Annotated in this window: 96 protein-coding genes, 1 tRNA gene and 1 other RNA gene (1 of these 98 only partly in view); 46 read left to right on the top strand and 52 right to left on the bottom strand. The window is 47.5% G+C overall.

All coding sequences use genetic code 11. From position 1 onward, the window contains the following. A protein-coding gene (locus tag ACJB0T_RS02285; protein ID WP_042473407.1) for a rod shape-determining protein crosses the window boundary here: on the bottom strand, nt 1–610 show its 5' portion. 434 nt of this gene lie to the left of the window's left edge; 610 of the gene's 1,044 nt are visible here — the first part of the coding sequence; the start codon lies at nt 608–610; the stop codon falls past the left edge of the window. Between the two features lie 378 nt (nt 611–988). Here ACJB0T_RS02285 and ACJB0T_RS02280 point away from each other — a divergent pair, with 378 nt between their 5' ends. Beyond that, on the top strand, nt 989–3,400 hold the full coding sequence (locus ACJB0T_RS02280; protein ID WP_479291449.1) for a metallophosphoesterase: 2,412 nt from the start codon (nt 989–991) through the stop codon (nt 3,398–3,400). 26 nt (nt 3,401–3,426) lie between these two features. Here ACJB0T_RS02280 and ACJB0T_RS02275 read toward each other — a convergent pair whose 3' ends face one another. From ACJB0T_RS02275 to ACJB0T_RS02250, 6 genes are read right to left on the bottom strand one after another with little or no spacing between them, the layout of a single operon-like run. Continuing rightward, nucleotides 3,427–7,005 (bottom strand): cellulose synthase subunit BcsC-related outer membrane protein, encoded by a 3,579-nt coding sequence (locus ACJB0T_RS02275; protein WP_479291451.1) that lies wholly within the window; start codon nt 7,003–7,005, stop codon nt 3,427–3,429. Between the two features lie 2 nt (nt 7,006–7,007). Continuing rightward, nucleotides 7,008–8,123, bottom strand: coding sequence for a cellulose synthase complex periplasmic endoglucanase BcsZ (gene bcsZ, locus ACJB0T_RS02270; protein WP_479291452.1), 1,116 nt, complete (start codon nt 8,121–8,123; stop codon nt 7,008–7,010). Continuing rightward, nucleotides 8,123–10,357, bottom strand: coding sequence for a cellulose biosynthesis cyclic di-GMP-binding regulatory protein BcsB (gene bcsB / locus ACJB0T_RS02265; RefSeq protein WP_479291453.1), 2,235 nt, complete (start codon nt 10,355–10,357; stop codon nt 8,123–8,125). Before bcsB ends, bcsZ begins: the two co-directional genes overlap by 1 nt. A gap of 9 nt (nt 10,358–10,366) precedes the next feature. Next, entirely contained in the window at nt 10,367–12,910 is a 2,544-nt protein-coding gene (bcsA, locus tag ACJB0T_RS02260) for a UDP-forming cellulose synthase catalytic subunit (RefSeq protein ID WP_479291454.1), read from the bottom strand. Nucleotides 12,911–12,912: 2 nt separating this feature from the next. Continuing rightward, nucleotides 12,913–13,635 carry a cellulose synthase operon protein YhjQ/BcsQ gene (locus tag ACJB0T_RS02255; protein WP_479291456.1) on the bottom strand — a complete coding sequence of 241 codons (723 nt, stop codon included), beginning with the start codon at nt 13,633–13,635 and terminating at the stop codon, nt 12,913–12,915. A 7-nt stretch (nt 13,636–13,642) separates the two neighbouring features. After that, on the bottom strand, nt 13,643–13,864 hold the full coding sequence (locus ACJB0T_RS02250; RefSeq protein WP_479291457.1) for a hypothetical protein: 222 nt from the start codon (nt 13,862–13,864) through the stop codon (nt 13,643–13,645). A gap of 328 nt (nt 13,865–14,192) precedes the next feature. Here ACJB0T_RS02250 and ACJB0T_RS02245 point away from each other — a divergent pair, with 328 nt between their 5' ends. The 3 genes from ACJB0T_RS02245 to bcsG are packed head-to-tail and all read left to right on the top strand — an operon-like array spanning nt 14,193 to nt 17,163. After that, the gene (locus ACJB0T_RS02245; protein ID WP_479291459.1) at nt 14,193–15,380 is read left to right on the top strand and encodes a BcsE family c-di-GMP-binding protein; all 1,188 of its coding nucleotides are present in this window, start codon (nt 14,193–14,195) and stop codon (nt 15,378–15,380) included. After that, nucleotides 15,377–15,529, top strand: coding sequence for a hypothetical protein (locus tag ACJB0T_RS02240; RefSeq protein ID WP_162631224.1), 153 nt, complete (start codon nt 15,377–15,379; stop codon nt 15,527–15,529). The genes ACJB0T_RS02245 and ACJB0T_RS02240 overlap by 4 nt, the downstream gene beginning before the upstream one ends. Before the next feature lie 2 nt (nt 15,530–15,531). Further along, complete coding sequence (gene bcsG / locus ACJB0T_RS02235) at nt 15,532–17,163, top strand: cellulose biosynthesis protein BcsG (protein ID WP_479291462.1); 1,632 nt, start codon at nt 15,532–15,534, stop codon at nt 17,161–17,163. 61 nt (nt 17,164–17,224) lie between these two features. Here the strand turns inward: bcsG and csrD are convergent, their stop codons facing one another. After that, nucleotides 17,225–19,216, bottom strand: coding sequence for an RNase E specificity factor CsrD (gene csrD / locus ACJB0T_RS02230; protein ID WP_479291464.1), 1,992 nt, complete (start codon nt 19,214–19,216; stop codon nt 17,225–17,227). A 221-nt stretch (nt 19,217–19,437) separates the two neighbouring features. After that, nucleotides 19,438–19,974, bottom strand: a complete 537-nt coding sequence (locus ACJB0T_RS02225) for a single-stranded DNA-binding protein (RefSeq protein ID WP_479291465.1) — start codon at nt 19,972–19,974, stop codon at nt 19,438–19,440. Nucleotides 19,975–20,260: 286 nt separating this feature from the next. On the opposite strand from ACJB0T_RS02225, the gene ACJB0T_RS02220 reads away from it, so the two are divergent. From ACJB0T_RS02220 to ACJB0T_RS02205, 4 genes are all read left to right on the top strand, one after another. Continuing rightward, a complete protein-coding gene (locus ACJB0T_RS02220) occupies nt 20,261–20,911 on the top strand; it encodes a LuxR C-terminal-related transcriptional regulator (RefSeq protein ID WP_479292321.1) in 651 nt (216 codons plus the stop codon). 219 nt (nt 20,912–21,130) lie between these two features. Beyond that, entirely contained in the window at nt 21,131–22,000 is an 870-nt protein-coding gene (gene galU, locus ACJB0T_RS02215; RefSeq protein ID WP_479291467.1) for a UTP--glucose-1-phosphate uridylyltransferase GalU, read from the top strand. A gap of 155 nt (nt 22,001–22,155) precedes the next feature. Further along, the gene (gene uvrA, locus ACJB0T_RS02210) at nt 22,156–24,984 is read left to right on the top strand and encodes an excinuclease ABC subunit UvrA (protein WP_479291469.1); all 2,829 of its coding nucleotides are present in this window, start codon (nt 22,156–22,158) and stop codon (nt 24,982–24,984) included. 68 nt (nt 24,985–25,052) lie between these two features. After that, nucleotides 25,053–26,831: a PglL family O-oligosaccharyltransferase gene (locus tag ACJB0T_RS02205; protein ID WP_479291471.1), complete on the top strand. Its 1,779-nt coding sequence runs from the start codon at nt 25,053–25,055 to the stop codon at nt 26,829–26,831. A gap of 54 nt (nt 26,832–26,885) precedes the next feature. Here the strand turns inward: ACJB0T_RS02205 and ACJB0T_RS02200 are convergent, their stop codons facing one another. Both ACJB0T_RS02200 and ACJB0T_RS02195 read right to left on the bottom strand, forming a co-directional pair. Next, nucleotides 26,886–27,524, bottom strand: a complete 639-nt coding sequence (locus ACJB0T_RS02200) for a general secretion pathway protein GspB (RefSeq protein WP_479291473.1) — start codon at nt 27,522–27,524, stop codon at nt 26,886–26,888. Further along, a complete protein-coding gene (locus ACJB0T_RS02195; RefSeq protein WP_479291474.1) occupies nt 27,521–29,233 on the bottom strand; it encodes an ExeA family protein in 1,713 nt (570 codons plus the stop codon). Before ACJB0T_RS02195 ends, ACJB0T_RS02200 begins: the two co-directional genes overlap by 4 nt. Nucleotides 29,234–29,318: 85 nt before the next feature. On the opposite strand from ACJB0T_RS02195, the gene ACJB0T_RS02190 reads away from it, so the two are divergent. Then, entirely contained in the window at nt 29,319–30,545 is a 1,227-nt protein-coding gene (locus ACJB0T_RS02190; RefSeq protein ID WP_479291476.1) for a multifunctional CCA addition/repair protein, read from the top strand. A gap of 58 nt (nt 30,546–30,603) precedes the next feature. On the opposite strand, the gene ACJB0T_RS02185 is transcribed toward ACJB0T_RS02190, so the two are convergent. From ACJB0T_RS02185 to folB, 3 genes are read right to left on the bottom strand one after another with little or no spacing between them, the layout of a single operon-like run. Then, entirely contained in the window at nt 30,604–31,407 is an 804-nt protein-coding gene (locus tag ACJB0T_RS02185; protein ID WP_479291477.1) for an undecaprenyl-diphosphate phosphatase, read from the bottom strand. Nucleotides 31,408–31,423: 16 nt separating this feature from the next. Continuing rightward, a complete protein-coding gene (gene folK / locus ACJB0T_RS02180) occupies nt 31,424–31,906 on the bottom strand; it encodes a 2-amino-4-hydroxy-6-hydroxymethyldihydropteridine diphosphokinase (RefSeq protein WP_479291479.1) in 483 nt (160 codons plus the stop codon). Further along, nucleotides 31,903–32,262: a dihydroneopterin aldolase gene (folB, locus tag ACJB0T_RS02175; protein ID WP_112478527.1), complete on the bottom strand. Its 360-nt coding sequence runs from the start codon at nt 32,260–32,262 to the stop codon at nt 31,903–31,905. Before folB ends, folK begins: the two co-directional genes overlap by 4 nt. Before the next feature lie 106 nt (nt 32,263–32,368). Between folB and plsY the strand changes: the two genes are divergently transcribed. Next, the gene (plsY, locus tag ACJB0T_RS02170) at nt 32,369–32,965 is read left to right on the top strand and encodes a glycerol-3-phosphate 1-O-acyltransferase PlsY (protein ID WP_479291481.1); all 597 of its coding nucleotides are present in this window, start codon (nt 32,369–32,371) and stop codon (nt 32,963–32,965) included. 60 nt (nt 32,966–33,025) lie between these two features. Here plsY and ACJB0T_RS02165 read toward each other — a convergent pair whose 3' ends face one another. Then, on the bottom strand, nt 33,026–33,838 hold the full coding sequence (locus ACJB0T_RS02165; protein WP_479291483.1) for an alpha/beta fold hydrolase: 813 nt from the start codon (nt 33,836–33,838) through the stop codon (nt 33,026–33,028). A 132-nt stretch (nt 33,839–33,970) separates the two neighbouring features. Beyond that, nucleotides 33,971–34,990: a tRNA (adenosine(37)-N6)-threonylcarbamoyltransferase complex transferase subunit TsaD gene (tsaD, locus tag ACJB0T_RS02160; protein ID WP_479291485.1), complete on the bottom strand. Its 1,020-nt coding sequence runs from the start codon at nt 34,988–34,990 to the stop codon at nt 33,971–33,973. A 241-nt stretch (nt 34,991–35,231) separates the two neighbouring features. Here tsaD and rpsU point away from each other — a divergent pair, with 241 nt between their 5' ends. The 16 genes from rpsU to ACJB0T_RS02080 all read left to right on the top strand — a co-directional run bounded on the left by rpsU (nt 35,232) and on the right by ACJB0T_RS02080 (nt 55,950). Beyond that, nucleotides 35,232–35,447 (top strand): 30S ribosomal protein S21, encoded by a 216-nt coding sequence (gene rpsU, locus ACJB0T_RS02155; RefSeq protein WP_001145625.1) that lies wholly within the window; start codon nt 35,232–35,234, stop codon nt 35,445–35,447. A 27-nt stretch (nt 35,448–35,474) separates the two neighbouring features. Continuing rightward, nucleotides 35,475–35,918 carry a GatB/YqeY domain-containing protein gene (locus ACJB0T_RS02150; RefSeq protein WP_479291486.1) on the top strand — a complete coding sequence of 148 codons (444 nt, stop codon included), beginning with the start codon at nt 35,475–35,477 and terminating at the stop codon, nt 35,916–35,918. An 81-nt stretch (nt 35,919–35,999) separates the two neighbouring features. Beyond that, nucleotides 36,000–37,766, top strand: a complete 1,767-nt coding sequence (gene dnaG / locus ACJB0T_RS02145; protein ID WP_479291488.1) for a DNA primase — start codon at nt 36,000–36,002, stop codon at nt 37,764–37,766. A 100-nt stretch (nt 37,767–37,866) separates the two neighbouring features. Next, nucleotides 37,867–39,720: an RNA polymerase sigma factor RpoD gene (gene rpoD / locus ACJB0T_RS02140; protein ID WP_479291490.1), complete on the top strand. Its 1,854-nt coding sequence runs from the start codon at nt 37,867–37,869 to the stop codon at nt 39,718–39,720. Between the two features lie 142 nt (nt 39,721–39,862). Beyond that, a tRNA-Ile gene (locus tag ACJB0T_RS02135) sits at nt 39,863–39,938 on the top strand. 202 nt (nt 39,939–40,140) lie between these two features. Continuing rightward, nucleotides 40,141–40,836, top strand: coding sequence for a VC0807 family protein (locus ACJB0T_RS02130; RefSeq protein WP_479291491.1), 696 nt, complete (start codon nt 40,141–40,143; stop codon nt 40,834–40,836). Between the two features lie 665 nt (nt 40,837–41,501). Then, nucleotides 41,502–43,184 carry an ABC transporter substrate-binding protein gene (locus ACJB0T_RS02125; RefSeq protein WP_112459509.1) on the top strand — a complete coding sequence of 561 codons (1,683 nt, stop codon included), beginning with the start codon at nt 41,502–41,504 and terminating at the stop codon, nt 43,182–43,184. A 156-nt stretch (nt 43,185–43,340) separates the two neighbouring features. Beyond that, nucleotides 43,341–44,327 (top strand): ABC transporter permease, encoded by a 987-nt coding sequence (locus ACJB0T_RS02120; protein ID WP_479291494.1) that lies wholly within the window; start codon nt 43,341–43,343, stop codon nt 44,325–44,327. A gap of 2 nt (nt 44,328–44,329) precedes the next feature. Continuing rightward, nucleotides 44,330–45,355 carry an ABC transporter permease gene (locus ACJB0T_RS02115; RefSeq protein WP_479291495.1) on the top strand — a complete coding sequence of 342 codons (1,026 nt, stop codon included), beginning with the start codon at nt 44,330–44,332 and terminating at the stop codon, nt 45,353–45,355. Between the two features lie 2 nt (nt 45,356–45,357). Next, nucleotides 45,358–46,347 carry an ABC transporter ATP-binding protein gene (locus ACJB0T_RS02110; RefSeq protein WP_353497116.1) on the top strand — a complete coding sequence of 330 codons (990 nt, stop codon included), beginning with the start codon at nt 45,358–45,360 and terminating at the stop codon, nt 46,345–46,347. A 51-nt stretch (nt 46,348–46,398) separates the two neighbouring features. Further along, the gene (locus ACJB0T_RS02105; RefSeq protein ID WP_446647451.1) at nt 46,399–47,391 is read left to right on the top strand and encodes an ABC transporter ATP-binding protein; all 993 of its coding nucleotides are present in this window, start codon (nt 46,399–46,401) and stop codon (nt 47,389–47,391) included. Nucleotides 47,392–47,451: 60 nt separating this feature from the next. After that, a complete protein-coding gene (locus ACJB0T_RS02100) occupies nt 47,452–49,158 on the top strand; it encodes a glycoside hydrolase family 9 protein (RefSeq protein ID WP_479292323.1) in 1,707 nt (568 codons plus the stop codon). Between the two features lie 11 nt (nt 49,159–49,169). Then, nucleotides 49,170–50,045 carry a glucosamine kinase nucleotide-binding domain-containing protein gene (locus tag ACJB0T_RS02095; RefSeq protein ID WP_479291496.1) on the top strand — a complete coding sequence of 292 codons (876 nt, stop codon included), beginning with the start codon at nt 49,170–49,172 and terminating at the stop codon, nt 50,043–50,045. A gap of 12 nt (nt 50,046–50,057) precedes the next feature. Beyond that, on the top strand, nt 50,058–52,010 hold the full coding sequence (locus ACJB0T_RS02090) for a beta-N-acetylhexosaminidase (RefSeq protein WP_479291498.1): 1,953 nt from the start codon (nt 50,058–50,060) through the stop codon (nt 52,008–52,010). 40 nt (nt 52,011–52,050) lie between these two features. Next, the gene (locus tag ACJB0T_RS02085) at nt 52,051–54,456 is read left to right on the top strand and encodes a glycoside hydrolase family 94 protein (RefSeq protein WP_479292324.1); all 2,406 of its coding nucleotides are present in this window, start codon (nt 52,051–52,053) and stop codon (nt 54,454–54,456) included. Nucleotides 54,457–54,537: 81 nt separating this feature from the next. After that, entirely contained in the window at nt 54,538–55,950 is a 1,413-nt protein-coding gene (locus ACJB0T_RS02080; protein WP_479291500.1) for a phosphoglucomutase/phosphomannomutase family protein, read from the top strand. 128 nt (nt 55,951–56,078) lie between these two features. On the opposite strand, the gene ACJB0T_RS02075 is transcribed toward ACJB0T_RS02080, so the two are convergent. From ACJB0T_RS02075 to ACJB0T_RS02050, 6 genes are all read right to left on the bottom strand, one after another. Continuing rightward, entirely contained in the window at nt 56,079–57,110 is a 1,032-nt protein-coding gene (locus ACJB0T_RS02075; RefSeq protein WP_479291502.1) for an ABC transporter ATP-binding protein, read from the bottom strand. Beyond that, nucleotides 57,110–58,735, bottom strand: coding sequence for an ABC transporter permease (locus ACJB0T_RS02070; RefSeq protein WP_479291504.1), 1,626 nt, complete (start codon nt 58,733–58,735; stop codon nt 57,110–57,112). Before ACJB0T_RS02070 ends, ACJB0T_RS02075 begins: the two co-directional genes overlap by 1 nt. Nucleotides 58,736–58,818: 83 nt before the next feature. Then, the gene (locus tag ACJB0T_RS02065) at nt 58,819–59,829 is read right to left on the bottom strand and encodes a Fe(3+) ABC transporter substrate-binding protein (protein ID WP_479291506.1); all 1,011 of its coding nucleotides are present in this window, start codon (nt 59,827–59,829) and stop codon (nt 58,819–58,821) included. A gap of 135 nt (nt 59,830–59,964) precedes the next feature. Beyond that, entirely contained in the window at nt 59,965–61,194 is a 1,230-nt protein-coding gene (locus ACJB0T_RS02060; RefSeq protein ID WP_353497126.1) for an ammonium transporter, read from the bottom strand. Nucleotides 61,195–61,212: 18 nt separating this feature from the next. Beyond that, the gene (locus ACJB0T_RS02055; RefSeq protein WP_038229080.1) at nt 61,213–61,551 is read right to left on the bottom strand and encodes a P-II family nitrogen regulator; all 339 of its coding nucleotides are present in this window, start codon (nt 61,549–61,551) and stop codon (nt 61,213–61,215) included. Nucleotides 61,552–61,754: 203 nt separating this feature from the next. Continuing rightward, the gene (locus ACJB0T_RS02050) at nt 61,755–62,129 is read right to left on the bottom strand and encodes a YacL family protein (RefSeq protein ID WP_353497127.1); all 375 of its coding nucleotides are present in this window, start codon (nt 62,127–62,129) and stop codon (nt 61,755–61,757) included. A 94-nt stretch (nt 62,130–62,223) separates the two neighbouring features. On the opposite strand from ACJB0T_RS02050, the gene ACJB0T_RS02045 reads away from it, so the two are divergent. The 3 genes from ACJB0T_RS02045 (at nt 62,224) to ACJB0T_RS02035 (ending at nt 65,941) form a co-directional block, all read left to right on the top strand. Next, on the top strand, nt 62,224–63,366 hold the full coding sequence (locus ACJB0T_RS02045) for a sugar diacid recognition domain-containing protein (RefSeq protein ID WP_479291509.1): 1,143 nt from the start codon (nt 62,224–62,226) through the stop codon (nt 63,364–63,366). Between the two features lie 160 nt (nt 63,367–63,526). Next, a complete protein-coding gene (locus ACJB0T_RS02040; RefSeq protein ID WP_479291511.1) occupies nt 63,527–64,792 on the top strand; it encodes a GntP family permease in 1,266 nt (421 codons plus the stop codon). A 9-nt stretch (nt 64,793–64,801) separates the two neighbouring features. Next, nucleotides 64,802–65,941 carry a glycerate kinase gene (locus ACJB0T_RS02035; protein ID WP_479291513.1) on the top strand — a complete coding sequence of 380 codons (1,140 nt, stop codon included), beginning with the start codon at nt 64,802–64,804 and terminating at the stop codon, nt 65,939–65,941. Nucleotides 65,942–66,022: 81 nt separating this feature from the next. Here the strand turns inward: ACJB0T_RS02035 and ACJB0T_RS02030 are convergent, their stop codons facing one another. Next, entirely contained in the window at nt 66,023–67,162 is a 1,140-nt protein-coding gene (locus ACJB0T_RS02030) for an arginase family protein (RefSeq protein ID WP_042473326.1), read from the bottom strand. 127 nt (nt 67,163–67,289) lie between these two features. Here ACJB0T_RS02030 and ACJB0T_RS02025 point away from each other — a divergent pair, with 127 nt between their 5' ends. Then, nucleotides 67,290–68,315: a helix-turn-helix transcriptional regulator gene (locus ACJB0T_RS02025; RefSeq protein WP_479291515.1), complete on the top strand. Its 1,026-nt coding sequence runs from the start codon at nt 67,290–67,292 to the stop codon at nt 68,313–68,315. Between the two features lie 96 nt (nt 68,316–68,411). On the opposite strand, the gene ACJB0T_RS02020 is transcribed toward ACJB0T_RS02025, so the two are convergent. From ACJB0T_RS02020 to rlmD, 6 genes are all read right to left on the bottom strand, one after another. Further along, entirely contained in the window at nt 68,412–69,587 is a 1,176-nt protein-coding gene (locus ACJB0T_RS02020) for an Ldh family oxidoreductase (RefSeq protein WP_353497133.1), read from the bottom strand. 198 nt (nt 69,588–69,785) lie between these two features. After that, on the bottom strand, nt 69,786–71,087 hold the full coding sequence (gene eno / locus ACJB0T_RS02015) for a phosphopyruvate hydratase (protein WP_353497134.1): 1,302 nt from the start codon (nt 71,085–71,087) through the stop codon (nt 69,786–69,788). A 75-nt stretch (nt 71,088–71,162) separates the two neighbouring features. Beyond that, complete coding sequence (pyrG, locus tag ACJB0T_RS02010) at nt 71,163–72,803, bottom strand: CTP synthase (protein ID WP_353497135.1); 1,641 nt, start codon at nt 72,801–72,803, stop codon at nt 71,163–71,165. 162 nt (nt 72,804–72,965) lie between these two features. Then, on the bottom strand, nt 72,966–73,772 hold the full coding sequence (gene mazG / locus ACJB0T_RS02005; protein ID WP_479291518.1) for a nucleoside triphosphate pyrophosphohydrolase: 807 nt from the start codon (nt 73,770–73,772) through the stop codon (nt 72,966–72,968). 76 nt (nt 73,773–73,848) lie between these two features. After that, nucleotides 73,849–76,071, bottom strand: coding sequence for a GTP diphosphokinase (gene relA / locus ACJB0T_RS02000; RefSeq protein ID WP_479291520.1), 2,223 nt, complete (start codon nt 76,069–76,071; stop codon nt 73,849–73,851). A gap of 68 nt (nt 76,072–76,139) precedes the next feature. Then, entirely contained in the window at nt 76,140–77,453 is a 1,314-nt protein-coding gene (gene rlmD, locus ACJB0T_RS01995) for a 23S rRNA (uracil(1939)-C(5))-methyltransferase RlmD (RefSeq protein ID WP_479291522.1), read from the bottom strand. Between the two features lie 196 nt (nt 77,454–77,649). On the opposite strand from rlmD, the gene barA reads away from it, so the two are divergent. Next, entirely contained in the window at nt 77,650–80,463 is a 2,814-nt protein-coding gene (gene barA / locus ACJB0T_RS01990) for a two-component sensor histidine kinase BarA (protein WP_479291524.1), read from the top strand. Nucleotides 80,464–80,505: 42 nt separating this feature from the next. Here the strand turns inward: barA and acpS are convergent, their stop codons facing one another. The 11 genes from acpS to rpoE all read right to left on the bottom strand — a co-directional run bounded on the left by acpS (nt 80,506) and on the right by rpoE (nt 89,685). Further along, entirely contained in the window at nt 80,506–80,886 is a 381-nt protein-coding gene (acpS, locus tag ACJB0T_RS01985; protein WP_479291526.1) for a holo-ACP synthase, read from the bottom strand. A 37-nt stretch (nt 80,887–80,923) separates the two neighbouring features. Further along, entirely contained in the window at nt 80,924–81,658 is a 735-nt protein-coding gene (gene pdxJ / locus ACJB0T_RS01980) for a pyridoxine 5'-phosphate synthase (protein WP_479291528.1), read from the bottom strand. Nucleotides 81,659–81,675: 17 nt separating this feature from the next. Next, entirely contained in the window at nt 81,676–82,374 is a 699-nt protein-coding gene (gene recO, locus ACJB0T_RS01975; RefSeq protein WP_042496265.1) for a DNA repair protein RecO, read from the bottom strand. 57 nt (nt 82,375–82,431) lie between these two features. Next, entirely contained in the window at nt 82,432–83,436 is a 1,005-nt protein-coding gene (era, locus tag ACJB0T_RS01970; protein ID WP_479291530.1) for a GTPase Era, read from the bottom strand. Next, a complete protein-coding gene (gene rnc, locus ACJB0T_RS01965; RefSeq protein WP_479291532.1) occupies nt 83,429–84,106 on the bottom strand; it encodes a ribonuclease III in 678 nt (225 codons plus the stop codon). Before rnc ends, era begins: the two co-directional genes overlap by 8 nt. Nucleotides 84,107–84,116: 10 nt before the next feature. Further along, nucleotides 84,117–85,013: a signal peptidase I gene (gene lepB, locus ACJB0T_RS01960; RefSeq protein ID WP_479291533.1), complete on the bottom strand. Its 897-nt coding sequence runs from the start codon at nt 85,011–85,013 to the stop codon at nt 84,117–84,119. Between the two features lie 102 nt (nt 85,014–85,115). Then, nucleotides 85,116–86,909, bottom strand: coding sequence for a translation elongation factor 4 (gene lepA, locus ACJB0T_RS01955; protein WP_479291534.1), 1,794 nt, complete (start codon nt 86,907–86,909; stop codon nt 85,116–85,118). A 112-nt stretch (nt 86,910–87,021) separates the two neighbouring features. Then, nucleotides 87,022–87,492, bottom strand: coding sequence for a SoxR reducing system RseC family protein (locus ACJB0T_RS01950; protein ID WP_479291535.1), 471 nt, complete (start codon nt 87,490–87,492; stop codon nt 87,022–87,024). Further along, a complete protein-coding gene (rseB, locus tag ACJB0T_RS01945) occupies nt 87,489–88,469 on the bottom strand; it encodes a sigma-E factor regulatory protein RseB (RefSeq protein WP_479291537.1) in 981 nt (326 codons plus the stop codon). The genes ACJB0T_RS01950 and rseB overlap by 4 nt, the downstream gene beginning before the upstream one ends. Continuing rightward, the gene (locus tag ACJB0T_RS01940; RefSeq protein WP_479291539.1) at nt 88,466–89,092 is read right to left on the bottom strand and encodes an RseA family anti-sigma factor; all 627 of its coding nucleotides are present in this window, start codon (nt 89,090–89,092) and stop codon (nt 88,466–88,468) included. The genes rseB and ACJB0T_RS01940 overlap by 4 nt, the downstream gene beginning before the upstream one ends. A gap of 14 nt (nt 89,093–89,106) precedes the next feature. Continuing rightward, the gene (gene rpoE / locus ACJB0T_RS01935) at nt 89,107–89,685 is read right to left on the bottom strand and encodes an RNA polymerase sigma factor RpoE (RefSeq protein ID WP_479291540.1); all 579 of its coding nucleotides are present in this window, start codon (nt 89,683–89,685) and stop codon (nt 89,107–89,109) included. A gap of 371 nt (nt 89,686–90,056) precedes the next feature. Here rpoE and nadB point away from each other — a divergent pair, with 371 nt between their 5' ends. Continuing rightward, a complete protein-coding gene (gene nadB, locus ACJB0T_RS01930; protein WP_479291541.1) occupies nt 90,057–91,673 on the top strand; it encodes an L-aspartate oxidase in 1,617 nt (538 codons plus the stop codon). Between the two features lie 66 nt (nt 91,674–91,739). Here nadB and ACJB0T_RS01925 read toward each other — a convergent pair whose 3' ends face one another. Both ACJB0T_RS01925 and ACJB0T_RS01920 read right to left on the bottom strand, forming a co-directional pair. After that, nucleotides 91,740–91,967, bottom strand: coding sequence for a hypothetical protein (locus ACJB0T_RS01925; RefSeq protein WP_479291543.1), 228 nt, complete (start codon nt 91,965–91,967; stop codon nt 91,740–91,742). Nucleotides 91,968–92,128: 161 nt separating this feature from the next. Beyond that, complete coding sequence (locus ACJB0T_RS01920; protein ID WP_479291544.1) at nt 92,129–92,389, bottom strand: FAD assembly factor SdhE; 261 nt, start codon at nt 92,387–92,389, stop codon at nt 92,129–92,131. A gap of 228 nt (nt 92,390–92,617) precedes the next feature. Between ACJB0T_RS01920 and ygfZ the strand changes: the two genes are divergently transcribed. The 3 genes from ygfZ (at nt 92,618) to ACJB0T_RS01905 (ending at nt 95,021) form a co-directional block, all read left to right on the top strand. Further along, nucleotides 92,618–93,586, top strand: coding sequence for a tRNA-modifying protein YgfZ (gene ygfZ / locus ACJB0T_RS01915; RefSeq protein WP_479291545.1), 969 nt, complete (start codon nt 92,618–92,620; stop codon nt 93,584–93,586). A 17-nt stretch (nt 93,587–93,603) separates the two neighbouring features. Further along, a complete protein-coding gene (locus tag ACJB0T_RS01910; protein ID WP_479292326.1) occupies nt 93,604–94,083 on the top strand; it encodes an aminoacyl-tRNA deacylase in 480 nt (159 codons plus the stop codon). Nucleotides 94,084–94,814: 731 nt separating this feature from the next. Next, complete coding sequence (locus ACJB0T_RS01905; RefSeq protein ID WP_042496239.1) at nt 94,815–95,021, top strand: DUF1107 domain-containing protein; 207 nt, start codon at nt 94,815–94,817, stop codon at nt 95,019–95,021. Nucleotides 95,022–95,153: 132 nt separating this feature from the next. Here ACJB0T_RS01905 and ACJB0T_RS01900 read toward each other — a convergent pair whose 3' ends face one another. The 3 genes from ACJB0T_RS01900 to ACJB0T_RS01890 are packed head-to-tail and all read right to left on the bottom strand — an operon-like array spanning nt 95,154 to nt 98,196. Further along, the gene (locus tag ACJB0T_RS01900; RefSeq protein ID WP_479291548.1) at nt 95,154–96,374 is read right to left on the bottom strand and encodes an FAD-dependent 2-octaprenylphenol hydroxylase; all 1,221 of its coding nucleotides are present in this window, start codon (nt 96,372–96,374) and stop codon (nt 95,154–95,156) included. Between the two features lie 7 nt (nt 96,375–96,381). After that, nucleotides 96,382–97,575: a 2-octaprenyl-6-methoxyphenyl hydroxylase gene (ubiH, locus tag ACJB0T_RS01895; RefSeq protein ID WP_479291549.1), complete on the bottom strand. Its 1,194-nt coding sequence runs from the start codon at nt 97,573–97,575 to the stop codon at nt 96,382–96,384. Between the two features lie 39 nt (nt 97,576–97,614). After that, nucleotides 97,615–98,196, bottom strand: coding sequence for a YecA/YgfB family protein (locus ACJB0T_RS01890; protein ID WP_479291551.1), 582 nt, complete (start codon nt 98,194–98,196; stop codon nt 97,615–97,617). Between the two features lie 276 nt (nt 98,197–98,472). Here ACJB0T_RS01890 and zapA point away from each other — a divergent pair, with 276 nt between their 5' ends. The 5 genes from zapA to serA all read left to right on the top strand — a co-directional run bounded on the left by zapA (nt 98,473) and on the right by serA (nt 101,879). Next, on the top strand, nt 98,473–98,784 hold the full coding sequence (gene zapA / locus ACJB0T_RS01885; RefSeq protein WP_479291552.1) for a cell division protein ZapA: 312 nt from the start codon (nt 98,473–98,475) through the stop codon (nt 98,782–98,784). A 1-nt stretch (nt 98,785) separates the two neighbouring features. After that, nucleotides 98,786–98,969: non-coding RNA, 6S RNA (gene ssrS / locus ACJB0T_RS01880), on the top strand. Nucleotides 98,970–98,972: 3 nt separating this feature from the next. Further along, complete coding sequence (locus ACJB0T_RS01875) at nt 98,973–99,560, top strand: 5-formyltetrahydrofolate cyclo-ligase (protein ID WP_479291554.1); 588 nt, start codon at nt 98,973–98,975, stop codon at nt 99,558–99,560. A gap of 139 nt (nt 99,561–99,699) precedes the next feature. After that, nucleotides 99,700–100,356, top strand: coding sequence for a ribose-5-phosphate isomerase RpiA (gene rpiA / locus ACJB0T_RS01870; protein WP_353497160.1), 657 nt, complete (start codon nt 99,700–99,702; stop codon nt 100,354–100,356). Nucleotides 100,357–100,649: 293 nt separating this feature from the next. Continuing rightward, nucleotides 100,650–101,879: a phosphoglycerate dehydrogenase gene (serA, locus tag ACJB0T_RS01865; RefSeq protein ID WP_479291556.1), complete on the top strand. Its 1,230-nt coding sequence runs from the start codon at nt 100,650–100,652 to the stop codon at nt 101,877–101,879. Between the two features lie 49 nt (nt 101,880–101,928). On the opposite strand, the gene ACJB0T_RS01860 is transcribed toward serA, so the two are convergent. Both ACJB0T_RS01860 and ACJB0T_RS01855 read right to left on the bottom strand, forming a co-directional pair. Continuing rightward, nucleotides 101,929–102,624: an oxidative stress defense protein gene (locus tag ACJB0T_RS01860; RefSeq protein ID WP_479291558.1), complete on the bottom strand. Its 696-nt coding sequence runs from the start codon at nt 102,622–102,624 to the stop codon at nt 101,929–101,931. A gap of 108 nt (nt 102,625–102,732) precedes the next feature. Further along, nucleotides 102,733–103,629, bottom strand: a complete 897-nt coding sequence (locus tag ACJB0T_RS01855) for a LysR family transcriptional regulator ArgP (RefSeq protein ID WP_479291560.1) — start codon at nt 103,627–103,629, stop codon at nt 102,733–102,735. A gap of 121 nt (nt 103,630–103,750) precedes the next feature. Between ACJB0T_RS01855 and ACJB0T_RS01850 the strand changes: the two genes are divergently transcribed. Together ACJB0T_RS01850 and ACJB0T_RS01845 are read left to right on the top strand one after the other, a co-directional pair. After that, nucleotides 103,751–104,371 carry a LysE/ArgO family amino acid transporter gene (locus tag ACJB0T_RS01850; RefSeq protein ID WP_353497164.1) on the top strand — a complete coding sequence of 207 codons (621 nt, stop codon included), beginning with the start codon at nt 103,751–103,753 and terminating at the stop codon, nt 104,369–104,371. Between the two features lie 6 nt (nt 104,372–104,377). Then, the gene (locus ACJB0T_RS01845) at nt 104,378–104,878 is read left to right on the top strand and encodes a YbaK/EbsC family protein (protein WP_479291562.1); all 501 of its coding nucleotides are present in this window, start codon (nt 104,378–104,380) and stop codon (nt 104,876–104,878) included. Nucleotides 104,879–104,916: 38 nt separating this feature from the next. Here ACJB0T_RS01845 and mscS read toward each other — a convergent pair whose 3' ends face one another. From mscS to epd, 4 genes are all read right to left on the bottom strand, one after another. After that, nucleotides 104,917–105,780: a small-conductance mechanosensitive channel MscS gene (mscS, locus tag ACJB0T_RS01840; RefSeq protein ID WP_479291564.1), complete on the bottom strand. Its 864-nt coding sequence runs from the start codon at nt 105,778–105,780 to the stop codon at nt 104,917–104,919. 261 nt (nt 105,781–106,041) lie between these two features. After that, the gene (gene fbaA, locus ACJB0T_RS01835) at nt 106,042–107,118 is read right to left on the bottom strand and encodes a class II fructose-bisphosphate aldolase (RefSeq protein ID WP_479291566.1); all 1,077 of its coding nucleotides are present in this window, start codon (nt 107,116–107,118) and stop codon (nt 106,042–106,044) included. A gap of 138 nt (nt 107,119–107,256) precedes the next feature. Further along, nucleotides 107,257–108,420 (bottom strand): phosphoglycerate kinase, encoded by a 1,164-nt coding sequence (locus ACJB0T_RS01830; protein WP_479291567.1) that lies wholly within the window; start codon nt 108,418–108,420, stop codon nt 107,257–107,259. 151 nt (nt 108,421–108,571) lie between these two features. Next, entirely contained in the window at nt 108,572–109,597 is a 1,026-nt protein-coding gene (gene epd, locus ACJB0T_RS01825; RefSeq protein ID WP_479291569.1) for an erythrose-4-phosphate dehydrogenase, read from the bottom strand. Between the two features lie 227 nt (nt 109,598–109,824). Between epd and ACJB0T_RS01820 the strand changes: the two genes are divergently transcribed. After that, nucleotides 109,825–110,052 (top strand): hypothetical protein, encoded by a 228-nt coding sequence (locus ACJB0T_RS01820; protein ID WP_479291571.1) that lies wholly within the window; start codon nt 109,825–109,827, stop codon nt 110,050–110,052. A gap of 54 nt (nt 110,053–110,106) precedes the next feature. On the opposite strand, the gene tkt is transcribed toward ACJB0T_RS01820, so the two are convergent. Continuing rightward, on the bottom strand, nt 110,107–112,119 hold the full coding sequence (gene tkt / locus ACJB0T_RS01815; RefSeq protein WP_479291573.1) for a transketolase: 2,013 nt from the start codon (nt 112,117–112,119) through the stop codon (nt 110,107–110,109). Between the two features lie 309 nt (nt 112,120–112,428). Between tkt and metK the strand changes: the two genes are divergently transcribed. The 3 genes from metK to ACJB0T_RS01800 all read left to right on the top strand — a co-directional run bounded on the left by metK (nt 112,429) and on the right by ACJB0T_RS01800 (nt 115,337). After that, entirely contained in the window at nt 112,429–113,580 is a 1,152-nt protein-coding gene (gene metK, locus ACJB0T_RS01810; RefSeq protein ID WP_479291574.1) for a methionine adenosyltransferase, read from the top strand. Nucleotides 113,581–113,958: 378 nt separating this feature from the next. Further along, nucleotides 113,959–114,753: a DUF2189 domain-containing protein gene (locus tag ACJB0T_RS01805; protein ID WP_479291576.1), complete on the top strand. Its 795-nt coding sequence runs from the start codon at nt 113,959–113,961 to the stop codon at nt 114,751–114,753. A 74-nt stretch (nt 114,754–114,827) separates the two neighbouring features. Beyond that, nucleotides 114,828–115,337, top strand: a complete 510-nt coding sequence (locus tag ACJB0T_RS01800; RefSeq protein WP_479291577.1) for a SprT family zinc-dependent metalloprotease — start codon at nt 114,828–114,830, stop codon at nt 115,335–115,337. Nucleotides 115,338–115,343 lie beyond the last annotated feature (6 nt).

Below are 115,343 nucleotides of genomic sequence, written 5' to 3'. Positions count from 1 at the left end.
GACGCACGTAGTTGATGATCGCTTCATCAAAACGGTCACCACCGATACGAACTGACGACGAGTAAACCACACCATTTAGTGAGATAACCGCTACTTCCGTTGTACCGCCGCCGATATCGACCACCATCGAACCCGTAGGTTCTGAAACGCGCAGGCCAGCACCAATTGCAGCCGCCATCGGCTCATCAATGAGGTAGACTTCGCGAGCACCCGCACCCAGCGCAGACTCGCGAATTGCACGACGCTCAACTTGGGTAGAACCACAAGGCACACATACGAGTACGCGTGGGCTTGGCTTCAATACGCTGTTGTCGTGAACTTGCTTAATGAAGTGCTGAAGCATTTTTTCAGTCACGTAGAAATCAGCAATTACGCCGTCTTTCATTGGACGAATGGCAGAAATGTTGCCAGGTGTACGACCTAGCATCTGTTTCGCTGCATGACCGACGGCCGCAACGCTTTTGGCTGAACCCGCACGGTCTTGGCGGATAGCTACAACAGAAGGCTCGTCTAGGACGATACCCTGTCCTTTTACATAAATCAGTGTGTTGGCAGTACCTAAATCAATCGATAGGTCGTTAGAAAACATGCCACGCAGTTTTTTAAACATATTCTTCGCTCGTCCTGCAAGAATTAGAAGACAAAAATTGCACTAAATGTACCAATGCCGCGCCATCACAGCAAGGCATTGAAGCAGAAACATTGGAGGAAACCCCCATTTTCTTACAGTTTCCTTACTTAACGCAAAAAATTCACAGGATTTATTGGCGCTCAGCCATTATACCGCCCCAACCAATAGCGCCTAAGGCAGCTCCAATACATCTCGATATGCGTTTACTACCCGCAAATCCTCTCCCCCAAACACTGTTGAATGCGAACCACCACATAAAACCCAACAATAACTCCATTGCTAGTGATAATTCACCAACCAGAATCTGGTATCCTATGCAAGCTTTTGCTCTCCACTTTGATTAGCTATGGTTTTTCGATGATACGTACCCGCTTTACATTGCTCGCATTGGGCAGCGCCCTATCCGCAACATTGCTCTCTGGTTGTAACGATGAAACCAGCGTCTCGCTTGGCGATCCCATTCCAGTTGCACCAACTAAGTCTCATGGGCCAGCCTGTGACACCAGTGCCGGCACGCAGACCATTCGCTTTATCCACGTCGCTGACCTACACGGCCACTTTGGTTATCGTGAGCAGTTCTATAGCAAAATCAAACAAGTTCATGTCGACGCGCTTGCCGAAGAGCCCTACACCCTGTTTACCAACGGTGGTGATGACTATGAGAAAGGGACGGTTGCCGAGCAATTATCAGAGGGCTACGCCACGCTTGAGGCCACGCAAGCTTTGGAGTTTGATTATCGCGTGATTGGTAATCACGACTTTGCCTGGGGACCTGAGCAATTACTGGAGTACGCAAAAGATGATATATCAACAGTCCTTGCCTCCAACACCGAATACTATGGTAATGACCCTGCGGGATTTACAGGGGTCGACTTTGCTATTGCACAAGTCGGCTGTATTAAGGTAGGTGTATTTGGCATGACGTCAGGGCCTTGGAATGAGCTAGATGAAGAGATTAAGCCGCAAGTAGACTTTATTGACGATTTCAGAATGCGTTGGGACTGGAACGAGCGTGCACGCGAGATCATTGCCGATTATGGCGATCAAGTGGACTATATGGTGATGCTCAGCCACCTTGGCCATGGCACCGATGTCGCATTGGCTACTTTTGTTGACGGTATCGATCTTGTGCTCGGCGGACACACTCACGACTCACCAAAGACCACTAGAGTAAACGGCACGACAGTACTGCTGCCTGATTTTAATGCCAAAGGTTACACTGACGTCACCATAACGTTTGACCTCGCCACTAAAACCGCAATAGCGCCCGAAACCATTGCCGAACTCGACATTACCGAATCGTTACCGATTAACGAGACAACCAAACGTCGTATTGATGGCATCATGGGAACTTACGCTCCCGATGCGAACACCGAGATTGCGGTATCGCTCAAACAACCAAGCCGCGATGGTATCTTGGATATTCTGCATGACAGTTTGACCGACTTTACTGCACCCAAATCAGGGATCAATTATCAAATAGATGCCAGCTTCCTCAATCGCGGAGAAATTGAAGATAGCGAGATCTGGGCTCCAGGCTCATTGACCCAAGAAGACTTTCATCACGCCTACCCGATTGAGCGCCAGCCTGCTAATACGCCTGGTTTCTCATCACTGTATCAAGTGAGCGTATCAGGCGAAGCGCTTAGCGCTATGCTCAATTATGAAAGTGGTCTTGATTACCATGGTCCAGCACTAGGCGATATCGATTCAGCCAAGACCTATCAAGTAGGCCTCTTTAAATCCGCGGCTTGGAACCCTGAACGGTTCTTTAACGGCAGTTACTATCTTAAAGAAGATGCCGAGTTTGTTGGCGAAGCTTGGGAGATTTTTGATGCCTATGCCCGTAAACGTACCGCAAACTGCCAATACATCGACACTGACGAGCTACTGTTCAGTTGTGATGAAAACGCCCCGAATATAACCTCGGTTTGGAATTTTGATGATACGAGCGATATCTTTGCACCAAAGCAAAACATCGCTTCGAGTCTTACGCTTACGAATACGTCGGATGAGCAACAGCTTTGCAATAGTGAACTGTTGCGCTGTGGTACCACCGAGTCTTTTGCTTTACCGCAGCTTCCCGACGGTAGCAATGCTTCAGTGATTGAACTTGGCGAGCTGAACACATTAAAAACCGGTAGTTTTAAGCTGGCTACCGACGTTGCCGCTAACGGTGATTTTGCTAATCTCAATAGACTATCAAACTACACTTTAGTATTCGATGTCTTGTGGCCAGAGCAAGACGCCGAAGATGAAAAATACCGTGCAATTATTGACGCTGAACCAGGTAGCGTTGCACCTGATATTTTCCTCTCACCAGACGGTGAAATCGGGCTTAATCCAAATTACGCAGGCGCTATTGTCGCTAACACTTGGTACCGTATTGGTCTTGTGTTCTACACCTCTGAAACTGGCGATGTGGTTTACAAGCTCTATATCGATGGTGAGCATATTGACACCATGCGCTACCCTGGACTTGGCGAGCGCTGGGCAATGAATAGAGAAGGAATGGCATTATTTACCGACACCGCTACCGAAAGCTCTGAATCAGGAACGGTTTACCTCAATTCACTGATGTTCGTCGCCCGCTCATTGACGGACAACGACATCGCTAAGCTGGGCAAGGCTCAACAGGCGCTCAACTATGTTCCATCAGTGCGCGTTTTAAATCAAACCGTTGAACGCGCTTACCAAAATGCGCCAGTCGACTGGGCAAACAAATGGGTCAAACAGCGCGCTAAATTCTTCAAGCAGCGTCCGCAGTAAACTCGATGAGATACGAAATGCGCGGACTAGAAATAGTCCGCGTACAGTCTTAGCGGATCGGGCTGTAGTCGAGCTTTACGCCAATTCGCATCAAAGTGATACTTGAGATATACGTTAAACACACTCGGTTGGTAATCACTCGAAAATTGCTGCGACACATAGCCAACAAAACTCCAGTGATCGCTCACCCGGTACTCTGTATATAACTGAAGACCAGCACTAACCCCTGTTGATGAGGAAGCGGCACCACCGGGAATGTTGTACGGGGCATCAAACGAGGCATTGGAAAACGAGACTGTTCCCCTCACCCCGTAGGTCCAATCGAAACTGTGCCGGCGATAGTATGAGATAGGTAAAGCAAATGACGTGTAGCTTTGCGGACTGTAGTATTTGCCATGACTAATGATCACCTCATTGACGTTTTTATCATACCCCATGTAAAACACGGTTCCACCTAACGAAAACACCTCATCATCGCTACTAACAAAGTTATAGTAACTCCCTAACATGCCAGAGGTTCTATCGTTATCGGCCACATTGTTACCGGTTAACTGATGATACTCAAGATAGCCCCAAACGCCGTATGGACGCCCATCATTCCAGGAGGCGCTCACCGTGGCGCCAGTGCGAATCACACCACCGAACTCAGTAGTCACTCCAGAGGTTTCTGTCACCGATAGTCCGGAATAAGAGATAAAGCTCGCCGTAACAGGACGCTTAGAGACGTTGCCACGTAAGGTCACATCTCCCCACTCAGTGCTCCCTTCAATGCCCCCTACCCAGTCGGTATAACGAAAGCCAACAGGCGTGGTACCAATATCCGCTTGCCAATTCTCGGCTTCCCAGCCAACAGAGAAGGCTTGTCCCACTCGGTCGCGCTCGAACTCAACATTAGTGTCATAGTACGTCAGCGAGCCGCTATTGAGATAAACACTATCCGTACGAAGCTTGAGTCGTCCATCCCACTCAGGGATAGCAATGCCAAGCTCAAAAGGCACAGTGAGGTATTTAGAGCCACCCGGCACATTATTAAACTCTGCACCCACAATGAAATAAGATTGGTGACGTTCATCAATCCTATCGAGCGTGGCAATGATGTCGTTAGTCATCCAGTTATCGTCGGCATCACGATATGCGCTACCAATATCTCGAACTCGGGTTAAACCCAAGCGCTCTTTGTCATCCAAAAGCAAAGCCTGACGCGAATACTGCTGAGTCAACGCGTCTTTGGATTGAGATAGAGACGCTTCTTGCAGTTGCCAATAGTTGAAGGCGTTAAGCTGCTTTAAGGGCAAGTGGTTGTTGAAAAAGTTAATATAAGGCTGATTGTCCGTCTCCAGCGCCAAAGTCAAACTACTAACCATTTGCTCATTGCTAAGCTCGAACACGCGCTTCGCTTGAATATCCAAGACAGGAGCAATGTATTGAGGTGCAGCACTAAGCCAAGCACTGAGCCTTTCTTGAGATAGCACAACGCCGTCATTAAGGCGTGCCAGATAAATCTCTGAAGCGGCTTCAACCTGGTTTTCAGCCAGCAATCTATCGGCATCAAACAAACTTTGGCGCTGTTCAATAATGTCTGACAGTGCTTGACGTTGCTGAGCTTCTTGATAAATAGCTTGGTGAAAACTGGCGTTATCGATATCAAATGCCGCTTGTGACATAAGCTCTAACTCAGGCGTACTGAGCGAGGCAATATTCACTGCATCCATTTCGGCTTGGGCACGATCGTCAAAGGGCGTTTCTGACCAAAGCACAATCGCAGTTGGGCGATCATGGCGAGCGACATGTTCAATAAACGCAATCAGCTCATCACCTCTAAGCTGTTGTTTGGCAATTTGCTGGCGATAGTACTCAAGCTTCACGCGAGAGTAGGTTGAGAGTTCCGCAGAGGTGAGCTGTTGAGCAGGCGACTGATTAACAACCTCAAACGCCTCATCCCAGCGCCCCTGCCCTGTCAAATATAGGGTGAAGGCGTGCGTATGCTCATTGTCTTGATGCTGCTGATAAGCCGCTCTCATCAAAGTATCGGCCAAGCGACGCTGCTCCAACCGAAGCAACTGCTCCGCAATATCTTTTTTCACCCAAGGAAGATAAGCATCACTGTCGAGCACGCGCCTAAACTGCGCGCGAAATATCGGGTCATTTTCTGGTAGGACTTGGCTTTTTAACAATCTGCCGTAGACAACAAGATGTTCGACCTCTGCTGCGTAGGTCGCTATTTGCTCGATCTGTGCCGGTTTGAGGGTTTGCAGAGCGGCGTACTCGCCCTCATGACCTTCATTTGGCGCGTAAGTTTGTACAAAGAGCTGCAGCGCAGAACTGTTTTCTGGCGCTAAGGTCAGTGCTTTTTTGGCCACTAAATGCGCTTGGCTATACTCTTGCTGTACCAGATAGATCTGCCCTTTGATGATATGAGCAAAAGGTTCAGTATCATCCAGTGACAGCGCTAAGTCCGCTTGCTGCATCGCTTTGCTGTACTGCTCGGCACTCAGAGCTCGCCTAGAAGCATCAAGCGCTTGCCAAAAGCGAATCGAGTCTAGCTCGGATTGGTAGAAATCAATCAAGTCTGGTGAGTCATCAAGCTTTTGAGCTTGCTTGAACGCATCCACGGAAGCTTGATAATTATTGTTGTGGTAATAGTAACGGCCGAGCGCGACTAAAATTTCGGGATCATTCGGATACTTGCGGTTGGCCGCTTGCAGTGCCTTAAATGTGGTCGCGTCATACTGACGATTTTCGATTCGCTCAAATGCCACCAATTTCCCACGATATATCGGGTCTTTACGTAGCGTTTTTTCGCGTTCCCAACGCTGCTTAGCCGTTTCGTATTGCTGCTGGATACTCAAGTTATCTGGATGGTAACTGGCAATCCGCTCATGTGCATCCATCCACTCTTGAGACATAGGCTCGGTTTGTAACTCTGTCATCCAGAGCGTACTGGCGAACACACCAAGGCGAGAATCATTCGATAAATCGCGATAAATCGCTAACGCTTCAGGCTCTCGTCCATAGCGAGAGAGATGCCGAGCTAAACCAAGACGAATTTCACCAACATTGGGAAAAGCGTGATCCAACTGCTGATACGCCTCAAGCACCTGTTCCTGATACTCAGGAAAAGTTGACTTGAGCCCAAGGTAATCGAGTTCACTAATAATATCAGGGCGCTCGGAGCCATAAAGCTCCTCAAAGAGCTTCAGCGCCGCTTCATTTTGCCCACCACGCTGCAAGAGTATGGCTTGGTTGTACTGATCTCGCTCGGTAGTATGCAATTCGAGATAATTGCCAAAGGCAGCAATCAAAGCAGGATCTGCTTGTTCATTCAACTGCCTAAAAAGCGCGCCTGCTTCATCGGCTTGGTTGTTTCTAACCAACCAGCGCGCCTTTGCAAACAAGGCTTCAGGGCTATCTGGCGCAATCGCTAACCAGCGTTCGACGGCGGATTCAACAAGCGTCTCATCTTGTTTGAGCTCACCAATCACAATCTGGTTTTCAAGCCAATCCGGAGCTGAACGGTAAAACACCGAAGGAACGTCACTGGCCCACGCCGAGGAGCAAAGCACACTCAAAAGCGCTGCAGAAAGTTGGCTCGATGCTCTGCTCACCTTCACTGCTGACTATTCTCCGCCCACGGCACTAACAACTCTCCTTGGCTATTGAATCGATATTGGTTGTCGTACCACCCTAATCCAAACAGGGCTAACACATTGTTGTAATACTCATTATTGCGATCTGTCACAAGATTTTCGCGCACTCGTGCAGCCCAGTTTGACGTGACTTCTTCGTCGGCGTTTAAACCAATTAAAGGCAATAACGCAGCATCAAACCCAACAGGGCCACGTTGCTCCATTTTTCCACTCTGCGCATAAGTATTGAGCGGTGCGTATTGCTGTTTGATAGCTTGCGAAACAAACGGCTTAAATGACTCAACCATTGGCTGCGCCCCCTCCATGTCGCTTGGCATCATCCCCGCCCAGAGATAACTACGTATGGCATTGTAGTTACCGATGTCCGTTGTTTCTGAGTCGTACGTAACTGTCCTACCATCATAAAGAAGCCAATCCGGGCTCACCCCTTTGTGCTGGCTATCGAGCAATAATGTAAGAGAGCTCGAGTAGAGTTCACGCCAGTGGCCTTGCGTATCATTCTTTGCAAAAACAGCCAAGACGGTTAAAGGGACGTAACTTGGGTTGAGCTTTACCTTGTCACCTTGTACAAAACCTTGCTTACCGGGTAGCAGTTGTCTGCTACCCTGACCGAAAGTAACGGTTTCTTCTTTGAGAATACGTTTTGCGAGCAAGTATCCAACGTTCTGATAGTAATCATTACCCCATAAACGCCCCGCTTCTACTAAGGTATACGCTATCCACAAATCTGAGTCTGACGCTGAGTTACTGTCAATAACACCATAACCTTGCGCCGTGTTACCCCAAAGCCAAGCGGGAAGTCTAGCAGTAAGATCGCCCGCCGCTAGATGTTGTTGAGTCCAGTTATAAAGGGTATCAAATGCCGCTTTGTCATTTGCGACAAGAGCAAAGAACATCGCATATGACTGCCCTTCTGATGTGGTAATGAGTCTGGTATCAGAGCCATCAACAATGCGTCCCTCTGGTGTCATGTAGGCGGCTTTGAAATCCTGCCACTGCTGCCAAGTGTCGGCGCGACTTATCGGAGCTAGTACACTTAGCATCATGGCAAAAGTAAACAACCATGTTCTCATCATTAAGCTCCTTTTTGCGTGCTAACCTGACTCGCTAAACGGCGTTTTGCATAGCGTGACAGCATACGCCACATCACCAAGGTAAAGGCCACTACCAATAGCAAGGCTATCGCTACCATCAACATAGGTCTATCGGAGAAGTGGTACCAAACCAGATCGTAAAGCGGTAGTGAACCGACATAATAGTAGTCACCCACCTGATGACTCACGATGTCACTCGGAGTGATTGCCACTGCAGAGCCACTTACGCTATTTGCACGAGCGTTCATTGCAACGTACAGAAGCGGCACTGAGCCATCATTTCGGGCAGACAATACCGTGACGGTACGCTGCTTGGAAAACGGCGATTCAAAGCTGGCGATAGACGCAAATTCACCACGGGCGCGCACATTAGCACTCACCGTTGCTTGGCGACCAGAAAGTTTGGCCAACCCTTGAGCTTGCGGTTTTTCAGACACTGCGGTCGCCTCAATAAACCGCCCACTCTCACTGGAGCTCACGTGAGTCAGCGCCGTCGATGTGAGGTCAAATTTGGTCGCTGCTTGCACACCCAACACCAAAATATCTTTATCACTCAGAGCAGACTCATCCCATTGCTCTGTCAAATTAAACTGATAGGCAGGTAGGCCAGTTTTCTTAGCAATAAACCCAACCGTGTTTAACAACAGCTCAACCTCTTTTACGCTTGGTGTCGGAGCAATGACGACCACCGTTTCAGACAGATCAGCCATTTTCGAATAAGGGAAGCCCGAGCTTACAAATGACTGTGCATCCGGCATACGAATGTAGTGAGGGAAGCCAGAAAAATCGAGGGTGGACGCTCCATCTATCGCCGCATAATTGATAGTCGGTCCAATACCCTCACAAACGCCCGTTGATACATTGGCAATTTGAAAGTTAAACGCTAGCGTGTTGTTTTGTGAGATCTTAAACCCCGGTACTTGGGTCGATGACTTACCGGTAAACGACTCTGTGCCTAAGATAGGCACTCGCCATGTATCTTGCTCACCTTCGCTTCTATTTTCATCGAGTGGAAATGCTCGAACAAAGCTGTCGTTGACTGAGATATTCAAACGAGAGGTTTTAGTACCTTTCAAAGGAGGAGAGTAACGATAGCTCAGTTTCATTGGAACGCTATTGGCATTCCAAGTAAACAGATCAGGCGGTAGAGTAAAGTCGACACGGATCGGATTTAACTCAACACCTTGCGACTCCAGCTGATAGCTCCCCTCAATTAGCTCTGAGAACTTAACAGCCCTGTCGGTCGGTAACCAATTCGGCGCATCGTATGGCTTGCGAGGTGCAACATTGGTAACGCTGTTGATGTAGGCTACTTCGCCGGACATCAACTGGCTCCCTGCCACCAGACCGCGCGCCGCTAACTCCAACTGCTCATCATCTTTACCCAACACCAACAGTAATTTCTTACCCGGAATCGTAGGGTGCGTCACCATTTGAATGGTTGGTTGAGTGATCTCGGGTAAATCTTTAACGATGCTGGGGCGGTGATCATTGGTCGCAAACACGATAGCGTGCTGATCTGGCGCCTCACGCTGGTATACAGGGAAACTTACCTCGCGCCATTTTGCTTGGCTGGCGAAATAAGACGCCACGACTGAAGCAGAATGCAGATTTTGGGTACCAAAATCGCTCGGCAATACGACGGGGATGGTGACATTTTTTAAGTCACGTGCATCAAAAAACGGCGCGGGAAGTAAGCTAAGTTCGTTAGCCACATCAATATTACGTACATCAAGGGTAATACGACTCGCCGAACCTAATTCCCACCACAATGCAGGATCGCTGGCATCGCTACACTCTTGGTCAATGCGACCAATGAGTTCGAACTTTATCTGATTGTAGTTTTTGAAGAAACGACCATCGAGACGGATGTTTTTTTCCAGCTTGTGGGCACCATCTTGCTGGAAGTCCACGACATCCATCAGCTCTTCATTAAGATAGACACGAAGATGTGACACGCGCGCGCGCAGTGCTGGAGAAGGCGAAAAATACAAATCCAGCTCTCCACCCGTTATGATCTGATCAAGACGAGAGCCAAACCCCAGAAAAGCGGTGCCACCACTACCACGAATGGTGATTGAAGAAGGACCCGCAATCTCGCTGAAGGTATAGCTTACTTGCTTTGGAGACGTATCAGCAAAATCGGCTAGAGCAGAGGCAGACAACAAACAGCTCGCCCCGAGCATCACTCGCATTAACGCGTGAATCAGTTTCATTCTAATATCCTATACAATCCAGCGAGGACGATAGGAGGCAAGGTTCCTCATCATATCGACCCACTTAAAAACCACCACTCTGATCGCCGAGGGGCTAAACTCAATCATTTTTCTTATTCCAACCGCGCTGGCATAAAGCATGCTTTTCAAGCTCTCTAGCGGTTTGTCGTGTTCATAGGCTTGTTGCCATTTAGACCAAGTGTCTGAACGAGCAAACGTACACTGAACAAAGCGTTTTTCTTTTTCCATCGTCATTGGCAAAAGCTGGGCACCTACCACACCATCGCGACTAAAGCGCACGACACAACGGAACGATTCTTTGATGCCATAACGCTCGAGCGCAACCAAAATTTCATCACCAAGTTGAATGTTAGTAGCAGGATCTATCTGCATGCCAAGCCCACTAAACGAAAAGTCTTTCAGTGTCGCAGGATAATGATGCCCCGATGTGGTCATGAACGACACTGGGTAGTTCACATCAATTCGATGCGCCATACGCACTTGTTTTTCTTCCGCAGCAACGGCTAACGCAACACCGAGTACAATTAAGTTGTAGATGACCCAAAACAAATTCACCAACACAGTAGTAGTGTCAGTAAACTGATAATCAAACAAACGATAAGTGCCTACCGCAAATCCCAGCAGGTTGAGCAGCAACAAGCCAATGATAGGTTTACTGATATCCCAGTCAAAGAAGCGCTTGTCTATCAATCCGCCCTTCGCTGTAACATTAAATCGACCACGTCCCGGAGCGAACAATGCCACTGTGGTAGGGATGGCGATATACCAAGCCAAGACAGTTTCATACACCTCGCCCCAAAATGAATGACGGTATTGGCCTTGTATCCGTGAGTTGGCCACGTTGGCATGAAACATGTGTGGTAAAACAAACAGTACAATGGCAATCGCAGGCGCATAAATGATGTACGCATCTAAAATCAAAAACGCCAATGGCGCGATCATAAAGATAAGGCGTGGAATCCCACTTAAAAAGTGCATCATGCCATTGAGGTAGCACAAGCGCTGCTGCCAAGATAACCCCTTGCCCAATAGGGGATTATCCGTTCGGAATATTTGTGCCATTCCACGAGCCCAACGAATACGCTGACCTACGTGTGCCGACAAACTATCGGTTGCAAGACCCGCTGAAATCGGTTCTTTGAGGTAAGCGCTACGATAACCCAATCGGTGCATCTTTAATGCGGTGTGAGCATCTTCTGTTACGGTCTCTACGGCCACACCACCCACTTCCTCGAGCGGCCCTCGGCGCAATATCGCACAGGACCCACAGAAAAACGTCGCATCCCACATATCATTACCATCTTGGATCAAACCGTAGAACAAGTTGCCCTCATTCGGAAGTTGACGAAAACGAGATAAGTTACGTTCAAACGGATCCGGGGAGAAAAAATGGTGCGGGGTTTGTACCAAGGCAAGATTAGGATCTTTAACAAACGCGCCCATCGTCACCTGAAAGAAAGCTCGTGTGGGGATATGATCGCAATCGAAGATAGCAACATAATCACCCTGCGTTTGCTTTAGAGCATAGTTAAGGTTACCTGCCTTGGCGTGCTCATTGGTAGGTCGGCGAATATAACCGACGCCAGCCTGCTCAGCAAACGCCTGAAATGAATCACGTTTACCATCGTCCAAGATGTAAATATTAAGCTTATTCTTCGGCCAGTCGATTGCGGTGGCTGCAAGCACTGTGGCTCTAACGACATCCAATTCTTCGTTGTAAGTGGGAATAAACAAGTCAATACTTGGCCAAGTTTTGGGATCATCCGGCAAGGTTTCAGGAGTACGATTTAACGGCCAAATGGTCTGGAAATAACTTAAAATCAACACCATCCACGAATAGGTTTCTGCCATCAGCAGCACCAAACCGAGCATCATATCCAGATCTTTGTCCCAGTTGATAGTCGACGAGTATCGCCACCATAAATAACGACAAGAGGCGATAAGAGAGAGGATGATGAGCAGCATGTTCGGCAAGCGGCCTTTGACTCCGCGAACAGAAGCCGCAACTATCGCCAATACCGCCACAAACACAATCTGTGCGGTAATAGAAAACGGTACAGTCAAGCACAATACCGTCAATACTAAGAGTACGATGTAGAGCAAACTATCTGGAACGAAATGGTTCGCCGAGCGTTTTACCCCCTGCCCTTCAAGCTTATCATCAATGGCCGTCACAGCTCTCGCTGAGAAGCGTCGACAAGCACTAAAAAAGTGCGCTATGAGCCTTCGAATTGCATTAATATGACGTGTTAGGCGCCACTGCTGCCATGTAAAGTTCTGCTTGATTAACGCCAACCAGCACAACTGAATAAGAAGACGAAAGTTGTCACCAAAACTGAATGAATTGAAATTGATATGCGGGAAGGCGCGCTCCCAATCTAAGCGTGTCGGTGTCAATCGCGTACCTGCCAGCAAAATCAGAAAGCACAGCAGCAGCAGCGTGTGTCGATTCTTCAACGCCAACTCGGGTAACTGAATCGAATCGCTAAACTGATGCAGCAGGTCTGGTGAAACAAATCGGGCAACAAACATGATTATGAGCGAAGCTGGTTCTTTTCTACCTGAGACAACACGACGGTTGCCAATTGTCTAAATTCAACCGCCGCATTGGAGCGCGTCGCAGCAGTCATAACATTACCAAGCATGGCAAAAGCTTCTTGAATCGCAATGTCATAGTAGAGGTGGGCAGAAATAAGTCGAGTACTCAGAGCATCTTCCAGTACTAGAGTCATATCTCTTAGCAAAGCAATATCATGTCGACACTGATTCAAAACGAACATAGTTTTGCTATCAGGTGGGGTTTGTGCGATTTGTCGGCTCAATAACGTGACGCACATTGGTGTCGGATTGATGACGTGTAATGTCAACGTTGCGCTACGAGTTATTAACGATATGTCAGAGTTATAAGGCGCAGAAACAATAGTGATTTCAAATTTATCTTGCGCAGCCGTGAGCATCTCATCTAAGTAGCGGTCGTAGTCACTCAAAGTGAGTTCAGTGCTACCATGAGGCAAAAAGTAACTGCCAATCGGGTCTTTTAATAGTGTCTGCTTCCAACTCTGCCCATCTCGGACAGCGTCGGTCCATCCAGATACTTTGTCAGTTGGATGGCCAAACCAAGGTCCCATCAAATTCTTTGGATCTAAGTCTATTAGCAGAACTTTATGTCCAAGCACGGTATAAGCAGCCGCAAGATTAGCGGCGACAGTGTTTGCCCCCACTCCCGCATGAACGCCTTTTACCAGCAATATAGACATGAAAAACTCATTCCTCTTTTAACGAAACCTGAGAAGACTGCATCTGGTTATTAAGCGCAGCAAATTCCAGCTCAGGTGATTCGCTTTGCTCTGTTTTTTCTGATTGCAAAAAATTCCATTTGTTTTGCGATAATTTTATTTCATCGCTACGTTCTAAATTCTGATAACCAGAAGTTGGAATACCGTACGATTTATAAATTTGCTCGACATCGGTGGTATGGTTTTGCATTACCTTCTACTACTCAGCTTAAGATAAGTTTGTTCTAAATTTGTACGCATAGTACACTAAGCCCCAACTAATATCACTACTACTTATGGTAATTAGGCTAATGATTCAGCAAATCATGCACATTAACTCTTGGCAGGCATTGGAAAACCTGCTAATCCACCACGAAAAAGCCCCACTTTTCGAGACTAAAGCTGACCTATTTACCTCCCCATCTGGTAAGGATTTTCTTACACAAACTGACAAGCTCAGTGTTAAATCTACCGAACTTATCAACCATAGTTTCTCGCAGATATTCCTCTCAAACCCTGCACTATCAATGGCTGAGTTCTTGGATGATTTATCAAGATTGCCTATTAATAATAATGTTCATATCTGTATATTGCTCGACTTGGAGCAGAGTTCAAAACTAGATGTTAATTTTGCGATCGAACAAACAACAATTGATTTTATAAATATTACAATTTTGTTACTAGATGTTAATAATTCAATTAATCCTCAGGAATATAAACAATCTTTACGGGGAAAAAGGATATTTCTTGGTGAGTTAAAACAGCATAATCAACAAACTTTTATCAAGGCTATCCATTATCAAGATGGTGAAACTCAATTAGCCAATAAGCTGTTTTTATTGTCAGATGATGCAGGCAATCAAGTTAACAGGCAGATTTTGCCCGTATTAGTTTCTTCTCAAGCGGCAAGCCGTGACTTTGTCCATAAGCATGGGTTTCAGTTATTTGAGCAATTTAACTTCCCTAGTGCGGTGCTCGAAACCAGCGTCGCAACTGTCGTTGTACTCCCTTGTGGCGGTTTTGATGACATCAAGCGTGTCGCTAAAACCATTCTCCATAACAAGAAGCGTTATGGGGATGGTGTGCACTTTGTCATTAAAGAGCTAAGCCCTTGTATTCGCTACAATGATTTCCACATGCTCATCACAGCAGGGGCTCAAAGCATTGTCGATCACACGAAAAGCGATGCCGTGCTTTACGACCAAATACGCTTGGCGTCGATGACGAAAATGGAAGCAAATTACCTATCCGAAACGTCGCTATTTAAACAGTTTGAAAGCCCTGTCGATGAAAGTGGCTTTATCAGCTACAACTCATTTAAATCGCTAACGCTAAATGCCATCGAGGTTTGTCGTAATACACAAATTGAGTATGCGTTGGTCGAGTTAACCCCTTTCTCTTCAGTACCACTTAGTGAGGCAATGTCCTATAGTCAAATGAAGCGCCGAGGGGATATCGCTTGTCAAATTGATGGCCGCATTTTGATCTTTTTTAGCTCATTAAGACGTTATGAGATTCATCAGGCGTTATTGAACGTGTTTGCGGTGGCACAGAATGAACTGTTTATTGAACAATCACAATACACGGATGCTGATGAAATCATAACGCGACTTTCCAACATACAAGGTATTGATTACCCAGAAAAGCCAAGCATCACCGAAGCAGAGCTTGACAATGCGACCCCAGCTAGCCGCTTTGCTTCTCGTGTAGATTGGGATCAACTATGAATATTGAAGACTTTTTAACGGTCGCAGGCGTATTTACCGCTGTTGGCCTGGCTCTCGGTATCGTCGCACCAAGTATCGTGCGTCTATTATCAAGGCTAATTACAAAACTCAAAAAACGTCCTAAGCATTTACGAGAAACCAAGTTTTAACCATGGATAGAACCAAACCCTCAGCTCACATTTCACTCGGTTGGTGGACACTCTACTTTGCCCTGAAATTGGCACTATACGCCAGCGATACTCTGAGCTTTTCACCGCTCTACAATTTCAGTTTGCTCTGCTTTGTCGTGATCCCACTACGCAATCGCTGGCTCAACATTACCCGACATATCATTGCGATAGGCTTGGCACTGTTACTGCTACACCATGATTCTTATTTGCCACCACTGGCGCGGCTATTTAGCCAGTGGGATTTAGTCAGCCAATTCGACACCGTCTATCTGCTGGCACTGGCTAAGGATTTTATTTCCCTAGACTTTCTATTACTTGGCTTTGTACTCATCGTTGGCTATCTCTATTTGAGTCAGATCCTACGTTTATCCGCGTTTATCGTCATAGGTATGGTGATCGCGTCTATTCCTAGCTCATTTTGGCAGATGTCATTAACCACCAGCCAAGCAGTGGAAACGACAGCCAATAACGCAGGCAATAATACGCCAACCACAACGGCGCCGACTCAAGTTGCCGTGGATACGTCATCAGAAGGTCTCACCACCTATGTAGGACAATTCTTTCGCGAGCAGGCCTCTAAAACATCAAGTTTGTCGAACATAGACGCGCTAGCAACGCAACCTAACTTTGACATCCTGTTTCTGAGTGTCTGCTCATTGGCTTGGGATGACTTAGAGTATTCCGGCAACATCGATCACCCGATCTTTAAAGAATTCGATATTCTGTTTAAGCACTTTAACTCAGCAACGTCTTATAGCGGACCTGCGGTACTGCGTATTTTACGAGCCAACTGTGGTCAGCAGTCTCACGCCGACTTATTTAATGATAATTTGACTGCGCAATGTTCTTTGTTCGACCAGCTCGCACGTCTTGGCTACGAGAAAGAAGTGTTTATGAACCATGATGGTAAGTTCGATGGCTTCAATAAACATATCGCCAATAACATTGGTAACTTCTCCCCAGCGGTGGATATTGAAACCATGACGCCATCACAATACGCCTTTGATGGAACTCGAATTTATAGTGATGGGCAGATCCTCTCGCAGTGGGAACAAATCAATCATACTAAACCTACGGTCAGCCTATATAACACCATTAGTATTCATGATGGTAACCGAGTGGTAGGCCAGTCAGGCTCACGTTTGGTGACCTATAAACGCCAACAAAAAATCTTGCTCGATGAGCTGTATGCCTTCTTCCAAACCTTAAAAGCGAGTAAGCGTAACGTCGTTGTGGTGCTGCTGCCTGAGCATGGTGCTGCAGTGCGAGGCGATCGAATGCAAATCTCTGGGATGCGTGAAATCCCAACAAAAGCGATCACCAATGTGCCTGTTGGGGTTAAGTTCTTTGGTGATGTTGCGATTGAAAACCGCAGCCAAATCGATGTTGAGCAGCCAGTAAGCTTCTTAGCGCTAAGCGATCTACTTGCCAATATCTTAAGCAGCAATATGTATGAGGGTAAAGCAACGTCTTTGACGTCACTGACCCAAGGCTTACCAACAACGCCAGTTATTTCACAAAACTCAGGAACGACGATGCTCGAAGTGAATGACACTCAGTTCTATAGCTTCGATGACCAATCTTGGACCGAGTATCGACCGCGTATCAATTAGTGTTTAGAAAGCTGCTCTATAAAAAATAAGCGCCTTTAGGCGCTTATTTTTCGACTCATCTTTAGCTTCGCTTCCAGCGGTTACGACGTCCCGGCTTAATCGATGTTGTTTTGGTCTGCGCTTCTGGCAGCAACTGAGTCTCAGCAGCAAAGTAGCGACCTTGACCACCTTTGACACCAAGGTCTATTAAAGTATGCCACTCTTTCTTAGTTTCAACGCCGACGGCTATCACCTGCGTCGGTGCATCGCCACAGGCTCCAACCATACTGCGTACAAACAGCTGGTTTTCGTCACGCTGATCGATACGTTTAACCAAACTGCGGTGCAGTTTTAAATAGTCTACTTTTAAGTCTTTAATGTAGTGAGTACTAACAATCGAACGGCCAGCCTGACCAACAATCACTGTACACCCCAAGCCAGACAGCATTTTCACAACCGGTCGGATATAATCCAAGTGCTGTACCAAGCGCGCCTCTGAAAACTCAAAACTAAGTTGACGTCGGACACTGACCGGCAACTGCAGCAACTCATCCCTAAACCACTTGAAATAGTTTCTGTTGGCGAAAGGCACCACGTATACGTTGATCGACAAAGGTAATGTGATTTTTCCTTGTTTGATACTTCTAAACACCTTACCTAATACTGCGCGATCGAAATTAGATTCGTAGCCTACTTGTAATAGCGCTGAGTGGAAGCGAGAGGCTTTCACAGTGCCACGTTCAGGATCATCAATGCGGGCAAACAGTTCTTTGTGCAGCGGCGCAAGCTCTTTGCCTTTTTCATATAGGTAACAAGGCTGAGCATAAATGAGTAGATTCTCTGGCAGTAGCGCGCGGTCAAATAGTGTGCGCCAACGGACACTACCGCGCTCATCAAACTTCTGAACTTGTTTTTGGAAGCGGCTCCAGTTGTTCACTTTTTGCAGTTGCGCACTCTTAAGCGCGGTTTCCGCCTCTTCCATAATGCGGCCACTACGCTCACCTTCTGAATACATGCTCACACCAATGTGACACCAGTTATCTTCATCTAAAGGTGCAGGTGGTGGCGATTTCTCCATTTGACGGATGCATTGGCTAGCAAGAGCGGCAACATCTTTCGAGCTTTGATGAGGAATGAATATGGCAAAGTCGGCATCGTAATAGCGAGAAAAAATCGCATCGGGATATTTGTGTACCGCTTGAGATAGAACTTCTCCGACTTCAATAAGGAAATCGTCTGCATCAGATTTACCCAGCTTATCTTGTGCTTGTTCCCAATCTTCGATGCGGAACAAGATAACACCACCTTGCGCCCCGCTCTCTTGCAAGGCAGATTCTAATTTGCTGTCAAACAAGATTCGGTTAGCACTGCCAGTAAGAGGATCTAAGAACGTCTGGGTACGGATAAAGGTGTCGAAACGGCTGCGCTCTTGACGAGCATCTTGCAGCTCCTCGATAAGAATATCCAGCGCCTCACTCGCGGTATACGGCCATTCGCGCTCATCGCCTTTAGCGAACTGTTCAACACGACCGCCAAGGATCATTCTTCCTCGCTCTTCTAAAAGCTCTGAGCCAACTAATTGCTGGCGAAGCCATTTCACCCCTTGCATCAAGCAAAATACAATGAGGCCAAACGCAAGGGTCACTGACCACATGGCTTCAAGGGAATAGCGCACATCAAGATAAGGTGGCAACGCAACAAACTCCACACGATAACCTTCGTTACGCTCTAGATCGAAGCTTTGCTTATACACTATGGTTCTATCGAGTGTCGGTGAGGTGTTTTTATAACGATAAACGACACCAGCAGAGGACATCAGTTGCATTTCGATAATATTACTGGCTTGCAGCATTTTGGGCATCCAGCGCTGCATCATGTAAGCCGCATCAGGATCCTCAAGCTCTTTGTCAATAACCTTTACGATCCCAACAAGGTGATGGTTAAGATACTCTTGCCCCATACGCTTGATGGACAAAGTGCCACCCACGAATAAGATAAAAACGGCACTCATCACAATGACGGTCACAAAAGCGACCAAGCGCGTGCTCAGTTTAAGAGTGGGGGTTTGCCTCATAATTTGCCAAAGTCCTTTTTGAACGAATTGTCGCTATCGCCTATCAATGATCGAGAGTAAAGCAGCTAGGCAGTTGATTGTTTGTTATATCAAATTTAGCCAAAACCGTTAAGTCACAAGCTATGGCAGGGTTCTAAGAAACAAAAAAAACCGCGACGAGTGTCGCGGCCTTTCAGCATCTGTACTGTGAATCAGCTTCACTGCGCACAAAGGTATTCGATTTAGAACGGAATGTCGTCATCGAAATCCATTGGTGGCTCATTGTATTGTGGCTGCTGTTGAGCAGGCTTTTGCTGAGCTGGCTGTTGAACTGGTTGTTGTGGCTGACCCCAACCTTGCTGTTGTGGTGCTTGCTGTTGCATGCCACCTTGGTTCATGCCGCCCTGCATAGGAGCACCACCACCTTGACGACCGCCTAGCAATTGCATTTGCCCAGTAGGCCACTGAACAACCACTTCTGTAGTATAGCGATCCTGACCATTCTGGTCTTGCCACTTACGAGTCTGAAGTTGGCCTTCAAGGTAAACTTGAGATCCCTTACGCAGATATTCACCAGCAATCTCAGCCGTTTTGCCAAATACCACTACACGGTGCCATTCAGTTTTTTCACGCTGTTCGCCAGTGGCTTTGTCACGCCAAGTTTCAGACGTCGCAACAGTAAGATTAGCGATTGCGTTACCATTCGCACTATATTTAACCTCTGGGTCTTGCCCTAGGTTACCCATAATGATGACTTTGTTTACTCCACGGCTTGCCATGTTTTGCTCCGTAACCACAGTGTGTTTTAAAATAGCCCAGTAGGATACCATGAACCTGCAAGACAGCAACAGCGCTTATGTGAACTATCCTACAATCCCGACCCCGCATTTGAATACAAGTCTAGCGCCTAAACTTCAGCTCATCTAGGCACACTGCCTACCTAATACACATATCAATTACTTAAATTAGTTTAAGTCTCTCCCATTTTGTGCCGGAAACACTAGCCGCTCGCTTCCATATACACCACCATGCACATTAATTCAGCGGCAAAAATTATTAATGACGATGAGAAAAAACAGTTACAAACGCACCATACAACACGTCAGCCTCGGTCAAGATCATGACGTCACCGAACGCATTAAGACGCTCTCCAGTCTTTGTATTAATCCAATCGATACCATTGCCCCCAACGATCTATTGAACGCCACAACAGGGCCACGAAATCGAATCTTACTGTTTGACTACGAAGAGTCGCTCGATCTGTTTAAGCAGGTACTGAACCTCCCCCTTGCCAGCAAAAACTTTGAGACCATTTTGATCAACGTACCGCACCGCTTAACCACTGAAGAGATCCTAAAGTATGGTCATCTAAAAGGGCTGTTTTACAGCCATGAAGATGGCAATAAGATTACTTTTGGCTTCGGTGAAATCATTAATGGTAAAAACTGGCTGCCAAGAGATGTTGCCAGTCAATTACTGCACCACTATCGATACGTGGTTTCTGCTAACACGTGCACGACAGTGGTCGACTTAACTTCTCGTGAAATTGAGATTCTACGTTGCTTACAGTCAGGTGCCAGTAACCTGGAGATATCTGAAGATCTCTACATCACTGAGTCAACGGTCAAATCACATTTGTATCAGATATTTCGCAAACTATCGGTAAAAAATAGACTGCAGGCCATCGCTTGGGCCAATCAGCACCTATTGTCTTAAATAGCTTTTATCTTTATAGACTACTGCCTTATAAGCTTGTCATCGTCTAGGCTCTCGATTCACAAATAACTCGCTTTTTTTGCACTCGTTCTCTTTGTCTGGATGTGAACCGAACTTCACAACATTTCTACTGTCATAACCGCTCGTTAGTCTGTAGACTTAATCCCATTCGCCCCAGTTGGCAATGAATTGAAACCTATAAAGATAAAGGGTCTTATCATGATTAAGAAGTGCCTATTCCCGGCTGCGGGTTATGGAACTCGTTTTCTTCCAGCAACCAAATCGATGCCAAAAGAGATGATGCCTGTGGTGAACAAACCACTGATTGAGTATGGTGTAGAAGAAGCTATTCAAGCAGGTATGGACGGCATGTGCATCGTAACGGGTCGTGGCAAACATTCCATCATGGATCACTTTGATAAAAACTACGAACTTGAGCATCAAATCAGTGGCACTAACAAAGAAGAGCTGTTGGTTGATATTCGTGACATCATTGACTCTGCACAGTTCACCTATATTCGACAGCGCGAAATGAAAGGTCTAGGTCACGCTATCCTAACGGGTCGTGAGTTAGTCGGCGATGAGCCGTTTGCTGTTGTGCTTGCAGACGATCTTTGTGTCAATGAAGAGCAAGGCGTGCTAGCACAAATGGTGGCACTGTATAAACAGTTCCGCTGCTCAATCGTTGCGGTACAGGAAGTACCAAAAGATGAAACGCACAAATACGGCGTTATCTCTGGTGAGATGATCAAAGACGACCTGTTCCGTGTTGATGATATGGTTGAAAAGCCAGAGCAAGGCACAGCACCAAGCAACCTTGCTATTATCGGTCGTTACATCCTAACTCCAGATATCTTCGAGCTGATCGAGCAAACTGAACCGGGTAAAGGTGGCGAGATCCAAATTACCGATGCACTTCTTAAGCAGGCAAAATCAGGTTGCGTATTGGCGTACAAATTCAAAGGCCAGCGCTTTGACTGTGGTAGCGTTGAAGGCTACATCGAAGCGACAAACTACTGCTTTGAAAATCTCTATCTAAAAGATGAGAAAGCGGCGGAGCTTGGTAAGCACGCGACAAAAAAGGCGTAAGCTAACCTCAAATCTACATCTTTAATAAAGTGCTACGTGGCCCCACAACGTAGCACTTTTTTGCCCTCTCGACCTGTTTTTTTATCCAGTACTTCTTTGCACAAACTTCACACTATGTAATACTTGTCACACTACGTTTTACATGAGTGGCAATAATGGACAATATCGAAGTTAGGGGTGCTCGTACCCATAACCTGAAAAACGTCAACCTGACAATTCCTCGCGACAAACTCACAGTAATTACTGGCCTATCAGGCTCAGGCAAGTCATCACTCGCCTTCGACACTCTTTATGCCGAAGGGCAACGTCGCTATGTCGAGTCTCTTTCCGCTTATGCAAGACAATTTTTATCATTGATGGAAAAGCCCGATGTTGACCATATTGAAGGTCTGTCTCCAGCGATTTCTATTGAGCAAAAGTCGACGTCTCACAACCCTCGCTCCACGGTCGGCACGATTACTGAAGTCTATGACTATTTGAGGCTGCTTTACGCTCGTGTTGGCGAGCCACGCTGTCCTACCCACAAAGTGCCACTTGCAGCCCAGACAGTCAGCCAAATGGTCGACAAGGTACTCGAACTGCCGGAAGGCTCAAAGATGATGCTGCTTGCGCCAATCGTCAAAGAGCGTAAAGGGGAGCACGTCAAAACATTAGAAAACCTTGCCGCGCAAGGCTTTATTCGTGCTCGTATCGACGGTGAAACTTGCGATCTGTCCGATCCGCCGACTCTAGAACTTCATAAAAAGCACACCATTGAAGTGGTCGTTGACCGCTTCAAGGTTCGCGATAACTTACAGCAACGTCTTGCGGAATCGTTTGAGACGGCACTGGAGCTCTCTGGTGGTATTGTCGGTGTGGGTTGGATGGATGAACCTGAGAAGGAAGATATCATCTTCTCAGCAAACTTTGCCTGCCCATATTGTGGCTACAGCCTACAAGAGTTGGAGCCAAGACTATTTTCATTCAACAACCCAGCGGGCGCTTGTCATACTTGTGACGGCCTAGGCGTACAACAGTATTTCGACCCAGAGCGCGTGATTGTTGATGACAGCTTGAGCATTGCAGATGGTGCTATTCGTGGTTGGGACCAAAAAAACTACTACTACTTCCAAATGCTCACTTCGCTCGTCAAACATTATGACTTTGATCTGTTTGCACCATTTAACTCATTACCTAAAAAGATCAAAGACGTGGTTTTGACGGGCTCTGGCCGCACCGAAATTGAATTCAACTACGTCAATGATCGTGGTGATATTCGCGTGAAACGCCACCCATTCGAAGGGATCCTTAATACTTTAGAGCGTCGTTATCGTGACACCGAATCCAACTCAGTAAGAGAAGATCTCGCTAAATACATCTCAACCAAGTCTTGCGGCACTTGTGGCGGTACTCGTTTACGTGAAGAAGCGCGCAATGTGTTTGTCGACGATACCACGCTGCCAGAAATCGTTGAGATGAGCATCAGCGAAGCGATGGACTTTTTCAAATCTTTGAAACTAGAAGGACAGCGCGCGCAAATTGCCGAGAAGGTCATGAAGGAAATCAACGACCGACTGCACTTTCTGGTGAACGTTGGACTGAATTACCTCAACCTATCACGCAGTGCCGAAACGCTATCAGGCGGTGAAGCTCAGCGCATCCGGTTAGCAAGCCAAATTGGCGCAGGCCTTGTTGGGGTGATGTATGTCTTGGATGAGCCATCCATTGGTCTCCACCAGCGAGATAACGAACGCTTACTCAACACCCTAACTCACCTACGTGATTTAGGTAACACAGTCTTGGTGGTCGAACACGATGAAGATGCGATCCGCACCGCTGACCACGTGATTGATATCGGCCCGGGTGCCGGTGTACATGGTGGCTCAGTAGTTGCCGAAGGCACTATTGACGATATTATCGCTTCCGATCAATCACTAACAGGTCAATACCTGAGTGGTAAGCGTGAAATTGCGATTCCAGAGCAGCGCACGCCAATGGATCCGAAAAAAGTGGTCACCCTACAAGGCGCGACAGGCAACAATCTGAAGAATGTTGACCTTACTATTCCTGTTGGTCTATTTAGCTGTATTACTGGTGTTTCTGGCTCAGGTAAATCGACTCTGATTAATGATACCTTCTTTAAGATTGCTCATACCCAACTCAACGGAGCAACGACTGCCGAGCCTTCACCATACAAGAAGATTGAAGGCTTAGAGCATTTTGACAAGGTAATTGATATCGACCAGAGTCCTATTGGTCGAACGCCTCGCTCCAACCCTGCGACGTATACCGGCATCTTTACTCCAATCCGTGAGCTGTTTGCTGGCACCCAAGAAGCCCGTTCTCGAGGCTACAAACCGGGACGCTTTAGCTTTAACGTTCGCGGCGGTCGCTGTGAAGCTTGTCAGGGTGACGGTGTTATCAAGGTAGAAATGCACTTCCTTCCAGACGTGTATGTTCCATGTGACGTGTGTAAAGGTAAACGCTACAACCGCGAAACCTTGGAAGTACGCTACAAAGGTAAAACCATTGATGAAGTGCTGCAGATGACTGTAGAGGACGCGCGAGAGTTCTTCGACCCTGTCCCAGTAATTGCAAGAAAACTGCAAACTCTAATGGATGTTGGTCTGTCATACATTCGACTCGGTCAAGCCGCTACAACCCTATCAGGGGGTGAAGCACAACGTGTCAAACTTGCTCGCGAGCTATCTAAGCGTGATACAGGTAAAACACTCTATATTCTGGATGAGCCAACCACAGGCCTGCATTTCCATGATATCGAGTTGTTGCTATCGGTACTGCATCGTCTGCGCGATCATGGCAACACAGTAGTTGTCATTGAACACAACCTTGATGTCGTTAAAACGTCCGATTGGGTGATTGATTTAGGTCCAGAGGGTGGCCAAGGCGGTGGTCAAATCATTGCCGAAGGTACACCAGAAACTGTGTCCCAAGTCGAAGGTTCGCACACCGCACGCTTCCTAAAGCCTATGCTAACAGGGTAAATTAGAGCATTATCACGGGAGGCCAATGTTGGCCCCCGTTATTTTCTTGGATTTAACTCGTCACAACTATGGCTATCATTCATACCAATGGCACCGAACTAGAGCCAGTTAGAGTTCGCCCGCCACTCAATCGCAAATTTATGACCGCTATGGCGGTACTGTTTCTCGTTGCGATGCATTTCTTTTGGCCTAACCCCGGAGGAACGGGGCTGGCACTGTCATTTAATAATACGGCTTGGATAGCCTTCTCTTTCGGATTGGGTATTGGTCTGTATCAACTTGGAACGAACCAAGCTCTACGATACAGCAAATTGACTGTTGGTTTAGGGCTTGCCTGCCTACTCATGAGTGCACCACTGCTGTACAGTCAACCTGACCTTGAAGCGGTACTGCCAAGGTTTATCGGCTTATGGAGTGGCTTTTTGCTGTTTGTGTTGCTGCAACAGTTTCAATTTACCAATAAGCAAAAGCAGCGCTTGCTGTGGTTGGTGGTGCTTGCTGCCTGTATCCAAGCGCTGTTCGGTTACGTTCAGTACTTCTTGCTTAGCGCGGACAATCCATTGGGATACAACGTACTCAGCAATCGACCGTATGGCATTTTCCAACAACCGAATGTGATGGCGAGCTTTCTAGCGACCGGATTTGTGTTGTCCGGCTATTTACTCGCAAGACAAAAACACAAATACAACTGGCACATCAGCGATGTCTCCATCTTGTATTTAATGCCAATCATCGTGTTACCTCTCATTGTCGTTCTCGGCTCGCGTACTGGATGGATAGGAGCAATCATTGGCTTTATCTTGTTGGTACCGTATCTCTATCGCCACTCCACACGCAAGCGTTTTAGAGGCTGGACGTTGGCAGCTCTAGCCGGACTGGCCTTAGGCCTACTGATGGGTTTTGCCAATTCGGGCAGTCAGAACCTGATCACCAACAAAGCTCAACTAGAAGATATTCGCTCAACTATCTACAGTCAGTCGCTGGATATGCTGATTGAGAAACCCTTTACGGGTTATGGACTAGGAAAGTTTGAGTCTGGATACTTGATCTATACCGCAAGGCAGCACCAACTCAATGACAGCTTTGCCCCGGGGATCCCTGCGCTTGATCACCCCCATAACGAACTTCTATTGTGGGGGATCGAAGGTGGGCTGCTGCCGATTCTGGGGATCTTACTGGCCTCACTGTTCGTGTTAAGTCGTATCTATACCGCTAAACCCGGTACTCGACTGGCTATCTTTGCTCTGTTTGTGCCGATTTTTCTGCACAGCCAATTGGAGTACCCATTTTACCACTCGCTGATCCACTGGATCACTTTTGTGATACTGATTTATTGGGTAGACCAGCGCACGCCGAGGCTAAAGAGCGTCTCATTCAGCAGTATAACCAAAACCACTTGCCGAGTATTTTCATTGCTGATTCCAATTCTAGTCAGTATCTATATGGTTGCAGCCTTGCACACTAACTATGTACTCACTCAATTTGAAAAATCACAGCCAGTGAATGCAAGTCTGTTAGAAAAGGTCACCAACCCCGTGGTATGGAAAGATCGCTACCACTGGGATCTCTACAGCACCTACCTCAAACTTGGCTTATCCACCAATAATCCTGAGTACATCCAGCCTTACATCGATTGGTCTGTAGAAGTGATTAAGAGCAAGCCAAGGCCGGCCTTTTATCGCAATTTGATTTTGGCCTACCAAGGCAGCGGCGAGATAAATAAAGCGCAACAAGTGCTTGCTGAAGCTGAATATCTCTTCCCGCAGCAAAGCTTTGGATTGGTTGCGGTAAAACCGGTTAGCCATGCCGAGGAGACGCAATCTCAAGCGGAGTCTCAGAAGAAATAGCCGGAAAGATAAAGACATCCAAACGCTCGCTAGATAAAACCAGCGAGCGTTTTTTTATCCTTCCCACTCATAAAGTGCCGGAATATCAATGATGTCGTTGTCAAAACGAATAGTCACCGACTGAGGCTCAATCGCCAAAAGCTGAATCGAGTTCAAACGGTCACCCTCTTTGAGCTCTTGCCCGTTCACCTTTATCCAGCGGCGATTCACATCGGAAGAATACATATGAGTTTGGAAGTTAAGCGCAGGGAGCCGCCCACGATAACGCGATTCACTGCTTTCAAGGGCAATGTGGTCGGCGTTACGTAATCGCGGATCGCTCGGCTCATTATTCATCGCAGCAGCGACCTTACGAGCGATCTCTGGATCCAAACCCGATAAGTCCAGATCATCGAGCCCAAACGGCTCGTCGCTACTATTCTGCGTTGTGGCTTGGCGGCTTTGTGTAGAGGTCGTCGCCATTTCCAGTTGTCCTGATGGCTTATTTACGCCTGAGTCTGATGCCACAGTGGCTGCGGATGGCACTGGCAAACTCACCACCGTCGATGATTGACTGCGTTTTGGCAATGGTTTTAATTTACTGAGCTCAGGGTATGGCAATACGCGATAGGTATTCTCAACCTCTGACTGAGCCATCAAAGAGTGTGAAACTAGTGTGGCAACGAGCAGGCTTAGGGGCTGGATACGACTCATTGTAATACCTCCTGCGGCTCATCCATGTTTAGCATTGGTTCCTTTGACATGGGTGCGTTTAACGTTGGCGCATCAGTTTGTGTCATCAATTCTAGTTTTTTCAGTGTATTGCGGCCTGCAATGCCGTCTACATCCATCTTTTGCCAACGTTGGAATAACTCCACTTTTCGCTCTAGGGCTTTGTCAAACACATCGCTTCCGGATGCAGGCTCACCCAAGACTTGAGATAGCTTGCTGTCCAATATAGCGACCTGTTCTCCCTGTTGGTTCAAACGTAGTGTGGTGTAGATATCACGCTGCCAAATGGAGTAGTACTCACCTGTCCAGAGAGCTTCTAGCCAGCTCTTTGGCATCACAATGCGCTCGCGACCATTGAGGACTTCCACCTCATCACCATTGGCACTATAAAGCACCACATAGCTCTCATCACCTAAGTGATACAGTGGCATTACCACGGGCAAATTCTGCTCTATGATTTGTCCTAAAGTGCCAAGATATTTCTGACATTGGAATAAGCTGTTTGCGCCTGACTCACACATGCCATCTAACACACCGGCTTGGTAGCCCCATAGCGCGTAAAGCTCTTGGATAGCCGCAATTTTGTCATCACGCCTAAATAGCGATTGCAGCAACTCTACTGGATAGTCAGTTTGACTACGTACGCTCTGAGCTATGGGCTCTAGAGCAGGCTCAGCGATTACGACAGGCTGAGTAACTGTAGTCTCACTGGCAATTTGCGACGTTTTGGTTGGTAAAATGGTTTGCTGAGCCCATGACAGTGCATCGGTACCCTTCCAATAGAGTCCCGCCGCAACGCTAACACCAAGCAGTGCGGGAAGTGCATAGTGGCTGATGGCTTGTCGCAGCGCAGACTCTTGCGTGCTGTTGCCTACCCCTGGCGCCTGAAATGAAAGAATATCCTCACACGCTTTATGAGCCGTCGACTTTGAGACGCGCTTTTCACCTGAGTGGTAAGCGTATTGCAGCGCCTTATCACCAATGAGATTAATCAATCTAGGGATGCCTTGGCTTGCTTTATTGATCACCGCCACTGCAGACTTACTGAACAGCGACGCGTCGCCACCAGCGGTAGATAGACGAAATTCAATATACTGGCGCGTTTCACCCTCAGAAAGTGGCAATAGGTGGTAGCGTCCAGTAATACGCTGCGCAAGTTGACGAAGCTGTGTCGTTCGCAGTTTCTGTTGCAGCTCTGGCTGGCCGATAAGCAGTACTTTTAGCAGCTTCCGGTCATCCGTTTCTAAATTCGTGAGTAGGCGAAGCTGCTCGAGCACTTCCGCCGATAAATGCTGCGCTTCATCAATGACCACCAATGTGTTGATGCCCTGCAGCTCATTGTGCTGCAAGTACTGGTAGATGGCTTGGCTCAGCTGCTTGAGAGAAGCTTGCGGTGGATAGTCGATGGAAAACTCATCGCAAATGGCTTCAAGAAGATCTTGACTGGAAAAGGTTGGATTAAGGATCAATCCCGATGCCGTTTTATCATCTAACGACGCCAGCATGGCTTTCGCCACTGTGGTTTTTCCAGTACCAACCTCACCAGTGAGCATAGCAAAACCGCCGCCTTGACCAAGGCCGGCTTGCAAATGTTGCATCGCTTCACGGTGGCGCTGACTCAAAAACAGGTAGCGCGAACTAGGTACAATCGAGAACGGCACCTCTCGAAAGCCAAAATAATCCTTATACATGGGTTAACCTTACAATATCAGTCAAAGCAAAGTACCATTGGCGCACAGGAATGCCAACGGCTAAGTAGTAAAAAGGGGAGCCAATTTGCAAGTCTATCTTGTTGGGGGCGCAGTACGCGACCAGTTGCTTAACATTAAAGTCTATGACAAAGATTGGGTCGTGGTCGGTGCCACACCTGAGCACATGTTAGCGCAAGGCTACCAAGCGGTTGGCAAAGAGTTTCCGGTTTTTCTTCATCCAAAAACCAAACAAGAGCACGCTCTGGCACGCACTGAGCGTAAGTCTGGCAATGGTTACACTGGCTTCGAATGCTTCTCATCGCCCGGCGTAACGCTAGAGCAAGATCTGATGCGCCGTGATCTTACCATCAACGCCATCGCTCAAGATAAGCAAGGTAATCTCATCGACCCTTATCATGGCCAAGCCGATTTAGAACGCCGCGTGCTAAGGCACGTCTCTCCTGCATTTAGTGAAGATCCGCTGCGTGTATTACGAGTGGCACGATTCGCTGCCAAACTGGCGCATCTAGGTTTTCACGTCGCCCCTGAGACTATGGCGCTCATGCAAGGTATGGTTAAGCAAGGTGAGCTAGAGTTCCTAACTGCCGAGCGCGTGTGGCAAGAATGGCATAAGTCTCTCACGACTTCCTCTCCAGAGGTATTTCTCGACATATTACGCCAATGTGGCGCGCTCAAGGTGGTGCTCCCAGAGCTAGATGCGCTGTTTGGCGTACCACAACCAGAGCAGTGGCACCCAGAAATTGATACCGGTATTCACACCCTAATGGTGGCTAAACAAGCGGCCAAATTAAGTGAACAGACAACGGTTCGATTCGCCGCGCAAGTACATGACTTAGGTAAAGCACTAACCCCAAAAGAGGAATGGCCAAGCCACAAACTGCATACCCATACTGGCCAGAAAGTGATTAAGGCGCTTTGCGAGCGAGTACGAGTCCCGAATGACTACCGAGATTTGGCGGTAGCGGTCTGCGCCCAACACTCCAATGTCCATCGTGCCTTTGAGCTCAAACCAAGTACATTCGTCAAGATCTTTGCCAAACTGGACGTGTGGCGAAAGCCAGAAAAACTCGAACAAGTACTCCTTTGCTGCCAAGCGGATCATCAGGGAAGAAAAGGGCTAGAGAATCAAGCCTACCCACAAGCAGAGCGCTTTAGACTTGCCTACCAAGCCGCTATCAATGTGGATGTGCAATCCATTATTGGCGATGGGTTTAAAGGCAAGGCGATAAAAGAAGAGCTCGACAGACGCCGAGCTCAGGCGATCGAAAAGGAGCTAGGTTCTAGGGCCTAGGTCCTTGGTCCTTGGTCCTTGGTCCTTGTTCCTTGTTCCTTGTTCCTTGATCAGTTTTCTAGCTCATTAGTAGGAAAGCAAATAAGCCGAATCCTAGAATCAATCGATAGATCACAAACGGTGTCATGCCCATACGTGAAATCAACTTCAAGAAGAAGTGAATACAGATGTAGGCACTGACAAATGACACCACAATACCGGTAAGCAAGAAGCCAACGTGGATAGGTTCAGTACCCGTCACTAGCTTAAGGCCAAGGTACGCACCCGCCAGCGTAATGATTGGGATTGACATCAAGAATGAGAAACGCGCTGCGGCTTCACGGGTAAAGCCAAGGTAAAGCGCTGCGGTGATGGTTGCACCGGAACGTGACGTACCCGGAATGATCGCCATCGCTTGTGCCAAACCAATAAACAGGGCTTTTTTCCAGCCCGCTTGGTACTCATCGTCCGCAAGCTTGGCGTTTTTATCTACCCACCACAGCAATAGGCCGAATACGATAGTCGTAGTCGCAATCACGTAGGCACTACGCAGATATAGCTCGATGATGTCTTTCATCAGCAAACCAAAAATACAGGCAGGGATCGTCGCTAGCACTATCATCCATGCTAACTTGGCCTCTTTGCTGCGCTCACCTTTGAAAATGGAGCCAAACAGGGCGCTAAATAGAGTCACCACTTCCTTACGGAAATAGATCACCACTGCGGCCAACGTCCCTACGTGTACAGCGACATCAAAGGCTAACCCTTGGTCTTCCCAACCCAAGATAGCGGAAGGCAAAATCAAGTGAGCCGAACTAGAGATAGGCAAGAACTCAGTGAACCCTTGCACCAGTGCCAAAATAAAGGCTTCAAAATAACTCATTGTTAACTACTACCAACTAAAATTGAAAATCGATTCTTTTTAGTGAGGCCACATCAGACATGGTCTCTAAGATCTGTTTTATGGTTCGTCCATCTTGAGGAATCACCAATTGCGGGTCGAGATCATACAGGGGCTGTGTGACAAAGGAATATTTAAATATGTCTTCGCGAGGTAACAGCGGTTTTTTTTGTGAGATTTCTTTTCCATACAACAAGATATCCAAATCAAGCGTTCGATCTTGAAACTTTGCTGCATCGATCGCACGTCCCCACTTCACCTCAATATTTTTCAATGCCGTCACCAGCTCATCAAGAGCGAGTTCGGTATCGAGCCTCACTACCATGTTGAAGAACTCATTACCTTCAAAGCCAAACGACTCACATGCGTACACGGGCGACAAAGCAATGTTGACACCAATGGTATTTAACTCTTGATAAGCGGCCTTGATGTGTTTCTCGCGCTCCACATTGGTGCCGATGCCAATGTAGGTGGTGATCATGCTTGACCTCGTTCAATCACTACGCCAACGCTTTTCGCTTGTGGCACTGCACCAGGTTTCGCTAAGCGGATTTTGACCCAAGGAACATTAAATTGCTGCTGAATGATCGCAGCGACTTCTTCCGCGACACGTTCAACCAGTAAGAAGCGGCCGTTTTCAATGTGATTGAGCACTGCTTCACTCACTTTGGAATAATCTAAAGCATCGGCAACATCGTCACTTTTTCCTGCTGGCGCATTGTCATGTGCCATTTCGATATCAAGAATAAGCTTTTGTTTAATCTCTTGTTCCCAGTCATACACCCCAATGGTAGTGATCACTTCGAGCTGCTCAATGAATACTTTATCCAATGCCATGATTTGTCCTTTGATTAGAGGTCGGATACCCATTTGTCGGGAAAAAACGTACTATTTTCGATATGATATCAGTCCCTATGGATAATTTCTTGCGAAAAGGACACCAATGACACTAATAGCACTTGCTATGATCATCGCAGCATACCTACTCGGCTCCGTGTCGAGTGCCGTGCTGATCTGTCGTCTACTGCGGCTGCCCGATCCAAGAACGGTCGGCTCTAATAATCCCGGCGCGACCAATGTCCTGCGTACTGGTGGCAAAGGCGCAGCGATCGCAGTTTTGCTGTGCGACATGCTCAAAGGCACCATTCCTGTTTGGACGGGTTACTACTTGGGAATTGATGCTGTGGTACTCGGCGTCATTGCCATTGCTGCTTGTCTGGGGCATATGTACCCACTGTTTTTCCACTTTAAAGGTGGCAAAGGGGTCGCGACAGCCCTTGGCGCTATTGCTCCGATTGGTTGGGATCTCACTGGTCTCATTACCGGAACCTGGCTGTTAGTTGCGGTATTATTTCGCTACTCTTCCCTTGCGGCTATTGTGACGGTAATGATGGCGCCAGTTTACACTTGGATGGCGCGCCCGCTGTTCACTTTGCCTGTAGCGATGCTAAGTTGTCTTATTCTTCTTAGACACCATCAGAATATTCGCAGATTGGTTGAAGGCACAGAGCCAAAGCTAGGTAAGAAGAAAACCTCGTAGCATTCCACAGACAAAAACGAGCAGCCTATGGCTGCTCTTTGAGTATTCGCAATTCGTTAGTTAGGCATGCTGCGATAAAAACTCAGTCAACATAGTCGTCACGTAGTCAGGTTGCTCTAGATTACTGATGTGCCCTGCTGATGGGATCACATTGATCGAACTGCCCGTGATCAGATCATTCATCAAGTATGACTCAAGCACTGGGCGTGGTTTATCCTCAGCGCCGACTGCGATCAATGTCGGTAATGCAAACTTTTCAATATCATCACATAGATCGCGACGACCAAATACCATGCGACCGATTCGTGCCACTTGCTCTGCTTGCTCACCAGATAGAGCGGCCAGTTTAGCTTCAAAGCTCGCGACGAGTTGCGGATTATCCTGCTTAGCATTATTGGCGAAGAACAGAGGAACCACCGCCTCTACAATGGGAGCAGGTACCATTTTAAGCTCAGCAATCGTCGCCAGCATCGAGAAGTATTTGGCGTGCGCCACTTCTGGCTCTAGGCCGACAAACGTATCCATCAATACCAGACTTTTGACTCGTGCCGGTGCTAATGCTGTGAGCTCTGAGCCCCACATACCACCAACCGACAGGCCAACAATTGAAAAGGTTTCAATACCAAGATCATCCATTAAAGCGAGCAGGTGCTTAGCATAATCCGCAAGGTTACCCATTGACGCAGGTGCCGCTTGCGACTCTCCGTGAGCCCATAAATCAGGAACAATGCAGCGATAGTGCTGGCTTAGCGCTTCAATTTGCGGCTGCCACATTTGGCTGTCCCACAAATAACTGTGACCAAACAGAATAACCGGACCTTCACCGACATCCTGGTACGCCATAACTTGTCCATCAATGGTAAATTGTTTCATGTCGATCTATTTCCTAATCAATTATAACCAGTACGTTGTTAACCCTGACTCTAGCACGGTCTGTCAGTCACGGACTTTAGGCATTTTGTGAAAAATTGTCATTAAAAAAGGCCACTTGCGTGACCTTCATTGTTAGCCTTTGATCGGGCTTAGCTGATCAATCGGCCAGCGCGGTGTCGCTTCTACTGAAAGCTCAGCGGCTTCACCATTTTTCAAACGCTGCATGCCCGCGTAGGCAATCATTGCGCCATTGTCGGTACAAAACTCGGTACGAGGATAGTAGACTTCACCGCCCATTTTGTCGGCTAATGCTTCCAGCTCTTTACGCAAAAAACGGTTAGCACTCACGCCACCAGCAATCACGATGCGCTTCATACCGGTTTGCTGAAGTGCACGCTTACATTTAATTGCTAACGTCTCACATACCGCTTCTTGGAACGCATAAGCGATATCAGCACGAGTTTGCTCGCTATCATCGTTAGCAGCAATGGTATTTGCAGCAAACGTTTTAAGACCAGAAAAACTCATATCTAGGCCAGGGCGGTCCGTCATCGGGCGTGGGAACTTAAAGCGGCCAGGCGTGCCTTTATCAGCAAGTTTAGACAACAGCGGACCACCAGGGTAATCAAGCCCCATCAGTTTTGCCGTTTTATCAAACGCTTCACCAGCTGCATCATCGATAGACTCACCTAGGATCTGATATTCACCAATGCCTTTCACTTCAACGATCATACTGTGACCACCAGACACCAACAACGCCACAAATGGGAACGGCGGTGGATTGTCCTCAAGCATAGGGGCTAGAAGGTGGCCTTCCATATGGTGAACCGGCACTGCAGGTACACCCCACGCGTAGGCGATGCTACGGCCGATCGTTGTACCCACTAATAGTGCTCCAACCAGGCCAGGACCAGCGGTATACGCCACGCCGTCGATATCTTTTGGAGTAAGATCCGCGTCCGCGAGTGCTTTTTTGATCAATGGGATCGTTTTTTTCACGTGATCGCGTGATGCCAATTCAGGAACCACACCGCCGTAATCCGCGTGCAGTTTTACCTGGCTGTACAGTTGATGAGACAGCAGTCCTTTCTCATCGTCATAGATTGCGATGCCAGTTTCATCACAAGAGGTTTCAATACCTAGAATGCGCATATTGTTCTCGACTTATTTCGAAATTGGCGCAATATTACCGCGTCATGCGCTCGCAAACAAATTTTGTACAAGAGATAGGCGACAAAGTACTTTACAAAGCCCTAGGGATCGGATTAAAATTCCGCACCATTTTTGATCTAGCTGGTTTTACGCTTAGAACAAAGGGCTCAAGCATGAACTCTTAGTACTAACCAAAAAGCGCCAGCATTAATGAACAGTTAACCCCTGAGGTGAAAGGCATATGCCAGTAGTTAAAGTACGTGAAAACGAACCGTTCGACGTTGCACTACGTCGTTTCAAGCGCTCTTGCGAAAAAGCAGGTATCCTTTCTGAAGTGCGTCGTCGTGAGCACTATGAAAAACCAACTACAGTTCGCAAACGCGCTAAAGCAGCAGCTCAAAAGCGTCACGCTAAGAAGCTAGCTCGCGAAAACGCTCGTCGCGTTCGCCTGTACTAATAACTAGGTCCAGATAGGATTTTAGTTATGGCTCTGATTGATAAACTCAAAGAAGAGCAAAAATTAGCGATGAAAGCCAAGGACAAATTGCGCCTTGGTACTATTCGTTTAGCTTTAGCAGCCATTAAGCAACGTGAAGTCGACGAACAGATTACTCTGGACGAAGACGACATTCTTGCCGTGCTGACTAAAATGGTTAAACAGCGTCGCGATTCTGTCACGCAATTTGAAGCAGCGGGTCGTCAAGATCTTGCTGAAGCTGAGCAAGCTGAAATTGCCGTACTTGAGGATTTTATGCCTCAACCACTGACCGATGATGAAGTTGCAGCACTAATCGATAGTGCCATTACCGAATCTGGTGCAGCGGGCATGCAAGACATGGGTAAGGTAATGGGTGTGCTTAAGCCACAAATTCAAGGCCGTGCAGATATGGGTAAAGTAAGTGGTCTAGTTCGCGCTAAACTCGCTTAATCACCCAATCAAATTGCAGCAAGCCGTGCTATCCTTTGGAACGCACGGCTTGTTTGTATCTCTTTCTTGTAAAAAGGTTTTATGGCAGGAATAATCCCTCGCAGTTTCATCGATGACCTTCTCGCTCGGCTTGATATTGTCGACGTCATTGACACGCGCGTAAAACTTAAAAAGCAAGGCAAGAACTACGGTGCTTGCTGCCCTTTCCACAACGAAAAAACCCCTTCTTTCAGCGTCAGCCAAGAGAAACAGTTCTACCATTGCTTTGGCTGTGGTGTGCATGGCAATGCCATCGACTTTCTCATGGAATACGAACGCCTCGAGTTCGTTGAAGCGATTGAAGAGTTAGCATCCTCGTTAGGTTTGGATGTTCCTAGAGAACAACGCAGTGGACAACCGGGTAATTTCTCCAAAGGGCCTACCGCCAATAGCGAACAAAAACGATCTTTGTATGATCTTATGGGAACGATCGGCCAGTACTATCGCGATCAACTTAAAGTTTCCACCAACAAAGTCGCTATAGAGTATCTGAAAGGCCGCGGGCTCTCTGGAGAGATTGTCCAAAAGTTTGGTATCGGCTACGTCGCTGACGAATGGGACAGTGTACGTAAGAACTTTGGTCAGCAAAAAGCCACGCAAGACATGTTGGTGTCTGGCGGTATGCTGATTGAAAACGACAAAGGTAACCGTTATGACCGTTTTCGCGGTCGTATCATGTTTCCAATCCGTGACCGACGCGGACGAGTGATTGGTTTTGGTGGGCGAGTTTTAGGCGATGGCACACCAAAGTACCTCAACTCACCAGAAACACCGATCTTTCATAAAGGCAAAGAGCTTTATGGACTGTATGAAGTACTGCAAGCATATCGCGAACCACCTCAGGTTTTAGTTGTCGAAGGCTATATGGATGTGGTCGCTCTAGCGCAGTATGGGGTGGATTATTCTGTCGCCTCACTCGGTACATCGACCACGGGCGATCACCTTCAGGTTCTGTTTCGCCAAACCAGTACCGTCGTGTGTTGTTACGATGGTGACCGAGCAGGTCGTGATGCTGCTTGGCGCGCAATGGAGAATGCATTGCCCTACCTCAATGATGGTAGGCAATTAAAGTTCATGTTCCTGCCGGATGGCGAGGATCCTGACTCATTCATTCGACAAAATGGCAAAGACACGTTTGAAACAGAAGTGCAAAACGCGATGCCTCTGTCAGAGTTTATGTTCTCCTCGCTGATGCAGCAGGTCGATACACGAACCAAAGAAGGTATGGCAAAGCTCAGCACGCTAGCGGTGCCACTTATCGACAAAGTGCCTGGTGGCACATTGCGACTATACTTGAGGGAACTGCTTGGACGTAAGTTGGGCTTGGTCGATGAGAGGCAGCTTCAGCAGTTGATTGACAAGCAAGGTCAGCAAGAAACGCGAGCTCAGCCTCATAAAGAAATCAAACGCACACCAATGCGTGAAGTCATCGCTCTACTTTTGCAAAATCCGAGCTATGCTGAAATGGTACCAGATCTGTCCACAGTGAGAGACTTGTCACTGCCTGGGCTCAATTTATTTGTGGAAGTGGTTGATAAATGTCAAGCACATCCCCATATGACTACAGGCCAGCTGTTAGAACAATGGCGTGGAAGTAGTAATGAGGCACTTCTGTCTCGTCTCGCAAGTTGGGTAATTCCACTTGACGATGACAACCAAGAAGACGTATTTATCGATTCATTGGACAAGATATTGTCTCAATGCATTGAAAAGCAAATTGAAAACCTGCAGGCCAAAGAAAGAAGTGTCGGCTTATCAGTCGAAGAAAAACGGGAGCTACTAGCCTTGATGCTAGACTTAAAAGCGTAACCCAATTCAGTTAGTCAGCAACGAATAAATTTGTTAATATTAGTGGTTTGCATTTCGCATACTAAAATTCCTTCACCAGATCTTAAGTTGGATATCGTCTATGGACCAAAATCCGCAGTCACAGCTAAAGCTACTTGTCATTAAGGGCAAGGAACAAGGCTATCTGACCTACGCAGAAGTAAATGACCACCTACCTGAGGAAATCGTTGATTCCGAACAGGTAGAAGATATTATTCAGATGATTAATGACATGGGTATTAAGGTAGTAGAAACTGCTCCTGATGCTGATGACCTTGCGCTGAATGATGACAACAACATCACTGATGAAGATGCAGCCGAAGCCGCTGCAGCTGCACTTTCGAGCGTTGAAAGTGAAATCGGTCGTACTACTGACCCAGTTCGCATGTACATGCGTGAAATGGGTACCGTTGAGCTATTGACTCGCGAAGGCGAGATTGACATCGCAAAACGCATTGAAGATGGTATCAACCAAGTTCAAAGCTCAGTGGCCGAGTACCCAGGTACTATCCCTTATATTCTTGAACAGTTTGACAAAGTACAAGCGGAAGAACTTCGCCTAACGGACGTTATCAACGGCTTTGTTGATCCAAACGAAGACGAAACAGCGGCACCTATTGCTACGCACATCGGTTCTGAACTGTCTGAATCTGATCTTGAAGATGAAGACGAAGAAGATGCAGACAGTGACGAAGATTCAGAGGACGAGGAAGAGGAAGATACAGGCATCGATCCTGAGCTTGCTCTAGAAAAGTTCACTGCACTTCGCAATACTTATCAAGATCTACAGCTAGCTGTTAACGAGTTTGGTTACGACAGCCCACAAGTGGCTAAGTCGCACGAACTTGTTCAAGAAGTATTCCGTGAATTCCGCCTAACGCCAAAACAGTTCGATCACCTAGTGAACGAGTTGCGCACGTCTATGGACCGTGTGCGTACTCAAGAGCGTTTGATCATGCGTCAAGCGGTTGAGTACGGCAAAATGCCGAAGAAATCATTCATTGCCCTATTTACTGGCAACGAATCAAGCGAAGCATGGCTTGACGAAGTGTTGGCATCAGACAAGCCATACGCAGACAAGATCAAGCGCTACGAAGATGACATTCGCCGCTCTATCCAGAAGCTGAACATCATCGAAGAAGAAACCTCGCTTTCGGTACAAAACATCAAAGACATCAGCCGTCGCATGTCTATCGGTGAAGCGAAAGCTCGCCGTGCGAAGAAAGAGATGGTTGAAGCGAACTTACGTCTAGTAATCTCTATCGCGAAGAAATACACCAACCGTGGTCTACAATTCTTGGATTTGATTCAAGAAGGTAACATCGGTCTGATGAAAGCGGTAGATAAGTTTGAATACCGTCGTGGTTACAAGTTCTCAACTTACGCAACATGGTGGATCCGTCAGGCTATCACGCGTTCAATTGCTGACCAAGCTCGTACCATCCGTATCCCAGTGCACATGATTGAGACTATCAACAAGCTAAACCGTATCTCTCGTCAAATGCTTCAAGAAATGGGCCGTGAGCCACTTCCTGAAGAGTTGGCAGAGCGCATGCAAATGCCTGAAGATAAGATCCGTAAAGTACTGAAAATCGCGAAAGAGCCAATCTCTATGGAGACACCAATTGGTGACGACGAAGATTCGCATCTAGGTGACTTTATCGAGGATACGACTCTAGAACTGCCTGTAGACTCTGCAACAATGACAAGTCTGCGTGTGGCAACAAAAGACGTCCTAGCAGGTCTAACACCTCGTGAAGCGAAAGTACTGCGCATGCGCTTTGGTATCGACATGAACACTGACCACACTCTAGAAGAGGTAGGTAAGCAGTTCGACGTTACCCGTGAGCGTATCCGTCAGATCGAAGCGAAAGCACTGCGTAAGCTGCGTCACCCAAGCCGCTCAGAAACCCTGCGCAGCTTCCTAGACGAGTAATCGCATCAAGCTTTAGCAAAAAGGTGAGCACTAGCTCACCTTTTTTGTATCTACTGGGTTTAAGTGACTAAAAAGCAAGCGCAATTAGCCTACACTGCATCTAGACACCCGCGCAGCCTTCCCCTATAATCATCCACCTATTGGCCCCTTAGCTCAGTGGTTAGAGCAGTCGACTCATAATCGATTGGTCCGCAGTTCAAGTCTGCGAGGGGCCACCAAATTTCAGAAAGGCGCATGGAGAAATCTATGCGCCTTTTTTACGTCTCCAACGTAATAACACGTGTTATTAAGGCATTAACCATGTCTCATTTTATACGTCGTTACACATCTTAAGCGTTTAATGCTTTACTTCTGTTATCAAGCAATGAACACTGCCCTGTATAGATCAAAACAGTAACAACTTAGAGTCAGCACACTATTATGAGTACCACAACGGCGAAGAAGTCGAATCCCTTATTTGAAATCCTATTCAACGTATTTATCCCCTCTTTTATTCTGATGAAGTTTAGTGGTGATGAGCATCTAGGTACTGCAATGGCGCTGGTTGTCGCTCTACTATTTCCTGTGCTCTACGGCGGAATGGATCTGATCCGTAATAAGAAGTTTAACTTTATTGCGGCTCTAGGCTTTATCAGCGTACTTTTAACCGGTGGTATTGCTCTTTTGGAGTTAGATACTCGCTGGTTAGCACTAAAAGAAGCACTAATTCCAGGCCTGATCGGTCTAGCTGTACTGGCTTCTACATTCACTCGCTATCCAATGATGCAGAAAGTGCTCCTCAACGATGCTGTACTCAATCTCTCATTGATTAATGAGCGTCTAGAGCAAAACGGTAAGACGCAGGCGTTTGAGCGCTGTCTAATGTCATCTAACTACCTATTCGCCAGTACCTTCGCATTTTCATCGGCGATGAACTACTTTCTGGCCACCTGGATAGTGACAAGTCCAGCGGGTACTGCTGCGTTTAATGAAGAATTAGGCAAGTTAACCTTATACAGCTACCCGGCTATCGCGATTCCGAGCATGCTAATGATGTTTGGTATTTTCTATTACGTATGGCGTCAAATTCGCGCCTTCACCTCACTTGAGACTGAACAGATTTTTCATACTAAGTAGTTGTTCTACGAATCACCCAAAAGCCTGAGTACATTATGTAGCTCAGGCTTTTTTTGCTCCCCACTGTGCCTAGGCAACAAAACCAAGCCGAGCACATTCATTCGCCCGGTATAACACTGCAATACCGGATAAAATTAGCGGCGAAAAATAAGCATTCAACCGGCCAATAATGACACCTGCTACATCATCAATTTTTGCTAATCTCCTCCTGTTAGAGGCGGAACTTCACCAGTTTGCGATAATCATCACAACAAATCGACTACCCTAATTTCCGGAGTAAATTAACGAGCCAATTTCACCAGTGATCCTTATCACCATTTGCACACCACCACTCACAAACCTTACCTCAAAGACCCCAATAGGATAGTAACCACTAACAAGCCGTACTAAATAGAGACAAGTAAGTGATGCAAATCACCATCCTAACCTGCTCAAAAAGCCGTCAAAAAAGCCCAATTTTAACGTTTTTGACAATGACAATAGTTACTTTGACGTTTTTAACGGAGAGCGTAATTGATAAATTGTGCTTTAAGGTGTTTTCTTAGTAACGCCTAAGGCCTACAGGCCACTCTTTAGGAACAATCAAAGAGGTAGGCTTTAGCAAACATGTGAGAGGGAAGCACTTGGTCTCTCTGTGAAACAAAAGCAAATAGTAAGGAATAGCTATGCTTGCGCATATTAAAAAAACAGCACTAGCGACAGCAATTATTGCCACCGCAGTTACAGGTTTTAGCTCTGTAGCGACAGCCGCAGAACGCAGCGAACTCACTATCCACCCTAAAGAGTTCAATACCTTTGTACGCAACTTCAACCCATTCTTGGGTACAACCTACTTGCACACAACAACCGACTTCCTATACGAGCCGCTTGTTGTCTTTAACGAAATGCACGGCAATGAGCCTGTATTCCGCTTGGCAGAAAACTTCACTATCGCTGATGACTTAATGTCAGTAACCTTTGATATCCGTAAAGGTGTTAAGTGGTCTGATGGCGAAACGTTTGATGCAGACGACGTCATTTTCTCATTCAACTTAGTTCAAGAGAACTCAGCACTTGACCAAAGTGGTATCAACTCTTGGGTATCTAAAGTTGAGAAGCTTAACGATTACCAGGTGAAGTTCTACGCAACAGAAGCAAACTCTAACGTTCCATATGAAATCGTTAAGGTGCCAATCGTGCCTGAGCACGTTTGGAAGGACGTAAAAGAACCAACAACATTCCTAAACGAAAACCCTGTTGGCTCTGGCCCATTCACAGTGATCGACACGTTCACTCCTCAGCTATACGTTCAATGTCGTAACCCGAACTACTGGGATAACGATAATCTAGAAGTCGACTGTCTGCGCGTTCCACAAATCGCGAACAACGACCAGTTCCTAGGTAAAGTGGTTAACTCTGAAATGGACTGGACATCGTCATTCATTCCAGACATTGACCGTACTTACGCTGCTGCATCACCTAACCACCAGTACTGGTACCCACCATCAGGCACTCAAGCGTTCCTAGTGAACTTCAAGCACAAAGATCCAGTGAAAGCGGAAGCACTAAGCAACGTTGATTTCCGTCGCGCATTCTCAATGGCACTTGACCGTCAAACTATCATCGACATCGCATTCTACGGCGGCGGCACTGTGAATGACTTCGCATCAGGTCTAGGTTATGCATTTGCGACTTGGTCTGACGAAGCAACGCACAACAAGTACAAAGGCTTTAACACGTACGACGTTGAAGGCGCTAAGAAACTGCTTGCTAAAGCGGGCTTTAAAGACGTAGACGGCGACGGCTTTGTTGATACTCCATCTGGTAAGTCATTCGAGCTTCTAGTTCAATCGCCAAACGGCTGGACTGACTTTAACAACACAGTTCAACTTGCAGTAGAGCAACTCGCTGAAGCAGGCATCAAAGCGAAAGCACGTACACCAGACTTCTCTGTGTACAACCAAGCAATGCTAGAAGCCAACTACGACGTAGCGTACACCAACTACTTCCACGGTTCGGATCCACACAAATACTGGAACACAGGTTACAACTCTGCGCTTCAGTCAGGTGACGGTATGCCGCGCTTCGCAATGCACTTCTACCAAAATGCAGAGCTAGACAAGCTTCTAAACAGCTTCTACAAAACAGCGGATAAAGGTGAGCAGCTAGAAATCGCTCATGGCATCCAGAAGATTATCGCTCAAGATCAAGTAACCATCCCTGTGATGTCTGGTGCTTACATGTACCAATACAACACAACTCGCTTTGCGGGCTGGTGGAACGAGCAAAATCCTAAGGGTCGTCCAAACATCTGGGCTGGTATCCCAGAGCGTCTACTTCACGTACTGGACCTAAAACCAGTTAAGTAAGTAAACACAAACTAAAAGCGGTACGTCCGTACCGCTTTCCTCCCCCAAACGTGATTTATAGATACGTGGCGCTCGTCGTCAGGGGGTTACTCGTTTCAAATTTTGAGATGAGGCTACCAGCAAAAAGGAAAAAGCTGGGTAATTAAGGTGTGAGTTATGGGTTATTTTTTAAGACGTTTGTCCTTTTATTTGGTGGCACTTCTCGTTGCAGCCACCATCAACTTTATTATTCCTCGTGCAATGCCGGGCGACCCGGTCACGATGATGTTCGCTAACGCAACAGTACAGGTTACCCCAGAGCGTATTGCAGCAATGAAAGAGCTGCTTGGCTTTGTCGATGGTAACTACTTCATTCAGTACCTTCACTACATGAAGAACATTCTGAGCTGGGAACTCGGTACTTCTATTAAGTACTTCCCGCTATCCGTAAACAGCCTGCTAGGCAGCGCATTTGGCTGGTCACTATTCTTGGCGGGTACCGCGGTAATTCTCTCTTTCTCTATTGGTTCGGTACTTGGCATCTTCGCCGCTTGGAAACGTGGCTCTAAGTTCGATACGTTCATCACTCCAGGCATGTTGATTATTCAAGCAATGCCGCAAGTGGTTATCGCTATGATGGCCATGTTCATCTTCGCGATTGGCCTTAAGTGGTTCCCTACAGGCTACGCCTACACCGCCGGCCAGATCCCTGACTGGACAAGTTGGGAATTCATCAAAGATGTGCTGTATCACGCTGTACTACCGCTTATCTGTGCAACTGTGATTCAAATCGGCGGTTTCCTAGTAAACATGCGTAACAACATGATTAACCTGCTCAATGAAGACTACATCACCATGGCGAAGGGCAAAGGTCTGAGCGAAAACCGCGTGGTCTTTAACTACGCCGCTCGTAACGCACTACTGCCAAGTGTAACGGCGCTTTCTATGTCTCTTGGTGTGGCGATTGGTGGTCAGTTAATTATCGAAATCATCTTTAACTACCCAGGTCTTGGTTCTGTACTACTCAACGCGATTCACGCACGTGATTACCAAGTACTTCAAGGGCAGCTACTTATTATGACTCTGTTTATGCTCTTCTTTAACTTAGCGGCAGACATGCTTTATGTCGTGCTTGATCCTCGTCTACGTAAGGGAGGCAAATAACCATGAAAGGTTTCTTACAGCTTGTATGGCGCAATGGAACGGCCAGACTTGGACTCTCAATCATTGGTTTGTTCGTCTTTGTAGCCGTTGCAGCACCACTGATTACCAAACACGCTCCAGATAAACGCACCGGTAACTCTCATGAGTACCCTAGTGTCATCGTAAAAATGGCTCAGTCGAGTCCAGACGGCTGGGTGGCGACCAATCTCGCCGATGATCGCCGTACTCTGCTGATGTCCAAAAAAGCCGATCACACACTAGGCACAACCCGTATGGGTCGTGATGTTTGGTCACAGGTTGCTTACGGTGCACGCGTTTCACTTATGGTGGGCTTTGGTGCAGGTCTTACAGTGTGTTTTCTAGCAACCGTAATCGGCATCTCCGCTGGCTACTTTGGCGGCCGTGTGGATGAAGTGCTTACCGCAGCGATGAACATCATGCTGGTTATCCCACCATTCCCACTCCTCTTCGTTGTTGCAGCCTTCATTGGTGAAGCAGGGCCACTGACCATTGCTCTGGTGATTGGCTGTATGTCATGGGCCTGGGGCGCGAGGGTTATTCGTGCACAAACCCTCTCACTACGTGAAAAAGAGTTTGTAAAAGCAGCTGAAGTACTGGGTGAGTCACGTCTTCGCATCATCTTTGTTGAGCTACTACCAAACCTTATCTCTATCGTTGGTGCAAGCTTCATCGGTTCGGTGATGTATGCCATCTTGATGGAAGCGACTATCTCATTCCTAGGTATGGGCGATCCAAATACCATCAGCTGGGGCATCATGCTCTACAACGTGCAAACCTCATCAGCAATGCTTATTGGCGCTTGGTGGGAAGTTATCGCACCGTGTTTGGCACTGACCTTCTTGGTAACCGGTCTAGCATTGCTTAACTTTGCTGTCGACGAAATTGCTAACCCTCAGCTTCGTTCACACAAAGGCATGAAGCGCTGGAAGAAAATCCAAGCACAAGACAAAAAAGAACGCGAGGTTGAAGTCGCGCCACAAAATGCACTATGGAGCGGAGATCGTTAATCATGTCAGACCCACTAATTTCAATCCGTAACCTTTGTGTTGACTACATTACTGATGCCGGCGATGTCCGCGCTTGTAACAACGTCAGCTTTGATATCGGCAAGGGCGAAGTATTTGGCCTAGCTGGTGAGTCGGGCTGTGGTAAATCCACCGTTGCTTTCTCATTGATGCGCCTGCATAAGCCGCCTGCATACATCAGCGGTGGTCAAGTACTGTTTAACGGTGAAGACATTCTTCAATACAGTGACGAACGCATGCAGTCGTTCCGTTGGAGTGAGATGTCGATGGTGTTCCAAAGTGCGATGAACGCACTAAACCCAGTACTCACTATGGAAGAGCAATTCTGCGATGTGATTATGCGTCACACTAACTTAACGCGTCAGCAAGCGGTAAAACGCGCGCAAGGATTGTTAGAGATCGTCGATATTCACCCAAGCCGTTTAAACGACTACCCACACCAATTCTCTGGCGGTATGCGTCAGAGATTGGTTATCGCGATTGCTCTAGCGCTGAATCCAAAAATGATCATCATGGATGAGCCAACTACGGCACTCGATGTGGTCGTACAGCGAGAGATCTTACAGAAGATCTACGCCCTGAAAGAAGAATTTGGTTTCTCAATCCTGTTCATCACTCACGATATCTCTTTGATGGTCGAGTTCTCCGATCGCATCGGCATCATGTATTCCGGTGAGCTGATTGAAGTTGCACCTTCAAAACAGATCCTAGAATCACCATACCACCCTTATACCAAAGGTCTGGGCAGCTCATTCCCGCCTCTAACGGGGCCAAAAACCAAGCTAACAGGTATTCCTGGTAACCCATTAAACCTTTTGGAAATACCACAAGGGTGTCGATTCCAAGCGCGCTGCGAACGTGTTCACGAAGCATGTACGCGAGTACCTACTAAGCTGCGTCAAATCGAGCACAACCGTTTTTCTAACTGCCACTTGTACGGTGAACCCATTGCCGTCGCGCAAGAGTTGTCATAACGACCACCAGCGAAATAAGTAAGTACTAACAAGGATTTCTGGAGAACCATTATGAGCAACTTTGGTGAACTACTGATAGAAGGCAACAATGTTGTTAAGGACTTCCCTATCAACAGTAATGCCCTATCTCAACCTATGATGCGAGCCATTAACGATGTCTCGTTCAAAATGTACAAGAGCCGCGGCCTCGCCGTGGTTGGCGAGTCGGGTTCAGGTAAATCGACGACCGCTAAGATGATCGCTAAGATGTATGCCCCAAGCGGTGGCGAAATCAAGTACCGCGGCCGTGACATTCAAGAGATCAAGTCAAACCGCGATCTAATGCAATACCGCGAAGGCGTGCAAATGGTTTGGCAAGACCCGTTTGGCTCGTTAAACCCAACCCATACGATCTTCCACCATATCGCGCGTCCACTGCTGATCCACAACAAAGTCAGCAAAGGCAATAAAAAGGAGCTCGAAGAGCGTGTATACAGCCTTCTAGAACAAGTGGGCTTGATCCCGCCAAAAGAGACAGCAGCGAAATACCCACACCAACTTTCTGGTGGACAGAGACAGCGCGTTAATCTAGCCCGCAACATCGCTGTAGGTGCAGAGGTCGTGCTTGCGGATGAGCCAACATCGATGCTCGATGTATCGATTCGTGCCGGTGTTCTCAACCTGATGGAAGAGATGAAGTTTGAGAAGCAAATGTCGCTGCTCTACATCACCCACGACATTGCAACCGCACGCTACATTGCTGAAGACATTTCAGTAATGTACGTCGGCCATATGGTGGAATGGGGCGATACCGATGAGGTCATCGCTAACCCACAACACCCGTATACCCAGCTTTTGGTTTCTGCCGTGCCAGATCCAGCGAAGTCTATTCATGAAAAACTGGCTGGCAACAAAGGGGAAATACCGCTTTGGACACCAGAATCAGTCGGTTGCCCATTCGCAGGTCGCTGCACTCATGCAACAAGCAAATGCCGCGAAGCATTACCCGGCGTCACTAAGCTGTCTGACAACCACTTTGTCCGTTGTTATTTATACGAAAACTAAACTTTTTGGCTCTCGCTTTGGGAGCCCATCCATACCGAGAGAGAAGTAATGGAAGAAAACATGCAGTTGCTGACCAACCACATTGGCTACCACGCGAATAGCGAGAAGCGTGCCATTTTGATGGCATCACTCGCTCAACATGAAGTTGCAAGCGCATTTTTAGTCGATGCGCAAAGTGACGAGATTGTGCTTGAGCTTAATCCTATCGGTGGTTCCAAAGTGGATAACTGGCACATGGGTGTTTTCTTCACTATCGACTTTAGTCAGTGGACGGAACAAGGCCGTTACTATTTGCGTTACCAAAACATCAAATCACAAACGTTTGAAGTAGGTGACACCTCGCTTCACAACCGCAGTTTCTCCGACATTATTCACTACTTCAAATCGCAGCGCTGTGGCGGTGAATTTGATATCGCAGACAAGAGCGCTCCCATTGTGGGGAGCTCACAACTCGTTGATGTGCACGGCGGCTGGTATGACGCTTCTGGTGATGTGAGTAAGTACTTAAGTCACCTGTCCTATGCCAACTACCTAAACCCCCAGCAAATTCCTATGGTAGTTTGGAACATGCTCAAAGCCCACGACTTGGTAGGTAAAGAAGCAGAACCTAATTTCGTCACCTCACGATTGCTTGAAGAAGCATTGTATGGCGCAGAGTTTCTTAAACGCATGCAGCACCCTAGTGGCTTCTTCTACATGACGGTATTTGATAAGTGGAGTAAAGATACCGCGCAGCGAGAAATCTGTGCCTACGAAACCCAGCTTGGTCATAAGAAAAATGACTACGAAGCCGGTTTTCGTCAAGGCGGTGGTATGAGCATCGCAGCGCTCGCAAAAACCAGTCAGGTTGCGAGCCTATCTCGCGAGCAATCTCAAGACTACTTGGAAGCAGCGAAAAAAGGCTACTGGCACCTAAAAGAGCACAACAGCCGTTATTTGAACGACCAAACAGCTAACATTATCGACGAATACTGCGCACTCATGGCCAGTATTGCCCTATTCCAAGCCAGCGGCGAGCAGCAATACTTGAGTGACGTTCGCGACTGGGTAAAGGCACTCAGTCAACGCGCTCAAAGTGACCAGCAGCAAAGCTTCTACTGGTCAGCGAACTCGGATGGCAGTCGTCCTTATTTCCACGCGGCAGAGGCGGGACTACCGGTTATCGCACTGACCGAATATCTCGCTATCGAGCCAGATCGCCAGCGCGCATTGCAAGTTCAATCACTGTTGACCCAAGCCTGTCAATTTGAAGTGTCGATCACTCATGAGACCTACAACCCATTTGGTTATCCAAGGCAATATGTAAAAGCCGTCGATGGCGAGAAACACAATGCATTTTTTGTCCCGCACAACAACGAATCTGGTTACTGGTGGCAAGGGGAAAATGCACGCATCGCTTCTCTTGCATCCATGGCGCTATTAGCTCAGCCCCATCTTGTTAATGATGAGCTCAAAGCTCAGCTCGAACACTACGCCAATGGCTGTATTAACTGGATCCTCGGCGCTAACCCATACGACATGTGCATGCTCGATGGGCATGGTCACAACAATCCAGACTACCTACCTGAAATCGGTTTTTTTAACGCCTTAGGCGGTGTGTGTAATGGCATCACATCTGGGTTTGAAGATGAATCCGATATCGCCTTCAAACCAGAAAAACAGAAAGACGACATGCTACAGAACTGGCGCTGGGGAGAGCAATGGATCCCTCATGCAGGCTGGCTTCTGCTAGCTCTAGCGCTGTGGCAACAACACTATAAAAAATAAAGGGAATCATCATGGCTAGGTATAAAGTAGGTATCGACGGTGGGGGAACCTCCTGCCGCGCTCGAATTATTGATGATAATAACAATATCATTGGCGAAGCCAAAAGCGGCAGTGCCAACATCATGCTAGGCGCAGAATTGGCCATGCAATCTATCATCGACTCCATCGAGCAAGCAGCAACGCAAGGCGGCTTAGACAGCTCATCGTTCTCACAAATGGACGTTGGCCTTGCGCTTGCCGGTACCGAACACAAAACCAGTTATCACGCCTTTATGAATACCGCACATCCGTTTGCCAGTGTGACGCTCAACACTGATGGCTATGGCGCTTGTTTAGGTGCCCATCAAGGTGAAGATGGCGCAATTATGATCGCTGGCACTGGCTCTGTTGGTCTTTGCATTCAGGGTGATAAGCAGCATGTCGTTGGCGGCCGAGAATTCCCAGTCTCCGACCAAGGCGGCGGCGCAGTGATGGGGCTAAGACTGATTCAGCAAGTGTTGTTAATTCAAGACGGCATTAAGCCTGCATCCCCTCTCGCTGAGATTGTTATGACTCATTTCAACCACGATATTGATGCGATTGTTAAGTGGTCTAAAAGCGCTTTACCGCGCGATTACGGGCAGTTTTCACCGGCAATTTTTGAATACGCCTACCTCAACGACAGCTTAGCCAAATCGCTGCTACAACAGACCGCAGACGACATTGAAATGTTCCTTTGCGCGCTAAACCAGCGCGGTGCTGACAAGATCTGCCTGATGGGCAGCATCGCTGAACGCATCTTCGATTGGTTATCGCCTGCTGCACAGCGCTGGATCGTGGCTCCACAAGGAGATGCGATGGACGGTGCTTTGATGATGGCAGGCATTGAGAAACACAACCTGTACTAGTAAGGGCCGGATATGGATTTTCGTGTCGATTTAGCCATTGTAGAGCGCTTGCCAAAAGGCTGCCGCTTTGGCTTAACCTTGCATAACTTATCTGAGAAAAGCCATGCCAATTGGCAGCTGCATTTTATTTTCGAGCGTTTTATTACGCCTAGTAGCTTATCTCAAGGAAACCTCACGCAAGTCGGCACTTTTTGTACCCTCAACATTGAAGGGACACCGCTATACGCCAACAACCATATATATGTAGAGTTTTGCATTGCTACGGCCCCTTTAAAATCACTCAATGATGGCATTAGAGGGGCCTACCTCAATTCAGACAGCTTAATCCAGTGTCCAGTGACCACGTCCCCGATCGTGCTTAGAGCAGGGGAAGATAATTCCAACCCAGTTGCGGATGTCTTTGAAGGCCGCCACGGCCTTCTCCCTATGCCACAATCCATTGAATTTGGCGACAGCGTCTATGAACTGACCCGTTACAGTCAGATCTGCGTTGAAGATCAAGCGATGCAAACGGTCGCTAATTGGCTAAAAGATGAAATCAATCGCTTGTTCGCAATCGCAACTAAATCCATCGGTCAGCAAGATATTCGTTTTCGACATTCACCGGTGCTGGATAATGAAGCCTATAAACTGCGTGTTGATCACAATGGAATTGAAATTGAATCCAATGGCAACGCCGGTTTTGTGTATGGCTGCGCAACACTAATGCAATTGATGGACTTTGATAAAGACCGTCAAACCTTGTATGTCCCCTACGTTCAGATCCAAGATGCCCCACGTTTTCGCTATCGCGGCGTCATGCTTGACAGTGCACGCAGCTTTCAACCCGTCAGTGAAATCAAACGTGTTTTGAATCTTCTTGCTCACTACAAGATCAACACCTTCCATTGGCACCTTACCGACGATGAAGCTTGGCGCCTTGAGATTCATGCCTTTCCTGAATTGACAGAAGTGGGGGCGTGGCGCGGCGCTAAGCGTGTCTTAGAGCCTCAATTACACAGTATACAGCTCGACTATGGCGGTTATTACACACAACAAGAAGTAGCTGAGGTTGTTGAGTACGCTGCGGCTCGCAACATTCAAGTAATACCAGAAATAGACGTGCCGGGTCACAGCCGTGCAGCGATTAAATCGCTACCACATTTGCTCGTTGACAAAGAGGATAGCTCCAGCTACCGAAGTGCACAAAACTACTGCGACAATGTGCTGTCTCCTAGCTTACTCGGTACTTATCAGTTTCTTGATGCCGTGCTTGAAGAAGTGGCTGCTTTGTTCCCTTCTCCATATATCCATATCGGCGCAGACCAAGTCCCGGTTGGAGTTTGGAATGACAGTCCAAGTTGCCAAGCACTGATGGCAAAGCACGGATATCGCAATCCAAAAGATCTACAAGGTCACTTACTGCGTCATGTCGAAGATAAGCTTAAGTCACTTGGTAAGCGCATGTTGGGCTGGGAAGAAGGCAACCTAGTCAACAAGGTCAGTAAAGACACCATAGTGTACTCCTGGCTGAGCGAAGAAGCGGCGATTAACTCTGCCAAGCTCGGCTACGACATCATTCTACAACCAGGCCAAAGTACCTACCTCGATATGGCACAAGAAGATAGCGCAAACGAACCCGGTGTGCACAGCGCGAATACCATCACGTTAGAAAAAGCCTATTACTACGAGCCGCTGGCTCAACTGCACCCAGATGACCCCGTAAAAAAGCGGATTTTGGGTATCCAAGCGGCAATTTGGACGGAGAGAATCACTTCACCAGACACCCTTGATTACATGATGTTCCCACGCCTCACAGCACTAGCGGAAACAGCATGGAGTACTAACAGCAAAGATTATCGCGCCTACCTGTCGCGGCTTAAGCGCCACCTCAGTTTACTTGACAGGCAACGCGTGAAATACAAACACCCTTGGCCAAAAGGGCAAGGAATACAAGGTGCGCGTGAAGAAACGCGACACCAATAACAAAACAACCAGTTTTAATTTCCCCAATAAGGATATCATCATGCAATACGGCTACTTCGATAACGAGAACCGAGAATATGTTATCACTCGTCCCGATGCCCCTGCTCCTTGGACTAACTACCTAGGGACAGAAAAATTCTGTACCGTCATCTCGCATAATGCGGGCGGTTACTCGTTCTACAATTCCCCAGAATACAATCGCGTGACGAAATTCCGTCCTAACGCGACGTTTGACCGTCCTGGGCACTATGTGTACCTGCGCGATGACGAGACGGGTGACTACTGGTCAATCTCTTGGCAGCCTGTAGCAAAAAGCCTAGATGAAGCCAATTACGAAGTACGCCACGGCCTGTCTTATTCTAAATTCAAATGCCAATACTCTGACATCGAAGCCACCAAAACGCTTTTCGTGCCAAAAGGTGAAGATGCGGAAGTATGGGATGTGGTTATCCGCAACACGGGCGACAAACCGCGTACCATCAGCGCGTTCTCATTTGTTGAGTTCTCATTTAGCCACATTGCCTCAGACAACCAAAACCATCAGATGTCACTCTATTCTGCGGGCACCAGCTATCAAGATGGCGTAATTGAATACGACCTGTTCTACAACACCAATGACTTTGAAGGCTACTACTACCTAGCGTCTACGTTCACTCCAGACAGCTACGATGGTCAGCGTGATAGCTTCCTTGGCCTGTACCGCGATGAATCAAACCCGATTGCCGTTGAAAAAGGTCAATGCTCGAATCATACCCAAACCTGTTACAACCACTGTGGTTCTTTGCACAAGCAATTTACTATCGCACCAGGTGAAGAAGTACGTTTTGCATACGTACTGGGTATTGGTAAAGGCAACGGCGAGCGTCTGCGCGCCAAGTACCAAGACTTGTCTGAAGTCGATGCCGCCTTCGATGCGATTAAAGCACACTGGGATGAGCGCTGTGCTAAATTCCAAGTGACGTCGCCTAACGAAGGTCTGGACACCATGCTAAACACATGGACGCTGTACCAAGCAGAAACCTGTGTGGTTTGGTCGCGCTTTGCGTCTTTCATTGAGGTTGGCGGCCGTACTGGTTTGGGTTATCGCGATACTGCGCAAGATGCCATGGCGGTACCTCACTCAGCACCAGAAATGACGCGCAAACGCATTGTCGATCTTCTACGTGGTCAGGTGAAAGCGGGCTACGGTTTGCACCTATTCGATCCAGACTGGTTCGATCCAGACAAAGCCGATGTAGAACCATCAAAATCGCCAACCGTTGTTCCAACACCAAGTGATGAAGACAAGATCCACGGCATTGCCGATACCTGTTCAGACGATCATTTATGGTTAGTACCAACGATTTGTCGCTACGTGATGGAAACAGGCGAAACAGATTTCTTTGACGAGGTGATCCCTTACGCTGACGGCGGCAATGCGACCGTTTACGAGCACATGAAAGCGGCTCTTAACTTTACCGATGAGCACGTAGGTGCAACAGGCATCGCCAAAGGTCTGCGCGCAGACTGGAATGACTGTCTGAATCTAGGTGGTGGTGAATCCTCAATGGTAGCGTTCCTGCATTACTGGGCACTGCAAGATTTTGTTGACCTCGCACGTAACCGTGGTGAGCTTGATGATGTCGCCTACTACCAACAAATGGCGCAAAAAGTTCAAGACGCCTGTGAAACGCACCTTTGGGATGAAGACGGCGGCTGGTATATCCGCGGTATCACCAAAAACGGCGACAAAGTCGGCACCAGTACCCAGACCGAAGGTAAGGTTCACCTTGAATCCAACACCTGGGCAGTGGTATCTGGCGCGGTGAGCGAAGAGCGCGGTAAGAAAGCCATGGACGCGGTCGATGAGTACCTTTACTCAGACTTCGGTCTACACCTTAATGCGCCATCTTTCGCAACACCAAACGATGATATCGGCTTCGTTACTCGCGTTTACCAAGGCGTAAAAGAAAACGGTGCGATCTTCTCGCATCCAAACCCATGGGCGTGGGTCGCTGAAGCAAAATTGGGACGCGGCGATCAAGCGATGAAGTACTATGACGCGCTCAACCCGTATAACCAAAACGACATGATCGAAACGCGGATCACAGAGCCGTACTCTTACGTGCAGTTCATCATGGGTCGTGACCACCAAGACCATGGCCGTGCTAACCACCCTTGGCTAACGGGCACCTCTGGCTGGGCTTACTTCGCCGCGACCAACTACATCCTCGGTGTCAGACTGAGCTTTGATGGCTTAGTGGTTGATCCATGTATTCCAACGGAGTGGCCTGGATTTGAAGTGACTCGCCAATGGCGCGGTGCGACGTATCAAATCAAAGTCGACAACCCAAGCAACGTCAGCAAAGGCGTGAAATCTATCACCCTAAACGGCGAAGCGATTGAGGGAGTTATTCCACCGCAAGCGGAAGGCAGCGTGAACCAAGTTCATGTAGTGCTGGGCTAATTCGCCCCTGCAATGATGAGCTCCCGTGTGAGCTCATCATTGGTCACACTGCATGAGCAGATAACCTCTTAGGAGAGAGAGATGATCAAATTTGGAACAGGCGGCTGGCGCGCCTTTATTGGCGAAGAGTTCACTAAGGACAACGTGAAGCTCGTTGCTCAAGCGCTAGCTAACATCATTAAAGCCGAAAACGTTGCCGAGCGCGGGTTCGTGATTGGCTATGACCGCCGTTTTTTATCCGACAAAGCGGGACGTTGGTTTGCAGAAGTATTGGCAGCTAACGGTATCCCAGTGAGCTTTATCGATAAGTTCGTACCGACCCCGATTGTTATGTACAAGGCGAAAAGCATGGGCTGCGCATATTCTGCGTGCATCACCGCGTCTCATAACCCGGCGGATTACAACGGCATCAAGGTGTTTATTGAAGGTGGTCGTGACGCTGATGAAGTCATCACCGAGAAAATCGAAGCGCAAATCACTACCCTGACTCACCAAGAAGTCATTTCTGGCGATTTCGAGCTGTGTGTGGAGCGCGGCGCTATCACCGTGATCAACCCAATGAACGAGTTTGTTGATTCGATCATCGACCTCATCGACATCGACGCTATCAAACGAGCCAACCTTAAAGTGCTCATCGATCCGATGTTTGGGGTAGCGAAAAACGCACTGCAAACGGTACTTATTAATGGCCGCTGTGATGTTGACGTCATCAACGATGGAAAAAACCCTGACTTTGGCGGCTTAATGCCTTCGCCAAGTGCGGCAACCCTATATCGTCTTAAGCATCTAGTGGCGGCAGAGGGCTACGATATCGGTATTGGTACCGATGGCGATGCTGACCGCCTAGGCATCATTGATGAGCAAGGCAATTTCATTCACCCGAATGAAGTTCTGCTACTGCTCTACTACTACCTTCTTGAGTACAAAGGCTGGAAAGGCTCAGTGGTTCGTAATATCGCCACCACTCACCTATTGGATAAAGTTGCTGCCGACTACGGTGAAAAGAGCTTTGAGGTTCCCGTAGGCTTTAAGCACATTAGTAGCCAAATGGAAGCCGACGATTCACTGATTGGCGGTGAGAGCTCAGGTGGCTTAACCATTCGCGGTCACATCAAAGGTAAGGATGGCGTATTCGCCTCTAGCCTGCTGGTCGAAATGCTCAGTGTCACTCAGAAGACGCTTTCCGAGTTGCTATCAGAGATCTACGGCAAGTATGGCTACGCCTATACCGCCGAAGGCGATTGCACCTTTAAGCCATCACAAAAAGACAGCTTGTACCACAAACTCTACGTCGAAAAACTGCTCCCTGAGTTTGAGTATGAGGTAGAAAAAATCAGCTACGCTGATGGCGCGAAAGTGTACTTTAAAAATGGCGGCTGGATAATTGCTCGTTTCTCCGGAACCGAGCCACTACTGCGCATCTTCTGTGAAATGGAAGACAAGGAACAAGCGGAATATGTTCTTCAACAGATGAAAGACTTTTTGTCTTTGTAGTCACTGTTTCCTTTTCTTTTTGCCCTAAGCGGTCTCGACTCACCTTCTTGACCGCCCATTAGCAAAAAGCTCCCTATAGGTGGAGAACATCTTTGCCCGGAACGACTGTCTCCGGGCTTTTTTAGTGCTTAAGCAAAAGCAACGATGCCTTGGGCATCAACACTCACCGCGACACTTTGGCCAACATCAAGTGCTTGTAATGAGGTCGCCAGTACGCGGGTGCCTTCAATATCCACCACATAGCGGCAATGATCACCCATAAACTGCTGCTCAATAACCGTAATAGTGCTTTTATCTGATTGGGTCAATTGAATGTGCTGTGGACGCACCAAGAGTTGGCAATCAGCACCGTGTTCAATCAAGGCACAGGACTGGGCTTCAACTTGGCCGATAGCCGTCTCGAATGTTGAGTCGTTAATATGTTTGGCTTGCAGATAGCTACCACCACCTAAGAAGTCCGCAACGAACTTACTCGATGGGCAGAAATAGAGCTCCGACGCCGAGCCATATTGCTCGATTACGCCTTGGTTCATCACCGCCATTTTGTCGGCAAACGCAAACGCTTCTTCACGGCTATGAGTCACGAAAATCGCGGTCACACCCTGTTTTTTGAAGATTTTGCGGATCTCGCGTATCAGCTCATGACGTACTTGGGTATCAATGTTGGAAAACGGTTCATCAAGTAGCAATAGATCGGGTTTGTACGCTAAGCTGCGCGCAATCGCTACACGCTGCTGCTGACCACCCGATAGCTGATGCGGGTAACGGTCAATGAACTGTTCTAGATGCACTAGTGACAGCATTTCCATTACGATGGCATCTTGCTCTGACTTCGAAATACCCTTAAGCCCAAATGCGACGTTCTGCGCTACTGTTAGGTGAGGAAACAGCGCGTAGTCTTGGAAGATCATGCCAATGTTGCGCTGCTCTGGTGGCATCCAAGTTTCACCATTATCAATCTCACGCTCACCCAGCGTCATCTTACCTGCTGAGAGCGGCAATAGACCGGCGATGGCCTTCAGCAAAGTCGTTTTACCGCAGCCACTTGCGCCTAGCAAGCAGACAATTTCACCTTGATTAACCTCTAGAGACAAGTTCTCAAGAATCGTTTGATCGTCATACTGACAAGATAAATTTTCAATCGACAGTGCAGTGGTCATCAGTGATTTTGCTCCAATGAACGGTTAACAATAATGAGCGGCAGTAAGCCAACGAGCACCAACAAGACGGCTGGCATCGCAGCAAGCTCCAAATGCTCATCTGAGGCAAAGTTAAATACGTAGGTGGCCAAGGTTTCAAAATTGAATGGACGCAGCAGCAGTGCAGCATTGAGCTCTTTCATAGACTCAATAAACACCAACAAACCAGCAATCAAAACACCACGCTTAATCAGAGGCAAATGCACGCGAACCAACATCTGGTTCTTCTTACAGCCCATGGTGCGCGAGGCCATATCAAGCGAAGGGGAAACCTTGCTGAGACTGGTTTCAATACTGCCAATCGCTACCGCTGAAAAACGCACCACCATGGCAAAAATCAGCGCAAACATCGAGCCAGAGAAGATGAGACCTGGGCGCTGCCAGTCCATTGCTTTGGCAAAATCATTTACCGAATGATCCATAAACAGAACGGTCACCATCACACCAATCGCTAAAACCGTTCCTGGTACGGCATAACCCAGCGACGAGGCACGCATGAAAACAACACCCTTACGACTTGGATCAAGGCGGCGATAGAAGTTAACCACCAAAGCGACGATCACACCGATGATGGCGGCAATGATAGAGACCTGCAAGCTGTTGATGGCATAAGTCTGGAACTCTTCTGTCCAGCTTTGCTCAAAGTACTTGTAGGCATAAATCACCAGTTGGCCAAGCGGGAAGATAAACGCTGCCGATACTAAGCCCCAACACCAGGTTAATGCTGCCCACTTTTTCCAACCACTTAATTCATAACGAAAATCTTCATGGCTGTTGTACTGGCTTTGAAACAGTTTCTGCTTGCGGCGACTGTAGCGCTCAGCGCCTAGTAGAAGCACAATCACCACCATCATCATGGCGGAAATTTTGGCTGCCGCACTCAAGTTCGAATAGCCAAGCCAGGTGTCGTAAACCGCCGTGGTTAAGGTGCTGACCGCAAAGTAGCTTACCGTACCAAAGTCACCAATGGTTTCCATCGCCACCAGCGATAAGCCCACTGCAATTGACGGACGAGCGAGTGGCAATGAGATACGCCAAAAGCTTTCTAACGGCGAGCACTTAAGTAGCCTTGCCGATTGCAGCAAAGAGACGTTTTGCTCCATAAATGCCGCACGACACAGCAGATAAACGTATGGATAAAGTACCAAAGACAGCACAACCGTGGCGCCACCAACCGTGCGAATATCCGGGAACCAATAGTCGCCCGCTTGCCAGGCAAAAACATCACGCAACCACACTTGAATAGGGCCGGCAAAATCAAACCAATCAGTAAAGATATAACCAATAATATATCCCGGCATCGCCAAAGGCAGCACCAGCGCCCATTGCAATACTCGCTCCGTCGGCAAGCGGCACATAGCCATCAGCCAAGCACTTGGTACACCAAAAATAAGAGAGAGCAGCAGAACGCCAACCACCAGTTTGATGGTATTGAGGATATAGGTGGGCATCACCGTAGACATCAGGTGTGCAAAAAGATCACTTGATTCACCAAGTGCGGTATAGAAGATCGCTAAAATAGGCAAAACCAGTAGCAGAGTTAGCACTCCACTACTGGTTTTCCAAACTACATTTTTTTCTTTCATTGCCTAAACATACATCAGGCGACGCGAGGTCGAGAAGTCATAAACCAAAATAATTAAGAGGGCATTATACCCCCTTTTATCGATTATAGGTCGAACTTAACTTCATCTAACAATTTGATCGCTGTGCTGTGATAGCCAGCAATGTCATCTAGCGATACTGTATCAGCTTTGAAGTCACCCCAAGATGCCACAAGCTCAGAACGCTTAACGCCTTCTTTCACTGGGTACTCATAGTTTACTTCAGCGTACATTTGCTGCGCTTTGTCGCCTGTTAGGAACTCCATTAGCTTCAGTGCGTTGTCTTTGTTTGGCGAATGCTTCGCCATTGCCATGCCACTCACGTTCACGTGAGTGCCAGTGGTCTCTTGATTCGGGAAGTTGATGTAAACCGCATCAGCCCACGCTTTTTGCTCTTTATCGTTAACCATTTTACCTAGGTAGTAGCTATTCCCTAGAGAAACGTCACAAAGGCCTTCTTTGATCGCTTTAACTTGTGCGCGGTCGTTGCCTTGTGGCTTGCGAGCTAGGTTCGCTTTTACGCCTTCTAGCCACTCTTTAGTTTCCGCTTCGCCGTGATGAGCAATCATAGATGAAACCAAAGATACGTTGTAAGGGTGCTTACCGCTACGAGTACAGATTTTGCCTTTGTACTCTGCATTAGTAAGGTCTGCATAGTTGAACTCTGCTCCTAGCTTACCAACACGGTCGCGAGATGAGTAAACGTTACGAGTACGTAGAGTCAGTGCAAACCACTCGTTCTCTTTATCACGGTATTGAGCAGGAACATTCGCGTTAATCACGTCGCTGTCTACTGCTTGAACTACGTCCTTATCTGTTAGCTCTGCAAGGCGGCTGATGTCCGTTGTTAGTACAACGTCAGCTGGGCTGTATTCGCCTTCTTGCGCAAGCTTCTCTGCCAAACCTTTCTTAGCAAACTTCACGTTTACCTTGATACCCGTCTCTTTAGTGAATTCATTGAACATTGGTTCAACAAGGAAAGGTTGACGGTAAGAGTAAACGTTGACTTCTTCCGCAGCCATCGCTGGAGCGGCAAAGCTTGCTGCGATTGCAGAAAGAGTTAGCAGTTTTTTCATTGTTTGGTTCCTTCAATTCATAATGAGAACGTTTATCAGTTGCGTTATTATATTCATACATATTTTAAAAACAATGATCTGACATAAAAAAACCTGCCTAATACGGCAGGTTTTTAATAAAAGTGTAACTAAATATTATTTCATACTTACAAATTCTGGGTAAGCACCGACACCACAGTCGTGCATGTCCATACCTTCTAGCTCTTCTTCTTCCGTTACACGGATACCGATGGTTGCTTTCAGTACCGCCCATACCGCTAGGCTCGCTGCGAATACCCAACCGAAGATAACTGCCGCACCTAGAAGCTGTGCACCGAACGTTGCATCACCGTTGCTTAGTGGAACAACCATTAGGCCGAAGAAACCACACACACCGTGAACTGAGATAGCACCCACTGGATCGTCAATCTTAAGCTTGTCCAGACCGATGATGCTGAATACCACTAGCGCGCCACCTACTGCACCGATTGCTACAGAGTAAACTGGTGATGGAGACAGTGGGTCTGCTGTGATTGCTACCAGACCAGCTAGTGCACCGTTAAGAATCATCGTTAGGTCAGCTTTGCCCCAAGTTGTCTTACACACTAGCATTGCTGCGATTGCACCCGCTGCTGCTGCTGCGTTGGTATTTAGGAAGATTTGACCAACCGCTGTTGCGTTCTCGAAGTCAGAAACCATTAGCTGAGAACCGCCGTTGAAACCGAACCAACCTAGCCATAGGATGAACGTACCAAGTGTTGCTAGCGGCATGTTCGAACCTGGGATTGGGTGGATTTCACCGTTTTTACCGTATTTACCTTTACGAGCACCCAGTAGTAGAACACCTGCTAGAGCTGCTGACGCACCGGCCATGTGAACGATACCTGAGCCTGCGAAATCACTGAAGCCAGCTTCTGATAGGAAACCGCCGCCCCATGTCCAGTAACCTTCCATTGGGTAGATGAACGCTGTTAGCACTACAGAGAAGATTAGGAAAGACCAAAGCTTCATACGCTCAGCAACCGCACCAGAAACAACTGACATTGCTGTAGCTACGAATACTACCTGGAAGAAGAAGTCCGACTCTAGAGAGTGGTCAGCGCCTTCACCTTGAGTGCCAATTAGCGCACCAAATGATGGTAGCCAACCGCCTTCACCGTTATCAACATACATAATGTGATAGCCCACGATGAGGTAACAAGTACACGCAATCGCGTAAAGACAGAAGTTTTTGGTTAAGATTTCTGTTGTGTTCTTTGAGCGGACTAAACCCGCCTCTAACATGGCGAAACCTGCCGCCATCCACATTACTAATGCGCCTGAAATAAGAAAGTAAAAAGTGTCCAGCGCGTAACGCAGTTCGCTCACAGTCGTTGCTAATTCCATAATAAGTTCTCCAATCCCTTAAAGTGCTTCAGCGTCCATTTCGCCCGTACGAATACGTACTGCTTGGGCTAGGTCGTACACAAATATTTTTCCGTCGCCAATCTTGCCGGTTTGAGCAGCGTTAGTGATCGCTTCAATAACTCGGTCTACGTTGTCTGCGTGCGTCGCAATCTCAAGTTTTACTTTCGGTAGAAAGTCCACTTGATACTCCGCACCACGATATAATTCTGTGTGTCCTTTCTGACGGCCAAATCCTTTGACCTCAGAAACGGTCATTCCCTCAATACCAACATCTGCAAGTGCTTCTCTTACATCATCGAGTTTGAATGGTTTAATGATTGCGTTAATAAGTTTCATGGCATCCCCTTCGCCTTTTATCCCTGTTACGTATTCTAGTAATCAAGGTACGTGCCAACTTTTTAACTCATTGAAAAACAAAGGATTGATATTTTCATGTTGCACAAATGAAAATACCTTGCACTTAGTTGGTGCAAGGTATTCACAAAAATAATGCGTTTAATGTTATTAGCACTAGGAGTGTGCAAATTTGGGGCAAACGATCAGCACCTGTTATGAATAAAGCGCTCCCATTGCTCCAAAACTGAACAAAAATCTTCCAGTCCACACTCGCTATGGCTCTCGCTCTCGTAGACAGAAAACTCTTCATCCATCTCCATTAAGCTATCAAAAGCTAAGGAATTTTCGTAAACATGAACCTCCGAGTCCACCACACTTAATGAGATCTCTTTACCTTGCCACTTAAACTCATTGCCCGAAAACTGGGCAGCTTTAGTGAGCAAGGCTGTTATTTCCGTGATGGTGTGGTCACTGGTACTGATCTCTTCTTGTAGTAATCGGGCTATCACTTCTTGGCCCATTTCACATCTCACTAGGTACTCCCCAGTAAAGCTGTTTTTAATAAACTCGAATTCCATCACTGTTTCTCTTGGTAATCTCGCGGTGAGTATACCTTAGTTTGCAAGACAATCGGGTATACTCAAAAGCATCTTCCGATAACATGTTCAACGTATGCAGCTTAACTCTCTCATTGCTAAACAAATTGTCGATCGTGCGAAAAAGATCATCGATTACTCTATTAACGTGATGGATGAAAATGGTGTCATCATTGGCTCAAGTGATCCTTCGAGGCTGCGTCAGATCCACGAAGGCGCGCTACTAGCGATCCGCGATAACCGCACCTTAGAGATCAATGACTCCGTTGCCTCTACCCTTTCAGGGGTTAAAAAAGGCATCAATCTACCTATTATCTACGACGAGAACGTGATTGGAGTTGTGGGTATCTCTGGTACACCGGAAGAGGTACGCAGTTATGGTGAGCTGGTCAAAATGACCGCAGAGCTTATCGTAGAACAGGCGGCCTTAATGTCGCAGGTGCAATGGAATAAACGACATCGCGAAGAGCTGCTTCTACAACTAATAGAAGGCTCAAGCTTAAACGAAGGCCAATTACTCTCCATCGCACAAAGGCTCGATCTCGACCTTGCCCAGCCTCGCGTTGCTACTGTAATCAAAGTGATCCCACGACCAGGCGAGCCAGTAACACTTGAACACCTACAAAAGCTGGTGCATCTATTAGAGCATCCAGAGCGCGATAACATCGTCGGGATCGCTTCAGTGTCGATGAATGAGATCGTGGTTTTGAAGCCAGTGACGATTATCAATGACTCGTGGAGCCGCAAAGAAGAAGAGAAGCGTGTGGCAAAGCTGCTAAAGCGTATCGACCAAGAGTGTGATTTTTCAATTCAAATGGCGATAGGTGACTACTTCCCTGAACTGGTCGGTATTGCCAAATCCTATGAAACCGCCAAAGCGACGATCGAAAGTAGCCACAGCCTAGATGGTCCTATTTTGTTTTATCAAGACCGCAAGTTATCGGTACTAATAAGCAGCATCAAACACGACCCATGGCGCGCCAATCAGCTAAAGACTCCGATTGAAAAACTGATTGCTGCTGATAGCAAAGGCGTGCTTCTAAAGACGTTGCGCACTTTTTTTGAGCAAAACTGCGATCTAGCTCAAACTTGTGAATCCCTCCATATACACCGTAACACTTTGCGATACCGACTCGACAAAATAGAGCAATTAACCAACTTAAACATCAATAACTTAGATGAAAAAGTACAACTCTACCTCGCGTTAAAATGTTTGTAACAAAATGGTTAATTTGTGCATCCGCACAAATTAACCATAACCATCAGTGATAAATTCGTCAGTTCGCATAAAGAAAACCTCCCCCTAAATGGCTACTCTTCCGCTCAATAAGGGCTTTTAGACCCAACGAAAAAATTATTAAAATTGCGGAAAACAAACCATGATTGAAGTCTCTACCTTAGGCGCACTAGCAGCTCTGATTGTTGCCATTGCCCTTATTCTTAAGAAAGTTCCACCTGCTTACGGCATGATCATCGGCGCCCTTGTCGGTGGTGTTGTCGGCGGCGTTTCTCTCACCGATACTGTTGCGTTAATGATTGGCGGTGCACAAGGCATTGTCACTGCAGTATTACGTATTCTGGCAGCGGGTGTTTTGGCAGGCGTTCTGATCGAATCCGGCGCTGCGACCTCTATTGCTGAGACCATTGTTAAGAAAGTAGGCGAAACTCGCGCGCTTCTCGCTCTGGCGATTGCCACTATGATTTTGACTGCGGTTGGCGTATTCGTTGACGTTGCGGTTATTACCGTTTCACCAATCGCACTGGCGATTGCACGCCGTGCTGACATCTCTAAAACCGCTATCTTGCTAGCGATGGTCGGCGGTGGTAAAGCGGGTAACGTAATGTCGCCAAACCCAAACGCCATTGCGGCGGCCGATGCGTTCAACGTACCGCTGACCTCAGTGATGGCTGCCGGAGTCATCCCTGGCTTGTGCGGTATGATCTTCGCTTATTTCATTGCGAAAAAGCTAGTCAACAAAGGCTCTAAAGTCGCAGAGAGCGAAGTCATTGCAGTTGACCACTCTAAGCTGCCTACATTTGGCGCTGCCATTGTTGCCCCTCTCGTTGCTATCGCACTACTTGCGCTTCGCCCTATTGCTGGCATCAACGTTGACCCGCTTATCGCACTGCCACTAGGTGGCCTAATCGGTGCTGTCGTGATGGGACGCTTTGCCGATACCAACCACTTTGCAGTATCTGGCCTATCGCGCATGGCGCCAGTAGCTGTAATGCTTCTTGGTACAGGTACTCTTGCTGGCATCATCGCTAACTCAGGTCTTAAAGACGGTCTTATTGATGTGCTAACCGCGTCTGGCTTGCCTTCTTACCTTCTCGCGCCAATTTCTGGTGCCATGATGGCATTGGCAACGGCATCGACCACAGCAGGCACTGCGGTTGCATCCAGCGTATTTAGCTCAACCATTCTTGAACTCGGCGTTCCTGCTCTAGCGGGTGCCGCCATGATTCACTCAGGTGCTACTGTATTGGATCACATGCCACACGGTAGTTTCTTTCACGCCACAGGTGGCGCCGTGCATATGGATATTCGCGAGCGTCTTAAACTCATTCCTTACGAGTCTGCGGTTGGTCTAATGATCGCGTTCGTTTCGGTAATGATCTTCGGTGTATTCGGTCTATTTGTTTAAGGTTTAATTATGAAAATTATCATCGCTCCAGATTCATACAAAGAAAGTCTTACGGCCATGGAAGTTGCCGACGCTATTGAGGCAGGATTTAAGAAAATCTTCACCGACGCCGAATACATCAAACTTCCGATGGCAGATGGCGGCGAAGGCACAGTGCAGTCGCTTGTTGATGCCACTGGCGGTTCTATTGTTAGTTGTGACGTAACAGGACCGCTCGGGCAAACCGTTGAGGGCTTCTTCGGTCTGATGGGTGATGGTTCAGCCGCCATCATTGAGATGGCGGCTGCATCCGGTCTTCATTTGGTAGAACCAGAAAAACGCAACCCACTGGTAACCACCACCTTTGGTACCGGTGAATTAGTAAAAGCAGCGCTGGATCGTGGCGTAAAACACATTATCGTCGGCATCGGTGGTAGTGCGACCAATGACGGCGGTATTGGCATGGCGCAAGCTCTAGGTGCAAAACTGCTTGATGCCGACGGCAATGCACTGGGGTTTGGTGGCGGTGAGCTAAGCAAGCTTGCGAGTATCGACCTTGCTGAGCTGGATCCTCGCCTAGCGGACATCAAGCTAGAAGTGGCGTGTGATGTAGATAACCCGCTATGTGGCCCGAAAGGTGCCTCTCATGTGTTTGGCCCGCAAAAAGGGGCAACGCCTGAAATGGTTGAAACGCTAGACAGTAACCTGGCGCGCTACGCAGAAGTGATTAAATCGACCAATGGTCGTGACGTAGTGAATACCGCTGGCGCTGGTGCTGCGGGTGGTCTAGGTGCTGCACTTTTGGGTCTCTTCGATGCCGAGCTTCGTCCAGGGATTCAGATCGTGATGGATGCAGTTAACCTTAGCGAAGTGGTAAAAGATGCCGATCTTGTGATTACTGGTGAAGGTCGAATTGATAGCCAAACTATCCATGGTAAAACACCTATTGGTGTGGCGCGCACCGCTAAGCAATACGATATTCCAGTGATCGCGATAGCGGGTAGCACGGCAAAAGATTGTGAGGTGGTGCATGAGCACGGTATCGATGCTGCATACAGCGTGGTGCTTGGTGCGACCGATCTACCAACGGCTTTGAAAGAAGCTGCATTTAATGTCGAGATGACTTCTCGCAACATTGCTGCTGCGATGGCGATGAACTTCAGCAAATAGTTTCTTGTTGCTAAGTTTCTTGTTGCTAGAAAGCAAAATGCCCGCTCAAGTTGAGCGGGCATTTTTCTATCTGAAACCAGATTAGAACTCGATGTTACGACCGAAGTTCATTGGCCAGTTAGTTGGGTTCTTCTTACCTTCACGGATGTGGCGGCACTCTGCCAACCATGTCAGTAGTTCCCAACCAAATGCAGCTGTTAGTAGCGCATCTTTCTCATCAGAGTTCTTCTGAGGAGCAAATTCAGCAATATCAGCACCAACTAGGTTGATACGCTTAGTCGCACGAAGCTTACGGAAGATGTCGTAGTACATGCGCGCAGTTACACCGAATGGATCTGGGCTTGAGTTTGCACTGTGGTCTAGAAGATCTAGGCCATCTAGGTCAAACGTTAGGTATACTGGACGACCGTCGCCTTGCTTCTCAAGGATCTGCTCAACGATGTAGTCGATACCTAGGTCGTAGATTTCGTCCGCTAGGTAGAAGTTACCACCAATCGCTTTCGCCTTACCTTGCTGTGATGCACACCAGCGACCACGCATACCAAGACTGACACTGGTAGATGGATCCATTGCACCTTCTGATGCGAGACGGCAGTACCAGTTACCTGAGTATGACTCGTAGTCAAAATCTTTGCGAGTCAGTAGGTCAAAGTGACCGTCAATGTGGATTAGCGATACAGGGCCGTGAACTTTAGCCAGTGCCGCAGGACCTGGGTAAGCCACAGTGTGGTCACCACCAAAGAAGAATGGTGTGATACCGTGATTAATAACCATGTCATCAACAACTTCTTGCGCGGCACGCATCTCTTCATCTAGGTTGAATTGACCTAGGCCATCCCAGTTTCCGTAGTCGATGATGTTACACAGTTCGAACGGCATAGTGCCATCTTGGTGAATCATGCCCATACCCGTTTTTGATGCTTCACGGATAGCAGCAGGACCAAACTTGTGACCACCAGCGTTTGGTGAGCACTTATCCATGGTTAGGCCATACATTGCAATGTCAACGCCTTCGAAGCTGTTCACATATGGCGCACCAAATGCACCAACGTGTTGCTTACCTAGCAAACTGAATGCTTCAACGCCTTGCTCAGCCATGCGAGCTTGCATAGGAGCAATGTCTTCGTTGATGTAGAAATCCGCATCTGACTTGTTCCAGTAGATGTCTTGGTATAGGTCTAATTTCTCTTTCGCAATTTCAACACGTTTTGGCTTAAACATGGATAATTCCTCTAGTTATTGGAGTAACCGCTCAGGCGACTTCTCAAGATAGGGTTATTATAGTGGCTAAACTGGGATTTATTAATTACACTTCAGGACAGCAACGTGACATTTCGGGACAACATCTGTGTATTCTTTGAACCACCAGCACTTTTTACAGGCGATTATTGGTCATTGGGAATCGATCGTACGCCAATCTCTAGGCCATGATTTCAACGCTCAGCAGTTTTTACGTAAAGCCGACATCATGCGTATCAATCAAGGGCACTACCACCCAATCCAAGTATCCCAGGTGCACCAACTGATCAATCTAACGGTAAACCAACTGCACATCGATGGACTGGGGCTGCGCATCGCCAAGCGACTCAAGCTGCAAGATATGGGCGCCTGGGGCTATGCGATGATCAACTGTCAAAATATTAAGCAGTTGCTCGATACCGGATTACAATTTTCGTTTGTGACCAAAGATTATGTGGATATTCATATTGGCTACGATAGCGAATGGGCTTACATCACCATTGTTGACCGCTCTGAAGGACGTTCTGCGCAGCACTACAATGTTGAAGAGTCTCTGTGCCACTACTACCTTGGACTCAAAAATTTTCTTGGCGACTTGTTCAAATCTCAATATGTTTTTGTCGATTTTTCCTACGAAGAGCCAAGTTACGCTCCATTGTATCGAGAGATATTTACCGACAACTTGAGTTTTAACGCCAACAACAATCAATTGCGCTTTCCCGTCAATTGGGTGCACCATGACATTACGCTACAACCCGCGATCATTGCTCATATCGCCACCGTGCAAAGCCAGCGACTCGACAATAGCCTCGACTCTCCGCTGAGCTACCAAATTCGCTTTAAACTACTCAGTCAAATGAAGTATGGCTTACCCACCATGGAAATGGTGGCAGACGACCTCAACATGACCTCTCGCACGCTTAGACGCAAACTCGAAGCGGAACACACCACCTTTAAGCAGCTGGTATTGGATACCCGAATGCAGCTTGCCAAAGAGTATTTGGCGAATTCCTCGCTGCCGATTGCTGAAATTGCAGAGCTACTCAACTACCACTCTGCACCACCCTTTTTTCGAGCGTTCAACAAGTTTGAAGGCTGTAGCCCAAAGCAATACAGACAGTCCGCCTCAAAATAACCCTACCAATCTCACTAAGCCAGTAACAGTTGGTTACAAGCAAAAAAAACCCAGTCCAAAGGACTGGGCTTAAAATCATGTGCGTATGATTTTCAATTATTTACGGATAGTTTCCGCAGCGCGCTCAGCGCCAACTTTCGCTTCCCACTTCGCGTTTAGCTCTTCGATTGAAGTGCCAGAACGCTCTAGGAAAGACTTGAAACCGTCCCAGTGAGCGTCCATTACTTGGTGCTCATCAGTTGCGTTTGCTAGTGCTTTTAGGCCCCACTCGTCTGGGATGTAAACATTGTCAAAGCCAGCGCGTGGACGGTTTTCTTTGATTGCTTTAACGAACATGTCGCTCTTACGCTTCACTTCTTCGATTGGGCCGAAGTGGCTTGGGTCGATAACTAGGATGTAAGAACCACCTACTGGACATGGCGCATCTTCCATAGTGAAGAAATCACTTGGTACTGCTGGAAGCTCAGGAGCAATCTTACCTTTCGGGTTGATGATTGCTGTCATTACTTCGTTCCAGATGTTTAGCGAGTAAAGACGTGGCGTTAGGAACGTCCATGGTGCTTTACAGTCAGCAACACGGCCGTAACCTTCAATTAGAGAACCCCATTTACGCGCGTCAGCCGTTAGCTCACCAGTATCTTGGTCAACCAGAGCTGCAACGTGTAGGTCGCGGTCATTTACGATAGCATCACAGATGTGAGAGTCGTAACCTTCACCGATCATGATAGACGTTACTAGAGGTAGCTCTTCACCGCCTACTAGTGCAGCATCGAACGGAGGGCAAGACATTGCTGGATCCATACCGCCGAATGGTGCGTTTAGAGGTACAGAGTTGTTTGAAGACATTGCGAACATGCCTTCTTTCATTGCCATCTGTGTGTAGTTAGAGAAGTTACCGCCGTCACAGTGGTCGTAACCAAATACGATAGAGATACCGTGCTTGCGAGCTTTCTCGATAGCTGTTTGTGCCATTAGAGTACAAACATAGTGACCAGAAGACTTCTTACCGTTGTAAACTGCCCAAGTATCGCCTTCAGACTCGATTTCCGGCGTAGTAGATGGATCTAGGATACCAGCTTCGTAAGGGATCGTAACCGCTTCGATTACACCAAGACCTTGGTGTAGTTTACCTTGCAGGCCACCTACTAGTAGGTTGTGCGCTAGGATATCTGCGTGAGTTTGGTCAGCACCGATGTGCTTCCAAGATTCAGAAACGATGAATGAGAAATACTCGTTGTTAAACGTAGTAGTAGGGCTGGTCACTTTAGCCATGATCTTTTCCTCTAGTAAGTAGGGATACGTTTTATTGAACTGTTATCACTTTAGCGCATCTGAGCTAATTCATAAGTAACATACTGGATACTGTTACTCCACCGTTACCCATTTTAGTTAACCTACTCACAAAAATCAGGTACAAAAAAAGCCGCTCTTTTCAGAGCGGCTTCATTAAATAGTCTTAAAAATCAGCGATTAAGCTTGACCCTTAACTTCTTTAAGACCGTTGTAAGGTGCTTTTTCACCTAGAGCTTCTTCGATACGAATTAGCTGGTTGTACTTAGCAACACGGTCAGAACGGCTCATAGAACCAGTCTTGATTTGACCTGCAGCTGTACCTACCGCTAGGTCAGCGATAGTTGCATCTTCAGTTTCGCCAGAACGGTGAGAGATTACAGCTGTGTAACCTGCGTCTTTAGCCATCTTGATAGCAGCTAGAGTCTCAGTTAGAGAACCGATTTGGTTGAACTTGATAAGGATAGAGTTAGCTACGCCTTTCTCGATACCTTCAGCAAGGATCTTAGTGTTAGTAACGAATAGGTCGTCACCTACTAGTTGAAGCTTGTCACCTAGTAGTTCAGTTTGGTGCTTGAAGCCATCCCAGTCAGACTCGTCTAGACCGTCTTCGATAGAAACGATTGGGAAGTTGTTCGCTAGCTCAGCTAGGTAGTGGTTAAACTCTTCAGAAGAGAAAGTTTTACCTTCGCCTTTCATGTTGTAGATGCCAGCTTCTTTGTCGAAGAACTCAGATGCTGCACAGTCCATAGCTAGAGTCACGTCTTTACCTAGTTCGTAACCAGCAGCTGCAACAGCTTCTGCGATAACTTCTAGAGCTTCAGCGTTAGACTTAAGGTTAGGAGCGAAACCACCTTCGTCGCCAACTGCAGTGCTGTAACCTTTAGACTTAAGAACTTTAGCTAGGTTGTGGAATACTTCAGCACCTACACGTAGACCTTCTTTAAGAGTCTTAGCACCAACTGGTTGGATCATGAACTCTTGGATGTCAACGTTGTTGTCTGCGTGCTCACCACCGTTGATGATGTTCATCATTGGTAGAGGCATAGAGAACTGACCAGCAGTACCGTTTAGTTCAGCGATGTGCTCGAACAAAGGCATGCCTTTAGCCGCTGCAGCCGCTTTAGCGTTTGCTAGAGAAACCGCTAGGATAGCGTTCGCGCCGAACTTAGACTTGTTTTCAGTACCGTCTAGGTCGATCATTACTTGGTCAACGTCAGCTTGAGCTTTCGCGTCTTTACCAACTAGAGCTTCAGCGATTGCACCGTTCACAGCTTCAACAGCTTTAAGAACACCTTTACCTAGGAAACGTGCTTTGTCGCCGTCACGTAGCTCAAGAGCTTCGCGAGAACCAGTAGATGCGCCAGATGGAGCCGCAGCCATACCTACGAAACCGCCTTCTAGGTGTACTTCAGCTTCAACAGTTGGGTTACCACGTGAGTCGATGATTTCACGACCTAGAACTTTAACGATCTTAGACATTAATGTTTCCTCTCATTAAATATAAATGTCAAATTTAGGGCAGCCGCACAACCTTCGCTGCCGCCCGTATCCTTTTTACTTTTCTTCAGTACCGCGCTGGTACTCACCTGCTGCCTTAACAAAGCCAGAGAACAGTGGGTGACCATCGCGTGGTGTTGAAGTGAATTCTGGGTGGAACTGCGCAGCAACAAACCATGGGTGTGCTGGGTTCTCGATCACTTCAACCAGTTTCTTGTCTGCTGATAGACCAGAAACTTTTAGACCTGCTTTTTCAATCTGAGGACGAAGTACGTTGTTCACTTCATAGCGGTGACGGTGACGTTCGTGGATCTTCGCATTGCCGTATAGTTCGTACGCTTTCGTTCCTTTTTCAAGGTGACATAGCTGGGAACCTAGACGCATTGTACCGCCAAGATCAGAGGTTTCAGTACGTTCTTCAACTTTACCTTCACCATCAACCCACTCTGTGATCAAGCCTACCACAGGGTATTTCGTCTCTTTGTTAAATTCTGTTGAATGTGCGCCTTCCATACCCGCTACGTTACGAGCGTATTCAATAAGCGCAACTTGCATCCCTAGACAGATACCTAGATAAGGTACTTTGTTCTCACGAGCGTATTTCGCAGCAAGGATCTTACCTTCAATACCGCGGTCACCGAAGCCACCTGGAACAAGAATAGCGTCTAGACCTGCTAGTGCTTCTTCGCCTTTGCTCTCAACATCTTGTGAGTCAACGTACTTGATCTTCACGTTCAGACGGTTCTTAAGACCCGCGTGCTTAAGCGCTTCATTTACCGATTTGTACGCATCTGGAAGCTCAATGTACTTACCAACCATACCAATAACAACGTCTGCTGTTGGGTTCGCTTCTTCGTAGATAACCTGTTCCCACTCAGATAGGTCTGCTTCTGGAGCGGTGATACCAAAGCGAGTACAAACAAGATCGTCAAGACCTTGTGCTTTAATCAACTGAGGGATCTTGTAGATAGAATCTACGTCCTTCATTGAGATTACCGCTTTCTCTTGTACGTTACAGAACAGAGCAATCTTCTTACGCTCGTTTGCAGGGATCGCACGATCACTACGACAAACAAGAATATCTGGTTGGATACCGATAGATAGAAGCTCTTTCACCGAGTGTTGCGTTGGCTTAGTTTTCACTTCGCCTGCAGCCGCTAGGTAAGGAACTAGAGTCAGGTGCATGAACATTGCACGCTCACGACCAAGCTCAACCGCTAGCTGACGGATTGCTTCCATAAATGGTAGAGATTCGATATCACCAACTGTGCCACCAACTTCAACGATCGCAACGTCGTGGCCTTCAGAGCCAGCAATGACACGATCTTTAATAGCGTTTGTGATGTGTGGGATAACCTGAATAGTCGCACCTAGGTAGTCACCACGACGCTCTTTACGTAGAACGTCAGCGTAAACACGACCAGCAGTAAAGTTGTTGCGTTTTGTCATCTTGGTACGGATGAAACGCTCGTAGTGACCAAGGTCCAGGTCAGTTTCAGCGCCATCTTCCGTGACAAACACTTCACCGTGCTGAGTTGGGCTCATTGTGCCCGGATCAACGTTGATGTAAGGGTCAAGCTTCATCATGGTCACTTTAAGACCACGTGCTTCTAAAATTGCTGCAAGAGATGCTGCTGCAATACCTTTACCTAGAGAGGATACTACCCCGCCAGTAACAAAAATATAATTTGTCGTCATGTTTAACCTGAAGTTGGTTGAATGAGGGAAAATGGATTTCTTCTGGACGGGATGCAAATATACCAGAAGCCCATTACCGCCACAACGTGAAACTTATCACATTCAAAATTTTTATTTTTTGCTTCAAATCAATAGTAGAAACGTACACCAGTGAGAAGCCGTTCACAAATCCGAGCAGTTTTCTTGTTTTTTTACATCATTCCAAAACGCATCCAGCTCTTGAAGACTAAAGTCTGTCAGTAACTTACCTTCACCCGCAGCACGCGTTTCTACACCCTTAAATCGGCGAGAAAATTTGTCGTTGGCTTTTCTTAGCGCCACTTCAGGATCTTTCTTCAAATGGCGCGCAAGATTCACTGCTGCAAACAAAAGATCGCCCACTTCTTCTTCCAGTTTATCTTCGTTTACATCGACTTGAATCGCTTCTTCAACGACTTCTTCAATCTCCTCTTGAACCTTCTCGACCACCGGCCCAAGTGCATCCCAATCGAAGCCAAATTTTGCGCAACGTTTCTGTATTTTGTTGGCTTTAGAAAGCGCAGGAAGCGACTGTGGTATTGAGTCTAGAATACTTTGCGCGGTTTTGCCTAGTTGCGCTTTTTCCTTCTGTTTCTCAACCTCCCAGTTGGCATTGATCGCCGCTTCATCTTCAAACTCAACGTCAGAAAAAACGTGCGGGTGGCGGCGTGTGAGCTTCTCGTTAAGCCCTTCTACTACCTCATTAAAATCAAACAGCCCCTGCTCTTTGGCCATTTGACTATAGAAGATGACTTGAAACAGTAAGTCGCCCAGCTCTTCTTTTAGGTTCGGCCAGTCTTTATTGTGGATAGCATCCACCACCTCAAAGGTTTCTTCGATGGTGTGAGGCACTATGGTTTCGAAGGTTTGTTTTCTGTCCCATGGGCAGCCTTTTTCTTCGTCGCGAAGCTGCGCCATGATGGCAAGGAGTTGGTCTATGGGTTGAGTCATGTTGGGTTCCTGGTTACGAAAAGGGCGAGTGTGGTAGCACTCGCCCTTGTAAATTATCTTCACATCCTTTGGATGTTTAGCCTAAGCGCTTCACATTCATCACATCTTTAATCTGCTCAATACGCTTAGTCACGCGTGACAACACCTCAATATTGTTCACTTCCAGATCAAAGTCCATGATAGACAATTGACGCTTGTAATCACTGCGACTCTTCATGGTGGTCACCTTGATTTTTTCGTTGGTCAGCAAAGCCGTGATGTCTTTTAACAGACCACCGCGCTCCATCGCCTCGACGCGAATCGTCAAGATATATGAACCGACAAACCCACTGCCCCACACCGTATCAATGATACGCTCTGGCGCGTGGTGACTGAGCTCTTCTAGCTGCTCACAGTCGGCGCGGTGTACTGAGATGCCTCGCCCTTGGGTAATGTAACCTTTGATCTGATCTCCTGGGATCGGCTGACAACAGCGCGCTAGGTGAGTCATCAAATTATCGACACCTTCCACGACTACCGCATCTTTATGCGGACGACTTTGCGCTGGCGCTTTATTCTCTGACTCTTGCAGTTTCTCGAGCGCTTGCTGATCTTCTTCTTCCGCGGTTGGCTTGTTTACCAAGGCGTTGATGTGGTTAATGATCTGGTTGATACGGAGATCGCCACTGCCGATACCGACATATAGCTCGTCCGCAGAGTTTACGTTGAAACGTTTCAGTGCGTACTGCTCAGCATCTTTAAGCGTAGCGCCGATTTTCACCAGTTCCGCCTCAAGGATCTCACGACCCGCTTCTAAATTCTTCTCGCGGCTTTGCTTTCTAAACCACGCATTGATCTTCGCGCGAGCTCGACCAGAATGCACAAAGCCCGTTGACGGATTGAGCCAGTCACGAGATGGGTTTGGCTCTTTCGCCGTGATGATTTCAACCTGATCACCCATTGCGAGCTTGTGAGTGAAAGGAACAATGCGTCCAGCTACTTTAGCGCCAATACAACGGTGTCCCACTTCAGAGTGAATGTGATAAGCAAAATCAAGCGGCGTCGCGCCCATAGGAAGGTCGACTACATCGCCTCGCGGAGTAAACGCATAGACGCGATCATCAAATACCTGACTGCGAAGCTCATCGAGCATCTCGCCAGAGTCTGACATCTCTTCTTGCCAATCGAGTAGTTTACGCAGCCAAGTGATCTTCTCATCGTAACCACTACGACCACCACTTCCCCCTTCCTTATACTTCCAGTGCGCCGCAACACCCAACTCGGAGTCTTCGTGCATTTGTTTAGTACGGATCTGGATTTCAATAGTTTTGCCTTCTGGTCCCAAGATCACGGTATGGATCGATTGGTAACCATTCGGTTTTGGGTTAGCGACGTAATCGTCAAACTCGCTAGGCAAGTGCTTATACTTGGTGTGCACGATACCCAGAGCCGCGTAACAGTCTTGCAAACGTTCGGCAATAATTCGCACTGCACGTACGTCAAACAGCTCATCAAAATCCAGACTTTTCTTCTGCATCTTGCGCCAGATACTGTAGATATGCTTTGGACGACCACTCACTTCAGCCAAGATGCTAGAGACTTGCATCTCACTCGTTAGATCATCAACAAAGTCTTTGATGTATTGCTCACGGACGATACGACGCTCGGAGAGCTGCTTAGCAATTTGTTTGTAGGTATCTGGCTGCTGGTAGCGAAAGGCGTAGTCTTCGATTTCCCACTTGAGCTGACCGATACCAAGACGGTTGGCAAGTGGCGCGTAGATGTTGGCACACTCTTTTGCAGCCGCACGACGCACATCATCTGGCTCATCTTTGACTTCACGTAGGTTGCAAATACGCTCTGCGAGCTTAATAACCACGCAGCGGAAGTCGTCTACCATCGCAAGTAGCATACGGCGCACGTTATCGACTTGTCCCGACGCTTCAGAGTCTTCAAGGGTGACATTAAGCTGACCGATGGCGGCCATTTCTTCTACGCCATCGATCAGTTTGATGATTTCTTTGCCGTAGTTTTCCTCTAGTAGCTCACGATCGTAAAGACCACTAGAAACTACTGGATACAACTGCGCCGCTACTAGCGTCGCTTTATCCATAGACAGGGTAATGAGGATTTCATTCATCTCTCTCCCGCGCCACAACAGCAAGGCCCCTTGCTCACTATCGGCAACAATTTCCTCGCACTGACGATATACGTCTTTCAATCGCTTCGAGGTGTTTTTATCTTGCTTAAGTGATGCAATCCAATTATCCAAATTGAATTGCTCTTCTGGGTTCAAATGCGCGCTTCTTACCGCAACCATTTCTTTTTCTTCCTAGTTTATTGGTTCACTAACCTATCCCAGTTAGCGTTATTACTATGACATCTGCGCTATTTTTCAAACAACGCCATCGACTCAAGATGACTGGTATGAGGGAACATATCCATCATACCCAAACGAGTCATTGTGTAGCCCTGTGCAATTAGGCTCTGACTGTCTCTCGCAAGGGTAGCAGGATTGCAAGAAACATAAAGGACACGTGTCGCACCTAGTGCGGAAACTTGGTCGATCACGCCGCTCGCCCCCGCTCTCGCTGGGTCTAACAAAATCTTATCAAACTGCTGTGATGCCCAAGGCTGCTGCGACAGCTCTTGTTCCAAATTCGCCTGATAGAATTCGACATTCGAAAGGCCATTTAGTTTCGCGTTGTCCGCCGCCCAATCGACCATGTCTTGCACCCCTTCAACACCAACCACATGCGCGCTTTGCTTCGCAAGCGGCAAGGTAAAGTTGCCAAGGCCACAGAAGAGGTCTAGTACACGATCAGTTGCCTCTGGTGCCAGCCATTCAAGCGCTTGAGCCACCATACGCGCATTGATCGCTTGGTTAACTTGAATAAAGTGCGATGGCAAAAATGGCAGCTTTACGCCTACTTCGCCATAAAACGGCTGCTCGCCAACGACTCTATCGAGCTGATTCGCTTCTGGCATAAAGTAGAGCGTCACGCCGGTTTGCTCAGCAAACTCTATTAAACGCGTTTGGTCTTTATCACTTAAAGGCTTGGTATGGCGAATGACCGCCACTGGCTCAGCGTCACCAAGCACAAGTTCAAGGTGTCCCAACATCGCTGGCTGCTTGAAGTCAGCAAAAATGCGACGTAGCGGAGGGATCAAAGCATTGAGTTTGTCATCCAGCACAGGGCAATGGTCGACATCGACAATCTGATTGCTCTGCTTACGGCGAAAGCCCATCACTAGACCGCGCTGCTTATCGAGTTGGATACTGAGCCTTGCTCGGCGACGATAGCCCAGCCCTTCGCTAGTAATCGACGGCGACAAATCCAGAGTTTGGCCAGCAAACTTAGTCATCAGCTGCGACAACACGCGCTCTTTGTTGGCGATTTGTGCTTCGCGCTCAAGGTGTTGTTGGTTACAACCGCCACACTCGTTGTAATGCGGGCAAAATGGCTCAACGCGCTGTTCTGCGGGCTCAAGGATTTTGATGAGATTAGCTTTAGCAAACTTGGCTTTGCTCTCGGTCAGTTGCACCAACACCTTTTCATCCGCCAGCGCGCCCTCAACAAACACCGGTTTTTTGTTGAGATAGCCGATACCGGCACCGTGGTGATCCATGCGTTCAATCTGCACTTCTTGGTGCTTTTTGGAGAAAGAGGTTTTCTTTGTTGGTTTAAAAAAACGTGCCATGACCAATTCCAAGGCAAAGCATTAATGCTTTGCGCCTATAAAATATTGTTAGAGTTTCACTATTCTGAGTCTGAATGATTGTCGAACAGCGCTGCTTTGATTAAGCTTACGTCATCTTGAGGATGCAATACTGGGTATTGTCCCATATCCCCCCATCAGATGACACTCTGTTGGTAAATAATGATGTCGAATTAACATGACCAGATACGGCCTGCGCGCTCGCGTAATCACATTAACCTTGGCACCGACCCTGATCATCGGTCTTCTTCTTAGTGCCTTTTTCTCATATAACCGTTATCACGACCTTGAATCACAGGTACTGAATGCTGGTTCAAGTATTATAGAACCGCTAGCGATTGCCAGTGAGCAAGGGCTTGTGAATCAAAACCGAGAGTCGGTCAGGCGCCTTATTAGTTACGCGCACCGCAAAAACTCCAAGTTTGTTCGCAGTATCGCCGTCTTCGATGCTTCCCATGAGCTGTTTGTTACCTCCAACTTTCATCCAAATTTCGACACGCTAACGTTTCCTAAAGACAAACCTATCCCGTTCCTTAGCTCGTCTGAATTTAGCGACAATACCTTAATTCTAAGAGCGCCAGTCATTGCTGAGAGCCAACTCGCGACGGATACTCGAGAGATAAACTCGACCAGCCAAATGCTTGGCTATGTCGCGATTGAACTCGACTTGTCTTCGCTGCGATTGCAGCAATACCAGGAAGTCTTCTCGGCTATCTTGGTCTTAGTGCTCGGGCTTATTCTGTCCGGCATCTTTGCCTACCGTTTGATGTATGACGTGACTCGCCCTATCTCACACATGAAAAACATGGTGGATCGTATCCGCCGTGGTCATCTGGATGTGCGAATTGAAGGCAAAATGCACGGTGAGCTCGACTCACTAAAAAACGGTATCAACGCCATGGCGGTATCACTGTCTGAATACCACGTGGAGATGCAGCACAGTATCGACCAAGCCACTTCCGACCTTCGTGAGACACTTGAGCAGCTAGAAATCCAGAACGTCGAGCTCGACATCGCTAAAAAGCGCGCTCAAGAAGCCGCTCGCGTGAAGTCCGAATTCTTAGCGAACATGTCTCACGAGCTACGTACCCCGCTTAACGGTGTCATTGGCTTTACCCGTCAGATGCTGAAAACCCAACTCACCAACAGTCAGACCGATTACCTACAAACTATCGAAAAGTCGGCCAACAACCTGCTTAACATCATCAACGATATCCTCGACTTCTCTAAGCTTGAGGCAGGCAAACTGGCGCTGGAAAACATCCCGTTTGAGTTCCAAGACAGCTTAGATGAAGTGGTTGCCCTGCAAGCCACCAGTGCCCATGAGAAAGGCCTAGAGCTGACGCTGAAAGTGGATCCTAAGATCCCAAGCGGCTTAGTCGGTGACCCGCTGCGTATTCAACAGATCCTCACCAACCTAGTCGGCAACTCGATTAAGTTTACCGAGCGCGGCAATATCGACATTTCGGTGGAGCTAAAGAGCAGCAAAGAAGATCGTGTCGAGCTACAATTTATGGTTCGCGATACCGGTATCGGTATTTCCGAGCGCCAACAAGCGCAGCTGTTCCAGGCGTTTAGTCAAGCGGATGCGAGTATCTCGAGACGTTATGGCGGTACTGGCCTTGGCTTGGTTATCACCCAGAAATTGGTTGGCCAAATGGGCGGTGATATCAGTCTCACCAGTCGCCTGCACCAAGGTTCGACATTCTGGTTTACCGTGAAACTGAGCTCGACCGACATTCCAATGCTCGACCCTATCGATCCAGCCGTTATCAACAACAAACGACTGCTGCTGGTTGAACCGAACATGCAAGCGGCCTCGGTACTGCAACAAACCCTCACCAACGAAGGCGTGATGGTAACCTACCGCTCTACATTGCCTGAACGTGTGGAGTCCTTCGACTACATTATTGTTTGCTTACCGACCAATGAAGAAGTGCCGCTCGCCGTCATCGAAGATTGGATCGCACGATGCAAACAATCGACGTCAAACATCATCATAGGTACGGCTAGTACCCAATTGGCGCTGTCAGATTACCTGATGCAAACGCACCAAGTGCAATGTTTGACCAAACCGCTGTCACGTAAAAAGCTGCTGCAATCTTTGGTCGATAAACAGCCTGCTCAGCTAGCGCCTGCGGTCGAGGTGATTTCAACAGAAAAACGCAACCTCAACGTCATGGCGGTGGACGATAACCCAGCCAACCTTAAGCTCATCACTGCGCTGCTCTCTGAGCGGGTTGAAACCGTGGTGTCTTGTACCAGCGGTCAGGCTGCGGTGCAAAAAGCGCAAGAGCAGCATTTTGATATGGTGTTCATGGATATTCAGATGCCGCAAATGGATGGTGTGACGGCTTGCAAGCTCATCAAAGAGACTCAGCAAAACGCTGCCACACCTGTGGTTGCGGTCACCGCTCACGCAATGAGTGGTGAACGAGATCGCCTACTTTCAGAAGGCATGGATGATTACCTCACAAAACCCATCGATGAAACCATGCTACTTCAGGTACTCAACAAATGGGTGCCAGTGCGCCCTACAGAGCCAGAAGCGTGCTTAGACTTCGTCGCCCCCACCGATGTCAGCACGGCGGCAGAAGCGCCACCGATCGTGGTAGAAAAGCCAACCTCGCAGGTCATTGACTGGAATGCAGCGCTTAAACAAGCGGCTAATAAAGAAGATCTCGCCATCGACATGCTGCAAATGTTGGTCGATTTTATCCCTGAAGTGGCAGAGCTTGCCGACGACATACTCGACAATGGCTTTGACGACGTGGAGCAAGTGATCCATCTCATCCATAAGCTGCATGGCAGCTGCTCATACTGCGGCGTACCACGACTAAAATCCATCTGTGCGACGATAGAGAAAGCCCTTCGTGCCGGTGACAGTCTGGAAGACATTGAGCCTGAGCTGTTTGAACTGCAGGACGAAATGGAGAAGGTATTGGAGAGTTCTGAGCTGTATTTGAAAGGAAAGGAAGGCGAAGGGGCCTAGGGCCTAGGTCCTTGGTCCTTGGTCCTTGGTCCTTGGGGTAATTTAGCTTTCTAGGATGACGGTTGCTACTGCGTAGTGTCGCTCATCAGAAATAGAGAGGTGGTTAGAAACCACCCCCATAGAAGCCGCAATTTGTGCGGCTTTTTTATTGAGCGTTAGGATAGGCTTACCGTGTTCATCGTTGGACACTTCAAAGTCGTGAAATGTCACGCCGTGGGCAATACCGGTACCGAGCGCTTTAGAGGCGGCTTCTTTTACCGCAAAGCGCTTTGCGAGAAAGCGCCCTTGCTGTTTTAGGCTCTGGAACTGAACCAGCTCATTGTCAGTCAAGATACGTTTAGCAAACGCCTCACCCGTTCGTGATAACGCCTTTTCTACACGTTCGATTTCCGCAATGTCTGTCCCAAGTCCTAAGATTGCCACTAAGTCTCGCCTCTACTCGTTATTTACCGTGCTCGGATTAACCGCGGCGCGCCGCTTCCATGACAGCTTTCATGTCAGCAACCGCTTTATGCAGACCATCAAACACGGAACGACCAATAATAGAATGGCCAATGTTCAGCTCATAGATCTCTGGCAATGCCGCGATAGGACCAACGTTGTGGTAAGTCAGACCGTGGCCCGCGTTAACCGTGATACCGATGTCGGCCGCGTAGCTTGCGCCAGCCGCGATTTTCTTCAGTTCGTCTTGTTGATCTTCTTCGGTTTCTGCATCCGCATAGTGACCGGTGTGAAGCTCGATGAATGGCGCGCCTGCCGCTTTAGACGCGTCGATCTGCTCGCGATCAGCATCGATAAACAGTGACACTTTAATGCCTGCTGCCGTTAGCTTCTCTGTCGCGGCTTTAATCTTCTCAAACTGACCTTTGACGTCCAGACCACCTTCAGTCGTCAGCTCTTCACGCTTCTCTGGTACTAGGCACACGAATTCAGGCTTAGTTTTTAAGGCGATGTCGATCATCTCATCGGTAACTGCCATTTCTAGGTTCATACGCGTTTGTAGCGTTTCACGCAGGATACGCACGTCGCGATCTAGGATGTGACGACGGTCTTCACGAAGGTGAATCGTGATGCCATCTGCGCCTGCACGCTCAGCAATCTCTGCCGCGTGTACTGGATCTGGATACTTAGTACCGCGAGCATTACGTAGGGTCGCGATATGGTCAATATTGATACCTAAAAGGATAGAACTCATCGATGATTACTCCATGATCAGGACTGCTTCATTCGAAACAGCTCCCTGCTTTTTAATGGTTTTCCGCCAAGATACGGCTTTAATGCTATGCGTGTAAAGCGTTTTGCCGCTTGTAACTGTGTTTTACTCAGGAAACGTCGCTCACTGATGGCGATGAGCTCTTCACCCAAAAAGGTGAGATTGTCTCTACGCACACTCGCGATGAATCCCTTCTGCTCCCGATAACGATAAGTCATTGTCGGATCTATAGGTTCGCCGGTACCAGCACAGTGCAAGAAGTCTACACCGTATCCCATTGCAGAAAGTAGAGCGAGTTCAAAACGCCGCAAAGCAGGTTCAGGATTGGTATTGTGGGCGAGCTCTGTTAAAGCTTGAAGATAGTCGTGAAATAATTCGGGAAACGGGATTTCACTTGCCAACACGCGAGCAATCAGCTCATTCACGTACATGGCGGAATAGAGGTTCACACCGGTTAACGGCAGACCAAGACTGATGGCTTCCGCTTGCCTCAATGTTTTCATTGAGCCATTACCGGACCACTTCAACAATAATGGGGTGAAAGGCTGTAGAGCGCCTTTGAGATTCGAGCGCTTACTTCGAGCGCCTTTGGAAAGCAGCGTGACACGACCATATTCCTCACTGAAAACATCGAGTATTAAGCTCGATTCACTGTAAGGTCTTCGATGCAAAACAAAGCAGCGTTGCAATCCATCCATAGGTCATATTCTGTCTAAAAGGGATCAGAGCAGCTAGCGCTACTCTGATCTACGGTATTATTTGTTTTCGATATCGTCGATGTAGCCTAGAGAGCGCAGTGCACGCTCATCGTCAGCCCAACCTGATTTCACTTTTACCCAGGTCTCTAGATACACTTTACGGTCGAATAGTTCTTCCATATCAAGACGAGCTTCACGGCCGATGGTTTTGATCTTCTCACCACCTTTACCAATCACCATCTTCTTCTGGCCACTACGCTCTACAAGTATCAGCGCGTTGATGTGGAAACCATCCGTATCTGGGTTGTAATCGAAGCGTTCAATCTCAACCGTTACCGAGTAAGGTAGTTCGTCACCGGTGAATCGCATTAGCTTTTCACGCAGGATTTCAGACGCCATGAAACGTTGAGAACGGTCAGTCACATACTCTTCTGGGAAGTGATGAATCGCTTCAGGCAGGTGGTTACGAACATGCTGACGAATCACGTCGATGTTTTTGCCGTGCTTCGCCGAAATTGGCACTACATCAACAAATTCCATCTTCTTAGTCATCTCTTGCATGTGCAGCATCACGTCATTGCGATCTTTCACGTTATCTACTTTGTTGATACACAAGATAACCGGAAAGTCCGATTTACGAAGCTTGTTCAGTACCATTTCATCGTCGTCGGTCCACTGCGTGCCATCAACAAGGAATAGCACCAAGTTCACATCACTTAGAGAGCTGTTTGCCGCGCGGTTCATTAGACGGTTAATCGCACGCTTCTCTTCGATGTGCAGACCCGGAGTGTCGACATAGATCGCTTGGTAGTCACCTTCAGTGTCTACACCCATGATACGGTGGCGTGTGGTCTGTGGTTTACGTGAGGTGATCGAGATCTTTTGTCCTAGAATGCGGTTAAGCAGCGTCGATTTACCGACGTTAGGACGACCCACGATAGCCACAAAGCCACAGTGTTGCTCACCGGTGCTTTCTTGAGTTGCCGCGCTTGCCGAGTCGCTCGTTGAAGCGAAGTACGCATCGAGATCGAACTCTTGATCAGAATTTGGTTTATCAGACATTGGTCAGTTTCTCTAGAGCCAGTTCCGCAGCCGCTTGTTCTGCCTTGCGGCGGCTGGTGCCTTTGCCGATAACAGGCTTATCCACACCTGCTACTTCACAGGAAACGGTAAACTCTTGGTTATGCGCTTCCCCTTTAATATTAGTCACTGTGTAGACAGGGAGTGGTTTTCTTCGACCTTGGAGAAACTCTTGCAGGCGAGTTTTTGGATCTTTCTGTGACACGCCAGGCTTGATCGCATCAAGACGCGATTGATACCAGCTCAGCACGATGCCGCGAACTGTCTCGACATCGCTATCAAGATAAATCGCGCCAATGATCGCTTCAACAGCGTCAGCCAAGATTGAATCACGACGGAATCCGCCACTTTTCAGCTCGCCTGGACCTAATTTTAAGTAATCTCCCAAGACGAATTCACGCCCTAGCTCAGCCAGAGTGTTACCTCTAACCAAGGTGGCACGCATTCGACTCATGTCCCCTTCGTTTACCTTAGGAAAACGATGGTAAAGATCGTCAGCAATGACAAAACTTAAAATTGAATCGCCCAGAAATTCTAGTCGTTCGTTATGGTTGCCGTGGGCGCTGCGGTGAGTCAGCGCCAGCGTCAGCAGCTCGCTATCATTGAACTGATAGCCGAGCTTTTTTTCTAAAAGTTTAATAGGAGAATTCATGCTCTCTCGTTCAGTCTATTCCACCGATGCGATTAAATCTGACACCGGTTGGGATCCATGTAGGCAGAATACTGTCTGCACCACGTTCAAATTCGAAGCTAATCCAAATGCCAACTGCTTTACCCACTAGGTTGCCTTCTGGCACAAAACCCCAGTAACGGCTATCGGCACTGTTGTCACGGTTATCACCCATCACAAAGTACTGACCTTCTGGCACAACCCATTCGTTCACGCCATTGCGTGGCTGATATTGATCAACACGGTCGCGACGCAATGGGTTCACCAAGACTTGGTGGCCTACTTCACCCAGCTTTTCATCCATTTGGATAAGCGAGATGCCATTTTGGATAAATGGGCTGTCTTGGACATTAGACAGCTTAACCGGCTTACAGCTTGACTCGCCTGGACGCTGAATACAGATATCCTTACGAGCGCTGTAACGAACAGTATCACCCGGCAGACCAACGACACGCTTAATGTAGTCAATGTTTGGCTGCGGTGGGTACTTAAATACGACAACATCGCCTCGTTCAGGTTTGCCAGTTTCAACCAACTGAGTGCGCCATACTGGATCTTTTAGTCCGTACGCATACTTCTCAACCAAGATGAAATCACCAACCAGTAGCGTTGGCATCATTGAGCCTGATGGGATTTGGAACGGTTCGTAGATGAACGAACGCAACACCAAAACAAAGGCAATCACAGGGAAAATTGAAACACTATTCTCAACAAACCAAGAAGGTGCAACCGCTTTGTTTGCTGTTTCTTCATCAATTTGATTTGCTTGCGCTTGGATATCCGCCAGCTTCTGCTGACGCTGCTTTCTCAATACGAGCTTATCCAAAACCCAAACAACACCAGTCACTAACGTCACGATGACGAGGATCAATGAGAAGGTATTAGCCATTCAATTCCCTTAATTTTCGTATCTTTAAAAATAACGAAAGTGAAAGCACTCACTGAGTACTTTCACTTCTGCTGTATTATGTCGCCACGTTAGGCAAAAGAATTAGTCTTTGCCTACGTGTAGAATCGCAAGGAACGCTTCTTGAGGCAGTTCGACGTTACCGATCTGCTTCATACGCTTCTTACCTTCTTTCTGTTTCTTCAACAGTTTCTTCTTACGGCTCACGTCACCACCGTAACATTTCGCGATTACGTTTTTACGTAACTGTTTCACAGTCGAACGCGCAATGATGTGGTTACCGATCGCCGCCTGAATCGCGATATCGAACATCTGGCGAGGGATGAATTCCTTCATCTTCTCAACCAATTGACGACCACGAGTCTGAGATTGATCTTTGTGCGTAATGATTGCCAGTGCATCTACCGTATCGCCGTTTAGCAGTACGTCCACGCGAACCATGTTCGACGCTTCAAAGCGCTGGAAGTTATAATCCAGTGATGCATAACCGCGAGAGGTCGACTTCAGACGGTCAAAGAAGTCGAGTACTACTTCTGCCATCGGGATATCGTAAGTCACAGCCACTTGATTACCGTGATAAACCATGTCTACCTGAGAACCACGTTTTTCAACACAAAGCGTAATCACGTTACCTAGGTAATCTGATGGTACTAGGATGTTACAACGTGCGATTGGCTCACGAATTTCTTCGATGTCGTTGGTTGCCGGCAGTTTCGCTGGACTATCAACATAGTGAAGTGAACCATCCGTTTTCTCTACTTCGTAGACTACCGTCGGTGCTGTCGTAATCAGGTCTAGGTCGTATTCACGCTCTAGACGCTCTTGGATGATCTCCATGTGAAGCATACCCAAGAAGCCACAACGGAAGCCGAAACCAAGTGCAGCAGAGCTCTCTGGCTCATAGAACAGTGACGCATCGTTTAGGCTCAGTTTGCCTAGTGCATCACGGAAGTTTTCGTAATCATCAGACGATACCGGGAATAGACCTGCGTATACCTGAGGTTTTACTTTTTGGAAGCCTGGTAGTGCCACTTCACAGCCATTCTTAGCCGTGGTCAGTGTATCACCCACTGGCGCGCCCAGGATGTCTTTGATACCACAAACCACCCAGCCTACTTCGCCAGTATTTAGCTCTGTCGTATCAACTTGTTTTGGTGTGAAGATACCAAGACGGTCTACACCCCAAACCTGACCTGTGCTCATTACTTTGATCTTATCATTCTTCTTCAGCACGCCGTTTTTAATACGTACTAGAGAAACAACACCAAGGTAGTTATCGAACCAAGAGTCGATGATTAGCGCTTGCAGTGGATCTTCTGGGTTGCCTTCTGGCGCAGGGATCGCTTTTACGATCTCTTCAAGAACGTCGTCAACACCTAGACCGGTCTTCGCTGAACAGCGAACCGCTTCCATCGCGTCGATACCGACGATCTCTTCGATCTCTTCAGCTACGCGCTCTGGTTCTGCTGCTGGAAGGTCGATCTTGTTAAGAACTGGAACCACTTCAAGTTCCATTTCAATCGCTGTGTAGCAGTTCGCTAGTGTCTGAGCTTCAACGCCCTGACCCGCATCAACCACCAGTAGTGCACCTTCACAAGCCGCCAGTGAGCGTGATACTTCGTACGAGAAGTCAACGTGTCCTGGAGTATCGATAAAGTTTAGCTGATAGGTTTCCCCATCTTTCGCCGTGTAATCCAGAGTAACACTCTGAGCTTTAATAGTGATACCGCGCTCGCGCTCTAGATCCATAGAATCAAGAACCTGTGCCGCCATTTCACGGTCACTTAAGCCGCCGCAAACTTGGATCAAACGGTCCGACAGCGTCGATTTACCGTGGTCAATGTGGGCGATAATAGAAAAGTTACGAATGTGCTTCATAGATTTGGTGTAGCTAAACTCTTAAACAATTAGGGAATGAAATAGCGGAAAAAACACGCATTTCAATTAAGTTGGCAGATTCTACCCAATTTCGTTGCGGTTCGCACCTTATTTAGGCAATGGACTGCCCGAGCACCCGCACCAATTCAACCTGTTGATGCGATGCCGCTTCCATTGGAGACACCCATCTTTTCGCAAGTCGGAAACCAAAGTAGGCAGAAAATGCTGAAAAACCAATCACCACCAGCTCACTGCCGCCAAGTAAGGGCGCTAACCACAACTGACCTGCCATCGCTCCCAAAAACAGGAACAACAGAGGCAACAAATAGATCAATGCCGCCGATTGCAGCAGACTTTTCTCTGGAAACGCGATTTCAACGATATCGCCAGGATTTACGGTTTTGGAGGTCAGTAGGTGCCAGTTCAGCTTTTTATTGCCGACCGCTTTGGTGACAATACCGGTTCCACAACTGTTTTTTGATTGGCAAGAGCTGCAACTGGTTTGTTGGTCGCAGCTCAATTCGACTTGGTAACGATGACCACGGCTTTTCACCGAGGTCACCGTTGCAAGAGCGGTCATCATGGGGTTACGCCTTCATCTGCTTGCTCTACTTTGTTCAGTTTAACAGATTGTGCGATACGCTGCGCAGTGGCAGGAGGAATGTCGCCGACGACAGAGACCTGCATATCTCCAGTAACAATGCTATGCACTGTGCGGCGTCCTTGACGAATTAACTGGCCTTTCATCGAGTTACTATCACGATCAGAGACGTACACTGAGAAGCTAAATAAGCCATCGGTATACATCTGACTCTCCACCACATCTTCGGTGGCGATCATGCGATAACGATTAAGATCTTTCGGAGTAAAGCCACTTGGTACCCAGTCAACTTGCCAGAAGGTTTGTTCAATATTGCCTTTTGGCAGTGACAATACCGCTGGAAGCTGGACTTCATCAAGTGAGCTAAGCATGGTCGCGATGTGATCGTTGATGGAGTATGAAATCACACGATACTGTTCGAGGATCTCACCATCTCGGTCGAGAAGATCAGCGCGTAAGGGAAGCTTACTTTTTTCGTCCACCCACAATACATAGGAATAGCGAAGGCCGTCTTTTGGTACCACACGAAATACTTGTGCCGCCGCTCCGGCCTCTCTGGCACGGCCAACGCGAACATAATCGTAATACTGGCTCAGCTTTTTGATATCACTGTTAAGCAGGGGCATCAAAGGTGCCACCATCTTGCCCGACTCTATTGTGAATGGGTCAGCGCCGGGTTCGATGTAGCTGACTTCGTTGCCACGGCGGATAACCTCACGCACCGGGCCACTCAAGTAAACCAAATGCGCCAATTGCTGATCTTCATGCCTTGCATGGCGATACAACAAAGGCTCAATACTGTTCTTTTTGATTAGGATATAGGACAGTTCGTAGTTCAATTGCTGACTGGCGTCATTCATTTGATGCAATAAAGCCTCCACAGAAGATTGCTCTTCTGCAAAGGCCGAGTTAGCAAACAAACTGAACAGCAATAACGAACTGGTCAGAAGTTTTTTCATTCAATTACCGATTCTGTATCCGTAGTCAGAGACGCTTGATCGTCACTGTTTAAGCGCAGCTGTAGCTCATAATCTTGAAGCAGAGCATTGATGCGGCGACGCTGCTCTTGCACATTGGCGCTTTCATTCTGGTTCGTTCTCGCGACTGAATCACGAGTCAAACTTACTGGTTCTGCGCTACCTGCAAATGGGATAGTTTGCAAAACAGGTATCTGCTCGATCTCTGGTTGCGTTGCATCTTGTCCAGAGAACTGCTGCACACCTAAAATAACGGCGAGCGATACACACGCTGCTATACCCACTTGGCCAAATTGAGTTAGCCATGCTGGTAGCTGACGTTTCGCCTGCGACGGTGTCGGTTGTGCTTCAATCGGCACCACTGTCTCTTTGCTTACCGCTTGATGTGCTGGCTCATCATCGAGTGCTAGTGCGACGCTCTCAGCAATATTCCACTCCAGGCTCTGTGGCTCATCACCACGCATCACATCACCGATTAGGTGGTAGTTTTGCCAGGTCTGTTTGCTCTCCTGATCATTCTCGAGCGCTTCGATTAGCGCATCATCGATCAGGTCTCCATCCATGAATGCTGAAAGCTTCTGTTTGTCAGCCATTATATTCACCATAGTTGTAACTAGTTTTAGCGTTGAAGAAGAGGCTTAATCTTCTTCTCTACCGCTTCACGAGCACGGAAGATACGCGAACGTACCGTTCCCACTGGGCAATCCATTACTTCTGCAATTTCTTCGTAACTTAAACCATCAAGTTCACGAAGGGTCATTGCAGTCTTCAAATCTTCTGGTAGCGCTTCAATTGCAGCGAAAACTGTTCGCTTCAATTCGTTCGACAACGTTAAGTTCTCAGGGTTCGAAATTTCTTTCAAAGCGGTACCGGTTTCATAAAATTCGGCATCTTCTGCATCCACATCGCTGGCAGGTGGCCTACGGCTTTGTGCCACAATGTGGTTTTTTGCGGTGTTTACTGCTATGCGATACAACCAAGTATAGAAGGCACTCTCACCTCTAAACGTCGGGATCGCACGATACGCTTTTATAAACGCTTCTTGGGCTATGTCCGCTACATCGCCCGAATTGCTCACGTATCTTGATATGAGATTGCAAACCTTGTTTTGATAGCGCAAAACCAATAGGTTAAATGCTTGTTTATCTCCACTTTGAACGCGCTCAATCAACACCTGATCGGTCGGCTGCTCGTTCATGCGAGCGTTCACTCCTATTCGTTATTACCCTTACCTTCTCAGATATGAGTATTAATTATGCATATTGTAGTCTTGACACCACCGCTAACATGAGCACTATTGTGACTCTATGCAAATTGGAAAGTTCAAAACTTTCTCAGTTTTTTTATTATTTATCATTCACAATGTGATTTGGCGTCAACTACAATGGGGTCAATTATTAGAATGGATTACTTAACGCCGCAACACAACGTGTTTTTCACTGTGTTGACCACGGCAGTAATCCTCATAGCAAGTGCCCTTCGCCAGCTGCTTTTTGCAGCTTCCTATCGTGCACTTTTAGCTGGGTAGAGTTTGCTAGCTCTACCATAGGTCAGGATTTTAATAGAATTATGAACACAAACCGAGAACATCTTTGTGATGTTTTAGTTATAGGAAGTGGCGCTGCTGGTCTTTCTCTCGCGCTACGAGTTGCTGAGCGCGCTAAGGTTATTGTTTTAAGTAAAGGACCGTTGAGTGAAGGGGCAACCTATTACGCTCAAGGCGGTATTGCCGCAGTTTTTGACGAAGCCGACAGCATCGAGTCACACGTTAACGACACCAATATTGCCGGTGCCGGCCTGTGCGAAGAAGACACAGTGCAGTTTATTGCAGAAAACGCGAAAGAGTGCGTGCAATGGCTGATCGATGGCGGAGTTCCATTTGACCAAGTTGAAACCGAAAAGGACGAAGCACCGCGTTATCACCTAACGCGCGAAGGCGGACACAGCCATCGTCGTATTCTGCACGCGGCAGATGCAACGGGAATGGCGATGCAGACTACGCTGCAAGACAACGTGCTAAACCACCCGAGCATTGAAATTTTTGAGCGCTATAACGCGCTTGATTTGATCACGGAAGACAAAGTAGGTGGCAGCAAAGACAAAGTGGTTGGTGCCTATATTTGGAACCGCAACCAAGAACACGTTGAAACTGTGCGCGCTAAATTTGTCGTGCTGGCAACCGGCGGCGCATCAAAAGTGTACCAATACACCTCAAACCCAGATGTTTCCTCTGGTGATGGTATTGCAATGGCATGGCGCTCTGGCTGCCGCGTTGCCAACCTAGAGTTTAACCAGTTTCACCCAACGTGCTTGTTCCACCCAGACGCACGCAACTTCCTGCTAACTGAAGCGCTGCGAGGCGAAGGGGCTTACCTCAAACGCCCTGATGGCACGCGCTTTATGCCGGACTTTGATGAACGCGAAGAGCTTGCGCCGCGCGATGTGGTTGCTCGTGCTATTGACTTCGAGATGAAACGCCTAGGTGCGGATTGCATGTATCTCGATATCAGTCACAAGCCGGAAGAGTTTATCATCAAGCACTTCCCAACCATTCACATGCGCTTGCAAGATCTCGGCATCGACATGACCAAAGAGCCGATCCCGATTGTTCCTGCGGCACACTATACCTGTGGTGGTGTCATCGTAAACAAATCGGGTCGTACGGATCTTGATCAGCTTTATGCCATTGGTGAGGTGAGCTACACCGGCCTTCACGGAGCAAACCGCATGGCGTCAAACTCATTGCTTGAGTGCGTGGTGTACGCTTGGTCTGCAGCCAAAGACATCATGGAAAAATTCGACAACGCGACTCATCCAGACACATTGCCAGCTTGGGATGAAAGCCAAGTCAGCTGCTCTGATGAAGAGGTTATCATTCAGCATAACTGGCACGAGTTACGCCTGTTTATGTGGGATTACATGGGCATTGTGCGCACTGATAAGCGACTTGAACGCGCGCTGCGTCGTATTCAGTTGCTACAACAAGAAACCCATGAATACTACAGCCACTTCAAGGTATCGAATAACTTGCTAGAACTGCGTAACCTACTGCAAGTTGCCGAGCTGATGGTTCGCTGTGCAATGCAACGTAAAGAGAGTCGCGGTTTGCACTACACGCTCGACTACCCTAAGATGCTAGAAAACAGCAGCCCAACGATTTTGGAGCCCCAATCTATGGAGCCCTAAGCGACTTAGAGCAATCGCCTGCTCACAAGCACCTTTATCAAAGCAGCCATGTCACTGGCTGCTTTTTTATTGCCAACCTTTTATAGCCACGGCTAAATGGCGGTAACTTCGCTCTGTCGTGGCTGCACGCCAAATCAGCCGCCAACCGTGTTTCGCATCGTAAAGGGCAATCACCCATTCTGATAAAGTGAGATTAAAATGCACTTTGTTTAGTCTGTCATCGTTGAGGAGCCACTTGTCGTCTTTAAAGCGCAGACGCCCGGCAACACAGGGTCTCATCATTGACGTCGACACAACCATACTCCATACCAAAGGCAGGATCGCTAGAGGAATGGGCGAAAAGAGAACAGCGAAACAAATTAGGAATTTGACTAGGCTATCAATAACCGAAGGAAGGGAACAAGAAGACAGGTGCAGGTCAAGATGAGGAACCTCGGCCTGCGCCATAAATTTGATTAGCGAACTTTACTTAAGTTATGCGCCACGACTTTGTCGATCATCGACGCGTGACCAAGGTTTTCGCTACGCCCATGCCCCATCACCCAGGTGAACAAATCCGGGTCGTCGCATTCCAGCAGCGATACGAAGTCACGTTGCTCTTGGTCATTGAGAGTATCAAAGCACTCCTCAAAGAAAGGCATAATCACGACGTCGAGCTCCAACATACCTCTACGACACGCCCACTTGATGCGCGCTTTTTCTTCACTAGAGTACATTCTAATCTCCATCTACTACTCATTATTGGGCGAGTGTAACAAGCAAGTGCATGCCCCACCACACTCTGCATCACACAAACTCAACTTTGCTCACAAGATTTCGTGCAACAAACCCTATTTTGGTTTCCAGGCTTATTGAACTATCTACCTCTACTACTCAGTTTAAGCTGACAAATGGTAACGTCGCGATTAACATAACAACCATGTATAACAAAGAGATCACAACCTATGGAATGGCAACCTAGCATTCAAGCACTATCCCTTACTCCAGAGACAACGCTTCCCTCACTGATGTTGACGCCTCTCAGCTCTTGGGGCTCGATAGAACTGACGGGTGATGACCGTAAGTCCTACCTTCAAGGTCAGGTGACCTGTGATGTGGTCTCATTGGAGGCACAGCAATCCACGCTTGGCGCTCATTGTGATGCAAAAGGTAAAGCCTGGAGTGTGTTTCGCTTGTTCCATACAGAGCGAGGCTACGCGATGTTTCAGCCACTATCAGCGATTGCCCAAGAGTTAGTTGAGCTGAAAAAATACGCCATCTTCTCTAAAGTTGAATTCACCCAAAGCACTAAAACGTGCATCGGTGTGATGGGAGAGCAGGCTCAAGGGTGGGTTGATGAGTATTTCCCATCAGCAGGTGACGTTAGACAGCAAAATGGCAGCAGCGCTGTACGCATTGATGAGACGCGTTGGCTGGTACTTGCTAGCGATGAACTGATTGAATCCTTAGACGCTCAACAGACTGAGTGGGTGCAAGAGTCTATCTGGACTCAATTCGACATTGATGCAGCACTACCTACTCTGAGTGCAGAGCAGCAAAACCAACACATTCCTCAAGCGTTCAATCTACAGGCATTGGATGGTATTAGTTTCACTAAAGGCTGCTACACCGGCCAAGAAACGATCGCTCGTGCCAAGTATCGTGGCATTAACAAGCGTATGCTAGCGACACTCACAGGGCGCCTAACCGCAGCTGTCGCTGACGATGAGGAAGTCATCATTGAACGCTCTGTCGGTGACAACTGGCGTAAAGCAGGCGATGTCCTTAGCGTATTCCAATACGATGATCACACATTTAAGGCGTCAATAATCATCAACAATAACCTTGATGACGACGTTCAATTCCGCCTGGCATCTCAACCAGATAGCCGCCTATCATTGTCACTTCCTCCATACTCGCTCGATAGCGAATAAATACCGTGCCTTCATTGATGACAGATGTGCCCGAATTTGAAACTGCGATCACACAATACTTGACGCAAAATAGCATTCCATTTCGGGTACTGATGCAGCCGCGTGAAGCCGTGTCGATTGAAGATGCAGCGATGTTGCGCGGCATTACGCCCGATATGATGGTTAAAACCATGGTGTTGAGGGATATGGGTAATCACTATGCGCTAGCGTGCTGTCCGGGCGATCGCCAAATCGACCCTAAGAAGGTGAGAGCGGTACTGCAATCGAGACGTATGACTTGCGTTGACAATCAAGATATCGAATTACTCACCGGCTACAAGGTGGGTACGGTAACGCCGCTGTTACTCAAAACCCCAATGCCCATCCTGTTTGACCCGACCCTAAAAGCAACGTCTACCATTACCATTAGCAGTGGCGAGCGTATTGCTGGGATCGAACTGGCTTTAGATGACCTCACAAGACAATGCTCACCACTCTGGAGCGACATCATTCGTTAGTCCTTGTGACTCACAGGCTTGCCAACCCAATGCCTATCGACGTCACAGCGCTAAATTTAGCGCTACAAAATGTAACATTTTGTCTACCAAGGATGATCAACTGTGAACTTAGTCGGATTTTACCACACGCAACAATGAAAACTTATACATTTATTGAGCATAAATAGTCACAGCATCAAATTTACGTTAAGGTAGTTTTGTGTCCAATTTAATCCCAAGATTAAATTGAAACACGCACTAGAGTGAATCTCTGCCTAGCGCAGTAACTCCACTTTTGTGTAATGCATCTGTGACATTTGGCCCGCTGTGCGGGCTTTTTTTTGTCTTACTTTTCTCTCACATACTTTCCAATCCCACTCCGTCATGAATGTGTAAATTTGTATGTCAGATGACAACTTTTCTTGCTTTGTCCGGTCTATTAAAACGTAACTATTGTGCGACGGTCATAAAACCAACCATCGGGGCCATACGATATTGTTGATTCTCACTTTTCACCGACTAGGTTTTAAGAAACAACAGAGAAGCAAGAATGGAAGCCCCCAGAATGAGCTTTTGTGCTAAGTATCACGTGGCATTGGTGACAAGTTGGAAGAAATGCAAAACGTAGCACAAAACAAAAAAGTAACGCCAGCAAGAGGGCAATTAAGCCTCCTTAATCACACATTTTAGTAAGGGTTTTATCTATAATCCCCGAGCTAGGACAACGTTAGGTACATTATAAGGAAGGTTAAATGAGACTGTTTAAGCGCTATACGCCAAGTATGATTGCTAAACACATAAGTCGATTGTTTAAAGGAAAGATCTACGTTTATGGACTCGGTGGCTTTGAGTTCGACAACGGCAAACTGATCATCCCTGAGCGTGCGGAGCAGCGCCATTTCAAAGCGGTAAAAGAGGTCAACCAAGAAGTCATGAGACTGAGGTGCGCGTACGCCTAACTGAAATTTTAGTCAAACTTGCCACTGCGTCTCATCCTCATTTCGTGTCTACCACGCAAGCAAGAATACCATTCATTAAAAAGGACAGCTTAAGGCTGTCCTTTACTTTTGCTACAAACAAGCGTCTGTATTTTAGTCTTGACTCACCAATGACTTAGCAAGCTCCGGCAATCGGCCTCGCATCCCAAGAGCACGACTCATGATCTCTTGTTTCGCACCAGGCAACTGCCCGACTAGGCTCATACCAATACCTCGGATCAACTTCTTCGCTGGGTTCTCACCTTCGAACAAGTCCTTAAAGCCTTGCATCGCCGCGATCATTTTCGCCGCCTCAGCTTTACGCCAGCGCTCGTACTCACGCAAATGACGCTTTCGACCCACATCTTTCCCTTCATGCCAGAGCTTTTTCAGCTCTTGAGCCAAACTCGCCGCATCCAGCAGACCTAAGTTTACCCCTTGTCCAGCTAGTGGGTGAATGGTATGCGCCGCGTCGCCGACTAGCGCTACACGCTCAGTCACAAAATCACGGGCATAACGCATGGTAAGAGGGAACACGCGGCGTTCTGATTGCACCTGGCACAAACCCAAACGGCTATCAAACTCTGCCGTCAGCGCTTTGTTAAATTCGGCATCGGACATCTTCGCCAGCTTTTCAGCACGGGTAGGCTCAGTTGACCAAACAATGGAGCACAAGTTGTCTTCATTCATTGGCAAAAACGCCAGAGGACCTTGAGAGGTAAACACTTGACGCGCCACTTTGGCATGATGATCTTCAGTGGTGATATTGGCCACGAGCGCACTGTGTCCATAATCCCAGTGAGTAAGCGGAATATCTTGCTGCTTACGAACCCAAGAATTCGCACCATCGGCACCAACAATGAGCTTGCTGGTAAACGACTGACCGTTATCTAGTGTCGTCCAAACTTCACTTTCACCAATCGCCATCGACTGACAACGATGTGGCATAAAGAGCGTCACATTGCTTTGTTGCGCTACCTGTTCCAGCAGCGCCAACTGAATAACTCTATTCTCAACAATGTGGCCTAAGTTAGGCTGGGACATTTGGCTGGCAGAAAACTCGATACGAGCGAAACTGTCTTGCTCCCAGACCTCCATCGCCTGGTAAGGCGCATTGCGATGCTTGGCAATCGCTTCCCATGCGCCTAAGTTTTTGAGAATCATTTCACTGGCTCGGCTCAGCGCCGAGACACGAATATCAGGATCACCAGAGAGATCTTTTGAAGGCGTCGTGCCCTCGACAATCGCAATTCGCAATCCCGTGTCTTTTAGAGCACGCGCTAACGCGAGCCCCACCATTCCGCCACCGACAATGGCGATATCAAAACTTTGCATCTTCGTATTACCTATTCACCACACCCAAAGCACGATTAAACACAGGAGTCTTCAGCCGTGGGAAATTGTCCATCATTGCCAATCCAAGATTTCGCGCCATCCTGAGCGTTAATAAATCATTGGAAAATACGCGCACCAAACCTGACGTCATGGTTATCGTGAGCTCTCGATCAGTCTGACGCTGCGCTTGAAACTTAGCTAGATTAGCGTACTCGCCCACATCTTTTCGGTTTTCAAGCAGCGAATCTACTAGTGTCGCAATATCGCGAATGCCCAAGTTGAATCCTTGCCCGGCGATCGGGTGCAGCGTCTGCGCCGCGTTCCCCACCGCCGCAACGCGATGAGCAACGATTTGTGGTCTGTATCTCAACAAAAGCGGGTAGCTAACAACCGAACCGACACGAGCAAAACGCCCCAGTCGCCAACCAAACGCTTCTTGAAGCTCATCTAAAAACTCATGGTCAGGCAACGCTTGTACCGACTTCGCCTGCTCTGGTGGCAAGCACCAAACGAGCGAGCTTCGCGATTGTGACATAGGCAGCAACGCAAGCGGGCCATGCTCGGTAAATCGCTCAAACGCTCTACCGTTTGGCGCTTCACCAGTTAGCACATTGGCGATAACGGCCACTTGCTCAAAATCTTGGATATGCTGTTCTAGCCCAACCGACTGACAAATAGCTGAATCCGCCCCATCCGCTGCGACGACTAATTTCGCCTCTAGCTGCAAGGTTTCATCTTGAGGGGATTGAATGTCAAGGGTGACGGCTTGTTGATGCTGTACGACCTCACTAACAGAGTAAGGACAGAACAGGTCAATGTATTCGCGCTTAGCAAGTTCGTCGTTAAACCGCCTACCTATCTCGGCAAGCTCAACCACGTACCCCATCGCATCAAGACCTTCTTTATCAGCATAAAAGTCTGTCATGCCCGCATGGCCACGGTCTGATACATGAATGTGAGTGATGGGGGTCGCATGATCCTCAATCACATGCCACAAGCCGTAACCTTTCAGGATCTCGACAGTGCCATGTGACAAAGCAATAGACCGGGCATCAAACCCAGGGTGAGCCGCATTGTCTTGTGCAAACGACTCGACAACCGCTATGTTGAGCGCATGATCAAAGCTGGTGTCCAAGGCCATAGCGAGCGTCGCTCCCGCCATTGCTCCACCAGCAATAACAACATCATACTTTTTGGGCACAGACTTTCTCCTTGTTCGCCAACCTGACCCGCACCTAGATCAGTGAATCGTCGGTGATTCAGCCGCTTTACTTGGTTTTACGCCAAACTCAGCGTGAATAGTCAATACACAAGCTTTAACGTGTTCGATAACCTGCTCTAGCAATTGCGCTTGCTCTTCCAGATCGTCATCTTCATCGATGCCCAGTCTGGCAATTTCTTCCAAGTCACCCAGCACTTCTTTGGTATCGGCCGACGCTTTCGCCAGAGGCGCGTTAATGAGTCCGAGTCCCGAGATAAAGTGGTTCACCCACTCACTGAGGCCATCTGCCTGCTCTAACAAGCTAGCATCTACACCCTCGCCAGGAACAAACAAAGCAAGCTCAAAGCTTTGCTCTGCCGTCAGTTCTTTGATTGACAACTCTAACAGCGCTTTTGAACGAGTTACCAGAGATTGAGGCCAACCTAGCCCATCATTGGTGTAGTCAAACAACAGAGGTTGCCAGCTGTCATCTTTCAAACCTAAACCGCCACTTAACATGCCAACCAATAGGCCATGCAGTTCAGCAGGGGAAACGGCAAGGCCGGCTTGTTGTAGCTCTGTCGCTACCGCAATGTAATCGGGTAGTGTTGATTCACTCATAACGATTCTCGTTGTCCTGTAGGGCAGCCAACTGGGTCACCAGTAGCGCCGCTTTTATTCGAATTGGATATGCAATGCTACCACTTCCCACTCATGGCGGAAATGGTGTCCCACTCGTTTCTGAATAGCTTTTGTGCGAATTGTCGATTTCGTGTGTGATTAGCCACGCATTTGGCACGGAGTCACCAGAAAAGCTTGAATCTTAATGTGGCTTTACCTATAGTTTCCCCCTCAACATTGCCGCTATTGGTGATACTTAAAAGAGTTCTTGTCATTATGGAAAATCAAGCTGTCGAAGTGGAAATTTTGGGTAAACTGACGCGGGTAAATTGTCCTGCAGATCAGAAAGATACCCTTGTTCAAGCAGCGAAAGACTTAGATAACCGATTGCAAGAGATGTCCGAAAGGACTAAAGTAACCAACGAGTTAAAACTGCTTACTATTGCGGCGCTTAACATGTCGTATGAGCTTAACAACCGCAGTAATGAGTCACTTCAAGAAGTGACTGAAATGAACGAGCGCATGGAGCAGCTCGCGGCATCACTTGAGGATGCCATCAGCAAAGTAAAGCAAGGACAGCCAGCCTAATTTTACCCTGGGGTGTGCGTCAGTGGATTTAAGTCCCTGAGCCGATAAGCAATACCAAAGGGTTAGTATTTGATAGCTATTGAGCAAGCTCGGCTCGTATCGAGAAGCCTACGGTTGTCATTGCTGATCCGCCTTGAACCAGCTGGTTCAAGGGCCACAATCCTCAACGGCACTCTGGGGTATTCCTAATGTCACCATTGACTAGGCAGCAAATTCGAACCTTGATTCGAGGCCGCCGCCAATCTATCTGTTCAGAACAGCAATCTCATTACGCCCTTAATTTGGTCGAACGTGCTAAGCAACTACCCGAGCTCCGTTCTGGCCAAAAAGTTGCGCTGTACCTGGCCACCGATGGCGAACTGGATACTCAGCCTCTGATTGAGTGGTGTTGGCAACAAGGAATAGAGACCTACCTTCCGGTTATCCATCCTTTTTCCAAAGGCCACCTCTTGTTCTTGCGCTACTCACACACCACTCCTCTGGAACACAATCAATATAAGATCCTTGAACCAAAGCTTGATACGCAGACGATATGCCCTGTCGCGGATCTGGATATCATCTTTACTCCGCTGGTTGCTTTCGATGAAGATGGCCAACGCCTCGGAATGGGTGGCGGCTACTATGATCGAACCCTAGCACCGTTTGCCACTAATCAGACGGCTCCAAAAGCCATTGGGCTGGCTCACGATTGTCAGCAAGTCGATCGACTACCAATTGAATCATGGGATATTCCGCTTAGTACCATCATGACGCCAAGCAAAATCTGGCGCTGGTAAAAACAGTCTCGAAAAGAGCAATCGATTGCTGTTTTTTGCTGTTTTTCTTCATTTCGCCAACTTAACCGTCATTTTTTGCGGTTTTTGATATATAATTCGCCCGCATTTTGACCTTAATTCTAAACATTGGGATTTCACCATGACTCAAGACGAGATGAAGAAAGCCGCTGGTTGGGCAGCACTTAAGTATGTTGAGAAAGGCAGCATTGTTGGTGTAGGTACCGGCTCTACTGTTAACCACTTTATTGATGCGCTAGGCACAATCAAGGAAGACATCAAAGGTGCCGTTTCAAGCTCTGTTGCTTCCACTGAGAAGCTAGAAGCACTTGGCATCGAAGTATTCGACTGTAACGATGTAGCAGCGCTTGATGTTTACGTTGACGGCGCAGATGAAATCAACGCAGCTCGTGACATGATCAAGGGCGGCGGTGCTGCATTGACTCGTGAGAAGATCGTAGCCGCTATCTCGGACAAATTTGTGTGTATCGTTGATGGCACCAAAGCAGTCGACGTACTGGGTAAGTTCCCACTTCCTGTAGAAGTTATCCCAATGGCACGTTCATACGTAGCACGTGAACTGGTAAAGCTTGGCGGTGACCCTGTGTACCGTGAAGGTGTTGTGACCGACAACGGCAACGTGATCCTAGACGTGTACGGCATGCAAATCACCGATCCAAAAGCGATGGAAGACAGCATCAACGGTCTAGCGGGTGTTGTGACAGTGGGTCTATTCGCGCACCGCGGTGCCGATGTGATCATCACTGGTACGCCAGAAGGCGCAAAAATCGAAGATTAATGACACGCGCGTTCACGCTATCACTGGCCTTATAACTGGCCGATATATTGAACGCGATTACGTCATTTGACTACAAACGGCACACTTAGTGCCGTTTTTTCGTTTTCCTATAAGAAAATTATGCCTTATTCCGTAATTTTCTTACCCATCGTTAAACTTTTTTGTTACTTTATTGGTCACAAGACGCACAAGGAAAACGTTTGCCTCAAGCAGTTGGAAGCTCCCTCCCTGATATTCTCACTGTCAAATGTGCGCCAATTTAGCCCAAATTTCCCATGTTAAGGATGAGTTCAATGGCCAAAGTTTCACTGGAAAAAGACAAGATTAAGATTCTTCTGCTGGAAGGTTTGCATCCATCTTCTGTAGAGGTTCTTCAAGCTGCCGGTTACACCAATATCACTTACCACAAAGGCTCGCTACCTGAAGACGAGTTAATGGAAGCGGTAAAAGACGTTCACTTTATCGGTATTCGCTCCCGCACTAACCTGACAGACAAGGTGATCAATGCGGCAGAGAAACTTGTGGCGATTGGCTGTTTCTGTATCGGTACTAACCAAGTTAACCTTGAAGCTGCGGCTAAGCGCGGTGTACCTGTCTTCAACGCACCATTCTCAAACACGCGAAGTGTGGCTGAGCTAGTCCTTGGTCAAATCCTATTGCTACTTCGTGGCATTCCAGAGAAGAATGCTCTCGCTCACCGTGGCATTTGGAAGAAGAGTGCGGACAACTCTTATGAAGCTCGTGGTAAACGCCTTGGTATTATCGGTTACGGTCACATTGGTACTCAGTTGGGTATCATTGCAGAGAACTTGGGTATGCGTGTCTACTTCTACGATATCGAGAACAAGCTGTCTCTTGGTAATGCGACACAAGTGCACACCATGACTGAGCTATTGAATAAGTGTGATGTTATCTCACTGCACGTTCCAGAAACTCCTGGAACCAAGAACATGATGGGTGCGGCAGAGTTCGAGCGTATGAAGCCAGGCTCAATCTTTATCAACGCGGCGCGTGGCACTGTGGTTGATATCCCTGCCCTTTGTGACGCCCTTGAAGGCGGTCACCTGGCAGGTGCAGCGATTGACGTGTTCCCAGAAGAGCCAAAAACCAATGCAGACCCGTTTGAGTCACCGCTATTGAAGTTCGACAACGTGATCCTTACTCCGCACGTTGGTGGTTCTACTCAAGAAGCACAAGAGAACATTGGTGTTGAGGTTGCTGGCAAGCTAGCGAAATATTCAGATAACGGCTCAACGCTATCAAGCGTGAACTTCCCAGAAGTATCACTGCCAGAGCACACAGACTGTTCGCGTCTACTGCACATTCACCAAAACCGCCCTGGCATCCTAACGCAAATCAACACGATTTTTGCAGAGGAAGGGATTAACATTGCAGGTCAGTACCTACAGACGTCTGCCGATATCGGTTATGTAGTAATTGATGTTGAGACTGCGCGTTCGGAAGAAGCGTTGGCGAAGTTAAAGCAGATTGAAGGGACATTGCGAGCGCGTATTCTTCACTAATCAGCTATCCCATTAATAGTAAAACACCCTGCGGATGCAGGGTGTTTTGTTAGTTGCCGATACGATAAGTCACATCCACCCTATCACGAATCGTAATCACCGAATCCTGATAACTATTCGACTCCGCCTTACTATCCATCGCCATCGCGCGCATCACCACAGGCTGATTCATCTGCTGACAGTACTCAATACGCCACACATTACCAAGCTGCTGCTCAAAGCCTTTCGCCAATGAAGACGCTTTGCTTTGCGCATCTTTTATCGCCGCTATACGAGCCGCTTCTTGATACTGCCCTTTGTCTTTCACTTTCAGTTGAATGTTATCGACCTGATTAATCCCGGACTCTAAGGCAAGGTCTAAGTAGTTATTAAGCTTGTCGAGATCCATCACTTGAACGGTCACCGTACGCGAAGCTCGATAGCCAATCAGCTCTGGCTTGCCTTTTTCTGGATAATGATACTGAGGGGACAGGTAAAGATTTGAGCTTTGGATGTCCGCTTTATCGATACCATTCTTGGTTAAGCCAGCAAGAAATTTGTCGACGACAGTATCCACTCCTTGTTTGGCTTGATCAGCATCCATCTGAGACTGAACCACACGAACTGAAAACTCAGCCATATCTGGCTTGACTTGGATTTCACCATAGCCAGTTGTAGAAATGTGGGCAAACTCCGGCTGACTCGCAAACACTGGTGCCGCAAAGAGACTGAGGACCAAACTACCAACAACTAATGACTGTTTCATGAAGACTCCTCGTCTTATTGTCTTATACTCAATATTAGGCATAGGTTTGGGCTATAGGTTCCCAAACATCCTAAAGCTGACAGAACATTGACCAAACATAGCCTGTTACTACTGAGGCAAGAACTGCCTAGCGTGGCCAATAATGGCATCCGACACTTCACTCAGCACACCGCTTTCTAGCTGCCAGTGATGCCAGTAGATTTGGTGTGATAGCAATATATTGGGTGTCAATTCAATCAAGGCGCCGGACTCGAGTTCATCTTGGATTTGCAGCTTAGGAATAAGGCAGTAAGCCACACCTGCGACAGCTAGCTTCACAAACGCTTCTGAGCTTCGTACCGTGTGTTTGAGTATGTTGCCGCGCATAATATTGAAGTGTTGATTCACAAACTTCTGATGCATCTTATCGTGTTGGTCATAGGCAACGGCTGGCGCTTTCATCAAGGTTTCCCGGTTCACCCCTTGGCCGAAGTATCGTTTGATAAAACTTGGGCTCGCCACACAAAGATAGTCTACGCGTCCTAAGTAATCAGCGACACAGCCAGGAATCGATTGTGGCTCTAGGCTGATTGCGCCGACTACTTCTCCATTTTTCAGCTTTTCTATGGTTCGGCCTTCATCATCAACAATAAGATCAAGCTCAACGCGCTTAGATTCCAACAGTGGAAACAAACTCGGCAACAGCCAAGTCGCTAGGCTATCTGCGTTCGTCGCGAGAGAAACCGATAACGGCTTATCGCCAAGGTCGGCAGCAAGCTCTGGCACCAGCTCTTGTTCTAGCAAACGCACACGACGATATAGCCCAAGCAACTTTTTCCCCACTGCAGTTGGACGGGGTGGCTGTTCACGAACCAATACCGGTTGCGCCAACCATTTTTCCAGTTGCTTCACGCGCTGAGATACGGCAGATTGAGAGATATACAAGTGCTCCGCTGCTTTATCGAAGCTTTTTTGCTCAACAATCGCATCCAGTGCCTCTATCCATTTATAGTCTAATCCGCGCATCTTTTAACCTCTCAAAACAGTCATTAGCTAAGCTTATTTCTCATTAATATTATTAACTATCCTAATCATAATCGAATCGCTATTCTCTCGCTCTCTTTTATGTAGTGGTGAGGAAATTAAAGTGAATTTTTGGGTGCTTCTTCAAGGTTTCGGATTGGGCGCGACAATGATTATCCCAATTGGCGCTCAGAACGCTTATGTATTAAATCAGGGTATTAAGCGTAATCATCACCTAACAACGGCGACCGTATGTAGCCTACTAGACATGACGTTCATTTCACTAGGTATCTTTGGTGGCGGTGCGATATTGTCGCAAAACGAACTACTACTAACAGCAGTGACTCTAGGTGGTATCGCTTTTCTGACTGGTTATGGTTTGCTCTCTCTGCGTAGTGCATTTAAAACTCCCGCAGCAAAAGAGTCATCAGGTGAAGTCCTGGCGCGCGGAAGACGTACTGTGGTTTTAGGTGCCCTTGCGGTCACCGTACTAAACCCGCACTTGTACCTAGATACTGTGGTGATTCTCGGCTCGATTGGCGGCCAGTTTGAAGGTAATGACCGAATTGCCTTTGCTATCGGCACTGTACTGGCTTCCTTCGTTTGGTTCTATTCGCTCTCTATGGGCGCAGCAAAACTTGGTCCAACACTATCAAAACCAAAGGTTAAGAAAGGTATCGACTTGGCGGTAGCGGCCATGATGTTTACTATTGCTCTACTACTTACCAAAGGGTTAATGGAGTAAACCTGAATGGATAGAACAGAAAGCATCTATCTTGCTAACCTTACGTTACTAGAGACCTTATCGGTCTCCTTTTCGAAATGGCAACATGAGCCTATTCTGGACTTTGAAACCGACGTTCGCATAGCAAAAGAGCTTGGCTGGACAGGGCTGCACAGCAAGAGCCTATTCTTGAAAAAGAAGGGCGGAGGGTTTGCTCTGTTCTTAACCGATAAAGATTCAAGATTGGACAAAGCGCAGCTAAAACAAGCCCTCGGCAAACGCACCTCTATCTGCAGTAATGAAGAAATGATTGAGCAGATAGGTTGTGTACCGGGGGCGGTATGCCCGATAGGACTCCCAGATGACATCACCATCGTTGTCGATAGCCGTTTGTTTGATGCCGAAGAGATCCTGTATACACCAGGTAAGCCTGAGTGGACATTTGGCATTGATGGTAATGCTCTCAAACGAGTGCTGGAAAACATTCCAAATCAAGTCATTGAAATAGAAAAAGGAGAAGCAGCCTAGCTTCTCCTTTTTTACATCTGCTGTTAACGCCTGAGCGATCAGTCCACTTTATTTAAATGCACATCCATTTGTGGAAATGGAATTTCAATACCTTCTGCATCGAGCGCTTCTTTGATCGCTTGTAGCGTATCAAAGTACACATCCCAGTACTGCTCAGTACGAACCCATGGACGAACCACAAAGTTCACTGAAGAGTCAGCAAGTGCAACGACACCCACGGTAATACCTGGATCTTTAAGAATACGTTCATCCGCCTCAAGCGTTTTACGAATCACTTCTTGCGTCTTCTTCAAATCCGCTCCGTAAGAAACGCCAATCACATGGTCGATACGACGAGTAGCGTGACGCGAATAGTTGGTGATTGGAGAACCAATCACGGATGCGTTTGGCACCACAACCATTTTGTTGTCTGGCGTTGTTAGAATAGTTTGGAAGATCTGAATAGCATCAACAGAACCAGCAACGCCTCCAATTTCCACGTAGTCACCAGACTTGAACGGACGGAAACCAACAATAAGCACACCAGCTGCAAAGTTAGAAAGTGAACCTTGAAGAGCCAGACCAATAGCTAAACCTGCAGCACCGATTACCGCTACCACTGATGCGGTTTGTACACCGATGCGACTTAATGCCGCAATGAGTACGATAACAAATAGGGTGTAGCGTACGATGCCATGGATAAACTCGACTACGGCCTTATCCATCTTCTTCTTGTGTAGAAGCTTGGCTACGCTGCCGGCAATCGCTTTAACTATGATATTACCAATAAATAGGATAAGCAGTGCAGAGATGATGTTCACACCATACTGAACCAGTAGATCGGAGTTGTTAGTTAACCATTTTTCAGCATGTGACAGGCTATCTACAAGGGGAGTTTCAATATCAATAGACTCATTGGCCATATTGTTTACCTCTATGATAATGATGAACAAAGCGAGTCTTAGCTAATACCACTGACTTATTAGCAAAGGCGCGCAAAATCGCTTAAAGCATACCAGCAATAAATGCCAATACACAAAACATAACAAAAGGTTACGCAATCAAGAGCAGTTGTGCCAGTTTTTTTAATCACATCACGTTATTTTCCATCAGGCATAAAAAAAGTCGCTCCAAAGAGCGACTTTTTTCATCTTACTATCAGTTAAATCTTATGCGATTTAATCTTATAGTACGTCGATAGCGTTTAGGTCAGCAAAAGCTTTCTCTAGACGAGCAACCATTGAAGATTGACCTGCACGTAGCCATACGCGTGGATCGTAGTACTTCTTGTTTGGAGCGTCTTCGCCAGTTGGGTTACCGATTTGACCTTGTAGGTAATCGTGGTTCTCAGCTTCGTAAGAACGGATACCGTCCCAAGTTGCCCACTGTGTATCAGTATCGATGTTCATTTTGATAACACCGTAGCCGATAGACTCTTGGATTTCTGCTTCAGTAGAACCAGAACCACCGTGGAATACGAAGTTTAGAGCGTTAGGTGCGATACCGAACTTCTCTGCACAGTATGCTTGAGAGTCACGTAGGATAGTTGGAGTTAGAACAACGTTACCTGGCTTGTAAACACCGTGTACGTTACCGAAAGAAGCAGCGATAGTGAAACGTGGGCTAACAGCGTTTAGTTTCTCGTAAGCGTAAGCTACGTCTTCTGGAGAAGTGTAAAGCTCAGATGCGTCCATGTGAGAGTTATCTACGCCGTCTTCTTCACCACCAGTACAACCTAGTTCGATCTCAAGAGTCATGCCCATTTTAGCCATGCGCTCTAGGTACTTAGCAGAGATTTCGATATTCTCTTCTAGAGACTCTTCAGAAAGGTCGATCATGTGAGAAGAGAATAGAGGCTTACCAGTTTGAGCGAAGAACTCTTCACCAGCATCTAGAAGACCGTCGATCCATGGTAGAAGTTTCTTAGCAGCGTGGTCAGTGTGAAGAATCACTGGAACACCGTAAGACTCAGCTACTGCGTGTACGTATTTCGCACCAGCAACTGCACCTAGGATTTGTGCGCCTTGACCTTCAAGCTTAACGCCTTTACCAGCGAAGAAGCCAGCACCGCCGTTAGAGAACTGAACTACAACTGGAGCTTTAACTTTAGCTGCAGCTTCAAGAACACCGTTGATAGAGTCAGTGTTAACTACGTTAACTGCAGGAAGAGCGAAGTTGTTCTCTTTAGCAACTTCAAATACTTTCTGAACGTCATCGCCAGAGATAACACCTGGTTTTACGAAGTCGAAGATCTTAGACATGGAATAAGTCCTATTTTCTGTCGTTTTAAATAAAAATTGGCAATCGTTTGCTCACAATGGGCGGCATTGTATCAAAGTTAACCAGCCATTGCAGCATAGATAAAAGCGGACTCATTAGCCCGCTTTATAAAAAGATAATTATGCTTTAGCACGCTCTTCAAGCATTGCTACTGCTGGTAGTACTTTACCTTCAACAAACTCAAGGAATGCACCGCCACCTGTAGAGATGTAAGAAACGTCAGCTTTGATACCGAACTTGTCGATAGCTGCTAGCGTGTCACCACCACCTGCTACAGAGAAACCTTCAGATTCAGCGATCGCTTTAGAAATGCCTTCTGTGCCCGCTTCGAAGTTCTTGAATTCGAATACGCCAACAGGGCCGTTCCATAGGATAGTTTTAGCATCTTTCAGGATTTTCGCTAGTTCAGCAGTTGAGTCTGGACCTAGATCGAAAATCATGTCGTCGTCTTGAACTTCAGATACGTGCTTGATTTCAGCTTCTGCGTTCTCGTCGAATGCTTTTGCACAAGCAACATCAGTAGCAACTGGAATTGCACACTCATCCATTAGCTTCTTGGCTGTGCCTACTAGGTCAGCTTCGTATAGAGACTTACCTACGTTGTGACCCGCTGCTGCGATGAACGTGTTCGCAATACCACCACCAACAACAAGTTGATCAGCGATTTTAGATAGCGACTCAAGAACAGTAAGCTTAGTAGATACTTTAGAACCACCAACGATAGCAACCATTGGACGAGCAGGCTTGTCCATTGCTTTGCCTAGTGCGTCTAGTTCGTTAGCTAGTAGAGGGCCAGCACACGCTACAGGTGCGTTCATGCCAACGCCGTGAGTAGACGCTTGTGCACGGTGCGCAGTACCGAATGCATCCATTACGAAGATGTCACATAGTGCTGCGTATTTCTTAGATAGCTCTTCTTCGTTCTTCTTCTCGCCTTTGTTAAAGCGAACGTTTTCAAGAACAACAAGCTCACCTGTATTTAGCTCAAGACCGTCTAGGTAATCTTTAGCAAGCTTAACTTCACACTCAAGAGCGTCGTTTAGGTAGTTAACAACAGGTTGTAGAGAGAACTCTTCTGCGTACTCGCCTTCAGTAGGACGACCTAGGTGAGACGTAACCATAACTTTAGCGCCAGCTTCTAGGCAGTGCTTGATGGTTGGTAGAGACGCAAGGATACGAGCGTCAGATGTTACTTTACCGTCTTTTACTGGTACGTTCAGATCAGCACGGATAAATACGCGTTTACCTGCTAGATCCAGGTCAGTCATCTTGATTACAGACATGTTTAGTCCTCTCAACTAAAAAATAAATAAAGTTTTTGAAACCCGGCTTCATGCCAAGTTTTAGAATTCATCAACTGCTTACTTATATTGGGCTCATGAATATTAAATTCAAGCTTCGAAATTAATATTTTCCCCCAATGCGCCCTTGATACTACTGAGACGCTTGCATTGCTAACGCAGTGTCTAACATACGATTAGCAAAACCCCACTCGTTGTCACACCACACCAGCATTTTGACCAGACGACCATCACTCACTCGAGTCTGTGTCCCGTCAACAATCGCGCTGTGTGGGTCGTGGTTAAAGTCCACGGAAACCAGCGGTGCTTCAGTATAGTCAACAATGCCGTCTAATGTACACCGAGAAGCATTAATAATGACTTGATTTACGTCATTAACTTTCACATTCGTATTTATAGTTACACTTAGATCCATAGCGGTGACGTTAATTGTTGGCACTCTTACAGAAATTGCTTCAAATTTGTTAGAAAATTTCGGAAAGATACGTTCGATGCCTTTATGAAGCTTCGTATCAACAGGAATGATGGATAGACTGGCAGAGCGAGTACGACGCAGATCGCCATGATAAGCATCGATTACCTGCTGGTCGTTCATCGAGGAGTGGATACTGGTGATGGTCCCCGAGTCGATACCAAACGCTTCATCTAAGGCTTGAATAATCGGTACGATACAATTGGTGGTACAAGATCCATTAGAGACGATATGTTGATCTTTGGTAAGCGTGTGGTGGTTAACCCCATAGATAATAGTGTTATCAAGATCATTACTGCCTGGGTGAGAAAACAGCACTTTCTTCGCACCAGCCTCGATATGCTTCATACCATCAGCACGACTGCCAAACACCCCAGTGCAGTCCAAGACGATATCTACCTCTAGGTTCTTCCACGGTAGTAGGCTGATGTCTTCAAGGTGCAGAATACGAATGGTGTCGAACTGACCATCTTTATGAGTAAGATAGAGATGCTCTTGGTCGTGGGTAACCTTTTTTTCAAAACGACCATGACTGGTATCGTATTGAAGCAAGTGAGCCATCGCTTCGGGTTGCGCGAGTTCGTTCACGGCGACGACTTTAATTTGGTCGTTCTTCTCGCTTTCGTACAACGCTCTTAATACATTTCGTCCAATGCGTCCAAAGCCATTAATTGCCACTCTTAGCATCGCATTACGCCTTTTTGTTCACGTGATAAGGGCTTGCATGGTAACCGATCAACCGTCATTTAGCATTACGTGAATGACAAATTGATTGCGTCATTTCTCACCAATAGTTGCGATCCACCTCTCTTAAGCTCTCCCAATTCCTCTGGATAGACTTGTTACACTTGAGCGAGGAACCTGTTCTTGTGCCTTCTAACGACCCCGTTTTTACAGCACAGGAGGTGTTCCCTATGACAAACTCAATGTACTGCCAATCTTGCGCAAAACCGACCGCTCACAAAGAAGTGTTGGTACGCAAACCTAGCAGCTACGACACTGACCCATCCTTGATGGCAAGAGTGAAATTGATGGCCCATACCTTTATTAATGGTGGACATTATTACGATATGGACCGCTATGTGACTTGTCAGGTTTGTGGCAAGCGAACGCTTGATAACAAGGGCAAAGAGTTTGAATAGCTATAAAAAAACCGAGCGACTAAGCTCGGTTTTTCATTTCAAGAATAAAGAGGCTTATGCAAGCAACTCTTTTGCTGTGTTCACAACATTTTCAGTCGTGAAACCAAACATCTTGAATAGCTCACCTGCAGGTGCAGACTCACCAAAGGTTGTCATACCGATGATCTTGCCACCGAAGCCAACATACTTGTACCAGTAATCCGCAATGCCGGCTTCAACAGCGATACGCTTTGTCACTGCAGCTGGAAGAACCGCTTCACGGTATGATTCATCTTGCGCGTCAAATACGTCAGTTGAAGGAAGAGATACAACGCGCACTTTCTTGCCCTCAGCTGTCAGTTCAGCGTAAGCGTTTGTTGCTAGCTCAACCTCAGAACCTGTCGCGATAAGGATCAGCTCAGGCGTGCCTTCGCAATCTTTCAAGATGTAACCACCTTTAGCAACGTTTGCTAGCTGCTCGGCGTCACGATCTTGCTGCGTTAGGTTTTGACGAGAGAAGATAAGCGATGTTGGACCGTCTTTACGCTCAATCGCGTATTTCCAAGCCACTGCAGACTCAACCTGGTCACATGGGCGCCATGTGCTCATGTTTGGCGTTACGCGTAGTGATGCGATTTGCTCAACCGGTTGGTGCGTTGGACCATCTTCACCCAGACCGATAGAGTCGTGAGTGTAAACTTGGATGTTTTGCACTTTCATTAGTGCAGCCATGCGCATTGCGTTACGAGCGTATTCCATGAACATCAGGAATGTTGCACCGTAAGGTACGAAACCACCGTGAAGAGCGATACCGTTGATGATCGCCGTCATACCGAATTCACGTACACCGTAGTGGATGTAGTTACCAGACGCATCGTCAGCCGTTAGCGACTGAGAGCCAGACCACATAGTTAGGTTTGATGGCGCTAGGTCAGCAGAGCCGCCCATGAACTCAGGAAGCATCTTACCGAACGCTTCTAGCGCGTTTTGAGACGCTTTACGTGATGCAATGTTTGCTGGGTTCGCTTGAAGGTCAGCAATGATCTTGCTTGCTTCTTGCTCCCACTGAGCAGGAAGCTCACCGTTCACACGGCGTTTAAATTCAGCCGCAAGCTCTGGGTAAGCCGCTTCATAAGCTGCTAGCTTCTCGTTCCAAGCTGCTTCTTTGGCGCTACCCGCTTCGTTTGCATCCCACTCTGCTTTGATGTCAGCAGGGATTTCAAATGGACCGTGTTCCCAACCTAGGAATTCACGTGCTGCTGCAATTTCGTCGTGACCTAGTGGTGCACCGTGACAATCGTGAGAGCCTGCTTTGTTTGGAGAACCAAAACCGATGATGGTTTTAGTACAAATTAGCGTTGGACGTGGATCCGCTTTTGCCGCTTCAATCGCTGCGTTGATTGCGTCTGCATCGTGGCCGTCTACTGCTGGGATGACATGCCAGCCGTAAGCTTCGAAACGCTTAGGCGTATCGTCAGAGAACCAACCGTCAACTTCACCGTCGATAGAGATGCCGTTGTCATCCCAGAAAGCAATCAGCTTACCAAGACCTAGCGTACCCGCTAGAGAACACGCTTCGTGAGAGATACCTTCCATCAGACAGCCATCACCCATGAACACATAAGTGAAGTGGTCAACGATGTCGTGGCCTTCTTTGTTGAATTGCGCTGCTAGAGATTTCTCAGCAATCGCCATACCTACTGCGTTGGTGATGCCTTGACCTAGAGGGCCAGTCGTCGTCTCGATACCAGGAGCATAACCATACTCTGGGTGGCCTGGTGTTTTTGAGTGCAATTGACGGAAGTTTTTCAAATCGTCAATAGATAGCTCGTAACCACTTAGGTGAAGCAGAGAGTAAATCAGCATAGAGCCGTGACCGTTAGAAAGAACGAAACGGTCGCGATCAGCCCACTCTGGGTTTGATGGGTTGTGATTTAGGTGAGAGCGCCAAAGAACTTCAGCGATATCTGCCATACCCATAGGTGCACCTGGGTGACCTGAGTTAGCTTGTTGAACACCATCCATGCTTAGCGCGCGGATTGCATTAGCGAGTTGTTTACGAGAAGACATGTAGGCTCCTGAGTGCATTAAGCGAATTCCAAGTTTTTCATAGACTGATTGAATAATCAGCGGTCGCTATTGTCGCAAAGCGATATAGTCTCTGCAAACGATTTACCGCCATTTTTTAGCATTTTCGCCGAATAATGACGATTATAAGTGGATCGCATCAATCCAATCAGGCAAACGTTTGGCTATATGTTAAAAGCAAAAATCGCTTGCTAATCGAACATTGATGACTAGAATAGACGTCTAGATGTAGATACACCTACAATATATCATTGATTTTATTACAAGTGAGTGTGCTAGCACTTGCTTAAAACTTAAATTGGAGCTCTCATGGCTAAGCACCTATTTACTTCTGAGTCAGTATCAGAAGGCCATCCAGATAAAATCGCGGACCAGATTTCTGACGCGGTACTTGATGCAATCTTGGAGCAAGATCCAAAAGCTCGTGTAGCTTGCGAAACTTACGTTAAGACTGGCATGGTGATGGTGGGTGGTGAGATCACCACTTCAGCATGGGTAGACATCGAAGAGCTAACTCGTGAAACCGTTCGCGAAATCGGCTACGTTCACTCTGACATGGGTTTTGATGCGGATTCTTGTGCCGTTCTAAACACCATCGGTAAACAGTCTCCAGATATCAACCAAGGTGTTGATAAAGCGGATCCTAAAGAGCAAGGCGCGGGCGACCAAGGCATCATGTTCGGTTACGCAACAAACGAAACTGACATCCTAATGCCAGCACCTATCACATACTCTCACCGTCTTGTTCAAAAGCAAGCGGAAGTGCGTAAGAACGGCACTCTACCTTGGCTACGTCCAGACGCTAAGTCTCAGGTTACGTTCCAATACGACCAAGGTAAGATCGTGGGTATCGATGCGGTTGTTCTTTCAACTCAGCACTGTGATACCATCTCTACTCCTGATCTGCGTGAAGCAGTAATGGAAGAGATCATCAAGCCAGTACTTCCATCTGAGTGGATCAACAAAGAAACCAACTTCTTCATCAACCCAACCGGTCGTTTCGTAATCGGCGGTCCTATGGGTGACTGTGGTCTAACGGGTCGTAAGATCATCGTTGATACCTACGGCGGCGCAGCTCGTCACGGTGGTGGTGCATTCTCTGGAAAAGATCCATCAAAAGTTGACCGTTCTGCAGCATACGCAGCACGTTATGTAGCGAAGAACATCGTAGCGGCTGGTATGGCTGACCGTTGTGAGATCCAACTGTCTTACGCCATCGGTGTTGCTGATCCAACGTCTATCATGGTTGAGACATTTGGTACTGAAAAAGTTTCTCACGACATCATCGTAGAAGCAGTTCGTCAAAACTTCGACCTACGTCCATACGGTCTACAAGAGATGCTAAACCTGCTTCAGCCAATCTACAAGAAGACAGCAGCATACGGCCACTTCGGTCGCGAAGAATTCCCTTGGGAAGCGACAGACAAAGCAGCAATCCTGCGTGAGTTTGCTGGTCTGTAATTACTCTTAGTCTGAGTTTTTACTCCAAAAAAGCCCTCAAAATTTTTTGAGGGCTTTTTTATTTTTTTAATCCTGTCTTTTCAAATACTTTGTTACAAAAGTGTTAACTTATTATCTTGTGGCTTGTATTTAATACCCTTCTGAAAATTGTGTTTTCCCCTAACACGGTCAATAGTTAGACAAAAGTGCCCTTGCGAATAGACCGCTTTACGGGTTTGTTCGTATGCAAAATAGAGCACTTAAGAGGGGAAGACGCTAACAACGGAAAATGACTAGACACTACAGAAATAACTGTAAGTCTCACGCCCGACGTGTCCGTTAAAATTAGCGCCATGCCCTGAGAAAAACGAAGGCCAGTTTGTCAATCAGGGAGGACATATGCCTCGAACTGTTAATTCTGATGACTTCCAGAAGAAACATGAAGTCAGGGATCAAGATTACGCTAAAACCATTCCATGTAACCAACTCAGTGTGTCCGCACCTTTTCATTGGTTAGCGCTGGGATTGCATGACCTTATTCGCATGCCGATCATCAGTGCTTTTTATGGGCTCTGCTTTACAGCTGCGGCGGTCGCCATTGTGCTGCTCGTGCAATGGCAAGGCACACATCTAGTGATCATGCCAAGTCTAGTTGTATACATGTTAATTGGCCCATTCCTCGCACTAGGTCTCTATGACGCGGCGTGGGAACGAGAGAAGGGTCACAAGCCGAGTCTGTTTCACTCCATGAAAGCGATTGGACGCAATTCCACCTCGCAATGGGCGTTTGCGATACTTTTAGCCGTAGCCATGATCTTTTGGATGCGAATTGCGGCTCTGCTACATGCTCTTTATCCGTCGGTACAAGGTGCGCCACTCACCGAGTTTGCTCCGTTTTTGATTACCGGTAGCGTGGTTGGTGCGGTGATTGCGGCGGTCATCTTCTCCATCTCAGCGTTCTCTATTCCACTGATGATGGAACGTCGAGTCGACATTATGACAGCGGTCTTCACCAGCTTTAATGCCGTGAAATCCAATGTACCAGCCATGATAGTTTGGGCACTGATTATCTGCGGCGGTATCTTGATTGGTTTTGCTACATATGGAATCGGGATGATTGTGACAATGCCAATCCTCGGTTACGGTACATGGCACGCTTATCACGAGACCATCAAGAAGAAACATCACGTGTAACGCGTTGGCATACTCAGCCAACTTAAGTAGAATGGCGCCCTATTTGGGCGCTTTTTTATTTTAGGTTATACCCCGTGGACGCTTCGCTTTCTGAGCCACTTCATTATCAAGCTATCAAGACGCTGTCTCGCTGCATAGAGCAAGCTCGTCAGTATTTTGAGCGTGATTTCCCAATCCCTACCCTAAACTATAAGTTGCGCGGCAAGGCTGCGGGTAAAGCCTACCTGCAATCGTGGGAAGTGCGCCTCAATCCCGTTCTGCTTGCTGAAAACCAGCAAGACTTTATGGAAGAAGTCATCCCGCATGAAGTCGCCCACTTGATCACCTATGCGTTATTTGGACGAGTACGCCCACACGGCAAAGAGTGGCAAATGGTTATGAGCCAGGTATTTGGTATCGCCCCAAAAACCACGCACTCTTTGAATGTGAGTTCAGTACAAGGACGGACTTTCGAATATCGCTGCAAATGTGACACCTTTGCCGTCACAGTTCGCCGCCACAACAAAGTTATGCGCCAACAAGCCAGCTATCGCTGTCGTAAATGCGGGGATACTATTGAGTTTACTGGTACGCAGCTAAGCTAGCTTCAT

This window comes from Vibrio sp. CB1-5 (assembly GCF_059412285.1).
The sequence above is the reverse complement of the archived record's forward strand: the minus strand, read 5'-3'. Positions and strand labels throughout refer to the sequence as shown.

Excerpts from the sequence above, each read along its gene's own strand:
- ACJB0T_RS02280 (WP_479291449.1), top strand. The coding sequence starts at position 989 with ATGATACGTACCCGCTTTACATTGCTCGCATTGGGCAGCGCCCTATCC.
- bcsZ (WP_479291452.1), bottom strand. The coding sequence starts at position 8,123 with ATGATGAGAACATGGTTGTTTACTTTTGCCATGATGCTAAGTGTACTA.
- bcsB (WP_479291453.1), bottom strand. The coding sequence starts at position 10,357 with ATGAAACTGATTCACGCGTTAATGCGAGTGATGCTCGGGGCGAGCTGT.
- bcsA (WP_479291454.1), bottom strand. The coding sequence starts at position 12,910 with ATGTTTGTTGCCCGATTTGTTTCACCAGACCTGCTGCATCAGTTTAGC.
- ACJB0T_RS02255 (WP_479291456.1), bottom strand. The coding sequence starts at position 13,635 with ATGTCTATATTGCTGGTAAAAGGCGTTCATGCGGGAGTGGGGGCAAAC.
- ACJB0T_RS02250 (WP_479291457.1), bottom strand. The coding sequence starts at position 13,864 with ATGCAAAACCATACCACCGATGTCGAGCAAATTTATAAATCGTACGGT.
- ACJB0T_RS02240 (WP_162631224.1), top strand. The coding sequence starts at position 15,377 with ATGAATATTGAAGACTTTTTAACGGTCGCAGGCGTATTTACCGCTGTT.
- bcsG (WP_479291462.1), top strand. The coding sequence starts at position 15,532 with ATGGATAGAACCAAACCCTCAGCTCACATTTCACTCGGTTGGTGGACA.
- csrD (WP_479291464.1), bottom strand. The coding sequence starts at position 19,216 with ATGAGGCAAACCCCCACTCTTAAACTGAGCACGCGCTTGGTCGCTTTT.
- ACJB0T_RS02225 (WP_479291465.1), bottom strand. The coding sequence starts at position 19,974 with ATGGCAAGCCGTGGAGTAAACAAAGTCATCATTATGGGTAACCTAGGG.
- ACJB0T_RS02220 (WP_479292321.1), top strand. The coding sequence starts at position 20,261 with ATGAGAAAAAACAGTTACAAACGCACCATACAACACGTCAGCCTCGGT.
- galU (WP_479291467.1), top strand. The coding sequence starts at position 21,131 with ATGATTAAGAAGTGCCTATTCCCGGCTGCGGGTTATGGAACTCGTTTT.
- uvrA (WP_479291469.1), top strand. The coding sequence starts at position 22,156 with ATGGACAATATCGAAGTTAGGGGTGCTCGTACCCATAACCTGAAAAAC.
- ACJB0T_RS02205 (WP_479291471.1), top strand. The coding sequence starts at position 25,053 with ATGGCTATCATTCATACCAATGGCACCGAACTAGAGCCAGTTAGAGTT.
- ACJB0T_RS02200 (WP_479291473.1), bottom strand. The coding sequence starts at position 27,524 with ATGAGTCGTATCCAGCCCCTAAGCCTGCTCGTTGCCACACTAGTTTCA.
- ACJB0T_RS02195 (WP_479291474.1), bottom strand. The coding sequence starts at position 29,233 with ATGTATAAGGATTATTTTGGCTTTCGAGAGGTGCCGTTCTCGATTGTA.
- ACJB0T_RS02185 (WP_479291477.1), bottom strand. The coding sequence starts at position 31,407 with ATGAGTTATTTTGAAGCCTTTATTTTGGCACTGGTGCAAGGGTTCACT.
- folK (WP_479291479.1), bottom strand. The coding sequence starts at position 31,906 with ATGATCACCACCTACATTGGCATCGGCACCAATGTGGAGCGCGAGAAA.
- folB (WP_112478527.1), bottom strand. The coding sequence starts at position 32,262 with ATGGCATTGGATAAAGTATTCATTGAGCAGCTCGAAGTGATCACTACC.
- plsY (WP_479291481.1), top strand. The coding sequence starts at position 32,369 with ATGACACTAATAGCACTTGCTATGATCATCGCAGCATACCTACTCGGC.
- ACJB0T_RS02165 (WP_479291483.1), bottom strand. The coding sequence starts at position 33,838 with ATGAAACAATTTACCATTGATGGACAAGTTATGGCGTACCAGGATGTC.
- tsaD (WP_479291485.1), bottom strand. The coding sequence starts at position 34,990 with ATGCGCATTCTAGGTATTGAAACCTCTTGTGATGAAACTGGCATCGCA.
- rpsU (WP_001145625.1), top strand. The coding sequence starts at position 35,232 with ATGCCAGTAGTTAAAGTACGTGAAAACGAACCGTTCGACGTTGCACTA.
- ACJB0T_RS02150 (WP_479291486.1), top strand. The coding sequence starts at position 35,475 with ATGGCTCTGATTGATAAACTCAAAGAAGAGCAAAAATTAGCGATGAAA.
- dnaG (WP_479291488.1), top strand. The coding sequence starts at position 36,000 with ATGGCAGGAATAATCCCTCGCAGTTTCATCGATGACCTTCTCGCTCGG.
- rpoD (WP_479291490.1), top strand. The coding sequence starts at position 37,867 with ATGGACCAAAATCCGCAGTCACAGCTAAAGCTACTTGTCATTAAGGGC.
- ACJB0T_RS02130 (WP_479291491.1), top strand. The coding sequence starts at position 40,141 with ATGAGTACCACAACGGCGAAGAAGTCGAATCCCTTATTTGAAATCCTA.
- ACJB0T_RS02125 (WP_112459509.1), top strand. The coding sequence starts at position 41,502 with ATGCTTGCGCATATTAAAAAAACAGCACTAGCGACAGCAATTATTGCC.
- ACJB0T_RS02120 (WP_479291494.1), top strand. The coding sequence starts at position 43,341 with ATGGGTTATTTTTTAAGACGTTTGTCCTTTTATTTGGTGGCACTTCTC.
- ACJB0T_RS02115 (WP_479291495.1), top strand. The coding sequence starts at position 44,330 with ATGAAAGGTTTCTTACAGCTTGTATGGCGCAATGGAACGGCCAGACTT.
- ACJB0T_RS02110 (WP_353497116.1), top strand. The coding sequence starts at position 45,358 with ATGTCAGACCCACTAATTTCAATCCGTAACCTTTGTGTTGACTACATT.
- ACJB0T_RS02105 (WP_446647451.1), top strand. The coding sequence starts at position 46,399 with ATGAGCAACTTTGGTGAACTACTGATAGAAGGCAACAATGTTGTTAAG.
- ACJB0T_RS02100 (WP_479292323.1), top strand. The coding sequence starts at position 47,452 with ATGCAGTTGCTGACCAACCACATTGGCTACCACGCGAATAGCGAGAAG.
- ACJB0T_RS02095 (WP_479291496.1), top strand. The coding sequence starts at position 49,170 with ATGGCTAGGTATAAAGTAGGTATCGACGGTGGGGGAACCTCCTGCCGC.
- ACJB0T_RS02090 (WP_479291498.1), top strand. The coding sequence starts at position 50,058 with ATGGATTTTCGTGTCGATTTAGCCATTGTAGAGCGCTTGCCAAAAGGC.
- ACJB0T_RS02085 (WP_479292324.1), top strand. The coding sequence starts at position 52,051 with ATGCAATACGGCTACTTCGATAACGAGAACCGAGAATATGTTATCACT.
- ACJB0T_RS02080 (WP_479291500.1), top strand. The coding sequence starts at position 54,538 with ATGATCAAATTTGGAACAGGCGGCTGGCGCGCCTTTATTGGCGAAGAG.
- ACJB0T_RS02075 (WP_479291502.1), bottom strand. The coding sequence starts at position 57,110 with ATGACCACTGCACTGTCGATTGAAAATTTATCTTGTCAGTATGACGAT.
- ACJB0T_RS02070 (WP_479291504.1), bottom strand. The coding sequence starts at position 58,735 with ATGAAAGAAAAAAATGTAGTTTGGAAAACCAGTAGTGGAGTGCTAACT.
- ACJB0T_RS02065 (WP_479291506.1), bottom strand. The coding sequence starts at position 59,829 with ATGAAAAAACTGCTAACTCTTTCTGCAATCGCAGCAAGCTTTGCCGCT.
- ACJB0T_RS02060 (WP_353497126.1), bottom strand. The coding sequence starts at position 61,194 with ATGGAATTAGCAACGACTGTGAGCGAACTGCGTTACGCGCTGGACACT.
- ACJB0T_RS02055 (WP_038229080.1), bottom strand. The coding sequence starts at position 61,551 with ATGAAACTTATTAACGCAATCATTAAACCATTCAAACTCGATGATGTA.
- ACJB0T_RS02050 (WP_353497127.1), bottom strand. The coding sequence starts at position 62,129 with ATGGAATTCGAGTTTATTAAAAACAGCTTTACTGGGGAGTACCTAGTG.
- ACJB0T_RS02045 (WP_479291509.1), top strand. The coding sequence starts at position 62,224 with ATGCAGCTTAACTCTCTCATTGCTAAACAAATTGTCGATCGTGCGAAA.
- ACJB0T_RS02040 (WP_479291511.1), top strand. The coding sequence starts at position 63,527 with ATGATTGAAGTCTCTACCTTAGGCGCACTAGCAGCTCTGATTGTTGCC.
- ACJB0T_RS02035 (WP_479291513.1), top strand. The coding sequence starts at position 64,802 with ATGAAAATTATCATCGCTCCAGATTCATACAAAGAAAGTCTTACGGCC.
- ACJB0T_RS02030 (WP_042473326.1), bottom strand. The coding sequence starts at position 67,162 with ATGTTTAAGCCAAAACGTGTTGAAATTGCGAAAGAGAAATTAGACCTA.
- ACJB0T_RS02020 (WP_353497133.1), bottom strand. The coding sequence starts at position 69,587 with ATGGCTAAAGTGACCAGCCCTACTACTACGTTTAACAACGAGTATTTC.
- eno (WP_353497134.1), bottom strand. The coding sequence starts at position 71,087 with ATGTCTAAGATCGTTAAAGTTCTAGGTCGTGAAATCATCGACTCACGT.
- pyrG (WP_353497135.1), bottom strand. The coding sequence starts at position 72,803 with ATGACGACAAATTATATTTTTGTTACTGGCGGGGTAGTATCCTCTCTA.
- mazG (WP_479291518.1), bottom strand. The coding sequence starts at position 73,772 with ATGACTCAACCCATAGACCAACTCCTTGCCATCATGGCGCAGCTTCGC.
- relA (WP_479291520.1), bottom strand. The coding sequence starts at position 76,071 with ATGGTTGCGGTAAGAAGCGCGCATTTGAACCCAGAAGAGCAATTCAAT.
- rlmD (WP_479291522.1), bottom strand. The coding sequence starts at position 77,453 with ATGGCACGTTTTTTTAAACCAACAAAGAAAACCTCTTTCTCCAAAAAG.
- barA (WP_479291524.1), top strand. The coding sequence starts at position 77,650 with ATGACCAGATACGGCCTGCGCGCTCGCGTAATCACATTAACCTTGGCA.
- pdxJ (WP_479291528.1), bottom strand. The coding sequence starts at position 81,658 with ATGAGTTCTATCCTTTTAGGTATCAATATTGACCATATCGCGACCCTA.
- recO (WP_042496265.1), bottom strand. The coding sequence starts at position 82,374 with ATGGATGGATTGCAACGCTGCTTTGTTTTGCATCGAAGACCTTACAGT.
- era (WP_479291530.1), bottom strand. The coding sequence starts at position 83,436 with ATGTCTGATAAACCAAATTCTGATCAAGAGTTCGATCTCGATGCGTAC.
- rnc (WP_479291532.1), bottom strand. The coding sequence starts at position 84,106 with ATGAATTCTCCTATTAAACTTTTAGAAAAAAAGCTCGGCTATCAGTTC.
- lepB (WP_479291533.1), bottom strand. The coding sequence starts at position 85,013 with ATGGCTAATACCTTCTCATTGATCCTCGTCATCGTGACGTTAGTGACT.
- lepA (WP_479291534.1), bottom strand. The coding sequence starts at position 86,909 with ATGAAGCACATTCGTAACTTTTCTATTATCGCCCACATTGACCACGGT.
- ACJB0T_RS01950 (WP_479291535.1), bottom strand. The coding sequence starts at position 87,492 with ATGATGACCGCTCTTGCAACGGTGACCTCGGTGAAAAGCCGTGGTCAT.
- rseB (WP_479291537.1), bottom strand. The coding sequence starts at position 88,469 with ATGAAAAAACTTCTGACCAGTTCGTTATTGCTGTTCAGTTTGTTTGCT.
- ACJB0T_RS01940 (WP_479291539.1), bottom strand. The coding sequence starts at position 89,092 with ATGGTGAATATAATGGCTGACAAACAGAAGCTTTCAGCATTCATGGAT.
- rpoE (WP_479291540.1), bottom strand. The coding sequence starts at position 89,685 with ATGAACGAGCAGCCGACCGATCAGGTGTTGATTGAGCGCGTTCAAAGT.
- nadB (WP_479291541.1), top strand. The coding sequence starts at position 90,057 with ATGAACACAAACCGAGAACATCTTTGTGATGTTTTAGTTATAGGAAGT.
- ACJB0T_RS01920 (WP_479291544.1), bottom strand. The coding sequence starts at position 92,389 with ATGTACTCTAGTGAAGAAAAAGCGCGCATCAAGTGGGCGTGTCGTAGA.
- ygfZ (WP_479291545.1), top strand. The coding sequence starts at position 92,618 with ATGGAATGGCAACCTAGCATTCAAGCACTATCCCTTACTCCAGAGACA.
- ACJB0T_RS01910 (WP_479292326.1), top strand. The coding sequence starts at position 93,604 with ATGACAGATGTGCCCGAATTTGAAACTGCGATCACACAATACTTGACG.
- ACJB0T_RS01905 (WP_042496239.1), top strand. The coding sequence starts at position 94,815 with ATGAGACTGTTTAAGCGCTATACGCCAAGTATGATTGCTAAACACATA.
- ACJB0T_RS01900 (WP_479291548.1), bottom strand. The coding sequence starts at position 96,374 with ATGCAAAGTTTTGATATCGCCATTGTCGGTGGCGGAATGGTGGGGCTC.
- ACJB0T_RS01890 (WP_479291551.1), bottom strand. The coding sequence starts at position 98,196 with ATGAGTGAATCAACACTACCCGATTACATTGCGGTAGCGACAGAGCTA.
- zapA (WP_479291552.1), top strand. The coding sequence starts at position 98,473 with ATGGAAAATCAAGCTGTCGAAGTGGAAATTTTGGGTAAACTGACGCGG.
- ACJB0T_RS01875 (WP_479291554.1), top strand. The coding sequence starts at position 98,973 with ATGTCACCATTGACTAGGCAGCAAATTCGAACCTTGATTCGAGGCCGC.
- rpiA (WP_353497160.1), top strand. The coding sequence starts at position 99,700 with ATGACTCAAGACGAGATGAAGAAAGCCGCTGGTTGGGCAGCACTTAAG.
- serA (WP_479291556.1), top strand. The coding sequence starts at position 100,650 with ATGGCCAAAGTTTCACTGGAAAAAGACAAGATTAAGATTCTTCTGCTG.
- ACJB0T_RS01860 (WP_479291558.1), bottom strand. The coding sequence starts at position 102,624 with ATGAAACAGTCATTAGTTGTTGGTAGTTTGGTCCTCAGTCTCTTTGCG.
- ACJB0T_RS01855 (WP_479291560.1), bottom strand. The coding sequence starts at position 103,629 with ATGCGCGGATTAGACTATAAATGGATAGAGGCACTGGATGCGATTGTT.
- ACJB0T_RS01845 (WP_479291562.1), top strand. The coding sequence starts at position 104,378 with ATGGATAGAACAGAAAGCATCTATCTTGCTAACCTTACGTTACTAGAG.
- mscS (WP_479291564.1), bottom strand. The coding sequence starts at position 105,780 with ATGGCCAATGAGTCTATTGATATTGAAACTCCCCTTGTAGATAGCCTG.
- fbaA (WP_479291566.1), bottom strand. The coding sequence starts at position 107,118 with ATGTCTAAGATCTTCGACTTCGTAAAACCAGGTGTTATCTCTGGCGAT.
- ACJB0T_RS01830 (WP_479291567.1), bottom strand. The coding sequence starts at position 108,420 with ATGTCTGTAATCAAGATGACTGACCTGGATCTAGCAGGTAAACGCGTA.
- epd (WP_479291569.1), bottom strand. The coding sequence starts at position 109,597 with ATGCTAAGAGTGGCAATTAATGGCTTTGGACGCATTGGACGAAATGTA.
- ACJB0T_RS01820 (WP_479291571.1), top strand. The coding sequence starts at position 109,825 with ATGACAAACTCAATGTACTGCCAATCTTGCGCAAAACCGACCGCTCAC.
- tkt (WP_479291573.1), bottom strand. The coding sequence starts at position 112,119 with ATGCACTCAGGAGCCTACATGTCTTCTCGTAAACAACTCGCTAATGCA.
- metK (WP_479291574.1), top strand. The coding sequence starts at position 112,429 with ATGGCTAAGCACCTATTTACTTCTGAGTCAGTATCAGAAGGCCATCCA.
- ACJB0T_RS01805 (WP_479291576.1), top strand. The coding sequence starts at position 113,959 with ATGCCTCGAACTGTTAATTCTGATGACTTCCAGAAGAAACATGAAGTC.